The organism is Streptomyces atratus (assembly GCF_014648655.1).
GTDB lineage: Bacteria > Actinomycetota > Actinomycetes > Streptomycetales > Streptomycetaceae > Streptomyces > Streptomyces atratus.
This window is the reverse complement of record NZ_BMRN01000004.1, coordinates 230,686-343,193: the sequence shown is the minus strand read 5'-3', so window position 1 is coordinate 343,193 and position 112,508 is coordinate 230,686. Positions and strand designations below refer to the sequence as shown.

Sequence of the window (112,508 nt, the reverse complement as noted above, 5' to 3'; positions counted from 1 at the left end):
TGCTGTGGTGGGCGTTGACCGACATGACTCCGGCCGCCTGGGGGGTACTCATGGGTGCCACCGCACTGCTTCTGCTGAACCAGGCGCTGAAGCTGTTGCTGCCGCCGCGCCGCCCGAGTGAGTCCGGTGCACCGCGCAAGACGCTGATGCTGGGCGGGGCCGGCGCGATCGTGGGCTTCTTCGTAGTGCCGGTGGTGGGCGGGATCGTCGGTTATGTGGGGGCCGTCTACGGGGCGGAGCGGCTGCGGCTCGGCAGCCATGGGGCGGGGTGGGCATCGGTCCGCTCGGTGATGCGGGCGACGGGCTGTTCCGTGCTCGTCGAGCTCTATGCATGTCTGCTGGTGACGGGGGCCTGGCTGGGCGCGGTGATCTGGGCCTGACCTTCTCCCCTCCCCCTGACCGTCTGAATGGATGCTGTCCAGACAGAGGGCAACACATCGGATCTCTGTCGCTCTATTGACGCAATGACGCCCCCTGCCTACCTTCCCTGAAGGAATAGCTCGGATGAATTGTTGTGTCTGCGTACGAGTCGCCAGGAGACGCCTTGCCCACAGCACCGGACCCCTCCAGCCCGTCCCGGAACGAAGCCCCTTCCCCCTCCCGGAGAAGCGTTCTCGCCACCGGCACCGCGATCGGCGGCGCACTCGTGGTGAGCGGTGTGTCCGTCCCCGCCCAGGCAGCCGCCCCGGCCGCCCCTGCACCCGCCGCCCCGGCCCCTGCCACCGTGCACTCCCCCGACGACAGCTGGCGCACGGTCCTGGACGACGCCGACCTGCTCTGGCAGAAGCTGCCGAAGACCTGGTACGAGGGCCCGTATCTGGGCAACGGCCGCCTCGGCTCCGGCATCTACGCCGAGCCCGGCGCCACCACCACGGCCGTCCGCTTCAACGTCCAGCACTCCGAGGTCCAGGACCACCGCCCGGAGTTCGGTTCCCTCTTCGGCCTCGCCCGCCTCCCGATCGGCCACTTCACACTGGAGCCGGCCGGCACCATCACCGGCATCGACTGGCGGATGCGGCTGCACACCGCCGAGCTCGAAGGCACGATCACCACGACCGCGGGCACCTTGAAGCTCCGCGCCTTCGTCCACTCCTCCAGCGATCTGCTCGCCGTGGAGGTCACCCCGAGCGCGGGCGAAATGGACTTCCGCTGGGTCTTCCACCCGGCCGACGCGATCAGTCCGCGAGCCGGCTTCCAGAAGCTTCCCGCCGGCTACACCGGCAATCCTCCCGCCACCGTCGAGGAGCACGGGGGATCATCGGCCGCCGTCCAGCCGCTGCTGGCGGGCGGCGAGCATGTCACCGCCTGGCGTGAGGTCACCCGCGGTGGGGCACGCACCCTGTACGTCACGGTCACGCACTCGCACCCGAGGGCGACAGCCTGCGACCGTGCGCTGCGCCACGTGAGGACCGCGGCCGACCTCCCGTACGGCCGGCTCGTCGGACCGCATCACATCTGGTGGGACCGGTACTACCGCAAGAGCTTCCTGTCGCTCCCGGACGCCCGGCTGCAGCGCTTCTACTGGATACAGCTGTACAAGACGGCATCGGCGGCGCGTAAGGACGCCCCCGTGATGGCCACTTCCGGTCCCTGGCTCGAACCCACTCCCTGGCCCAACACCTGGTGGAACCTCAACGCCCAGCTGGAGTACTGGCTGATCCATGGCTCCAACCACCTGGAGCTCGACGCGATCACCCGGTCCCTGAGCGAATTCCGCGACAACCTTCCCAAAGAAGTGGCCACCCCCTACCGGGCCGATTCGGCCGGACTGCCACGCACCACGGACCCGCATCTGATCAACGGCGGTGCCACCGCCCCCGTCCTCGGCTACGGCGTCGGCATTCCGGGCCAGGACCCGCCCACCCCCGAGGTCGGCAATCTGACCTGGGCGCTGCACAACGTCTGGCTCTCCTACCGCCACACCATGGACAAGTCGATCCTGCGCGACACCCTGTTCCCGCTGCTGCGCAAGGCCGTCAACTACTACCTGCACTTCCTCACGCCCGGTACGGACGGCAAGCTGCATCTCCCGGCCACGTTCTCTCCCGAGTACGGCGTCAACGCGCCGGACTGCAACTACGACCTGATGCTGCTGCGCTGGGGCTGCCGCACCCTGCTCGACTCGGCGAGGGAACTCGGCGTCCGCGACCCGCTGACCGGCCGCTGGCAGGAGGTGCTGTCCAAGCTCACCCCCTATCCGGTCGACGGGAACGGCTTCATGATCGGCGCCGGGGCCCCGTTCGCGAAGTCTCACCGCCACTTCTCGCACCTCCTGGCGGTCTACCCGCTGTACGAGGTCAATGGCTCCACCGCGGACGAGCGCGCCCTGATCGAGAAGTCCCTGGCCCACTGGGTCGGTTTCGAGGGCGCCCTGCAGGGCTACACCTTCACGGGTGCCGCCTCCATATCCGCCCTGCTCGGCAAGGGCGAGGACGCGCTGAAATACCTCGGCGAACTGATGAGCCGCTTCATCCAGGCCAACACGATGTACAAGGAGTCCGGCCCCGTCATCGAGACCCCGCTTGCGGCAGCCCAGTCGCTGCACGACATGGTGTGCCAGTCGTGGGGCGGCACGATCAGGGTCTTCCCTGCGCTGCCCGCCGCCTGGCGGGAGATGACCGTCCATGACTTCCGTACGCAGGGGGCGTTCCTGCTCAGTGCGGTACGCGAAGAGGGGCGGACCCGCTGGGTGCGGGTGACCAGCGAGGCGGGCGCGCCGTGCGTCGTACGCCATGGCATCGAGGGTGCCTTCGAGATCCGAGACCGGCACGGACGACCGCTGGATTACGAGGAGTTGGCCGACGGTGCGGTACGCATCCGCCTGCGCAAGGGCGACTCGGCGCTGATCACGGCGAAGGGCGACCGTCCGGACCTGACCGTCCGCCCGGTCACGGCGAACGAGCCCGCGCCACGCTGGGGCCTGCCGGCCTGAGCCCCGGCCCGGAGCCCTGGGACCAGTGTCCGATACGTCGGACGCCGCAGGTGCAGGGTACGCGTGTGGGCCTGATTCAATAACCGGATTCAGCGAGGCCGAGCGCGCGTACCTCAGCACCCAACGGCTGGGACCTCGACGAAGAGAAGAGGCCTGTCCTCGCCCCTCGTCCTGCCACGCCTCGCCGAGGACGTGCGGGGCGATGTCGTCCGGCAGCGGGGAGATCGGTGAGCTGTGCGGGGTTCCCGCCCCGGTCGGAGAGGTCAAGCCAGGCCCGGATCAGCTTCAGCATCGGTCGGTCCACCACGCGTCGGGCCACCCGGGCCATGAGCACGTCGTCGGTTCAGTGACTTTCCCTCGGATGGTCGACCGGGCGCGTCGTGGACCGTGGGCCTGCACCGTCAGTTGTGCGGGCCCACGCTGTCCGGTGGCGGGACTCGTCCTCCTGGGCAAGGCGCCGCAGAATTGCCAGAACCGGTTCGAGGAGCAGAACGACGATTGCTGCGTGCTCGGCGAGCCTGAGGCGGTCCTCGATGTCTTCGAGCCTGTCGAGGTCCAGCCTGGCGGCGGCGGCGGCCAGTTCGGCGTAGGGCAGCAGGTCCTCGGTGCTGTACTCCATGCCGAGGCGGCTGAGGTCCATCAGGCTCGCGGCGAGTGCGCGGCGGTGCGGCGATTCCTCGGAGATGTCCCAGCCCATGGCACCCAGCAGCTGGTCGACCTGCGGCGCCTGCTCGCCGACCGCGTCGGTCTCGGCGGCGTCGACCGGGGTGGGCAATGCGTAGTGGACGACTCCGAGCGTGGCCAGCGGATCGAGCGGCTGGTCGATCGCCGCGAGGACGTCGCGGGTGGCGGCGATGGACAGGCCGCCGCGGGCGGTCAGGGCACGGATCAGCCGCAGGCGCTGGATGTGCTCGTCGCCGTACATGGTCAGCGTGGCTCCGAGGGCTCGGCCGGGCGGCAGCAGGCCTTCACGCAGGTAGTACTTGATCGTCCCGACCGGTGTTCCGGTCAGGCGGCTCAGGTCTGAGACTTTCATGCACTCACTCACTCGAACTGTTCTGTGTGACGAGTATCCCAGGCTTCCAGATAGACGCAGCTGTTCGATAGTGCCACTATCGAACTAGAAAGTGAAAGTTTCTAGTGGGTCGTCAACCGGCCACGATGCCGGAAACCCCTCCCTTCCACACTTCGAGCGCCACCTCGGCGCGACATCGCAACTGGAGCACGATGCCAGCCCAACGTCCCACAGGAACCAGGTGCCACGACCAGGCCCCTGTCACGCCCCGCCGCTCCGGGAGGCGACATGTCTGAGCCCACCCGCGCGCTCAGCGCGAGCGCGCGCGGGTTGCTGCGCCGGCGGAGCCTGTGGCTGCCGTCCGCGCTGATCCTCGGGATGCTGTCGTTCGTCCTGTCGCTGCTCTACCTGGGTGCCAACAACGATCCGGTCGGTTCGATGAAGGACATGCCGATCGCCCTGGTCAACGCGGACCAGGGCACCCAGGTCGCCGGCAAGCAGATCAATCTGGGCGCGCAGATCACCTCGCAGATCACGGGCTCTGCCGATCTGAAGGACAAGGTCTCCTGGAAGCAGGTCGACCGCCGCACCGCCGACGACCTCCTGGGCAAGGGCAAGGTGTTCGGGGCGCTCGTCATCCCGGACAACTTCTCCGCCTCCGTGGCCGCCCTCGCCGGCCCGCTCCAGCACGATCCGCACCCGCCGGCCATGACCGTGCTGACCAACCCCGCCGCCGGAAGCTTCGGCTCTTCCATGGCCGCGGAGATCAACCGCAAGGTCGTCCAGACCACCTCCGCGCAGGTGGGCCGGCAGCTGAGCCAGCAGGCCGAGAAGCAGGCTGCGTCCGGCTCCGCCGAACGGCCGACCGCGCCGGGCGCCGCCGCACAGCTGATGATCGCCGACCCGGTCAAGGCCACGATCGAGGAGGGCCACCCGCTCGGCCACCACAGCGGCCTCGGGCTGAGCTCGTTCTTCTACACCCTCGTCCTCGTCCTGGGCGGCATGCTGGGCGCCAACGTCATCCACACCCAGGTGGACACCGCACTCGGCTACATCGCCAGTGACAAGGGCCCGTTCCGCACCGTCAAGCCCGTGCAACACATCAGCCGGGTAAGCCACTTCGCGGTCAGCTCGGTCCTCATGGTCGTCCTGTCGATGCTGACCTCCGCGCTGGCCATGGCCGCCGCCGTCGGCATCATCGGCATCGACGCCTCCCACCTGCTCCTGCTGTGGATCTTCGGAACGTGTGCCACGGCCGCGATGGGCATCACCGCCCTGGCCCTGCTTGCCGTGCTCGGCACACCGGGGCCCCTCGTGACCATGCTCGTGCTGATCGGCCTGGCCATCCCGTCCGCCGGTGCCACGATCCCGCTGCAGGCACTGCCCGGCTTCTACCGGTTCTTGGCGGACTTCGAACCGTTCCGCCAGGTGGTGGACGGCGTCCGGTCCATCCTCTACTTCGGCGCGCAGGCCGACGCCGGACTTGGACGCGCCTGGACCATGGTCGGCATCGGCTTCGCCGCCTCCCTCCTCCTCGGCCTCGCGGTCACCCGCCTCTACGACCGCAAGGGCCTGCACCGGTCCGCACCCCACGCGCCGGCGCCGCAGCCCGCTCCGATCGGCTGACCTGCCCGAGAAAGGATCCGACGCCGGCCTCGCGCCGGCGTCGGACCGCAGCCGCGCAGATACTTCTGTTGCTTGGACCCCATGAATCCCGACTTCACCTGCAATCACGGAGTCCACGCCACGAGGGAAGGAACACCGCTTCAGCTCAACCGAAACGGCGAGGTTGGAGGCTCAGGTGTCGTGCGGCGTACGAACGCCAGGGCCGCCACCGCTCCGCCTCGGGCCTCCCGTCCGGATCCACATCGGGGTCGCCGAGCGCACGCATCCTGATGAGCGCCGCCGCTGCCGGACCGATCCCCGGCAGCCGCAGCAGCGCCTGCTCGGCCGCGTCGCGGTCGGCCCCGGCGTCGAGCCGTAGGTCCCCGTCGGCGAGCGCGGTCGCCAGAGCCCGCAGTGCCGGGTCGTCCACCGCACCGGCCAGCACTCCCGGCTCGGGAAAGACATGCGTGAGCCCGCCGCAGGGGACGTCGAGGACCTTCCCGTACATCTCGACGAGCCGCTCGGCCCCGGCCCCGCCCGCCAGCGTCCGTACGGCGAACTCCTCCGGATCCGCGGCACCCGGCGAGCGCAGCCCCGGGCGGGCTGCGACACTCGGTGCGAGTCGCGGGTCGGTGCCGAGCCGCTCGTCGACGGCGTACGGATCGGCGTCCAGGTCGAAGAGGCGCCGCAGCCGCTGCACGGCCGTCGTCAGATCCCGCAGGTCCGTGAGGTGGATCCGGGCGTCCAGCCAGGACCCGGCGGAGCGTTCGTCGACGGCCACGATGCCCGTGCCGTACGGGAGCCGCAGGGTGCGCCGGTAGGTACGGGCGCCGGGATCCCCGCTGACCTCCTCGATCCGGGCGACCGTCTCGCCCGCCAGCAGATCGAAGACCTCGCGGGCCGCGTACGGCCCCCGGTGGGCGAGCCGCAGCGGGATCCCGGTGGTGCGCGCCTCCCGCACCGCCGCTCCCAGCCCCGTCCCGGCCTCGGCGCGCAGCGCGCTCGGCGTACGGGCATAGATCTGCCGGATCGTGTCATTGAACTGCCGCACGCTGGCGAAGCCGGACGCGAAGGCGATCTCGGTCACGGGCAGTCCGGTCGTCTGGAGCAGCACCCTCGCGGTGTGTGCCCGCTGGGCGCGGGCGAGCGCGACGGGTCCGGCGCCCAGCTCCGCGTTGAGCTGCCGCTGCACCTGCCGCGAGCTGTAGCCGAGCCGGTGGGCGAGACCGGGCACACCCTCCCGGTCGACCACGCCGTCGCCGATCATCCGCATGGCTCGGCCGACGACATCGGCCCGGACGTTCCAGTCGGCGGAGCCGGGAACGGCGTCCGGGCGGCAGCGTCGGCACGCCCGGAAGCCGTTGCCCTGGGCGGCCGCCGCGGTCGGGTAGAAGCGGACGTTCTTCCGCTTGGGGGTGACGGCGGGGCAGCTCGGCCGGCAGTAGATGCCGGTCGTTTCGACGGCGAAGAAGAACTCCCCGTCGAAGCGGGCGTCACGGCTGCTCACCGCCTCGTACCTGGTCTGTTCGTCCATCACACCGTCCAGTGTGCGGCACCTCCGGGTACCGCACTGGCGGTATTCGGACGTCGACCAGGGTTGCGGCCTACCGCAGCCGGCCCCGCTTCGCGTCCATGGCCGCCCGGCCCTCGGCTCCTCTGCGCTTCCATTCACGCAGCATTTCGGACCGCACCCGGGCGTCGGTCTTGGCGACGATGCGCTGGTTCTCGCGCAGCAGCTTGCGGAAGCTGTCGAGGCGCCGCTCGGAGAGCGAACCGTCCTCGATCGCGGCGAGTACCGCACAGCCGGGCTCCGACTCATGGGCGCAGTCGTGGAACCGGCACTGCTCGGCCAGCTCCTCGATCTCGGAGAAGACCTGGCCGACGCCGGTCTCCGCGTCCCAGAGCCCGACCCCGCGCAGTCCGGGGGTGTCGATCAGTACGCCCCCGGAGGGCAGGACCAGCAGATTGCGGGTCGTGGTGGTGTGCCGGCCCTTGCCATCGACATCGCGGGCGGCCTGCACCTCCATCACATCGCGGCCGAGGAGGGTGTTGGCGAGGGTCGACTTGCCCGCGCCGGACGCCCCGAGCAGCACGCTCGTCCCGCCCGCGACAATGGCGGCGAACACATCGAGCCCCTCCCCGGTGGCCGAGCTGACGGGCAGCACCTGAACACCGGGCGCGATGGCCTCGATGTCCTGGACGAGGTACGACAGCGTGGCGGTGTCCGGCACCAGATCGGCCTTGGTCAGCACCACGATCGGCTGGGCGGCGCCGTCCGCTGCGGACGCCCCGTCGCGCAGCAGCGCGTCGCCGCTGGAGCTGGACATGGCCAGCGCGAGGAAGCGCTCCACCCGCCCCAGGTCGAGCTCCACGGCGAGCGAGACACAGATGGCGATGTGGTCGACGTTGGTGGCCAGCACCTGCCCCTCGGAACGCTGCGACGACGTCGAACGGACGAAGGCCGTACGCCGCGGCAGCAGCGTCCGTACGAACTGCGGATCGCCGTCGGGGTCGACGGCGACCCAGTCGCCCGTGCAGACGATCCGCATCGGATCACGCGGGACGACGAAGGCGGTGTCGGCCCGGAGCGTGCCGTGCGGGGTGACGACATCGCACTGCCCGCGGTCCACCCGCACCACGCGTCCGGGCAGCAGGCCCTGTCCGGCGTACGGAGCGAACTCGGCGGCCCAGTCGTCGTCCCAGCCGTACGGGGACAGCGGATGCGACGCGGACGAGCCCTGAAGAGAAGAAGCGAAGGACGGAGAAGACGGGAAAGACAAGGGAAACCCTTCAAAGGGTGGCCCCGGCAACGCGCACACAGGCGCGGAGAGTTACGGAAAGGTCAGCCGGCGACCACGGGGGTGGGAACGATGCTCTTCTGGTTGTGGGCAACGCCCACCGCAGCGACAGTCATCAATGTCCTCACCTCCTGGTTCAAGCACGGGGCCGACACCGGCGGTTCTTGTCCGCCGTCCGGAACGCTGCACACGATAGCCTGCGACCGTCGGGGGACGTCAACACATTTGATCCACGGGGTCCGGCAGCCCGGCCCGGGTCACTTCACGACCGTATTCATCGGAGATGTCCGTCGATCTCCCTCGATCAGGTGATACACATGCACAACGACCGGTCCCGGGCCGTCATGGTGCCGAGCACGCCCTCCCCCGGACCGCTACCGTCACGTTCGCACAAGCCCAGTTGGGCACGATCACGCTGATCGGATGGAGCGGCGAACACCCCGATGCCGCCCACGACGTCGCCTTCCCTCTCGTCCGCTCACTGGGCGACGGGACGGACGGTCCGGCCGCCGGTGAGGCCGCCATGCGCGTGGCCTGGACCGCAGTGGACTGCCGGTCGGCGCCGGTCCCGTCCACGCCACCGAGACCCAGGGCCTACCGGTGAAACCGCTTTTCCAGGCCGGCCAGGCAGTCCTGACGCTGCCTCATTTCACTGCGCAGTACCCCGCACCGCCCGAGTGGCTGGCCACGGCCCACGAGCGGGGCGAGGTCCACGCGATGTCCGCCACCCGTCCGTGGCCCCAGGGCGCGCCGGGCCGGCCGGTGAGCGAGGAGCTGCTGCGGTCGTTCGCAGGCGACAAAGAGGTCATCATGACCTCCGCCCACTGCGTCCTTCCGGTACGCAGCCCGGCCTGAGCCGCCCCCGTACGCCGGGTGCCCACCACCCCCCGTGAAGCGGTGGGCGTCATCGTGCGTGGAGCCCCGGGGCTGCCCCCGGATACTGCTCGGTGGTGCCGTACGGCGGAGTGCGGGCGATTGCCGGGCGGATCCCCGAATCGCCCGCACTTCAGGAGCCTCAGCCGTTGTCGACCCCGTTGCCCGAGAGCACCGGGATGTCGTCCACGAGGTGCGACAGCGCCTCGTCACCCTTGGCCCGGCTGGAGATTTCGGCGCACTGCTGGTTCTGCGGCGAGGCCAGGACGTTGGCGTCCTGAACCGCGACCGGCACCGGCACCGCGACGAGCGAACTGGCGTCGGCCTTGAGCGGCAGGCCGACGCAGGTCTTGTTCAGCGTGCCCTGGACGAGCTGGAACTGCGGGCTGCCGTCACCCCGGGTCGCGCTGTTGCCGAACTCGCTCACGGTTTCGTTGCTGTTGACCGACGTGGTCCCCTGGTCATCTCCGATCGCGCTGCCGCCGCGGGGGCCGCGGCGGCAGACAGGCCGACCAAGGACACGACCACTGCTGCGCCGACCGTCATCTTTTTCATCGCGCTTCACCTTTCGGAGTGTCCCGTTGTGGAACGTATTGATCAACCTGTTGCGGAAGCTTCGATTCCGAATTGCCGCTCAAATGGGTTCGATCCGGAGTGAGTTCGACGCCGCGCCCTCACCCGTCGACGTCCTCTTCGGAAATACGGGCCGCAGGAACGCGACTTCCCGCACAAGGCCGATGGGGCTGCGCGGACGGCGCCGGCTCCGGGCCGCCGCGGGCCGCCTGCCATTCGGCGAGCAGCCGGTCGTAGATGGGTGTGACGTCCTGCGCGTGCCGCTGCCGGCCGCTGGGGCGTTGGCTGTCGTACTGGTCCATGAACAGCCCCTACCCGGTGCGAGGGGTGACGTCTGCCGTCACTACGGCAACCGGCCCAGTACGCCCGTCCCTTCGAGGGGTCGGTGGCGCCCCGGACGCCCGGCATGGGGCCGGCGCATCCGGGCCGCCGAAGAACGGCTGTCACGTGGATGTGCCGGCCTCAAGGGTGTTTCACGCACTGGGGGCAGGCGTACTCGAAGCCGCCCGTCACGCTGTCTTCCTCGAGTTCGAGGAATCAGCGACGAGCGACCGGAGCCTCACGGTTCCGGTTGTTGCCGGTACCGCTGCCGGACAGGACCGGAATGCTGCTCAGGATGTGCGACAGAGCCTCATCATCCTTGGCCTGGGTGGAGTTCTCCGCGCACTGCTGGTTCTGCGGCGAGGCCGGCACGTCGACGTCCTGGACCGAGACCGGAACGGCGCCGAGGATCGAACCGGCGTCGGCCTTGGCCGGCAGGGTGATGCAAGGCTTGTTGAGCGAGCTCTGGATGAGCGCGAACCGCGGGCTCCGGTCAACCGGCAACGCACGCAGCGGTCTTCGCGTACTTCACTTTCAGGTTCCCTTCCGCAGCGGCATCCGTTTCGGTCGCATATCCGCGCCGCACAGCCCTTCTTCAGCTGTGCCTTCTGCTGCTTTCGCCCTGGGTGACGATGTGGTTGCGACACGGCAACCGGACAGGCCGCCTTTTCTCCGGGACCACTCGATCGACTACCGGGAACGGGGAAGGCCCCGGCACGCATCGGATGCGTGCCGGGGCCTTCCGGTCATGAGCGTTCGGCTGGGCCGACCGGAGATCAGGTGTTGGCGCAGGGGTTGCCGAAGGCGGGGTTGACCAGACCGATCACGCTCACGGTGTTGCCACAGAGGTTGACCGGAACATGGACCGGAGCCTGAATGACGTTGCCGGACACCACGCCCGGGGAGTTTTCGGCGCCGCCCTCGGCACCTGCGTCGGCGAAGGCGGGCGAGGCAGCACCCATCGCCATCAGGGTTCCGGCGGCGATAGCGGCAACCTTGGTGTACTTCACTTTTTTCCCTTTCTTCGACGGAGTCCGGAGCGGCCACGTCTTTCGTGCCGCACGAGCGCGGTCCTGATCACTCGTAACTCCGCCGCTGCAATTGGTAACGATGTAAGACCGTAGGCGAAACTCTTTGAGAAGAAGATCCCCGAAAAACCGCCCGAATGACGCAGTATCGTTCACTCAATGTCACGGGCGCGATCTTCGGACAATCCGATGTACCGGTACCGGGAAAGGCGCAATCGGGCCCGATCCGCACTGCGGAGGAATACCGACGGTCCGGGCCTGTCATCGCGACTGGATCAGCTGTTGCCGGCACTGTTGCCGAAGGGCACCGGAATGCCGCTCAGGATGTGCGACAGCGGCTCGTCATGACCTGCGTCGCGCCCAGACCGAGGACGGAGGCGGCAACGGCACCCGCAGCCAGAACCTTCTTGATCACGATTAACCCCTCTTGCACCGAATGCCCCGTACCGGAGCCCCCTGCCCAACTCGTGACCGGGCGTTTGGTTCTCTCCATTCACCCGATTGCCGACCCGTACGGACAGCAGTGCGAAGCAACGCCGTGGGGCCGCAGGAGCATTCAGCGGCCCCAGCCCTTCCCCGAGGCATCAACGGCCCGGCGCCATGCAGAACGGCCCGGACGCCATGCAGAATTGAGCACCCGCGCGCGACGAGCGGCGTCAGCGTGAACGTGCACAAGTAATCCTTTCGAGCGGTCACAAAATTCCCACGACCTTTCAAGTTTCCTCAACAATTCCTCCTCGTTATGACTTCTATCAAGCGTGCAGCTTGGGCGTTCACCGAGCAGAAATAGGACTTATCACATGAAGAACGCTTCTTCGTGGTCTCTCCGCCTTTCCGCAATCGCCGCTTGCCGACTCACGTGGGAAGACCCCCGGGGTGGCGTCCCCGGCGCAAGCTGCACCGCCTGACGAATGAATCGCGAGCCTTCTGCTCGCACGGAATGTCCTAAGAAAGGGCAACCAATGCGAAAAGCCTTGAGTAAGAGCGTGCTGGTCATGGCGGCGGCGTCAGGCATTCTGACCGCGGCAGGCGGGTACGCGTTCGCGGACGCGTCGGCCGATGGCTCCGCCAGCGGTTCGCCGGGCGTCGGCTCGGGCAACGCCGTGCAGGTGCCGGTGCACGTTCCCGTCAACGTGTGCGGCAACACGGTCAATGTGGTCGGTCTGCTGAATCCCGCGTTCGGCAATGAGTGCGAGAACAAGGGCGGCGCCGGGAACGGCAACAGCGTTGGGGGTGCGAGCGCCGACGGTGGCGCGACCGACTCCCCCGGTGTGTTGTCCGGAAACCTCATTCAGGCCCCGGTGGACGTCCCGGTCAACGCCTGCGGCAACAGCGTCGACATCGTCGGTGCCCTGAATCCGGCGTTGGGTAACAAGTGCTCAAACGCGAGCGGGCCGGACGTCGAGCCGCCGGTGGTCGAACCTCCCGTCGTCGAGCCGCCGGTGGTCGAACCCCCCGTCGTCGAACCCCCCGTCGTCGAGCCGCCCGTCGTCGAGCCGCCGGTGGTCGAGCCGCCCGTCGTCGAGCCGCCGGTGGTCGAACCTCCCGTCGTCGAACCCCCCGTGGTCACACCCCCGGTAGTCGAACCTCCGGTGGTCACGCCCCCAGTGGTCGAACCCCCCGTGGTCGCACCCCCGGTGGCCACGTCCGTCGTCGGTGAGCCCCTGACCAACAGTGTGCCGGTGACCGACGAGGGGCAGCTGGCCCACACCGGTGCCGCTGATATCGGCGTGGCTGCGGGCACGAGCGCCGCGCTGATGCTCGGTGGCGCGGTACTGATGCGCCGGGTCCGCCGCTCGCAGGGCTGATCCACCAATCAGTCAGCCGCAAGACGAACAGGTCCGGTCGGACAGCCGATGCTGTCCGACCGGACCTGCTGTGCGTACGGAAGTCGACCGGTGGGCCCCGCCGACGGTCCACGCGGTCAGTCGGTACCGAGCGGGTGGAGCGCGGGCCGGTGTGCCCCGGCTCAGACCCGGGAAAGCCCCGCGCGATCCAGGCAGGCCGCGATCGTCTCGGTCTCTGCCGCGTCCAGCCGACGCATTGTTGGCCAGATGGCCGGTGGCGAACATGTCACACCGTCCTGATGCGCGGGTTGACCAGCAGGTAGAGCAGGTCGACGATGACGTTGACCGCAAGGAACGCGATGGCGATGGTCAGTACGGTGCCCTGGACCAGGGCGACATCGCCGCCGGTGACACCTTCGAGGATGAGCTTGCCCATGCCGGGCAGGTCGAACATCGCTTCGATGACGACCGCGCCGCTGAGCATGTAGCCGACCTTGATGCCGAGCCCCACGGCGGGATGATCTTGCGGTGTCTGGTGTGATCACGGCGTCGGAGTCGTCGTCGACGGGCAGCTCATCTTGATAGACCCGATACGGAATGGCGACGGCTTCATCGCCCACGTACACCGAGATGCCGCCCAGGCTCGGGGTCTTCCCTTGGCGCTCGCCGGTGGGGATGCAGAGATCCGGCCGGACGCGTTGCTGGACACCAGAGGTTCGGTTGGTCACCGCCGCGATCGGCCCACACTACGCCCGGTTCCCCCGCGGCGACTGGATCAGGTCCGTTAGACTCCGCCTGTGTCAGGACGCTTGCGAAATACTTCGGACGCCCTTCCCGGCGGTGGGCGGGCCACACTGTGACGAGCGGTGGAATAGCCGAGGCCGAAGGTCCGGTGAATCGTCCGCCGGGCTTTTTCGAGCAGCCGATCTGGACCGGGCTCGGGCTCCTGGTCGTGTGTGCCGGTCCCCTGATCCTGCTGGCCGGTATCGGCGGGTACGTCCCCGACGACGACAGGCTGGGCGTCGTCGTGACCGGCCTCGTCTGGACCCCTCTCACCGTGGTCGTCCTGGTCCTGGCCATCTTCGGCACCGTGCGGGACCAGCGTGTGTGGCGCGACCTGGACACGGCCGGCGTGCGCGTCACGGGCAAGGTCACGTCCGCACAGCGCGTGTGGTGCGGCGAGGACGACCGCTGCACCAGGGTCCGGATGCTGGTCACCGTGCCGGGCCGGCCGCCGTTCACCACGAGCCACCTCGTCGCCGGGGAGGAGATCATCGAAGTCGGGACGGGCATCCCGGTCGACGTGCACCCGACGCGCGACCTCTTCCGCCTGGTCGCCGACCCGTCCACGGGTGGGGCGTCCCGGTAGTCCTCGCCCGCGCCGGACTGCCGGCGCTGGAGCGGCTGATCAGCTTGGACGCCGACCGGATCGACATCGGCCGCCAGGCCGTCACCACGGCCTGGCGACGGACCGGCGCCCGCGTCGTCGACGGCGTCGGTGATCCACCGCCGTCTTCCGTGTCCATGGGTGCCGAACTCCTCACCGATGAACGCGTCGTCGGGACGCTCCTGGCGGATCAAGGAGCGAAGGACGATTTCGATCTCCCGGTCGGCGTCAGTGACTGGGCTCCCATCGCTCCTGGTCCGGGATTCGATGGTTGCGGTCGAGAAGCAGCTACGGGAGATGGCATCGGCCCGGTCGGCCAGGCGGTGAGCAGGTTCCAGGCATGCCGGGTCCGTCACGAGGCTTGCCCCTCCCGCCGGGGTCTGCCGTTGAGGTTCCGGACGGAGCGTGCAGACGCGATGAGATTATCGAGGTGTGACTGCTGATCACGGCGTCGGAGCCGTCCTGGATTTCACCGTTCACCGGACTGAGCCCGCGCTGCTTTGCCAGGTTGGTGGCCGCCCTACGCCGTGAGGGCGTCGACGGGGCCGGACAGGCCGACCGTGGAGCCTCTCGCTTGACGACCGCGACCTGCTGGTCACGGCCTACTGGCGTACGAACTTGACATTGCGTCAGCTCGCCCCGTTGTTCGGTATCTCGAAGTCCGCCGCGGACCGCATAGTCGACCACCTTGGCCCGTTGCTGGCGCTTCAGCCCGGCAAGCGGTTCCGCAGGGGCACCGTGCTCATTGTGGACGGCACTTTGGTGCCCACCCGCGACCACGCTGTGGCCGAGCAGTCCAAGAACTATCGGTACTCCACCAACCATCAGGTCGTCATCGACGCCGACACCCGCCTGGTTGTGGTCGTCGGACGGCCGCTGCCGGGCAACCGCAACGACGGCAAAGCATGGGCGGAATCCGGCGCGAAGGCCGCCGTCGGGCAGACGACCACGATCGCCGACGGCGGCTACCCCGGCACCGGGCTGGTGATGCCGCACTGCTCGCCACCCGCGCCGCCGCTCCCGCGCTGTTCTCGATCGCGATGATGGACGAGGCCTGCCCGCCCTCCACCTGCTTCACGGCCTACAACCACTACGCGGGCCCAAGGACGTACGGGTCTACGAGTTCAACGGCCACCAGGGCGGTGCGGCGTATCAGCAGCGGGAGCAACTCGCCTGGGTGCGTTCCCTGTTCGCCGGTCCGCCGTCGGGGCGGGTCGGACGCTCCTGACCGGAGGCATGTTCCGTGCGCAGACGATCCATGCTTCTTGCCGCCGACGCGGAGGCCCTCCGCGCCCCGCTCGCCGGCCGCGCCTTCGCCGCCGCGGGCATCGATGACGGGCTCCACCCGAACGAGCGGGGCCACCACCGCCTCGCCCCGAAAGTGATCAAGGACCTGCGGGTCTTGGACATCGGCAGCCGGGTCTGCTCGCTGCGCGTCCCGTAGCGTCGCACCGGCTGTACCCCGCGCCCCGCCGACGGTCCCCTCCCGTTCCCCGCGGGGGCGTTCCCCGAATCTCCACCCTTCCCAGAAGCACTACCCCTTCCGAGAAGGGAGATCGTCCATGCAGCGAAAAGTCTCCGTCGCCCTGCTCAGCGCCGCCATGCTGGTGGCCTCCGCGGCCGGCACCGCCCACGGTGCCGCTCCCGCCCCCGGTGAACCGACCTTCCAGGGTCTGACCGTCGACGGGGTGGGGTCGCCCCACTACCGCATCCGTAACACCCGGACGGACCCTCCGGGAGGTGCGCGCGTCACCGTCCCGCCCGTGCCCGGGTGCGACGATGAGGGCGTTCAGCACCTCCCGGAGCGTCAGAGCAGGTGGTAGCACGGTGGCAATGACAGCTTTACGCATCGGGGTGGTCGGCGGCAGCATCGCCGGCTGCGCCATGGCGATCGCCGGCACCCGAGCCGGGGCGGAGGTCACCGTCCACGAGCGCAGCAGCGGCGAGTTGCAGGACCGGGGGTTCGGCATCGTCATCCCGCCGCCGCTGCATCAGGAGCTGGTCGCGGGCGGGTACCTGGGCGCAGACATGCCCACGGCGCCGGTCGCCACCCGCATCTGGCTCACGCGGGCGCCGGGGCGGCACTCGGCACGTGAGCTGGCCCGGCAGTCGAGTCCGGTGACGCCGTGCAACTGGGGCCTGTTGTGGCGGGCGTTGCGCTCGAACATCGGGGAGAGCGCGTATCACCGCGGGCTGCCTGTCGGCTCCGTCGGCCGCACGCACTCCGGCCACGCCCTGATCCGCACCGCGGACGGGGAGCAGGAATACGACATCGTCGTCGGGGCCGACGGGCACCGGTCCGTCACCCGCGAGCTGATCGCACCCGAGGTACGTCCTGCTCCCGCCGGATACCTGGTGTGGCGGGGCACGATTCCGCTGAGCGCGCTACGCGACCATCCCAAGGTACTGGAGCTGCTGAAGACCGCCTGGATCACGCTGGGATTTGCGGGCGGGCACGGTGTGTTCTACCTGATTCCGGGTGCAGATCCGGGATCGCGTCTGCTGGCGTACGCCATCTACGCACCTCCCCCGGTTTCGGCTTCGGTTTCGGCTTCGGTTTCGGCTTCAAAAGTCCCGGTCTCCGCTGCGTATGTGCGGAACATCGCCGATGAGCACTTCCCGGCGGAGTGGGCCGATGTCGTCGCCCGGGGGGAGCACACCTCCCAGGCGCTCCATCCGGTTGCCGACTTCGTAGTGCCCCGGGCGGCCGAACCGCCGTTCCTGCTGGCGGGCGACGCGGCGAGTGTCACCAGGCCGCACACCGCCAGCGGAGCGGTCAAGGCGCTCCAGGACGCGCTGTGTCTGGAGCGGACGCTGCGCGAATCCCCCTCGGCGGCCGCGGCATTGCGCCGGTACGCGCACGAGCGCACCGCCGAGGGGGCCCGACTGGTCGGGCTGGGACGCAGGCTGGGGCGTGCGCTGGTCGAGAACACACCCGACTGGCCGGCGATGGGGCCCGCCGATGTGGACGCGTGGAGCCGTGCCACATTGAACGGCGCCAGAAGTTATCTGTACGGCGGCGTTCATCAGCGCTGACGGGCCCGTCACCGCGCGGCTCAGCGGCCGGACAGCCCGGCCGAAGCTCCGGTTACGCTCAGTTCGGCCATGTCCACGACCCGGTCGGCCGCCTCGGCCACGGCGGGGTCGTGCGTGGCGACGACCGTCACACAGCCGTCCCGGCGGGTGCGCTCGGCGAGCAGTTCGGCCAGTTCGCCGGCCTGCGAACGGTCGACGGCTGCGGTCGGTTCGTCGACCAGCAGGAGTTTCGGAGAGAGGAAGAGCGCACGGGCCAGTGCGACGCGCTGGCGTTCGCCGCCGGAGAGCTGCTCGGGGCGGTGGCGCAGGCGGTGGCCGAGGCCCACCCCGGTCAGGGCCTCTTCGGCGCGGGAACGGTGCGCGCGGGGCCGTTCGCCGCTGATGTACGCGGCGGCCAGGAGCTGCTCGACGGCGGTCAGTCCGGAGAGCAGATTGCCGCTCTGGAACATGTAGCCGATGCGTTCCCGGCGTACTTTGGCGCGCCGGGCGTCGGAGAGTCCGGCGAAGTCCTCGCCGTCCAGCAGGACCTGCCCGGCTGTGGGGCGCAGCAGCGCCCCCGCGACGGCGAGCAGCGTGGATTTGCCGGAGCCCGACGGTCCGACGAGGGCGGTCATACGGCCCGGTTCGAAGGTGACGTCGAGGCCGTCGAAAACGGTGGTACGGGCGTCGGCGTGGCCGAACGCGACGGTGACGCCGGTCAGTTCGAGGCTCATCGGTTGGCTCCCAGCATGGTCAGCGGGTCGGCTGCGGTGACCCGGCGCAGGGTCAGGGCGGTGCCCGCGAGGCCGACGGCCGCGACGGTGCACATGGTGACGGCGAGGGTGGTGGCGGGCAGGCTGAACGGCACTTGTTCACCGACCAGCAGCCCGACCGCTCCGGCCAGTACGGCGCCGGCGACGGTGCCGAGTACGACGACGAGGGCCGCCTGGAGCACGGTGTGGGCGAGCAGTCGACGCCGGGATGCGCCCAGTGCGCGCAGCAGGGCCAGTTCCGGCTGTCGCTGCACGGTCCATACGGCGAAGAAGGCACCGACCACCAGGGGGGCGATCAGGTAGAGGAAGACCTGGATCGAGTTCATGGTGACGCGTTCGCCGGTGTAGCCGGGGGCCGCCTCGTACGCCTTCTCCTTGGTGAGGGTGGTGGTGGAGTGCCGCTCGTCGAGGTCGGCGGTCGACACCTTGGCCGGGGTGCGCAGGGCCAGGGCGCTGAACTGGTCGGGGATCTCGGTGGCGGCGGAGGCCTGGGAGCCCGGGGCGCTGAAGCGAATGCGCTGCCAGGTCCTCAGCGGGACGTAGGCGGCGGGCACATGGCCGTAGCCGGAGCGCTCGGTCAGCCCGATGACGTGCAGCTTGATACCGAGCCGGTCGATGACCAGGGTGTCGCCGACGCGTACGCCCTCGTCGGCGAGTCCGGCGGACATCACGATGCTGTCCGCGGACGCGTCCGCGAGGTCGTCGCCCTGGGTCACGGAGGGGCTGAGGAAGGACTCGGGCTCGACCCCGAACGCGGCGAGGTCGACCTCGGCGCCCCGGTTCGTCGTACCGCGGGTGATGGAGACACCCAGCGGTGTCATGTCGGTGTCCGCGTCCTTGCGCCAGGCAGCGGCGGTTCTTTCGTCGAGGAGGCTTCGGGCGAACTGGTCGGACCGGGCGTCCGAGGAGAAGACGAACTGCGAGGCAGGCAGGCGGCGCAGCGCGGAAATGGTGTCGTCACCCAGACCGGTGGTGAAGCCGGAGACGATGCCGACGAGTGCGGCGACGAGCACCACGACGGAGCCCATGAGCAGAAAGCGCCCTCGGGCGGCGCGCAGCTCCAGCAGAGCGAGGAACACGGCGGTTCCCTTCGATGGATCGATGTTAGGGACGGTGCGTCGCTAACATAGATGATGGGGACGCAGCGTCCCCAAGTGGGGGTCGACAGAGAGCCGGGGCTTCTAGACTGGGCCCGTGCCCAAGATCAGAGCTGCCACGGTCGCCGAGCACCATGCCCAGCAGCGGCTGGCCCTGGTGCGGGCAGCGCGCGAACTGCTGGAGGGCGGCGACGCGGAGGCCGTGACCTTCACCGCGGTCGCCAGAGCCACGGGCCTCGCCCGCAACAGCGTCTACAAATACTTCCCCGGCCGCCCCGAACTGCTCGCCGCCGTCGTCGAGGACGCGATGCCGCGCTGGACGGACGCCATCCAGTCCGGCATGTCGGTGGCCGGCACGCCCGAGGAGAAGATCGCCGCCTATGTGTCGTCCCAGCTGGAGCTGGTGCGCAGCGGGGAGCACCGGATCGCCCAGGCGCTGGCCGGGGTCCGGGACGCGACAGTGGTGCGGGAGAGCGCGGCGCGGGTCCACCGGGAGCTGCTCACCCCGCTGATCGGCGCTCTCACCGAGCTGGGCGAGGAGGACCCGCGGCGCACGGCGCTGCTGCTGCAGGGGATCGTCAACGCCGCCACGACGGCGATCGAGGCGGGCGACGACCATGTGGCGGTGACGGACCGGGCAGTACGGATGGCGGTCACCGCGATCACGGGAGCAGCCGTAGGACGGTGACGGGGACGGGTCGCGCGAACCGTCGGCCGCACCTCCCACCGACGCCCGAGGCGCCCGCCTACGGGGCCGCTACCGGTTGGAGGCGGCCGCGGATGCCGTCGAAGTGGGTGCACATGGCATGCACCGCGCGTTCACCGTCGGCCGCCTCGATCGCCTCGACGATCTCGCGGTGCTGGGCACAGGTGGCCGCGGGGTCCTGATGGCCGTCGTCGAGGTCCTCGCGCACCCGGTCCACGGCCGCCCTGGGTGCGCATCTGGCGTCCGGGACGGATCTGGGGAAGGCGCCGGCCGTGCTGACCTTCGCGGGCACGGTGATCACGGTGCTGCTGGTCGGGTTCGATGTACCGGCCAGGCTGAACCGGCTCACCGATCCGGATGCGGAGCGGAACCATCTCGCGGTGCCGCTGGAGACGGAACGGGACGCGGCCTCGCGCATGACGGCGTCCGGCTGACACAACGGGAATTCCGGGAACGCGGGGCGGACCGGGGCGATGAACACCACCCCGGCCCGCCCCGCGTTCCCGGCTGCTCCACGGACAGAAATGCGTCAGCGACTCCGCCACGCATGCCGGTTTCGCGGACCCTTCGAGTTCATGGCGTTCCTCAGGACGCGATGCGCTCGAAGATCGCGGCGAGGCCCTGTCCGCCGCCGATGCACATGGTCTCCAGGCCGTACCGGGCCTCGCGGCGGTGCAGCTCGCGGGTCAGTGTGGCGAGGATCCGGGCACCTGTGGCGCCGACCGGGTGGCCGAGGGAGACGCCGGATCCGTTGACGTTGATGCGCTGTTCGTGGTCGGTGTCGCCGAGTCCCAACTCGCGGGTGCAGGCGAGCACTTGGGCGGCGAAGGCCTCGTTGATCTCGATCAGGTCGAGGTCGGTGAGGCTGAGTCCGGCGCGGTCGAGGGCGGCCCGGGTCGCCGGAACGGGGCCGATGCCCATGGTCGCGGCGGGCACCCCGGCGCGGGCGAAGGAGACCAGCCGGACCAGCGGGGTGAGGCCGAGCCGTCCGGCGGTGGCCGCGCTGGTCACCAGGCAGGCTGCGGCTGCGTCGTTCTGACCGCTGGCGTTGCCCGCGGTGACGGTCGCCCCGGGGTCGGACTTCGCCATGATCGGGCGCAGCGCGGCAAGCTGTTCGGCGGTGGTGTCGGGGCGGGGGTGTTCGTCGGCGGTGACAAGCGTCTCGCCCTTGCGGGTCCGTACGGTGACGGGGACGGTCTCCGCGTCGTACCGTCCCTCCATCGCGGCCCGGCCGGCGCGCTGCTGCGAGCGCAGGGCGAGGGCGTCCTGGTCGGCGCGGCTGATGCCGTACGCGCGGCGCAGATTCTCGGCTGTCTCGATCATGCCGCCCGGTACGGGGTGGTTGACGCCACCCGCGGTGACCCTGCCGCGGGCCAGCGCGTCGTGGAGCTGGAGGCCGGGGCCCTTGATGCCCCAGCGGCCGTCGTGCGTGTAGTACGGGGCGGCGCTCATCACGTCGACGCCGCCCGCGATGACGACCTCGCTGAAGCCGGCCCGGATCTGCATCGCCGCGTCGAGGACGGCCTGGAGGCCGGAGCCGCAGCGACGGTCGATCTGGGATCCGGTGACGGTCTCGGGCAGTCCGGCGTCGAGGGCCGCGACCCGGCCGATCGCGGGGGCCTCCGCGGACGGGTATGCGTGTCCGAGGATCACCTCGTCGACCGCGGCGGGGTCGATTCCGGTACGGGCCACGACCTCGGCGATGACGCGTGCGGCAAGTGCGGCCGGCGCCTGCTGTGCGAACACTCCGCCGAAACGGCCGATGGGGGTGCGCAGCGGTTCACAGATGACGACATCGAGCTGCTGGTCGGGCACGGCGTGACCTTTCGGTGGCGAGGGGCGTATGCCGCCGACCCTTGCACCCGGCGACTGAGTCGGTCCAATATCCAGTTCGCCCTGGTTCAAGACGTGGCGCGTCTCAATGGCGACTTGCGGTGGTTCGGTCCCCGGCCGGACCCTCCGGCGTGGGCAGGGCCTCCTCCGCCACCGCGAGCACCGCCCGCAGAACGGCGGAAGGATTGTCGGCCCGCCAGGCCAGCGCCGCCCGGAGCCGGATGGGCGGTCCGGACAGGGGCCGGTAGACGAGGCCGTTCTGCTGGATGTGCTGTACGGAGGTGACGGTGAGCGTCACGCCGACGCCCGCGGCGACCAACGCAAGGATGGTGTACGAGTCGGGCGCCTCCTGCACCACACGCGGGTTGAACCCGGCGGCCTCACAGGCCCCGACCATCGCGTCGCGCACCGTGGAGCCCGTGTTGGCGGGGAAGGCGACGAAGGGCTCCTCGGCGAGGACGTCGATGGGGACGCTCTCCAGCCGGGCGAGCCGGTGGTCCGAGGGCAGTGCGCACACCAGCTCCTCCTCGTCGATCACCCGGTACGCCACCCCCGCCCGGGTCACCGGCAGCCGAACGAATCCCAGGTCGAGCGAGCCGTCTGCGACCCGGTCGAGGGCGACATTGGCGTACGTCTGCCCCTTCATGACCAGTTCGAGGGCGGGGTGGGCGGCGCGCACGGCGCGGGTGAGGAGCGGCAGCGTCTCGTGGCTGGAGGCGCCCGCGAAGCCGATGGTGACCCGTCCGTGCTCGCCGCGGCCGGCCGCCTTCGCGGCCCGCACCGCTGTGTCGAGGTCGTCGAGCACGGTCCGTACCGGCTGGAGGAAGGACTCCCCCGCGCTGGTGAGCCGCACCGACCGGGTGTTGCGTTCGAAGAGCTGGACGCCCAGTTCCTTCTCCAGCTGCCGGATCTGCTGACTCAGCGGCGGCTGGGCCATCTGCAGCCGCTTCGCGGCCCGCCCGAAGTGCAGTTCCTCGGCGACCGCGACGAACGCGGAGAGATGACGCAGTTCCATGCCCGCCGCTCCGGTCACCGGCCGGTCTCCACCAACCGGATCCATCGATCCAATTCATTAATCAGACGTCTTGGTGCGACCTTAATTTGGTATTGGACAGCAATCAATAGCCGCTGACACGGTGGGGCCACGCGCATGAACTGGGCGCACGCAGAGCAGGAGGAGCACCGTGGCCGGTGTCGCCCGGGTCATCACCGAACTGGGCACCCTGACCCGTGCGGGCATCGGCGAGGAGCTGCGGCTGGTCGCCGTCCACCCGGGCGTCACCGTCGAACAGGTACGGGCGGCCACCGGCTGGGACCTGCTGGTCGCCGACAAGGTCGAGGCCGTACCGCCGCCGACCGCGGCCGAACTGCCGCCGCTGCGCGAGGGCGTTGACCCGGACCGCGTCTATCTTCGCTGAGACGAATCAGATGTCACACCCCGAGAGGACCGCAACCGCCATGCGAATCAGGATCGTCGGCGCCGGGGCCATGGGCCGCGGCATCGCCCAGTGGGCGGCGACCGCCGGACACACCGTCGAGCTGTGCGACGTACGGACGGAGGCGGTGACGGCCGCCGTGGACTTCGTACGGTCCATGCTCGAACGGGCCGTACAGAAGGGCCGGATGTCCGCCGAGGACTGTGCCGCCGCCCTGGAGCGGCTGATCCCGCTGGACGACCCCTGGGGGGAGGGCCCGGATGTCGAGCTGGTCATCGAGGCCGTGCGGGAGGACCTCGACACCAAGACGGAGGTCTTCGGCCGGCTGGAGCAGGCGCTGCCCGCGACGGCCGTCTTCGCGACCAACACCTCGTCCCTGTCGGTCACCCGGATCGCCGCGGCGCTGAAGGACCCGACGCGCCTGGCAGGGCTGCACTTCTTCAACCCGGTACCGCTGATGAGGATCGTCGAGATCGTGCCGGGTGCGGCCACCCGCGCGGAGATCGTGCCGTCCCTCACCGAGCTCGTCGAGAGCTGCGGGCACCGTGCGGTCACGGTCGCCGACACCCCCGGATTCCTGGTCAATCACGCAGGCCGCGGTCTGGTGACCGAGGCGCTCGCGCTGCTGGAGGAGACGATCGGCGACCCGGCGGGCATCGACCGGATCGCCCGCGATGTGCTCGGCCTGCGGATGGGTCCGTTCGAGCTGATGGACCTCACAGGCCTGGATGTGACGGCCGCGGTGATCGACTCGATCTGGCAGGGATTCCGGTACGCGGACCGGCTCCGCCCCTCCTATCTCACCCCGAACCGGGTGGCCGCCGGGCTGCACGGCCGCAAGACCGGGCGCGGCTGGTTCGACCACGGCCGCCAGGCGCCCGCCCCGGCCCCGGAACCACCGGTCATGGGCGACGCGAACCGCCCGGTGTTCGTCCACGGCGCCGCACCGCAGGCCCGGGACGCGGCCGTGCTGCGTGCGGCGCTGACCGCTGCGGGAGCCGTCGTCGAGACGGGCACGGAGCCGTCCGCCGACGCCCTCGTACTGGTCCCGGTCTGGGGCGTCACGGTGGCCTCCGTGATCGCCGCACACCGGTTGCCCGCGGGGCGCACCTTCGGCGTGGACCCGCTGCCGCCGGCCGGCCGGCGGCGGGTGCTGGCCGTGACCCCGGCGGCGGATCCGGCCGCCGCGCGCGACGCCCGCGCGGTGCTGGCCCGGGCGGCGGACGGCGACGAGCCCTACGCGGTCTCGGTGGTACGGGACACGGCGGGCTCGGTCGCTCAGCGGCTGCTCGCCTCGATCGTCTCGGTCGCGGCATCGATCGCGGAGCGCTCCATCGCCACCCCCGCCGATATCGACCTGGCCGTCACGGCCGGGCTCGGCTACCCCGTCGGCCCGCTGGCCTGGGGCGACCGGATCGGCGCCGAACGGATGCTGGAGCTGCACCGGGCGCTGCACCGCACGACGGGCGACCCGCGTCACCGCCCGAGCCGCTGGGTCACCGAACGCGCCCAGCTCGGTCTGGCGCTGACGGACCCGGGGACATCACCGGCCGACTGCACGGCCGGCACCGCGTCGTCGTGACGGCGCGGCGGGACCTGCCGCGGGCCTGCGGTCCCGGCGGGTCCCGTCGTACGCGGTCCGCGTCCCCGGGGATGTCTGAAGATCACGGCCCATGTCCGTTTCGTACAAGACCCCCGGTGGGGCCCGGTCTACGGTCGGAACATGACTCCACGAATGGACGCGATCGGCATCATCACCGCGGATCTGGCCGCATCGCTCGCCTTCTACCGCCGGCTCGGTCTCGACATCCCAGCCGATGCGGAATCCGCACCTCATGTCGAAGTGACGCTCCCGGGCGGGCAGCGACTGCTGTGGGACACCGAGGACGTCATCGGCTCGTTCGACCCCGACTGGACCGCGCCGCGCGGCGGGGAACGCCTCGGACTCGCCTTCCTCTGCGACAGCCCGGCGGAGGTGGACGCGGTGTACGACGACCTGACCGGCGCCGGATACCGGGGACATCTGAAGCCGTGGGACGCGGTGTGGGGGCAGCGTTATGCGACGGTCCTCGACCCGGACGGCTGCGCGGTGTCGTTGTTCGCCGCCAACGGCTGAGGCCGAGCGCCTGCCCGGCCCCGTCACGTGGGCGTGAGGTAGGCGGTCAGCGTGGTACCGGCCAGGTCGCGCATCTCTCGCGCCAGATGGGCCTGGTCGGTGCAGCCCGCCTCGACCGCCGCCTCTGCGTACGGCGTTCCGGACCGGGCGAGGGTGAGCGCACGCTGCAGCCGCAGGACCCGGGCGAGCATCTTGGGCCCGTAGCCGAAGGCCGCGAGTGAGCGGCGGTGCAGCTGGCGGGCGCCGAGGCCGACCGCCTGCGCAGTGTCCGCGACGGACCGCCCGGCGCCGAGCTGTGCGGCGACAAACCGCATCACAGGGTCCGGCGGTGTCGTGTCGGCCGCCCGCCGCAAGGCGATGGTCTCCAGTGCGGCGGCGGGGTCGGGGGCTTCGGCGAGGCGCTCGTTGAGTACGCGGGCCGGCGCGCCCGGCCACAGGTCCGCGAGGTCGACCCGGCGGTCGCGCAGTTCGTGCGCCGGTACGCCGAGGAGCGCGGGGGCCGTGCCGGGCGCGAAGCGGATGCCGGCGTACTGCCCGCCGGTCCCGACGGCCGACGTCCCGGCATGGGTGTCGGGGCCCGCGACGAGCAGCCGTCCGCCGATCCAGAGCAGGTCCATGCAGCCGTCGGGCAGCACCGGGTGGACCGAACCTCCCGGCACACTCAGTGTCCACACGGTCGCACCGTCGAACCGCGACGCCCACTCTTCGTATCTGTCGGCCATACCCCCACGCTCTTCCCGTCGGCGAACGGACTCGGCTTGTGCGGGCGCCGCACCGGCCGTACCCGCAGGACAGCGGGCGTCCTCAGTCGTCGGACGGGTTGTTCGACTTGTCCGACTCCTTGTCGCGGCTCGGCTGCAGCCTGGACTTCACATCGTCCGGCGGCAGGAACCTCGACCAGCGCTCCGGGAACTCGGACGGCATATAGGGACTGTCATCGTCGTCCCAGTCCCCGTCCTGGTTCTCCGCCTGCGTCCGCGCGACGAACTCCGCGGCCTGGGCCGCCCGTACCCGCTCATTGGCCGCACGTGCCGCGGCCGTCGCCAGCGAGGGCCACACCCGGTCGATCGCGGCATTGACCGCCGCTCCGACCAGCACCGCGAACGCGGAGATACCGATCCACAGCAGGACGGCGATCGGGGCCGCCAACGAGCCGTAGATCGTGGGCCCCTCGACCGTACTCGTGAGGTAGATCCGAAGCAGGAAGCTGCCGAGCACCCACATCGCGAGCGCCACCAGCGCACCCGGCACGTCCTCGATCCACGGTGAACGGACCGGTACGGACACGTGATAGAGCGTCGTCAGGAACGCGATCGACAGCAGGATGACCAGCGGCCAGTACAGAACGCTTATGAGCTCGGTGCCCCACGGGATGAATTCCACGACCCGGTCGGGGCCGACCACGAGCAGCGGCAGCACGACGGCACCGAGCAGCAGCGCGACGACGTACAGCAGGAAGGAGAGCAGCCGCGTCTTGACGATGCCGCGCTGGCCGTCGAGGCCGTACATCACCGTGATCGTGTCGATGAAGACATTGACCGCGCGGGAGCCGGACCAGAGCGCGATGGCGAAGCCGATGGAGATGACATCGGGCCGGGCGCCGGTGGTGACGTCCGCCAGGAGGGGTTTGGCGAAGTCGTTCACACCCCGCTCGCTGAGCACCGTCTGCGCGGCGTTGAGGATGTTGCGCTCGATGGAGGCGACCGTGGTGGTGCTGGTCCACGCGTCGACGTAACCGAGCAGACCGATCAGGCCGAGGAGCAGCGGAGGCAGGGACAGCAGGGTGAAGAACGCCGCCTCGGCGGCGAGTCCCAGAATGCGGTACTCCATGCACGAGTTGACGGTGTCCTTGAGCAACTGCCAGACCATCTGCCGCTTGGAAACGTTGCGGTAGAGGACTCGGGCCCGGTGGAGTCGACCCGGTGGCCGCTCGGGTGTTTCATTTGCTGCCTGCACGTCCTTACCGTATCGGCATGGCAGCCACCACCCACACAGTGTCCAACCAGGTACCGCCGCTGGTCGGCTACGACGTCTTCGCCGCCGACCGCGCGCTCACGGAGGCGGTGCAACGTCACATGCCGCCCGAGCTTCTCGCCGAGGCCCGGGGCGAGCTCGGCGAGCTGGGCAGATCCGCGGGCTCCGCGCAGGCGCAGGCGTGGGGGGTGCAGGCGAACGAGAATCCGCCGGTGCTGCGTTCCCACGACCGGTACGGGAATCGCATCGACGAGGTGGAGTTCCATCCGGCCTGGCACCGGCTGCTGGGTCATGCGGTCGCCGCGGGTCTGACCGACGCCTGGGGCAGGCCGGGCGGTCATGTGCGGCGTGCGGCCGGGTTCCTGGTGTGGACGCAGGCCGAGGCGGGGCACGGCTGCCCGCTGTCGATGACGCACGCGGCGGTGCCCGCGCTGCGGACCGATCCGGCGCTGGCCGCCGACTGGGAGCCGCTGCTGACCTCGAAGGTGTACGAGCAAGGGCTGCGGCCCGCGGCGCAGAAGGCCGGTGTGCTCTTCGGGATGGGCATGACGGAGAAGCAGGGCGGCACGGACGTACGGTCCAATACAACGCGGGCCGAGCCGCTGGCGGCGCAGGGCGAGTATCTGCTCACCGGGCACAAGTGGTTCTGTTCGGCGCCGATGTCCGACGGCTTCCTGGTGCTGGCGCAGGCGCCCGCCGGCCTGACGTGTTTTCTGCTGCCCCGTGTGCTGCCCGACGGCACGCGGAACACGTTCGCGATCCAGCGGCTGAAGGACAAACTGGGCAACCGGTCCAATGCGTCGAGCGAGGTCGAGTTCGACGGGACGTGGGCGCGCCGGGTCGGTGACGAGGGGCGCGGGGTGCGCACCATCATCGAGATGGTGGCGGCGACCCGGCTGGACTGTGTGGTCGGCTCGGCGGCGCTGATGCGGCAGGCGGTGGCGCAGGCGATCCACCACTGCACCTACCGCAGCGTGTTCGGCGGGGTGCTGATCGAGAAGCCGCTGATGCGCAATGTGCTGGCCGATCTGGCGCTGGAGTCGGAGGCCGCGACGGTGCTGGCGCTCCGGCTGGCGGCGGCGTACGACGCCGATACGGAGAGCGAGCGGGCCTTTCTGCGGATCGCGGTGCCGACGGCGAAGTACTGGGTGACGAAGCGGTGCACGCCGATGGTGGGTGAGGCGCTGGAGTGTCTCGGCGGCAACGGTTACGTCGAGGAGTCCGGGATGCCCCGGCTGCTGCGCGAGGCGCCGCTCAACTCGATCTGGGAAGGCTCCGGGAATGTACAGGCGCTGGATGTGCTGCGGGCCCTGCAGCGCGAGCCGCTGGCCCTGAACGCGTTCCTCCAGGAGGTCGGCAGGGCGCGCGGCGCCGATCACCGGCTGGACGGGGCGATCAAGGACATGCTGACGGAGCTCGCCGATCTGAACGGGATCGAGGCGCGGGCTCGCAGGCTGGTCGAGCGGATGGCTCTGGTACTGCAGGGTTCGCTGCTGGTGCGCTGGGCGCCGCCGGAAGTCGCCGACGCGTTCTGTGCGTCACGGCTGGGCGGGGACTGGGGCACGGCGTTCGGGACGCTGCCGCACAGCCTCGATCTGGCATCGGTCGTGGAACGGGCGCGGCCCGTCGAGCGTTAGCCGGAGAGTTACGGCAACGGAGGGTGGTGCTGCGCCGACACGGCACCACCCTCCATGCTGTGCACACCGAACAGCGGGACACAGGCGCCGCCGTGCGGTGTTCCGTCACTCTCATACGGACCTGTACTCCCTCGCCAGAGTTGCAAAAGGTTGCAACCATTGTGTGGAGTGCGCACTGCCGGGACCCTCGCAGCGGGCAGGATGGGCCCGGGGCCGTTTGTCCGGCGCCGGCATCTGGGGGAATGAGAGTGGACACAAGCGCTGCCGAGGTGACGCGATCGGCTGTGCCGCGGTCCGTCCAGGCCCTACGCATGATCCACCGTGCCAGGGAGGCGAAGGTCGTGGGCGAGCGTTCACCGGTTGCCCCGCGCGCGGAGATCGGCGCCTCGTGGGACCGGGTGCTGCGCAGCGGAATCGATCCGGATCAGTCCACCGAGAGCGTGCTGCTGGAGATGGACGAGATCGAGCACCGGCGACGGAGTTCGACGCTGGGCGAGGTGATGCCGCTGCTGAGCGAGGGCCTGGTCTCCCTGGCGGATGCCGCCCAGCAGATCGTGGTGGTCACCGATGTGGAGGGCCGGGTGCTGTGGCGCCAGGGCAATACGGGGGTGCTGCGCCGGGCCGACCGCATCTGTCTGGCGGAGGGCGCGGCCTGGGCGGAGGCGAGCACGGGGACGAACGCGATCGGTACGGCGCTCGTCTCACGCACACCGGTCCAGGTTCATTCGTCGGAGCATTTCGTGCGCAGTCTGCACAACTGGACCTGTGCGGCGGCCCCGGTGCGTGATCCGCGGGACGGCCGGCTGATCGGCATCCTCGACATCAGCGGTCCGGCGTCCACGTTCCATCCGACCTCGCTCGCCCTGGTCGGTTCGGTCGCCAGGCTGGCCGAGAGCGAGATCAGGAACCGTCATCTCCAGGCGATCGACCGGCTGCGTTCGGTGGCGGCGCCGCTGCTGTGCCGGCTGGGTGGACGGGCCCTGGCGGTGGACACCCACGGCTGGCTCGCCGCGGTGACCGGGATGCCGCCGGTCGACCGGCTGCCGCTGCCGAAGTCGTTGCAGCCGGGCCGGGTGTGGCTGCCGTCGCTCGGTATGTGCCAGGTCGAGCCGCTGTCCGGCGGCTGGCTGGTGCAGGTCACGGACGGGTCTTCGGACGGGCCGCCGCGACGGGTGGTGCTGGACCTGAGCCGGCCGCGCGGGCTCACGGTCAATGTGGTGAGTGCGGTGGGCACCTGGACGCAGCGGCTCTCGCCCCGCCACGCGGAGCTGCTGTACGCCCTGGCGCTGCACCGCGAGGGGCGTACGGCATCCGAGCTGGCGGAGGACATCTTCGGCGACGCGACCCGGACGGTGACGGTGCGTGCGGAGATCTCACGGATTCGCCGCCATCTCGCGGAGGTGCTCGCACACCGCCCGTACCGCTTCGGCGAGGGGGTCGAGGTGGAGGTGATCCAACCGGATCATCCGGCCGATCTGCTGCCGCGCTCGACGGCTCCGGTGGTGGTCAGGGCACGTGAGGGCTCCTAGGACCGCTCTCTCCCGCCGCTTGCCGCCGGTCCCGCTGTCCGAGCCGCGGGACCGACTTGGGCCCTGGCTGCGCGGCATGGTTCCCTGGCAGCCATGAGCAACCCCGCGCACACCACTGCGACCACCGCCGAGGTGACCATCTGGTCCCTGGAACAGACCTCCCCCGACGATCTGCGCCCCGCCGCGGTCCCAAAGGGCGACGTGCGGATCGTGCGGTCCGAGGTCCCGCTGCCCGAGTTCAGCCGGTTCCTCTACACGGCGGTCGGCGGCGACATCCAGTGGACGGACCGGCTCACGATGACGTACGCGCAGTGGCAGGAGGCCCTGGACCGGCCCGGGGCGGAGACCTGGGTGGCGTACGAGAACGGCACCCCGGCCGGATACATCGAGCTGGACCCGCAGGACGAAGGCGTGGTGGAGATCATGTACTTCGGGCTGATACCGGCTTTCCGGGGGCGCCGGATAGGCGGCCATCTGCTCTCGCACGGCGTCGCCCGCGCCTGGGACCTGGCGGAGCGCTGGCCGGAGCGGACACCGACGAAGCGGGTGTGGCTGCACACCTGCTCCAAGGACGGCCCGCACGCCATGGACAACTATCTGCGGCGCGGCTTCAAGCTGTTCGACACGAAGGTGGAGCTGGAGCCCGAGGCGGCGACGCCGGGGCCGTGGCCGGGGGCGGCGCGGTAGCGCGCGGACAGCAATTCCCTGCGGCAGGTAGGGGGATTGCGGCCATTACGGACGGCCCGGCCCGGGCGGGCCGGGTGATGGGCACCACACCGTCTCGCATCACGGGACAGTCCCGTCCACATCATGGATAGTGGTGGACTGGTCCGAGATTCGCGTGACAGGCTTCCGTCATGTCCGGAACTGGAATTGCCTTGGTGAGTCGACGCCACGTCGATCTCGGCCGCATGTCCAGCGCCATCTGTCCGGCGAGCTGAGAGTCCCAGCACCGCCGCGATCCCCTTTTCTCTGCAAACCCTGCGCACCGCCGCGCCTCAGCGCGAGTGTGCAGCTCAGAGCCGCCCTCCTGCAGTCCCGAAGGACGTACCGTCATGGCCGCTACCCCGGAACAGCCTGCGACCACCACGCCCCGCCGCAAGGCCGGACGCCACCGTGGCGAAGGCCAGTGGGCCATGGGGCACCACACTCCGCTCAACGGCAATGAGCAGTTCAAGAAGGACGACGACGGTCTCAATGTGCGGACACGCATTGAGACGATCTACTCCAAGCGCGGTTTCGACTCGATCGACCCCAACGACCTCCGTGGACGCATGCGCTGGTGGGGCCTCTACACCCAGCGCAAGCCCGGAATCGACGGCGGCAAGACCGCGATCCTGGAGCCGGAGGAGCTGGACGACAAGTACTTCATGCTGCGGGTCCGGATCGACGGCGGCCGGCTGACCACCGAGCAGTTGCGGGTCATCGGCGAGATCTCGCAGGAGTACGCGCGCGGCACCGCGGACATCACCGACCGGCAGAACATCCAGCTGCACTGGATCCGCATCGAGGACGTCCCGGCGATCTGGGAGAAGCTGGAGGCCGTCGGGCTCTCCACCACCGAGGCATGCGGCGACTGCCCCCGCGTGATCATCGGCTCCCCGGTGGCCGGGATCGCCGCCGACGAGATCATCGACGGGACGCCGGCGGTCGACGAGATCCACGAGCGCTACATCGGCAACAAGGAATTCTCGAACCTGCCGCGCAAGTTCAAGACCGCGATCTCCGGCTCGCCGGTGCAGGACGTGGTGCACGAGATCAACGACATCGCGTTCGTCGGCGTCGTCCACCCCGAGCACGGCCCGGGCTTCGACGTCTGGGTCGGTGGCGGGCTCTCCACCAACCCGCGTCTCGCCGAGCGGCTGGGCGCCTGGGTGCCTCTCGACGAGGTGCCGGACGTCTGGGCCGGGGTCGTCGGCATCTTCCGTGACTACGGGTACCGTCGGCTGCGCACCCGCGCCCGCCTGAAGTTCCTGATGGCCGACTGGGGTCCGGCGAAGTTCCGCCAGGTACTGGAGGACGAGTACCTGAAGCGTCCGCTCGCCAACGGGCCCGCGCCCACGGAGCCCAGCAGCCGCTGGCGCGACCACATCGGCGTCCACCAGCAGAAGGACGGCCGGTTCTACCTCGGATTCGCACCCCGGGTCGGCCGTGTGGACGGCTCCACCCTGGCCAAGATCGCCGACCTGGCGGCCGCCCACGGCTCGGACCGGCTGCGCACCACCGTCGAGCAGAAGATGCTCATCCTCGATGTGGAGCAGGACCAGGTGGACTCCCTGGTCGCCGGCCTCGAAGCGCTCGACTTCCAGGTGAGGCCCTCGCCGTTCCGGCGGGGCACGATGGCCTGCACCGGCATCGAGTTCTGCAAGCTGGCGATCGTCGAGACGAAGGCGCGCGGCGCCTCGCTGATCGACGAACTGGAGCGCCGCCTGCCGGAGTTCGACGAGCCGCTGACCATCAACATCAACGGCTGCCCCAACGCCTGCGCCCGCATCCAGACCGCGGACATCGGCCTCAAGGGCCAGCTCGTCCTGGACGCCGACGGCAACCAGGTCGAGGGCTACCAGGTGCACCTGGGCGGCGCCCTGGGCCTGGAGGCCGGGTTCGGCCGGAAGGTCCGTGGGCTGAAGGTCACTTCGACCGAACTGCCCGACTATGTCGAGCGGGTCCTGGGCCGCTTCCAGGAGGAGCGCGAGGACGGCGAGCGGTTCGCGGCCTGGGCGGCGCGGGCCAGTGCGGAGTCGCTGTCATGAGCGAACGCGCCGCGCCGTTCTACTGCCCTTACTGCGGTGACGAGGACCTGCGCCCGCACGAGACCGGCCACGGCGCCTGGGAATGTGCCTCCTGCAACCGCGCGTTCCAGCTGAAGTTCCTGGGCCTGCTGACCCGGGGGTTGCAGCGCAACAACGTTGAAGGGGAGGGGATATGACGGATGCTCATATGGCAGAACGCAGCATCGATGAACTGAAGGAGCTGGCCGGGCGGGCGGCCCGGGAGCTGGAGGAAGCCTCCGCGCCGGAGATCCTCCAATGGGCCGCCGACACCTTCGGCAGGAAGTTCTGCGTCACCTCGTCCATGGAGGACGCCGTCGTCGCCCACCTCGCCTCGCGCGCCTTTCCGGGTGTGGACGTGGTCTTTCTCGACACCGGCTACCACTTCCCCGAGACGATCGGCACCCGCGACGCGGTCGAGGCCGTGATGGACGTCAACGTCATCACGCTGACTCCGCGCCGGTCCGTGGCCGAGCAGGACGCCGAGTACGGACCGAAACTGCACGACCGCGACCCGGACCTGTGCTGCAAGTTGCGGAAGGTCAAGCCCCTTGAGGAGGGCCTGACTTCGTACGCGGCCTGGGCGACCGGGCTGCGCCGCGACGAGTCCCCCACCCGGGCGAACACCCCGGTCGTCGGCTGGGACGAGAAGCGGCAGAAGGTGAAGATCTCGCCGATCGCCCGCTGGACGCAGGACGACGTCGACGCGTACGTGGCCGAGCACGGCGTTCTCACCAACCCCCTGCTGATGGACGGATACGCCTCCGTGGGCTGCGCGCCCTGCACCCGCCGGGTGCTGGCGGGCGAGGACGCACGCGCCGGACGCTGGGCCGGCCGGGGCAAGACCGAGTGCGGGCTGCACTGATGACGACTGATCAGGAGACTTCGATGAGCGTGACGGAGACGGGAGCCACCATCTGGCTGACCGGTCTGCCGAGCGCGGGCAAGACCACCATCGCGTACGAACTCGCCGGGCGGCTGCGCGGCGAGGGCCACCGCGTGGAAGTGCTCGACGGCGACGAGATCCGGGAGTTCCTCTCCGCGGGTCTCGGCTTCTCCCGCGAGGACCGCCACACCAATGTCCAGCGGATCGGCTTCGTCGCCGAGCTGCTGGCGGCCAACGGCGTGAAGGTGCTGGTCCCGGTCATCGCCCCGTACGCGGACAGCCGGGACGCGGTACGCAAGCGGCACCAGGCCGAGGGCACCGCGTATCTGGAGGTGCATGTCGCGACTCCGGTCGAGGTGTGCTCCGTGCGCGATGTGAAGGGCCTCTATGCCAAGCAGGCGGCCGGCGAGATCAGCGGGCTCACCGGGGTCGACGACCCCTACGAGGCACCCGAGTCGCCGGATCTGCGGATCGAGTCGCACCGGCAGACCGTGCAGGAGTCCGCGGCGGAGCTCTACGCGCTGCTGAGCGAGAGGGGTGCGGCATGACGACCGTCGCGACCGTGCAGGAAGGTACCGACAATCCGTACGCACTCAGCCACCTGGACTCCCTGGAGTCCGAAGCCGTACACATCTTCCGCGAGGTGGCGGGCGAGTTCGAGCGGCCGGTGATCCTGTTCTCCGGCGGCAAGGACTCCATCGTGATGCTGCACCTGGCACTCAAGGCATTCGCGCCCGCGCCGGTGCCGTTCACACTGCTGCACGTGGACACCGGGCACAACTTCCCCGAGGTGCTGGAGTACCGCGACCGGACGGTGGCCCGGCACGGGCTGCGCCTCCATGTCGCCTCCGTGCAGGAGTACATCGACGCCGGGAAGCTCCGCGAACGCCCGGACGGCACCCGCAACCCGCTGCAGACCGTGCCGCTGACCGAGGCGATCCAGCAGCACCGCTTCGACGCCGTGTTCGGCGGCGGACGCCGTGACGAGGAGAAGGCGCGCGCCAAGGAGCGGGTCTTCTCGCTGCGTGACGAGTTCTCGCAGTGGGACCCGCGGCGTCAGCGCCCCGAGCTGTGGCAGCTCTACAACGGCCGTCACGCGCCCGGTGAGCACGTCCGGGTCTTCCCGATCTCCAACTGGACCGAGCTGGACGTCTGGCAGTACATCGCCCGTGAGGGCATCGAGCTTCCGGAGATCTACTTCGCCCATGAGCGCGAGGTCTTCAACCGCTCCGGGATGTGGCTGACCGCGGGCGACTGGGGCGGCCCCAAGGAGGGCGAGCAGGTCGAGACCCGGCAGGTGCGCTACCGCACGGTCGGCGACATGTCGTGCACCGGCGCCGTCGACTCGGACGCGACGACGCTGGACGCCGTGATCACCGAGATCGCCGCCTCCCGGCTCACCGAGCGGGGCGCGACGCGTGCCGACGACAAGATGTCCGAGGCCGCGATGGAAGACCGTAAGCGCGAGGGGTACTTCTAGGATGACCGCACTCACCCGGCACACAGAGCAGTTGTCGACCACCACCCTGCTGCGGTTCGCCACCGCGGGGTCCGTCGACGACGGCAAGTCCACCCTCGTGGGACGTCTTCTGCACGACTCAAAGTCGGTCCTCACCGACCAGTTGGAGGCCGTCGAGCACGCCTCGCGCAGCCGGGGCCAGGAGGCGCCCGACCTGGCACTGCTGACCGACGGGCTCCGGGCCGAGCGCGAGCAGGGCATCACCATCGATGTCGCCTACCGCTACTTCGCCACGCCGCGCCGCCGGTTCATCCTGGCCGACACCCCGGGGCATGTGCAGTACACCCGGAACATGGTGACGGGCGCCTCGACGGCCGAGCTCGCCGTCGTCCTGGTCGACGCCCGCAACGGTGTCGTCGAGCAGACCCGCCGCCATGCCGCGGTCGCCGCCCTGCTGCGGGTGCCGCATGTGGTGCTGGCCGTCAACAAGATGGACCTGGTCGACTACGCGGAGCCCGTGTTCGCCGCCATCGCCGAGGAGTTCACCGCGTACGCCGCATCCCTCGGCGTCCCGGGCTGGGGGTCCGGGGGGGACCCCCAGGAAAACTGGTGTACCGCGATCCCGATCTCCGCGCTGGCCGGTGACAACGTCGTGGAACCGTCCTCACACATGGACTGGTACGGCGGCCCGACGGTCCTGGAACACCTGGAGACGGTGCCGGTCAGCCATGACCTCACCGCCTGCCACGCCCGCTTCCCCGTCCAGTACGTCATCCGGCCGCAGACGGCCGAGCACCCGGACTACCGGGGCTACGCGGGCCAGATCGCGGCCGGTGCCTTCCGCGTCGGCGAGGCCGTCACCGTCCTGCCCTCGGGCCGTACGTCGACGGTCACCGCGATCGACGCGCTCGGCGAGAGCGTGGACATCGCCTGGGCGCCCCAGTCGGTGACGATCCGGCTGGCCGACGACATCGACATCTCGCGCGGTGATCTGATCGCCCCGGCCGACGACGCGCCGTCGGTCACGAGGGACGTAGAGGCGACCGTCTGTCATGTCGCGGACCAGCCGCTCACTGTGGGCCAGCGGGTACTGCTCAAGCACACCACCCGCACGGTCAAGGCGATCGTGAAGGACATCCCCTCGCGCCTCACGCTGGACGACCTCTCCCAGCACCCGGCGCCCGGCCGGCTCGACGCCAATGACATCGGCCGGGTCGTCGTCCGCACCGCGGAGCCGCTGGCGCTCGACGCGTACGCGGACTCCCGGCGCACCGGCTCCTTCCTCCTGATCGACCCGGCGGACGGCACCACGCTGACGGCCGGCATGGCCGGTGCCTCGTTCGCCGCCGAGGCCTCGGCCACCGACGACGCCGAATGGAACTTCTGATGAGTATCGACATCTACTCCACTTTCGCGAAGGAGGGCGGCCGCGTCGGCAGCGGCGCCCTCGGCAGCGGCCAGGGCGGGGTGGCGCGATGTGCGCGATGACGTACGCGCACTGCCTGCGCGCCCGCTTGCACCAACCGCACCGCCTGCACAGCCGGTTCAGACGAAGACCTGTCGACTCCCCGGCCGCGTCCCCGTAGTTTCCGGCGGACACGATCACCGGGCCAACGAGAGGAAGACCTCCCGTGTCTGCCCCCCGTACCACGCTCCGCCGCAGCCTCGCCGCTGCCACCGCCCTGCCGCTGCTCGCCGTGGCGCTCACCGCCTGCGGCTACGGCTCCGAGGCGAAGGACGACGAATCCAGGAAGTCGGATGTCGCCGCCGACGCGAAGAAGCTCTCCACGGACACCGTGCGGATCGGCTACTTCCCCAACCTCACGCACGCCACCGCGCTGGTCGGCGACCAGGAGGGGCTCTTCCAGAAGGAACTCGGAGGCACCCGGCTCAAGACCTCGCAGTTCAACGCGGGTCCTTCCGAGATCGAGGCGCTCAACGCCGACTCGATCGACATCGGCTTCATCGGCCCGTCGCCCTCCATCAACGGTTTCACCAAGTCCAAGGGCAAGAACCTGCGGATCATCGGCGGCTCCGCCTCCGGCGGGGTGAAGCTGGTCGTGAACCCGAAGAAGATCAAGACCCTGGACGACCTCAAGGGCAAGAAGATCGCCACACCGCAGCTCGGCAACACGCAGGACGTGGCCTTCCTCAACTGGATCTCCGAGAAGGGCTGGAAGGTCGACGCCCAGAGCGGCAAGGGCGACGTCTCCGTGGTCCGTACGGACAACAAGGTGACCCCGGACGCCTACAAGTCCGGTTCCATCGACGGCGCCTGGGTTCCCGAGCCCACCGCGTCCAAGCTGGTCGCCGAGGGCGCGGAGGAACTGCTCGACGAGTCGACGCTGTGGCCGGACAACAAGTTCGTGATCACGAACATCATCGTGTCGCAGAAGTTCCTGAGCGAGCACCCGGATGTCGTCGAGGCGGTGCTGCGCGGTTCGGTGAAGACCAACGCGTGGATCAACGCCAACCCGGACAAGGCGAAGGCCTCCGCCAACGCCGCGCTCGAAAAGCTGACCGGCAAGGCGCTGCCCGCCGAGGTCCTCGACCCGGCGTGGAAGTCGATCCAGATCACCGATGACCCGCTGGCCGCCACGCTGGACGCGGAGGCCGAGCACGCGGTGAAGGCAGGTCTGCTGGAGAAGCCGGACCTGACCGGCATCTACGACCTGAAGCCGCTGAACAAGGTCCTGAAGGCCGCGGGCAAGCCCGGGGTCGCCGACGCCGGTCTCGGCGTCAAGTAGGACCGACCGGCAGATGCGGGCGGCGTCGCGGGGCTGGGCACGCTCCTTCACCCTCCCCCCATTTTCCGGTCGGTCCGAGCCGCCCGAACCCGAACCCAGGATTCCCAGGAGGTGACGACCATGGCGACCACCCTCACCAAGGCCGAGGACCGTACAGCGGTCGGGCACGCCGCCCGTATCGCACATGTCTCCAAGTCCTTCGGCGGACCGGAGGGGCAGCAGCTCGTCCTGGACGACATCACGCTCGATGTCGCACCGGGCGAGTTCGTCACCCTCCTGGGAGCCTCCGGGTGCGGAAAGTCGACGCTGCTCAATCTGGTGGCCGGACTCGACCGCCCGACCGCGGGGTCCATCGAGACCCCCGGCGGGCGGCCGGCCCTGATGTTCCAGGAGCACGCCCTGTTCCCGTGGCTGACCGCGGGCAAGAACATCGAACTCGCGCTGCGGCTGCGCGGCGTACCGAAGTCGGAGCGCCGCACGGAGGCGGAGCGGCTGCTGGAACTCGTACGGCTGGGCGGGGCGTACGGGAAGCGGGTACATGAACTCTCGGGCGGTATGCGGCAGCGGGTGGCTATGGCCCGGGCCCTCGCCCAGGACAGTCAACTGCTGCTGATGGACGAGCCGTTCGCCGCGCTCGACGCCATCACCCGGGATGTGCTGCACGACGAGCTGACCCGGATCTGGCGCGAGACGAACGTCTCGGTCCTCTTCGTCACACACAATGTGCGCGAAGCGGTGCGGCTCGCCGAGCGGGTCGTCCTGCTGTCGTCCCGCCCCGGCAGGATCGCCCGCGAGTGGACGGTCGACATCGAGCAGCCTCGCCGTATCGAGGACAACGCGGTCGCGGAGCTGTCCGTCGAGATCACCGAACAACTGCGTGGGGAGATCCGCCGTCATGGCCAGCACTGACACGAAGCCCGACGATCTGGCCGGTCTGGAGGCCGGGCTCGACGCGCTGGACGCCGTACAGGTGCGCCGCACCCCGGTGCGCGAGGTGCTGCTGCGCAAGGTGCTGCCGCCCGCGCTCGCGGTGGCGCTGGTGATCACCGTCTGGCAGCTGCTCGTCGAGGCCCAGGTCACCGACGACTACAAGCTGCCGTCACCGGCCGCGGTGTGGAACAGCGCGTCCGACATGTGGCTGCAGGGAACGCTGCTGGAGGTCGTCTGGACCAGCATCTCGCGCGGTCTGCTCGGCTTCCTGATGGCCGTGGCCATCGGTACGCCGCTGGGTCTGCTGGTCGCCCGGGTGAAGTTCGTACGGGCCGCGATCGGTCCGATCCTGTCCGGGCTGCAGTCCCTGCCGTCGGTCGCCTGGGTGGCACCGGCCGTGATCTGGCTCGGGCTGAACGACAAGATGATGTACGCCGTGATCCTGCTGGGAGCCGTCCCCTCGGTCGCCAACGGGCTGGTCTCCGGCGTCGACCAGGTGCCGCCGCTGTTCCTGAGGGCGGGCCGTACGCTCGGCGCGAGCGGGCTGCGCGGGACCTGGCACATCGTGCTGCCGGCCGCGTTGCCCGGCTATCTGGCCGGTCTCAAGCAGGGCTGGGCGTTCTCCTGGCGCTCGCTGATGGCCGCCGAGATCATCGCGTCCTCCCCCGATCTCGGCCTGGGACTCGGTCAGTTGCTGGAGAACGGCCGCAACAACGCGGACATGCCCGGCATCTTCCTCGCCATCATCCTGATTCTGTTCGTCGGTATCGCGATCGACCTGCTGGTCTTCAGTCCGCTGGAGCGGTGGGTGCTGCGCAGCCGCGGTCTCCTCGTCAAGAACTGAGCCACGCCATGTCCGCCCCGGTCCTCCTCGTCATCGCCCACGGCAGCCGCGACCCGCGGCACGCGGCGACCGTGCACGCGCTCACCGCGCGGGTACGGTCGCTGCGGCCGGGGCTGCGCGTGGAGACCGGTTTCCTGGATTTCAACGCGCCGTCGGTGCCGCGGGTGCTGGAGCGGCTGGTGGCACAGGGTGCGGGGGATGTCATCGCGCTCCCCCTGCTGCTCACCCGGGCCTTCCACGCCAAGTCCGACATCCCCACGGTGCTGCACGAGGCCCGGACCGGACTGCCTCGGCTGCGCATCCGGCAGACCGAGGTGCTCGGCCCGTCACCTTTGCTGAATTCGGCACTGGAACGGCGGCTGCACGAAGCCGGGATCCGTCCCGGTGCCCGAAGCTCGACCGGGCTGGTCCTGGCCTCGGCGGGCTCCACAGACCCGGAGGCGATCGCAGTGATCGCTGAAATCGCGCGGGAGCTGCGGCACACCGGTTGGTGCGCCGTGCGGCCTGCGTTCGCCTCCGCTGCATCTCCCGCGGGATTTCCCCGCACCGAGGACGCGGTACGGGCCCTGCGGGCCGAAGGTGTGCGGCGGGTGGCGGTGGCCCCTTACGTCATCGCACCCGGCCGGCTCCCGGACCGTATCGCCGCGGGCGCGGCCGGTGCGGATGTACTGGCCGATGTCCTGGGCGCGTCGACGGAGTTGGCGCGACTGCTGCTGACCCGGTACGACGAGGCCCATGTCCCGCTCGCACGGCCGGCGTCGCTCAGCGCGTAGAGCCCGGCGCGTAGAGACCGGCGCGTGGAGGCCGGCATTCATCAGCCCACGTCCAGGCTGCCCGTGCGGGTCCGCTTGAGTTCGAAGAGGTCCGGATTCCCGGCAAGCACCCGGAAGCTGTCGAAGATCCGCGCCGCCTCCTCGCCACGCGGTACGGCCCGCAGGACCGGCCCGAACCAGACCGAGCCGTCGACATGGATCGTGGGCGTACCGACGTAGGCGTCCGCCTCCGGATCCTTGCCGGCGTCGTGGCTGCGCCGCAGTGCCTCGTCGTACGTCTCACAGTGCGCGGCAGCACCCAGCTCGGCGGGCAGACCGAGCTCCGCGAGGGATTCGGCGATCACTTCGTCGAAGTCCTCGTTCTTCTGCCGGTGGATACGGCTGCCCACCGCTGTGTAGAGATCGCGGAGCACGGCATCACCGTGGCCGGCGGCCGCCGCGACCGCGACCCGCACCGGACCGATCGACTTGTCGACCAGTTCCCGGTACCACTCGGGGAGTTCATTGCCGATGTTGTGCAGGTAGAGGCTCATCACGTGGAAGCGGAGCTCGATGTCGCGCTGCTGCTCCACCTCCAGCATCCAGCGGGAGGTGATCCAGGCGAACGGGCAGGCCGGGTCGAAGTAGAAATCGACGGCGGTCCTGCCCGTGTCCGGGGTGCGGTGAGTGGTCATGCGTCGAACCTAGCCAGGCATTGGCTTGCCGGCCCGGGCCATTCACCGTCCGGTCAACTGGGCCACTTTCAGGCCCCGGTCCAGTGCGGGTCGCGGCCGCTGTGGGCCAGCGCCCGTTCGAACACCGACGCCGATGCGGGCACCGTCACCTCGTCGGCGAAGCCGTCGTACTGCCGGTAGAGCGCGGCGGTACCGTCGACGACACCGAGGACATAGGCGGCCGCCGCGTCGGAGAGCCGGACCTCCTCTCCGACGGCGCGGGCCACGTCCCAGGTGTGCAGGGCCGTCTCCTCGATGAGCATCGCGGCGATCTCGGAGGCCGGGGAGGTCGAACCCCCGAGGTCGATCTCGCCCTCCCAGACCGCCGGGTCCGACCAGGCGGCGACGGCGCGGTCCAGTTGCGCCACGTACTTCTGCGCCCAGTCGGCGTCGGCGGTGAAGTCACAGGTGGTGAGCTCGGCGGGGAGGTCCTTGCGCAGGGCGCGGTGCTCCAGGCCGTGGGAGGCGTACAGCACCCAGTGGTTGATGAGTCCGCGCAGGTCCCAGTCGCCGCAGGGTGTGGTGGGTACATCGAGCTGTTCGGCGCTGATGGAGCGGGCGATACGGGCTGCCTCGGCAGCGCATTCGGCCATATGAGCGTGCTCGTTCTTCATACGCCCCACGCTAGGACGAGCCACTGACACCGGTCTTGAAGAAAGGCGACGGCGCCCCCGGACCTGACATCGTGGCCCGTCTCGGCCGGCCGTCCCCCGATGGCGCCGCCGACGGCACCCGCCCCGACGATGATGTATCGCATCCCCCCGTTCCGCAGCCTCGCGGGTGAGAACGCCGATCCCCGAAGGGCCGGCAACGCCTCGGCACAGGACGAGAAGTTGTGACGCCGATTGCCACTAGTGTTCCCATAATGTCTTCCACGTCACCCCCTCTCGATGATGTCTTCCTGCTCGGCGGTGAGCTGCCCGTACGCCGTCTCGGCTATGGCACCGCCCAGCTGACCGGCCCCGGATACTGGGGGCCGCGCGGGGAGCGACAGGACGCCGTGGCCGTGCTGCGGGCGGCCGTCGAGCGAGGTGTCACGCTCATCGACACCGCCGACAATTACGGCCCCGGGCTGGCCGAGGAGCTGGTGGCCGAGGCCCTTCACCCGTATCGCGAGCATCTGGTGATCGCGACCAAGGGTGGTGTGGTGCGCACCAGCGACAGTGCCTGGCACGTCGCGGGCCGTCCCGAGCAGTTGCGGGCGATGTGCGAGGCCAGTCTGCGACGGCTGCGGACCGACCGGATCGACCTCTACCAGTTGCACCGGCTGGACCCGGACGTACCCATGGCCGACCAGCTGGGCACCCTGGATGCGCTGAGGCAGGAGGGTAAGATCCGGCACATCGGTCTGGACACCCTCACCGCCGACCAGCTGGAGCAGGCTCTCTCCCTGACCGGGATCGCCTCGGTGCAGAACCGCTTCAACCTCCTCGACCGTTCGTCGGACGCGGTACTGAAGGTGTGCGAGGCCCACCACCTGGCTTTTCTTCCCTGGTTCCCACTGGCCAACGGTGCTCTGACCGGCGAGGCAGCTGCGGCGCTCGCCGGTGTCGCCGATCGGCACGGTGCCACCCGTGGGCAGATCGCCCTCGCCTGGCTGCTGCACCGCTCCCCTGCGCTGTGCCCGACTCCGGGCACCGGTTCGCCCGTCCATCTGGCGGAGAACCTGGGGGCGCGGGAGATCCGGCTGTCCGCCGAGGACATGAGCTGCCTGGAGGCGCTCGCACCCGCATGAAGGAGTACCCGCACGTGACCACTCGTACCACCGCCGCTGTTCGCGCCCCGGTCGGTGTTCCCGGTTCCCCCGCCGCCGTCCCGGTGATCCGGGCCGAGGGTGTGTCGATCGTACGGGAGGGCAATGTCCTGCTCGACTCGGTCTCCCTGACCGTACGCAGCGGTGAGCACTGGGCCCTGCTCGGTGCGAACGGAGCCGGCAAGAGCACGCTGCTGGGGCTGCTCGGCGCCGTCAATCACCCCACCAGGGGCTCGGTCGAGGTGCTGGGACGCACCCTCGGGCGGGTCGATCTGCGGGAGCTGCGGTCGCTGCTCGGACATGTCGATCCGCGCCATCCACTGCGTTCGCCGCTGTCCGTGCACGAGGTGGTGCTGACCGGTCTGACCAACTCGGTCGAGCCGGTTCCGCGCTGGTCCGCGAGCCGGGAACAGCGGGCCCGGGCGGAACGGCTTCTGAAGATGCTCGGCATGGGCGGCAGGACCCGATCGCGCTGGCCCGCGCTCTCGCAGGGTGAGCGGGGTCGTACGCTCATCGCCCGCGCCCTGATGCCGCAACCGCGGCTGCTGCTGCTCGACGAGCCGGCCACGGGTCTTGATCTGGCCGCCCGTGAGCAGTTGCTCGACAGTCTGGACACGTTGCGCGAGGAACATCCGGAGCTGGCGACGGTCCTGGTCACACACCATCTGGAGGAGCTGCCCGCCTCGACCACACATGCGATGCTGCTGCGGGGCGGCCGGTGTGTGGCATCGGGCCCGGCGGACGAGGTACTGACCACCGATCAGGTCAGCGGCTGCTTCGGACATCCGGTGCGGATCTCCCGTACGGACGGCCGGTGGACGGCGCGGGCGCAGCGCGTCGCCCGTCGCTGAACGGGTTCATCCGTCGGCGTCGGGACCGGCGTTCGCGGCGTCGCTGAACGGCGTGGCCTGGTGGAAGTAGAGCACCCAGCCCGCGTGGGTATGTCGCCACAGCGAACTGCGGTGGGCGAGGTGCCCCTTCGTCTCGGTGTCATAGGTGAGGTGGACGAATTCGTCATCCAGCTGGACTCCGCGCATCCAGGACGCGGTGAGCGGGCCGGGGTGCGGGGCGTTCTCGGCGGTGAGCGAGGCGATCATCGTGTCGCGGTCCCAGACCCGGCCTGCGGAGTCGATCTCGCGGTACTCGGGGTGCAGCACCTGGGAGAGGAGTTCGGCACAGGCGCGTACCACCGGGTCGAGGAGGCGGAGCTCGCCCTCCACCGCCGCGGCCACGCCGGGGGGCGGCTCGGTCACGTGCGGGCTCCGTCGCGTGCGGTGCCGGTCGGCGCGGTCATCTCCACCAGCTTGACCACGGTGTTCCAGTTGCGCGAGGTGGCGATGACGCCCTTGGTGAGGGACGGCCGGGACAGGGCGGCGGCAAGTCCGGAACGACCCAGTCCATCGGGGGCGTAGAGGTAGAGCGCGCGGTCGCCGAGCCGGAACTCCTCGGGGAGAAAGGCCGCCGGGTCGATCCCGGCGAAGCGTTCGGCGTCGACCGGCTGGCCGTAGTAGGTGATGTGCAGCTGCTTGCCTTCGAGTTCGGCGGCCGGGAACGGACAGGCTGCGGCAACCGCCGCGAGGTAGGTGCCGTCCCGGACCAGGCAGGGGACCGGGAAGCCGAACCGCTTCTCGATGGCCCGCTCCAGCTCGGCGGCGAGTGCGTCCTCGTCGTCCGACGCGCTGCTGAAAACGGCGTTGCCGCTCTGCAGGTGGGTACGGACGTCCCCGTGGCCCAGTTCGGTGAGCAGCGTGCGGAGTTCGGCCATCGGAACCTTCTTGTGGCCGCTCACATTGATCCCGCGCAACAGCGCCGCGTACATCGTCATGGGCACACCATAGGACGATCCGTCCACGCAGGCGCGGCCGCCGCGCCCCGTGGGGGAGGGCGCGGCGGCCGCCGATTGCGTGACGCCGGGTGTCTGCTGCCCGGTCACTGCCGCGGGGGTGGGTTACTCAACGACCTTCAGCAGCTTGTTCGGCGTGCCCTCGGTCGCGTTGGAGATCGCGTCGGGGGTGGCTGCTTCGGTCAGCGCTGTGGCGACCTCCGCCGGAGTGGCGTCCGGGTGTCCGGAGAGGTAGACGGCGGCGGCACCGACGACGTGCGGGGTCGCCATGGACGTACCGGAGATGGTGTTAGAGCCGTCGTCGCTGTCGTTCCAGGACGAGGTGATGTCGGATCCGGGGGCGTAGATGTCCACGATCGAGCCGTAGTTGGAGAACGACGACTGTTCGTCGTCCACCGTGGACGAGGCGACCGTGATGGCCTCCGGGACGCGGGCCGGGGAGCTCTCACTCGCGTCGGTGGACTCGTTTCCGGCGGCCACCGCGAAGGTGACTCCGGAGGCGATGGCCTTCTGGACCGCGGCGTCGAGCGCCTCGTCCGCGCCGCCGCCGAGGCTCATGTTGGCGACCGAGGGGCCCTCGTGGTTGGCGGTGACCCAGTCGATGCCCGCGACGACCTGCTCGGTGGTGCCCGAGCCGGAGTCGTCGAGGACCCGCACGGCGACGATCTTCGCCTTCTTGGCGACCCCGTAGGTCGCACCGGCGACAGTGCCCGCAACGTGGGTGCCGTGGCCGTTGCCGTCGTCGGCGCTGTCGTCGTTGTCGACGGCGTCGTAGCCCGAGGCCGCCCGGCCCTCGAACTCGTTGTGCGTGGTGCGGACACCGGTGTCGATGACGTATGCGGTGACGCCCTCGCCCGCGCTGTCCGGGTAGGTGTACGCGTTGTCGCCGGAAGTCTCGGTCTGGTCGATCCGGTCCAGCCCCCAGGACGGCGGGTTGTCCTGGGTGGCGTCGATGTGGAACTTCTTGTTCTGGACGACCTTGGAGACGGCCGGGTCGGCCGCCAGACGCTTGGCCTCGGTCAGTGAAAGGCCGCTGGCGGAGAAGCCGTTGATGGCGGAGTTGTAGTTCCGCTTGAGCTTGCCGCCGTACTCCTTGGCGAGCTTCGCCTTGTCGGCCTTCTGGTCCAGCATCACGATGTAGCTGCCCGGGACGGCGGTCGCCGCGTCAGCACCGTAGACGGTGCCCGTCGCGGGAGCCGGTGCGGCTCCGGCGAGGGAGGAACCCAGCAGGGTGACTCCGGCCGCTGCGGCCACTGCGGTTATCGCCGCGGTCAGCTTCATCCGACGTGCGCGCTTGTGAATTGCCATGAAGAGGGGTCTCCTCGTCATTCTTTGTGGGGGGATTGACCCCCGGCCGGAACATCTCCGGGGGTTGGCTCGAAACCCTCGCCGATTGACGCGCTCAGATCAAGACCTTCATGCGGCTGTGACTTACTCAACAAGGTTTCGTAATAAGAAACCGGCCAGCTGCACCCAAGTCGGACGCCGCGGCAACATCTGCCTCACGCAAGGGGCTTGCCGCTCCCGCGGCGGCGACCCGCACACTTCGCAAGCGGGAAGGCGGACCCCGTCGGCGCACCCGGGTGGACGAGGAGACGGCTTGATTCCGCCCCCCGCCCGTCAGGCGGACAGTTCGGCCTCGATGAGGTCGGCCGCCCTCTTCGTGCCGCCCTCCCCCGCCATCCGCTCCCGCACGGCTGCGGCCCTCTTCGCCACCTCGGGGTCACCCACCAGGCCGAGCACGGCCGCCCGCAGCGACTCGGGGGCCACCTCCGCCATCGGGAGATGGCGGGCCACGCCGAGCGCCTGGAGCATGTCGGCGTTGCCGAACTGGTCGACGGCCTGCGGCACGGCGACCATCGGGGTGGCGGTGGCGAGCCCCTCCTGACTGCCCCCGGCGCCCGCGTGGGTGATGAAGGCGTCCGCCTGCTTCAGCACCGAGAGCTGCGGCACCCAGGAATGCACCTCCACATTGGCCGGCACGTCGCCGAGCTCGGCGACGTCGACCCAGGCGCCGATCTGCAGCACGACGTGCCAGCCGGACAGACCGCCGAAGGCCGTGACGCAGTCGCGGTAGAAACCGGGCTGGTTGGTGAAGGCCGAGCCGAGCGAGACCAGCAGCACCCTCTCGGCGCCCTCGGGGCGCTGCCACTCCCCCTGGTCCGCGCGGTCGCCCTGGCAGGCGCCCACGAAGGTGTGGACCGCCTTGTCGACACGGTCGGCGTTCGGCTGGAGCACCTCGGGGATCAGGACGAGCGACCGCGGCGGCCGGCCGACGAACGGGTCCGGGTGCTGGTCGATCCCGTTCTCGGTGAGCCAGTCCTGGAAGCGCCGGTAGTACGCCCGCCCGCGCTCGGACCGCTTCAGCTCGGCGGTCATCGGCTCGCCGACCTCCTCCTCGTATCCGTCCCAGGCGACCAGGTTGGGCGAGAGGGAAACGGCGGGCACACCCCAGCGATGGGCAAGGACCCGCGCCGGATAGGAGGTGATGTCGTGCAGAACAAGATCGGGCTCGTCCCCGTCGAAGGCCTTGATGAGCTGAGGCAGGGCCTGGACGGCGTCGTCGAGGAAGGGTTCGAGGTTGTCGATGAGTTCGGTGCCCCAGGCGTCCGGGGCCTCTTCGGTCGGCAGCACCGAGGTGTAGAGCACCGGTTCGGCGCCGGTGACGGCGACCTTTTCGGCGAACGACGCCGGGATGGCGTAACTGACGCGGTGCCCACGGGCGACGAGCTCCCGGATGACTTCCAGGCTCGGGTTCACGTGCCCGTGGGCGGCGATGGAGAACATGGCGATATGGGCGCGCTCGGTATGTGTCATGCCCTCACCGTAAACGAGACGAGACGTCTCGTACATTTAATTTTCGGGACACCTCAGCGCTGATAGCGGGCCAGCACCCGGTTCCCGTCGTCGATCAGACGTTTCCTCAGCTCCTCCGCGCCGATCGCCCCGCTGTAGTACTCCTGGAGGGCCGGTGTGGCGACCTTGTCCTTCCATTCCGGGTAGCCACGGACCGACTGGGCGGGCGCCGGCCGCAACGCCTTCGCCACGGCGACCCCGGTCGACCAGCCGTCCTTGTCGGTGTGCAGGGCCGGGTCCGCGAGGGCCGCGGTGCCGGTCGGGAGCATCCAGTCTCCCTTGGCCAGGCGCACCATGTTCTGCGGCCGGAGCAGGAAGTCGATGAACTGCGCGGCCTCCTTCTTGTGCGGGCTGGTCTCCGCGACGGAGAGGGTCTGCGGACTCACCCCCTGGGCAAGGCCCCCGCTGCCGGCCGGGGCGGGCAGGACGGTCCACTCGAAGCCCTCGGGGGCCTGCTCGACGACCTGTTGACGGTACGAGAAGCCGAGCGGAACCATCGCGTACTTGCCGCCGAAGAATCCGGGGAGGGTGTCGGAGCCGCCCATGCCGAGCGCGGTGCGGGCGGCGCTGTGATCGATGTTGACCTGGTCGTGAATGGCGCCTGGGACGGCCTGGTCGCCCTCGCCCGCGCGGATGGTCACCTTGCCGTCGGCGCCCGGATGGAAGAGCCGGCCGCCGGCGGAGAGGCCGAGGTTGAGGGTGACGGAGACGGGCTCCTTGAGCGGCCAGGCGACGCCGTATCTCCCCTTGCCCGTCAGCTCCTTGGTGATCTGCCGGAACTCGGCCCAGCTCCAGGGGTTGCCGGGCGTCGGAATACGGACCCCCGACTCCTTGAGGATCTTGGTGTTGGCGATCAGGACACGGGGCTCCTGGAGGAACGGCACTCCGTAGACGCCGTCGCCGAAGGTGGTCGTCCGCCAGCTCTGTTGCGGGATGTCGGAGGTCAGCCGGTCCGGCAGGAGCGTCCGCAGATCGGCGAGGTAGCCGCCGTACGCGAAGTCGGCGAGGTCGTCGGAGGCGTCATGGATGACATCCGGCGCCTCGTCGCCCTCGAAGGAGGTGAGCAGCTGGTCGTGGACGGTGTCCCAGCTGCCCTGGACGTAGTTGACATGAATGTCGGGATGGGTTTCGTTCCATTCCTTCACCAGTTGCTTGTTGGCGTCGACGGACTCCTTCTGCCAGGCCAGCGACAGGAAGCTGAGCCCGGTCCGCCCGTTGCCGTCCCCGCCGTCGCCCGTCCCCGAGCAGCCGGTGAGCAGCAGGGCCAGTGCCGTGGCCACAGCCACCGCCGTCGTCGTCACGGATGCGCGCATCAGCTCTTCACCGCCCCGGCCAGCAGGGAGCCGGTGATCCGCCGCTGGATGACCGCGAAGACGACCAGCGAGGGAAGGGTCGCGAGGAACGCGGCGGCGGCGAGCGGCCCGAGATCGGCCGCCCCCTCCGCCCCGATGAAGTGGGTCAGTACGACCGGCAAGGTCTGCTTCTCCGGTGTCTTGAGCAGGACGAGCGCGAAGAAGAACTCGTTCCATGCGGTGATGAACGCGAAGAGTGCGGTGGCGACGATGCCGGGCGCCAACAGCGGGGCGGTGACCGAGACGAGCGTCCGCAGCCGGCCCGCACCGTCGACCGAGGCGGCCTCTTCGAGCTCGGCGGGCACGGCCCGTACGTACCCCACCAGCATCCACAGCGCGAAGGGCAGCGCCCAGACGACGTACACCATGATCAGCCCCCACAGGGTGTTGATCAGATGGAGATTCTTCAGGACCAGGAAGAGCGGAATGATCAGCAGGACGAACGGGAACGCCTGGCTGACCACGACCCATCCGGTGGTGACTGTCGAGAGCCTGGAGCGGTGGCGGGCCAGGACGTAGGCCATGGGTGTGGCGATGAGCACCGCGACGACGGCGGCGCAGAGCGCGGCGATCAGTGAATTGGCGGCGGCCTGGAGCAGCGGCTGTTCGTCGAACGCCTTGCGGAAGTTGTCCAGCGTCGGATGCTCGGGGATCCAGGTCGGGTGCAGGGAACCGAGTTCGCGCGCCGGTTTGAAGGCGGTGGAGATCAGCCACAGGAACGGGAACGCCAGAAAGACGAGATAGCCGAGCAGTGCGACGTACTGTCCGGCGCGTGCGGATCTGCTGGTACGCAGGCTCACCGGTCCTCGCCTCCCCTGAGCCGGCCGACGAGATACACCGCGAGGATCACGGAGATCACCGCGACCATCACACAGCCCATCGCTGCGGCGTAGCCGAACTGTCCGTAGCGGAAGGCCTCTTCGTACGCGAAGAGCATCGGCAGCCGGGTGCGGCCGCCGGGTCCTCCGTTGGTCAGTACGTAGACCAGGGCGAAGGAGTTGAAGTTCCAGATGAAGTTGAGCGCGGTGATGGAGAGCGCGACCGGTCTCAGTACGGGCCAGGTGACAGTGCGGAAGCGGCGCCAGGCACCTGCCCCGTCCAGGGCGGCCGCCTCGTGGAGTTCGTGCGGGGTGTTCTGCAGTCCGGCCAGGAGGGCGACGGTGGTCTGGGGCATACCGGCCCAGACGCCCACGACGATCACGGCGGGCAGGGCGGTGGCGAGCCCGGTGAGCCAGTCCCGGCCGTCGCCGAGGCCGAGATCGCGGATCGTCTCGTTGAGGATGCCCGCGTCCGGGTTGTACACGAGCCGCCACATGATGCCGACGACCACCTCGGGCATCGCCCACGGAATGATCGCCAGCGCCCGCGCCAGCCAGCGCATGCGCAGATTCTGGTTGAGCAGCAGGGCGAGGCCGAGCGCCAGTACGAACTGCGGGACGGTGACCCCGACCGCCCACACCAGACCGATCCGGAACGAGTCCCAGAACAGGGCGTCGTGGAGCAGGTCCTGGAAATTCAGCCCGCCGACCCACTGGGTGGAGCGGGTGCGGCCGGACTGGGCATCGGTGAAGGCCAGCGCGATGCCGTAGAGGAGCGGGCCGACACTGAGGATCAGGATCGGGATCAGCGCGGGCAGTACCAGGAACCAGGTGCCGGCATTCCGGTTGACCGGCCGGGTCTGCTTGTCGTGCAGGCTGCCGGGCGGACCGTGCCTTCCGGATCGTACGGTTGCACTCGCTAATGTCATGAATTCGCCCCCTTGCGTCATTCGATCGGTTTCATACCGTTCTGGCCGCCCAGGTAGCCCTCGTCATCGTGCTGACGGGTCATCGGTTCGTCAAGCAAGCCTGCACAGATGCGAAAATCGGAGCCATGAACGAGATGCGTGCGCGCGAGGTGCTGACCGCTGCCGGACTGTCCGGCGGTGCGCAGCTGCTCGCGCTGGGTGAGAACGCGGTGTTCGCCGTGGACGACCTGGTGGTCAAGGTCGGCCGGGACGCCGTGCAGAACCCGGAACTGCGGGACCGGGCCGAGCGCGAGGTGGCCGTCGCTCAGTGGCTGGCCGCCTCCGGTGTCCCCGCCGTACAGGCCGCCGAGCCCGGGGCACAGCTGGTGGAGGGCCACCCGGTGACACTCTGGCACCGGCTGCCCGACGCCGTACGCCCTGCCGAGCCACAGGATCTGGCGCGGCTGCTCACCCTGGTCCATGCGCTGCCCGCCCCGGACGGTTTCACCCTTCCGCCCCGTGAACTGCTGGGCGGGGTCGAGCGCTGGCTGCGGCTCGCGGGCGATGCGATCGACCCGGCCGACGCCGACTATCTGCGTGAGCGCCGCGACGGCTTCGCGACGGCCGCGGCCGCGCTGATCCCCCATCTGCCGCCCGGGCCGATCCATGGCGACGCTCTTCCCCGCAATGTCCATGTCGGTCCGAACGGGCCGGTGCTGGTCGATCTGGAGACCTTCTCCGCGGATCTTCGCGAGCACGACCTGGTGACGCTGGCCCTGTCCCGGGACCGGTACGGGCTGGCGGCCGAGGCGTACGACGCCTTCACCACCACGTACGGCTGGGACGTCCGTGAATGGGACGGCTGCGCGGCGCTGCGCGGGGCGCGGGAGACGGCCAGCTGCGCGTGGGTGTCCCAGCACGCGCCGACCAATCCGAAAGCGCTCGCGGAGTTCCGCCGCCGGGTGGCGTCGCTGCGCGACGGTGACACAGCGGTGCGGTGGTATCCGTTCTAGGGCGCGGCTGACCGGGGCCGTCCGGTGGCCGCTGCGCCCTCAGACGCCGGACGGGCTCAAAGGATGTCCGCAAACGCCGGACGGGCTTGGTGTTCCCCCGACGCCGCCGCAGATGCGCGCGCCGGACGGGGTCGAATTCTCAGCCGGTCACCCGGGCCGGCTCCCGCAGGGGCCAGTGGCCGTCGATCACCGCGTCCGCCGTGCCCTTGCGGCGCAGGAACTGCTGGAAGTCCGCAGCCCATTGCGCGTACCACTCCACCTGGCGCTCATGGAGTTCGGCGGCGGTCAGCTCGGCCACCGAGCCGTGCCGCTCGGCTATCGCGTACGCCACCCGGACCGCGGCCAGCGCATCCGCCCCCGCGTCATGGGCGCCGCCGTGCACCACGCCGTACTCGACACAGACCGCTTCGAGGGTGCGCTTGCCCTTGCGGTAGCGGTCGACGGCCCGGTCGATGGTGTACGGGTCGATGACCGGCCCGATCCCGTCCCCGTCGAGCCGGTCGCTCAGCGACGGCAGCCCGTGCCGCCGCAACTCCGCCGTCAGCAGCGTCAGGTCGAAAGCCGCGTTGTACGCGACGACCGGCACCCCCTGGCGCCAGTAGCCGGTCAGTGACTCGGCGATCTCGTCGGCCACCTCGCGCACCGGCCGGCCCTCCGCCGCCGCCCGCTCGCTGCTGATGCCGTGGATCGCCGAGGCCTGTGCCGGAATCCGGATGCCCGGATCCGCCAGCCAGGTGCGCTGCCGCACCGGCTCCCCGTCCCTGCCGCCGACGCCGACGACCGCGGCTGTCACGATCCGGGCCTCCAGCGGTTCTGTGCCCGTCGTCTCCAGGTCGAAGCCGACCAGCGCCTCCCGGTGCCAGCTCATCCCGTACCTCCTTCGTGGTGCTCTCCCCCAGGTGATGACCACCCTCGCATGCACCACTGACAACGGACGGACAGCCCCTCAGGAACAGCCCTCAGGAGACGGGCCGGGAGTCCGTCCACACGGACTCGAATTCCTCGCGGTACGTCTCGAACAGCCCGTGCTCGTTGTCCTGACCCGCCCGGACCACCGCGCTCCCACCGCCCCGCAGCACCAGCACGGGCGCCTCCATGCCGCGTGCGCGCCGCAGATACGGCTGGACGACCCCGACCGCGTCCGTCCCGTCGCCGTCCACCAGATAGGCCGTGAAGCGCGGCGTCTCGTCGAAGACATGGATCTCGAAGGCGCCCGGATCGCGGAGCTTGGAGCGGACCCGGCGCATATGGAGGATGTTCATCTCCACCGACCGGCTCAGCTCGCCCTTCTTGAGACCCAGCTCCCGCTCCCGGCGCTTGACCGCGCTGCTCGCCGGGTTGATGAAGAGCAGCCGGACCCGGCAGCCCGACTCGGCGAGCCGGATCAGCCTGCGGCCGGAGAAGTTCTGCACGAGCAGGTTGAGTCCTATGCCGATCGCGTCGAGCCGGCGCGAACCCCCGAAGAGATCCTCGGCGGGCAGCTGGCGCTGTAGCCGCACCCGGTCGGAGTGGACGGAGACCACGTCCGCGTACCGGTCGCCGACCAGTTCCTCGACGGCGTCGACCGGGAGCCGGTCGGCCGACGGAACCGCGGCGCCGCTGCCCAGGATCTCCAGCAGCCGGGCCGAGGCGCGTTCGGCCTGGGCGAGGACCGCCTCGTTCAGTGCGCGGTTGCGGGAGACCACGTTGCGGGCGACCTCCAGCTCGTCGAGCGCCAGCTCCACCTCGCGCCGGTCGTCGAAGTACGGCTCGAAGCAAGGCCAGTGCTGGACCATCAGCTCACGCAGCTGCGGCAGCGTGAGGAAGCTGAGAACGTTGTCGTCGGCCGGGTCCAGCAGATAGCCCTTGCGGCGGGAGACCTCACGTACGGCGACGGCGCGCTGCACCCACTCCTGCCCGGCGGGTCCGGCGGCGGCCACCACCCAGTCCTCGCCGTGGACCGGCTCGTAGATGGGCCGGAGCACCGCGGCGACCACGGCGCGCAGCCGCTGCTCCACGAGATTCAGCCAGATGTAGGCCCGCCCGGCCCGCTGGGCGCGCGTGCGCACCTCGCTCCAGGCGTCCGCTCCCCAGTCCAGTTCCGCGCCGATCTCCATGGGCTGCGCAAGCGAGACCGCCCCGGGCGGGGCATCGGTTGAGTCCCCCTCGTGACCTGTGTCACCTGGGGGCAGCTCGAACCCTCCCGAGCTCACCCGCGCACCGCCTTCCACTCCCCCACCAACGATCAAGGAAGGGTACTCCGCGAGCGGGATCCGGTGCAGCCGGATGCACAGGCTGCTTCCTCAACTCCCCTATTAATCAGGCACGTTCCCGACGGCAAGATCTTCCGTAGTGAGCGGATTCATAGTGATTGAGCACCCTGTCCGGGGCCCTGTACCGGGCCTGCGACCGGCTCAGGTCCCCGGATCCCGGATCCGGGCGACACGGAGAGGCCCGATGTTGACCGGACCGCGCGACGTCCTAGGCAGCCGCACCTCTTTCGGGGAAGATCTGGCTCAAGCAGCCCGCAAGCCCCAGGCACCCGGATCAGAAGTGGAAGAGTCAACCTATGCAGGTCTGGCCGGGACAGGCGTATCCCCTCGGTGCCACGTACGACGGTGCCGGGACCAACTTCGCGGTCTTCTCGGAGGCCGCCAGCCGAATCGAGTTGTGCCTGCTGCACGACGACGGTTCCGAGACGGCGGTGGAACTCAGGGAGACCGATGCCTTTGTCCGCCATGCCTATCTGCCCGGGGTGATGCCCGGTCAGCGATACGGATTCAGGGTCCACGGGCCGTACGAACCGGAGCGCGGTGTCCGCTGCAATTCGGCCAAACTGCTGCTCGACCCGTACGCCAGGGCCGTCGCCGGGCAGATCCAGTGGGGCGAGGCGGTGTACGGCTATCCGTTCGGCCGGCCCGACGCGCGCAACGATCTCGACTCGGCGCCGCACACCATGACCTCGGTCGTGGTCAACCCGTACTTCGACTGGGGCGACGACCGGCGGCCCCGTACGGACTACCACCGCACGGTGATCTACGAGGCCCATGTGAAGGGTCTGACGATGCTCCATCCGGGGCTGCCGAAGGAACTGCGCGGCACCTACGCGGGGCTGGCCCATCCGGAGGTGATCGCCCATCTGACGGAACTGGGCGTCACGGCGATCGAATTGATGCCGGTTCATCAGTTCGCCCAGGACCACCGGCTGGTGGACGCGGGACTGGCCAATTACTGGGGCTACAACACCATCGGTTTCTTCGCCCCGCACAACGCGTACGCCTCCTGGGGGGACCGCGGTGAACAGGTGCTGGAGTTCAAGCAGGCCGTTCGGGCGCTGCATCAGGCCGGTATCGAGGTGATCCTCGACGTGGTCTACAACCACACCGCGGAGGGCAATCACCTGGGTCCGACGCTCTCCTTCCGCGGCCTGGACAATGCCTCGTACTACCGGCTCGCGGACGACCAGCGGTACTACATGGACACCACGGGGACCGGGAACTCGCTGCTGATGCGCTCGCCGCACGTGCTGCAGCTGATCATGGACTCCTTGCGGTACTGGGTCACGGAGATGCATGTGGACGGCTTCCGGTTCGATCTGGCGGCCACCCTGGCCCGGCAGTTCCACGAGGTCGACCGGCTGTCGTCGTTCTTCGATCTGGTGCAGCAGGACCCGGTGGTCAGCCAGGTGAAACTGATCGCCGAGCCGTGGGACGTGGGTGAGGGCGGCTACCAGGTGGGGAACTTCCCGCCGCTGTGGACCGAGTGGAACGGCAAGTACCGGGACACCGTGCGGGACCTGTGGCGGGGCGAGCCCAGGACCCTCGCCGAGTTCGCCGGGCGGCTGACGGGGTCCTCGGACCTGTACCAGGACGACGGCCGTCGGCCGCTCGCCTCGATCAACTTCACCACCTGCCACGACGGTTTCACGCTGCATGACCTGGTCTCGTACAACGACAAGCACAACGAGGCGAACGGCGAGGGCAACCGGGACGGCGAGAGTCACAACCGGTCCTGGAACTGCGGCGCGGAGGGCGAGACGGACCGGTCGGAGATTCTGGAGCTGCGCGAACGGCAGATGCGGAATTTCATCGCGACGCTGATGGTGTCGCAGGGCGTGCCGATGCTGAGCCACGGCGACGAATTCGCGCGTACGCAGCGGGGCAACAACAACGCGTACTGCCAGGACAACGAGTTGTCATGGGTGCGCTGGCCCGACCCGGCCGAGGCGGCGACGGACGATGTGGACGAGACCGATCCGGCCGAAGGGGACGGTCTCGGGAGCAGTCTGCTGGAGTTCACCCGGGCAATGGTCTGGCTCCGCCGCGACCATCCGGTCTTCCGGCGCCGCCGGTTCTTCCACGGCCGTCCGGTCGAGGGCACACACGACGAGCTCTCGGACATTGCGTGGTTCACGCCCGAGGGCGGCGAGATGAAGCAACGGGACTGGCAGGCCGCGCACGCCAAGGCGCTGACGGTCTTCCTCAACGGCCATGCGATCTCGGAGCCGGGGCCGCGCGGCGAACGGATCTCCGACGACTCGTTCCTGCTGATGTTCAACGCGAGCGCCGACACGCTGGAGTTCTCCGTTCCGGTGAACCACGGGCGGCAGTGGACGGTGGTGGTCGACACGGCGCGCCCCGCCGGCGTTCTTCCCGGCTCGGGGCCGAAGGTGTCGGCGGGCGACAGGGTGACGCTGGTCGGGCGAAGCATGGCGGTGCTGCAGCGGCCCGCCTAGGTCCGGGCCTCTGGTCCGGCCGTCGACTCGACGACACCGCCGGTCGAGCCCTTTGCGGCGTTCGGTGACACAGGAGCCCGCAGGCTGGGTACGTAACGGCGCATGACGCCCACCGCCACCTACCGGCTGCAGCTCCAGCCGGACTTCCCGTTCGCGGCCGCCGGACACGCCGTGCCGTATCTCGCCGCGCTCGGCGTCTCCCATCTGCATCTGTCCCCGGTCCTGGAGGCCGTGCCCGGCTCCAGGCACGGGTACGACGTCGTCGATCACAGCCGGGTACGCGCGGAGCTCGGCGGCGAGGAGGGGCTGCGGGAGCTGGCCCGCACGGCGCATGAGCACGGTCTCGGGCTGGTCGTGGACATCGTGCCGAACCACATGGCCGCGGTCCCCCGCCACAACCACGCACTGCGGGAGGTGCTGCGCGAGGGCTTCGAGTCCCCGTACGCCCGCTGGTTCGACATCGACTGGGCGGCCGGCGACGGCAAGGTGCTGCTGCCGGTGCTGGCCGGACGGATCGGAGACGAGATCGACAGGCTTCGGGTCGACGGGGAGGTGCTGCGCTACGGCGAGCAGGAGTTCCCGCTCCGGACCGGCACCGCCCGTCTGCCGCTGCCCGAGCTGCTTGATGCCCAGCACTACCGGCTCGGCTGGTGGCGGCTGGCCCGCACCGAGCTGAACTACCGGCGGTTCTTCACCATCTCCGACCTCATCGGGGTGCGGGTGGAGGACCCCGAGGTCTTCGCCGCCACCCACGGCAAGATCCTCGAACTGGTCGGGGACGGGGTCGTCGACGGGCTGCGCATCGACCACCCCGACGGGCTCGCCGATCCCGAGGCCTACCTGGAGCGGCTCTCGGCGGCGACCGACGGGCGGTGGACGGTGGTGGAGAAGATCCTCGACCGTACCGAGCCGCTGCCCGCGGGCTGGGCCGTCGCGGGGACGACCGGGTACGACGCGCTGCACCGCATCGACGGCCTCTTCGTCGATCCGATGGGCGCCGCGGAGCTGCTCGGCCGCTACCGGGAGTACGCGGGGCCCGCCGGGGACCGCGGGGGTGACTGGACGTCGACCGTCCGCCGGGCCGCGTACCGGGTGGTGACGCATGAGCTGGCCGCCGAGACCGGGCTGCTGACCCGGCTCGCCGTACGTATCTGCGCCGAGGACCCCGCGCTGCGCGACCACGCACCATGGACGCTGCACACCGCCGTGTGTGAACTTCTTGTGCGCGTCCCCGTCTACCGCCCGTACGCGAAACCCGGCGGGCCCCGCACAAAGACGGCTGAGGCGACGCTCTCGGATGCGGCCGTACGGGATGCGGAGGCGGTGTTCTGCGTTCCGGAGGAGGCTTCGGCCGTCGAGGTCGTGCGGGATCTGGCAATGGGACGGCTGGGCGAGGGGCCGGACCGGGCGGCGTTCTGCGCCCGGTTCGCCCAGACCGCGTCGGCGTTGCGCGCCAAGTCGGTCGAGGACACGGCGTTCTACCGGTACGTACCGCTGATCTCGGCGAACGAGGTGGGCGGCGATCCCGGGCAGCCTGCGGTGACACCGGAGGAGTTCCATGCGTTCTGTGCCCGGCTGGCGCGCGACCGGCCGGCCACCGGCACGGCGCTGACCACGCACGACACCAAGCGGAGCGCCGATGTACGGGCCCGGGTCGCGGTGCTGACCCAGTGCCCGGAGCAGTGGTCCTGGCTGCTGGTGGAGCTGGGGCGGGTGACTCCCGCGACCGCTCCCGATGCGCAGTTCGCCTGGCAGGCCTGGCAGACGGCCTTCGGCTGCGTGAAGCTGCCGGTCCGGGAGATGGCGGGCCGGCTGGAGCCCGCGCTGCTGAAGGCGGTCCGCGAGTCGGGTCTTTTCACCAGCTGGACCGAGCCCGATCCGGCGTACGAGCGGGCGATGACGGACTTCGTCGCGGCGGGACCGGCCGCCGACAACGGTCCGGTGCGCGAGGCGCTTGAGCGCTTCGCGGGCACGCTCGACCCGTACGTACGGGCCAATGTGCTCGGCGCGGCGCTGGTGCAGCTGACGATGCCGGGTGTGCCTGATCTGTATCAGGGCACGGAGCGGGAGTACCTGGCGCTGGTCGACCCGGACAACCGGCGGCCGTTTCGCCACCCGTCCGGGGACGGGGGCTTCAGTGAGAAGGGGGAGCTCACGGCGGCGGCGCTGCGGCTGCGGCGCGAACGGCCGGAGGTGTTCGGCGGGTCGGGTACGTACGCACCGCTGAGCGCCCATGGCCCGGCGGCCGCGCACTGTCTGGCCTTCTGCCGCTCGGGCGAGGTGGTCACCGCGGTGACCAGGCTGTCGTTGCGGCTGGCGGAGTCCGGCGGCTGGCGCGGGACGGAGCTGACGCTGCCGGACGACGGGCCGTGGACCGATCTGCTGTCGCCCGGCCGGAAGTTCACCGGAGCCTCGGTCGCGCTCGTCGAGCTCTTCGCGGAACGTCCGGTGGCGCTGCTCAGCCGGGTCGGACGAGAAGGGCCCGCGGACCGCGCATGAGCACCCCTGTGCCGGCCGGGCGGAATCCCTCCGCCCAGCGGAGCCGGGGCATCGCGTCGAGCAGGGCCCGCAGGCCCTGCTGGGCCTCCAGCCGGCCGAGCACGACGGCCGGGCAGCCGGCCGGCCCGGTGAGGGACCGGCCCTGGTCGCGGCGGAAGGGATCGAAGAGGTCGGGTGCACTGAACCGTTCCGGATCGCGGCCCGCCGAGCCGATCAGACAGGCGACGGACGCCCCGGCAGGCAGCGTGCCGCCGCTGAGGGTGACCTCGGTGACGGTGCGGCGCAGCACGACCTGGACGGGCGGGTCACGGCGCAGCGACTCCGTCCAGGCCCGGACGGCCAGGGCGGGTTCGATGCGCAGCGCGGCCAGGAGGTCGGGGCCGTCGAGCAGGTTGGCGAGGAAGGAGGCGAGCGCGGTCTCGCGGAGGCCGGTGTGCCGGGTGCAGGGTGTGGTGGCGGTGCCTCCCGGTCCGGTGCGGGGCAGCCGGGTCGCGTACGGGCTGGCGGGCGTGTCGGCTGCGGAACCGGCGGGCAGCCAGCGGCAGAACTCCTCGACCAGGTCGGCCTGTTGGCGGCCTGCAATGCGGTGCGCCAGCACATAGGCGGTGCGCTCGATCCGCTCGGCCATGTGACGTGCTACTGAACCGGTAGCGGCCCTGCGCTGCTTGCGGGGCGTGCACAGGGTGCTGCCGTGGCAGAGTCCGAGGGGTGCGGGGCCGCCGCGGGGCACACTGTCGTGCGGGAACCCGGTGAACCGGGGGTCGCTGAGGGCGGTGGTCACATCCGCGTACCGGCTGACCAGCCAGGCGCCCAGGGGCGCGTCGTAGCTGAGCGGGTATTCCTCGCGCAGGATGCGGTAGAGCCGGTACGGGTCGTGTGCGGCGCCGGGTGCGAGCAGGCTGGGGCCGGTGCCGGGGCGGGATCCGCGCGCCGTCCGGCCGGCCCGGCGGCCGGGATCCGGTGCGGGTATGCCCTCGAGCGCGTCGGCCTGCATCGGTACCCCCCGGGGCGTAAGGGCGCCGGTGTGCGGCGCGGTTCCTCACCAGCGGATCACCGACGGGGGCGTTGCGCAGTCGGTGCACGGCCGTCCGGGTGACGACGGTGTGCCCGGTCCGGCCGGGTATCGGTCCGTGGGCGACCGGGGCAGAACAGCCAGGAGACTGCGCGCAGATCCGTGAACGCGGCGGCGGCCCCGGTCAGCTCGACTCGGGGGATGCGGCCGTGCTGGACGACCACGACCGTCCGGCGCTCTCCGGCGCGGTCGGCGAAGCCTGTTTCATCCTGGCCGGCCGCGGCCTCCGTCCGCAGTCCTGCTGCCGCCTCGCCGGGCCTGCGTCCGGCTCAGGCCGGGGGCCTGAGGACGGGCGCGGAGAGCCGGAAGCTCATCCGTCCGAAGCTCACCTGGTCCCCGTCGCGGACCGGGACCGTACCCGTGACCCGCTGTCCGTTGACACAGGTGCCGTTGGTCGAACCGAGGTCGCGCAGCAGCCAGCGGCCGCCCTGCACCGTGAGTTCCGCATGGAGCCGGGAGACGGTCTCGTGGTTGAGCCGCAGCCCGTTGCCCGGATCGCGGCCGATCAGCAGGGGGTAGGGGCTGGGAGTGGGGAGCAGGAGTTTCGGAAGGCGTTCGGTCTGCCAGACCCGGCGCACCCGGCCGGGGAAGCCGGACAGTCCGCTCACGACCCGGAGTATCCGCCGTGCCCAGCGGTCTTCGCTCTCCAGGTCGGCGGTGAGCGCCTCCAGCTCCTCCGAGCGCCGGGCGGTGAGGGCCAGTTCCATGCGCCGCATGAAGGTGTCATGGGACAGCTTGCCCTGTGCCGCGCCGTCTCTGAGCACGCCGAGAACACGGTCGCGCTGGGCGTCGGACAGCCGCGCGGGATACGTGTGGAACTCGAAGGGGGACGTCACGGAGCCAATTGTCGGGCCGACCGCCCCGGAGTGTCCAGAACAACCGTTCCTAATCAGTGAGCAGGAGTGAGTCTTGGACCCACTGCCCGGCACTGCGCGCATCCCGAACGGTTTTGGATGCGCTGGTCGCCCGCGTTCCCTGGTGTGTCCCCGTTCGGTCACGCGCATCGTGTGCACGCTCCGTGACGGGGCGGCGGGTTTCGTCACGCCCCCGGACACCACGGTCGGCCTGGACGGTCCGATGCCCACGACGATCATTCCGGTCGTCGCGGGGCGGTGCCGTCCGTCGCCGGATCGGGTGTCCGAGGGCGCGCCTGCCAATCGCGATACCAGCGGCATCGTGACGGGACATCTTGCGTCGCGGGGTGACCAGTGGCTTGCGCCAGTGCTCGTCTCCCCACTGGGAGGTGTAAGCCGGATCGACTGCCACGATCGACAGGCCCGTCTCGGCTGCCATGGAGACAATCCGAGCTTTGAGTCTGCCGGTCGGGATTCCGGAGATGAGCTGCCGGAACCGTTTCTTGCGGCCGTGCTTCTCGCGGGTCGTCTCGGCGGTGAAGTCCAGGTCCTCGATCGCGACGGCGTTGACGCCGATGCTTTTCGCCCAGTGCAGTACCTGGGTGATGGCGTGCCGGATCTGCGCGTCCCTGTGGTTCGCGGTGCCGGACAGGGCGTAATGGAACCTGCGGGGCTCGCCGATCGGGTTGCCGTGAGTGTCGAGTCGGTAGGCGGCGAAGTGGTCGGCGTTCGTATCGACGCCGATCACGCCCTTGGCGCGGGCGGTGGCCAGGGGGATCGTCTGGACGACGGGGCGTTGCCAGGATGCGGTCAGGTACCAGCGCCCACGGGCCACGTCCAGGTGGATGCGGTAGGCCACGGCCCGGTTGGCGTCGATGCGGTCCCGCCACTCTGCGCCCCGATGCGCGAACGCGACCTTCGCGGCCAGGACGTACCTGCCGCGTGGGGCGTTCGCCAGGTGCGCGAGCGGTGCGGGCAGCTTGATGGACACCTCGCCGTCGGGGGTGACACGGATCGTCTCGTTCCCGAAACGCTTCCCCGACTCCCCGTCGGCAGCCAGGAACCAGCGCTCGGCCTCCCAACGCTGACGCCACTGTGCTTCGGTGAGCTGCGCGGCTTCGAGGTTGTGACGGTTACGGGCCAGTTTCTTCCCGCCGCGCACGACGTGCACGATCCCGTTCTCCCGGTCGGCTGTCTCCTGGGCAAGCCGGTCCTCCAGGGTGGCCAGGCGGCGGGACTTCTGGAACCACTCGCGTCCGGAGCGGTAACCGCCCGGAGCCCGCTTCGTGCCGGATTCCCCGATGGGGAGTGACAGGCGGTGCCGTAGCGTCTGGACACCGGCCTCAAGAGACTTGATATGCGCGAGCTGACAGCGCCGTGACAGCGCCCACTGGTCATGGGTGGCCTTGGTGATGCTCCCGGCCCAGCGGGACGAGGACTCGGCGGTCAGCCCCTGTTTACGAGCCGCCCACTTCTCGCAGTCGTGTTCGCTGCCATCCGCGCAACGAGCCTTGAGGTCACGGGAGGCGAGCACGCCCAGGTGCCCACCCATCAACCGCAACACCTTGCCATCCTGCTCGGCCAGGTCCTTGAGCCGGTCGCGTATCGCCACCCCGGACGGCCCCAGCGCCACGAACGGAGGGTCGATGGACCGCAGTTGCCTCTTCTTCCTGGGTTCAGCCATGCTCGGCCGCCTCAAGGGCCTTGCGTGCCCGGTTCTTCGCGGAGCGGCGGCCGTACAGGCGGGCACAGAACGAGGTCAGCACCTCGACCATGTCACGTACCAGGTCGTCTTCGACCTCGCCGTCATCCAGGACCACCAGGCGGCGGCCAGTCGCAGACAGTGCGGCCTCGACCAGTTCGACGTTCATCCGGCCAAGCCGGTCCTTGTGCTCGACCACAACGGTCGTCACGTCCGGGTCGGCCAGCAGACGCCGGGCCTTGGTCCGCGAGCCGTTCACCCCGGAGGCGATCTCGGACTCGACCCGCACCACCCGGTGCCCGGCCTTCGCCGCCCACTTTGACAACCGTGCTGTTTGGCGCTCCAGGTCCGGCTTCTGATCGTGCGAGGAGACACGGGCATACAGACCCACCCCACCCGTCACGGACGGTGGGGTGTTCGCGTCGATGTTGACCAGGATCACACGCGGTCCGACTCGCTCAGCCGGGACCGGAAGCGTGCCCTCACGGAACCAGCGATACGCGGTATGCGGATGCACGCCGTTCGCCACTGCCCATTCCTTGAGGTTCATACAGCGAACCTAACATGCACTCAAAGGCTGCTATACGTACTAGAGTTCACTTAAACACCAACAGTTCCCTACCCCGCTTCCGGCCTCCTGACCTGCACGGAACACCTGCTCCGGAATTTCTGAGCAGTGCCGGGAAGACGTTGCTACTCTCTCCCGCCGCAGGCCGCCCGTCGATCGCCGCATGCCTTCTGCGCGCCTCAAGGAGACTTTGTGACCCATGCACCACAGGAGTTGACCATCCGTCCGCTCGCCGGTCCGCAGGAGCTCATGCTCTTCCGCCGGCTGTCGTACGTACTCGATCACGAGCTCGCCGAAGACCTGGAGAGCGGGCGTCGCCGTCCCGAGTGGATGTGGGTGGCGCTGCGCGGCGAACGCGTGGTGGCGCGGATCGCCTGGTGGAGCCAGGGCGGTGACATACCGCTGTTTCTCGACTTCTTCGACCTCGACGACACCCTGCCCGAGCCCGAACGCGGCAAGGCGGGCCTGCGACTGCTGGAGGCGGCGACGGCAGCGGTCGTGCCCGCCGGTGCCCCACGCCCCGAGTACGGACGCTTTGTACCGGCCGACTGGCGCGAGGACCCCGCGGCCCGTGATGTCGTCGAGGCCCGGATACGGGTCATGGAGCGCTCCGGTGCGCGGATGCTGGTCGAGCGGCTGCGCCTGGAGTGGCGCGCCGGTACGCCGGTCCCCGCCGACAGCGGCCGGCTGCGGTTCCGCCCGGTCGACGGGCGGGAGGATCTCCTCGCGCTGATGACACCGGTGATGGAGGGCACCCTCGACGCCCACGGCCGGGCCGACCTGGCATCCGGACTCGACGCCCGCGGGGCGGCCGAGAAGCACTACGACGAGGAGCTGGCGACGTACACGACACCGCGCGAGTGGTGGCGCATCGCCGAACTCCCGGGCGGTGAACCCGTCGGGTTCGTGATCCCGGCGCGCAACAACTACAACCCGGTCATCGCCTACATCGGCGTGCTGCCCGCCCTGCGCGGCCACGGCTACATCGACGACATCCTCGCCGAGGGGACCAGGGTGTTGGCCGCGCAGGACGGCGTGGAACGGATCCGGGCCTCAACCGACCTCGGCAACGTCCCGATGGCCAAGTCCTTCGAGCGCCTCGGGTATGTGAACTTCGAGCGCTCCTTCGACATGGTCTGGGATTGATCCCGTGGACGGTCCACCGGACTGCCGGTTACGGTGACCACCCGCCCGAGAGCCGAGGAAGGTCCTGGTTCATGGGCAGTTCAGCTGATGATCGTGGCGTCCGAGCTGGTTGTTCGCGTGGTGGACATGTCCGCCACGGACGAAGCCGTCGGAGCAGGGGAAGCCGTCACACGCCGGCCGTTCTTCCACTGCGTCGGCGCCGGACGCGGACGCCGGCGATCAGAAGGGCGGCACCCAACAGCAGGATTCCCGGGATCAGCGCCTTGAGTGCGACACCGCCGGACGCTTCGGCCGGCTGCGGCCGGGGCGATGCCTTGGCTGTGCGGGAATCCGATCTTCGCACCGGCGGCCGGAACAGTACCCGAGCAGCGCGGACACGGCTACGGGTACGACCTGCTCGCCGAGTGCACACACTTCCTGGCTGCGGAGGGCGCCGAGTTCATCGCGGGCGCCACCGACCGGGGCAACGCGCCGATGGTGGTCGCGTTCGCCCGGGCCGGCCATCGCATCAGCCAGGAACGCATCCATCTGGTGTGATTTCAGGGGTGAGTTCCGCCAGCCAGTCCAGGCGGAGCTGCTGCTCGGCGGGGATCGTCGCATCCTCGCCGCGCGGCCCCACGTTGAGCAGCAGATTGCCGCCCGCGGACGCCGTCTCCCGTACCAGCGAATCCAGCGCGTCCCGGCCGAGAAACGCCTCGGGCGGGGAGTTGCGGTTGTAGCCGAAGCTGTGGTCGATGCCACGGGTGATCTCGTACGGGTCGGGGCCGGTGTAGCGGGCGAATTCGGGTGTACGGAAGTCGTAGTAGGGGGGTTTGCGCGGGACGAAGCCTTCGCCCTGGGCGATGGTGCGCTGCTCCCAGCGGTCGTACAGGGCCTTGGCGCCCGGGAGTTGCAGTGCGCGCCACATCGGTGTGTACGGGAACAGCCGGTCGTTGACGACGCCGTGCGGGACGGTGAAGCGGTAGTACTCCACAAGCCGCTGGACGTCGGAGCGGGAGCCGGGCCACGCGATATCGTTCCAGAGGATGTCGGGGCGATAGCGGCGGATCAGTTCGCGCATCTGGGCGCCCGCGTACGCGGGGTAGCTACCGCGCGGGACGGCCGAGACGGTGTCCGCACCGGTACCGATGGGCCGGTCGTCGAAGGTCCAGTCGAGGCCGCCGGAGTAGTAGACGCCGAAGGAGAGCCCCTCGGCCCGTACGGCTTCGGCGAATTCACCGACCACGTCGCGCGAGGTGTGCCAGCCGGCGCGGTGCGGGTTGCCGACCTCGGAGGGCCAGAGACAGAAGCCGTCGTGATGCTTGGCGACGAGGACGGCGTAGCGGGCGCCCGCGGCGCGGAAGCTGCGGGCCCAGGCGGCGGGGTCCCAGGTGTCCAGGGCGTCGTTGAAGTCGCCCCCGAAGGCGGTGTACGGGCGGGTGCCGTAGGTCGCGCGGTGGTGGGCAAGGACGGGGCTGTCGGGGAAGCGGAGCGCGTTCTCGTACCACTCGGCGTACGACGTCCAGCCGAGCGGCGAGCGGCGGCCCGCCAGCGGCAGCTCGTCCGCGGGAACGTACGGCGGGGCCCAGCCCGGTACGGAGGCGGGCGTCCAGTGCACAAAGATCCCCAGTCGGGCTCGGGACCACCATGAAGCAACCATGGCGCGAAGTATTGATCACACTGGGGGTCGTTCGTAAGATCCGGGCACCTCCGGGGCACCGTGCCGGACCCGGCGGCCGTCGACCGGGCGAAGGACCTGGGGGTCATCAATATCGCCAACTCCGCACCACAGGTCCTCGGCCCGGCACTGGCCGCGCCGATCGTGGCGTACGCGGGTGGCTGTGCCGGGCTGTATCTGGCGTCGACCGTGGTGACGGTGGTGGGCGGTGTGCTGGTGTGGCGGATCAGATCAGTGAGCTGAGCCGCCGGTGCCGGTCTTCTGCGCACGGATCAGATCGCGGTACCAGGCGTACGAGTCCTTGGGCGTCCGGCGCAGCGTCTCGTAGTCGATGTGGACCAGCCCGAACCGCTTGCTGGCGCCCTCGGTCCATTCGACGTTGTCGGTGAGCGACCAGGTGAAGTAGCCGCGGACGTCGACGCCCGCGTCGATGGCCGTCCGCAGGGCCTTCAGGTGCCCTTCGAGGTAGGCGATCCGGCGGGTGTCCCGGGCCGGCTCGTCGACGGCGCAGCCGTTCTCGGTGATGTAGAGCGGCGGGAGCCGGTCGCCGAAGCGGCTGTGGAGCTGGACGAGGGTCTCGCGCAGGCCGTCGGGGACGACGGGCCAGCCGAAGTCGGTCTTCTCGTAGCCCTCTATCTCGCGGATGCCGAAGGGGAGTTCGGCGGGCATCTCGAAGCCGGAGAAGGACTCCAGGGCTTCCGGGTTCGGGGCGCCGACAAGGGTGGGACTGTAGTAGTTGACCCCGTACCAGTCGATCGGGGTGGAGATGGTCGACAGGTCGTCCTCGACCGGGCCCGGCATCAGCGCGGCGAAGTTCTCGTCGGGGTAGCGGCCGGTGAGGATCGGGTCGGCGAACATCCAGTTGGTGATCGTGTCGTACAGCCGCGCGCCCAGGCGGTCCTCGTCACGGTCCCCGGCGGTCCAGACGGGGGTGTGCGAGACGGCGATGCCGATGTTGTCGGCGCCCGCGCCGCGCAGGGCGCGGACGGCCAGGCCGTGGGCGAGGAGCTGGTGGTGGGCGGCGGGCAGCGCGTCGAAGAGGAGGGCGCGGCCCGGTGCGTGCTCGCCGAGGGCGTAGCCGAGCATCGTCACTTCGGCCGGTTCGTTGATGGTGATCCACATCGGTACGCGGTCGGCGAGGCGCTCGGCAACGATGCCCGCGTACTCGGCGAAGCGGTAGGCCGTGTCCCGGTTGAGCCAGCCGCCCGCCTCGTCCAGCGGCAGCGGAGTGTCCCAGTGGTAGAGGGTGGGGGCCGGGGTGATGCCGTGGGCGCAGAGTTCGTCGACGAGGCGGTCGTAGAAGTCGAGCCCCTGCGGGTTGACGGATCCGCTGCCGCCGGGCACCACGCGCGGCCAGCTGACGGAGAACCGGAAGGCGTCGGCGCCGAGGCCGGCCAGGAGGGCGACGTCCTCGCGGTAGTGCTGGTGGAAGCCGGTCCCGCGGGTGGTGTCGGTGCCGTCCTTGATCCGTCCGGGCTGCGCGGCGAAGGCGTCCCAGCCGGAGGGGCCCTTGCCGTCGGTGTCGGACGCCCCTTCGGTCTGGAACGCCGAGGCGGAGGCTCCCCAGAGGAAACCGGGCGGGAACGACGGCACATTCATCTCGGCCTCCACAGCCGTAAGTAGGGAGTGCGTATGGAAAGGAGTGCGTATTGCGGAGTGCGTATTGAGCAGAACCTGGCGGGGCAATGATCAGAACCAGACCTTAATCGCCAGTAACGGGCTCGATCCAGTGTCGCGAGTCAGTCGTCGCGGCTGATGCCGACCATGGGCACGGGGGCGAGGAGACGAGGAGCGTTGCATGCTGTTCGAGGTATGGGCACCGGATGCGGACTCGGTCGAACTGCGGCTGGCGGGTGCGCCGCGGGCCATGGGGCGTGATCCCCTGCGGGCCGGCTGGTGGACCACCGAGGCGGAGGCGTCGGACGGGGACCGCTACGGCTTCGTGCTGAACGGGGGCGCGGACGGCGGGGCCGATGGGCCCGTGCTCCCCGATCCGTGCTCGCGCCGTCAGCCGGACGGGCCGGACGGCGAGAGCGCCGTCGTCGACCACTCGGCGTACACGTGGCGCAACGACTGGGCGGGCCGGGGGCTCCCGGGCGCCGTCCTGTACGAGCTGCACATCGGTACGTACACCGACGAAGGCACCTTCGACGCCGCGGCGGCCCGGCTCGGCCATCTCGCCGAACTGGGCATCACCCATGTGTCGCTGATGCCGGTCTGCCCCTTCCCCGGGACCCACGGGTGGGGGTACGAGGGAGTGTCGCTCTGGGCCGTGCACGAGCCGTACGGTGGCCCGGAGGGCCTTAAGCGTTTTGTCGACACGGCGCATGGTCTCGGTCTCGCGGTCGTCCTGGACGTCGTCCACAACCACCTCGGCCCGTCCGGCAATCACCTCCCGGCCTTCGGCCCGTACTTCACCGAGACCCACCACACGCCGTGGGGCGCGGCGGTCAACCTCGACGCGCCCGGTTCGGACGAGGTCCGGGCGTATCTTCTGGGCAGCGCGCTCGCCTGGCTGCGCGACTACCGGCTCGACGGACTGCGGCTGGACGCGGTCCACGCCCTGGCCGACACACGGGCACTGACCTTCCTGGAGGAGCTGTCCACGGCGACCGACGCGCTCGCCGCCGAACTCGGCCGTCCGCTCTCGCTGATCGCCGAGTCCGACCTCTGCGACCCGCGGACGACGACACCGCGCGAATCGGGGGGCATCGGCCTGCACGCCCAGTGGAACGACGACTTCCACCACGCCCTGCACGCCGCACTCACCGGTGAGTCCCAGGGCTACTACGCGGACTTCGCGGCCGCCCCGCTGGCCGCCGTCGCCAAGACCGTGACGAGCGCGTTCTTCCACAACGGTACGTACTCCAGCTTCCGCGGCCGTACCCACGGCCGCCCCGTCGACATCACCCACACCCCGGCCCACCGCTTCGTCGGCTACGCCCAGACCCATGACCAGATCGGCAACCGGGCACTGGGCGACCGGCTCTCCGCCACGCTCTCGCCCGGTCTGCTGGCCTGCGCCGCGGCCCTCGTGCTGACAGGGCCCTTCACCCCGATGCTGTTCATGGGCGAGGAGTGGGGCGCGCGCACCCCCTGGCAGTTCTTCACCGACCACACCGACCCGGCGCTCGCCGAGGCGGTCCGGGTCGGCAGACGGCGGGAGTTCGCGGCGCACGGCTGGGCGGCGGACGACATTCCGGACCCGCAGGACCCGGCCACCCGGAACCGCTCCTGCCTGGACTGGAGCGAACCGGCTCAGGAGCCGCACGCCCGTCTGCACGCCTGGTACCGCGAGTTGATCGCCCTGCGCCACACCCTGCCCGACCTCTCCGACCCGGACCTGGCATCGGTGCGGACCGCCCACGACGAACAGGCGCGCTGGCTGGCATACCGGAGGGGAGATCTGCGGATCGCCGTCAACCTCGGCGAGAAGCCGGCCACGATCCCGCTGGGCGGCGGCCGGCGCCGCGGAGGCGGAGGCAGAGTCCTGGCCGCGTGGGTGCCGGTGGAGTCCCCGGGCGGAGACGGGCTGCTGCATCTGCCGCCGGAGTCGTGCGTGGTGCTGGCCGACGACTGATCCCCGGGGGCGCGTGGCACGGCGCTTGCCTTCGGGGGCGCTCCGACTCGTACGGTCATGGCCATGAAACAGTGATTCCTCGGCAGGACAGGACTGCGCGTCAGCGAACTGTGCCTGGGCACCATGACGTTCGCCAGGGCGGGCGACGAAGCTGCGGCCCACCGCATCCTCGACACCTTCACCGAGGCGGGCGGCACCTTCATCGACACGGCGGACATGTACGACCGCGGTGGCTCGGAGGAGGTGCTCGGCCGCCGGCTCAAGGGGCGCAACCGCGACGACCTCGCCATCGCGACCAAGGTGTGGGGGCCGCTGGACGGCGGCCGGCCGTCCGGCAAGTACCGGCGCGGCGTGACGGACGCGCCCGCCGATTCCCGCGCGGCCCGCAACCGGGCGAACAGGGGCGACGACTGGCGGCGCCGGGACAACGAGGAGACCTGGCAGGTCGTGGACGCCGTCCTGGCCGTGGCCGAGGAAGCCGGCCGCACCCCCGCCCAGGTCGCACTCCGCCGGCTCCTCGGGCGGCCTGGCGTCACCGCCCCCATCATCGGGGCGCGCACGATCGAGCAGCTCACCGACGGTCTCGACGCCGTGGGCCGGGAGCTGACGGCCGACCGGACGGCGAGGCCGGACGCGGCGAGCGCCCGCCCGCTGCCGTATCCGTACGAAGTCCTGGAGCGGCTGAGCGACCGTGACCGGTAGGGCCGGGCGCTACTCGACGATCGCCAGTTCGCGCGCGGTGCTGTTGAGACGTCGGCCACCGTCCTCGGTCACGGTCACGATGTCCTCGATCCGGACACCGAACCGGCCCGGCAGATAGATGCCCGGCTCCACGGAGAAGCACATCCCGGGCACCAGCGGCTGCTCCTCGCCCTCGATCATGTACGGCGGTTCGTGGGTGGTGACGCCGATCCCGTGGCCGGTGCGGTGGATGAAGCGCTCGCCGTAGCCGAACTCGGTGATGACGGCGCGGGCCGCGCGGTCGATCTCCTGGCAGGCGACGCCGGGCCGGACCGCGTTGCAGCCCGCCTCCTGGGCCTCCCGCACGATGTCGTGGACCCGCTGCTCCTCGGCGGTGGGTTCGCCGACATGGACCGTACGGGAGGTGTCGGAGCCGTAGCCGTGCTTGAGGCCGCCGAAGTCGAGCACGACCATGTCGCCCTGCTCGATGGTGCGGTCGCCCGCCTCGTGGTGCGGGTTGGCGCCGTTCGGGCCGGATCCGACGACGGTGAAGTCGACCTGGGAGTGCCCGAACCGCTTGAGCAGATCGGCCAGATCGGCGGCGATGTCGGTCTCCTTGCGGCCGGCGAAGCGCACCTTGAGGATCTCGCCGTACGTGGCGTCTGCGGCGGCCCCGGCAGCCGCGAGCCGCTCCAGCTCAGCGGCGTCCTTCACCGCGCGCAGCATCGGCAGGGCCTCGGTGAGGGAGACATACGAGGTGTCCGGAAGCGTCCGCTGCAGCCCGAGCAGATGCATCGCCCAGGCGTTGTCGCTGACCGCGAACCGGCCCCGGCCGTCGAGCAGCGAGGCGGTGACGGTGTACGGGTCCTTGCCGTCGGTCCAGTCCCGGAGGGTGAGGGCGGGCGCCCCGACGGCCTTCTCGGCGTCCGGGGCCTCCAGGGTCGGGACGACCAGGACCGGGTCCTGGCCCGGTGTGAGGACGAGGACGGTGAGGCGTTCGGTGTTCACGGGCCGGTAGCCGGTGAGGTGGACGAGATCGGGCCCGGGGGCGACCAGCACTCCCGCGAGCCCGGCCTCGGCGGCGCTCTCGGCGGCACGCGTCATCCGGGCCCGGTAGTCGTCGGCGGTGAACGGTACGGGCTGGTTCGGGCTGGACATGCGGACCTCCTGGCGACGCGACACGGCATACAGCATCCTGCCCGTACGCGCCCGTCCACGCGAGCGGGGTCAGGTTTCCGGGTGCAGCCGTACGACGAGGCCGGCGCGGGAGCGGCCCCGTTCGACCAGGCGCGCGTTGGGTTCGTCGGACTCGGTCACCCATTGCTCCGCGTACGGCCGGGGCTTGCCGAACCGCACATGCCGGTCGACGAGCCGGCGTACCCGCAGGGCCGGTTCGAGTTCCAGGAACCAGGCCTCGTCCAGCAGCCGGTGTACGGACGCCCAGGCCCCTTCGTCGTGCAGGAGGTAATTGCCCTCGGTGACGACCAGCGGGATGTCCGGGGGTACGGGGACGGCCCCGGCGATCGGCTCCTCCAGGGCGCGGTCGAAGGCGGGGGCGTACACGGTGGTTTCCGGTTCCGGGAGGCGCAGGCGCCGGAGCAGGGCCGCGTAACCGGCGGCGTCGAAGGTGTCGGGGGCACCCTTGCGGCCGGCACGGCCGAGCCGTTCCAACTCGGCCCGGGCGAGGTGGAAGCCGTCCATGGGGACGAGGACGGCGAGGCCGTCGAGAGCGTCGACGAGCTGGGCGGCCAGGGTGGACTTCCCGGCTCCGGGCGGTCCCGCGATGCCGAGGATCCGGCGGTGGCCGGGGACGGCGAGGCGCAGGGCGCGCGCCGTCAGCCCGGTGAGTTCGCTGATGTCCATGCAGGGCATTGTCCCGCCGCGCGCCCGACGGATGTCATGGCGGTGCGGACTGTGCGGGTCCCGCAGAGGCAGGTAGTGTTACGTATAACAAACTGGCTTACCGCACCGTTGCCCGCCCCCGTCCGAGGAATCTCATGCCGCACATCGCCCTGGTCACCCTGGTCGTCCGCGACTACGCCGAAGCCGTCTCCTTCTACACGGACGCCCTCGGCTTCGAGCTGGTGGAGGACACCGACCGGGGCGACGGCTCGCGCTGGGTGGTCGTGCGGCCGCGCGGCACGGAGGGGACCGGGCTGCTCCTGGCCCGTGCCAAGGACGAGGCGCAGCGGGCGAGCATCGGTGCACAGACGGGCGGCCGGGTCGGCTTCTTCCTGCACACCGAGGACTTCGCGGGCGACCACGCCCGGATGCTGGCCGCCGGGGTGCGGTTCCTGGAGGAGCCGCGGCACGAGGCATACGGATCGGTGGCGGTCTTCGAGGACCTTTACGGCAATCGCTGGGATCTGCTCCAGCCCACGCGGCCCTGACCTGCGGCGCCTGCGTCTGCGTCTGCAGGAGTTGTCGGTGGTCACCGTTGCGTTGGGCACCTGACCGACCGTGCCCTTCACCGGCTGCGCACCCGTCCGGGCTCGCCGAACCGGCGGCGGCGCGGACCGATCTCGCGCACGAATCGCTGACCGGGGCGAAGATCCTGATGAAGCGCGCGAAGTGGCAGGTGAAGGCAGGCATCGGCGAACTGGCCCAGGAGGCGAAGTGGGCCGTGGCCCGCATGAAGGACCAGCCCGGCTGAGTGACCTGCCCTGCCGGACACGCGCCGCACGACCGGCGCCGCTGAACGAACGGACCGGGCGAGACCGTACGCAACCGGCCCGGCCGGACAGTACCGCCGTCGACCGGGCACGGCGCGCGTCAGCGCGTGCCCTTGCCCTCCAGATACGCGAGCACCGCAAGCACCCGCCGGTGCACCGTGCCGTCGTCCGCTTCCAGGCCGAGCTTGGCGAAGATCGAGCCGATGTGCTTGCTCACGGCCCGTTCCGTCACCACCAGTTCGGTGGCGATGGTGCCGTTCGCCTTGCCCTGTGCCATCAGTTCCAGGACTTCACGCTCGCGCGGAGTGAGGCTCTGCAGGGGTTCGGCCGACGACTTGCGGGTCAGCAACTGGGTCACGACCTCGGGGTCGAGCGCAGTGCCGCCGCCCGCCACCCGGTCGAGCGCCTGGAGGAACTGGTCGACGCGGCCCACCCGGTCCTTCAGCAGATACCCGATGCCCTGGGCGCCCTGGGCGAGCAGCTCGGCGGCGTACGTCTCCTCGACGTACTGCGAGAGGACCAGGATCGGCAGTTCGGGCATCTCCGCGCGGGCGGCGAGTGCGGCGCGCAGCCCCTCGTCGCGGAAGGTGGGCGGGAGCCGTACGTCGAGCACGGCGGCGTCCGGGCGGTGTTCCAGCAGGGCGGGCAGCACCTCGGGCCCGGTCGCCGCGTCGGCCACCACCTCGTGACCCGAGCTGGTGAGCAGCAGGATCAGCCCCTCCCTCAGCAGCGCGTTGTCCTCGGCGATCACGATCCGCACGGCAGCTCCACTTCGATGTGCGTCGGCCCCCCGGTGGGGCTGTTGATGCGGGTGGTGCCGTCGAGGGCGGCGATCCGTCGCCTGATTCCGACCAGCCCGCTGCCGGCGCGTTCGTCCGCGCCGCCATGACCATCGTCCCCGATGGCCACCCGCAGGGCGCGGGGGGTGCGGTCGATCCGTACGGTCGCGGCTGTCGCGCCGCTGTGTTTGCTGATGTTGGTGAGGGCCTCGGCGATGACGAAGTAGGCGGCGGCCTCGATCGCGGCCGGCAGCCGTCGCCCGTCCTCGACACCGTCGAGCTCCGCGGTGACGGGCACGCTGACGTCGGCGGCCAACGCCCGTACCGCACCGGCCAGGCCACGGTCCGTCAGTACGGGCGGATGGATGCCGCGCACCACGTGCCGCAGTTCCGCGAGGGCCGCCTCCGCGCCGTCCTGTGCCTCGTCGAGGCGGATACGCGCGGCGGCCGGGTCGCGGTCGAGGAGCTGTTTGGCGAGGCCGATGCGCATCGACAGGGCGACGATCCTGGCCTGAGCACCGTCGTGCAGATCCCGTTCGATGCGTCGCAGTTCGGCGCCGTGCGCCTCGACCGCCCCGGCCCGGCTCTCGGTCAGCTGGGCGATCCGGTCGGCGAGCGCGGTGGACGGCGAGGAGGTGAGCAGGGAACGGGTCCAGCTCGCCGACAGATCCGCGAGTACGGAATGCCAGCGCAGCACCCATCCCCGGCGCGCGGGCATCGGTGTCCCGTACTCGTCGGCGGCCCGCCGGTCCAGCAGGTGCACGACGTGCAGCGCGGCCCCGTCGACGAGGAGCCCGACCGGCCACAGCACCATCGTGAGGTAGCCGAGGGCATTGCCCATGAGCGCCTGGAGCGGCAGCCAGAGCGCGTCGCGCCAGACCGTCGGGTCGGTGAGTACGCGTCGGACCCGCTCGGAGAGTTCACCGCCGTCCAGCGGTGGATACGGCGTCGGCGTGAACGGGACGCCGAGCCGCGCGGCGGCCCGACGGCGCTCGAACTCCGCGAACCGGCGCAGCACTTTGGCGGCCTCGGGCAGGGCGGGCAGCCCGATGATCACGACCGCGAACATCAGGGCCGCCACCACCAGGAAGGTGCCCACATATGCGAGCAGCGCGATCGGAATGCCGATGAACAGATAGCGCGACGCATCCCACGAACGCCGGATGGCGACTGTCAGTGGGGCGGGAGTGGTGCTCATGACACAGCACGTTACGGGGGTTCACCCGCCACCGGAGTGGGGGCCTCCCCCCGACCGTGGTGGAGCTGGCTGAACCCCCTGTCCGGGAGCGCGCACCCTCGCCCGGGAACCTCCTTCTTCATAGCGTTTATGCAGGTCAGAAAGTACGGGGCAAAGAAGGAACGGTGGAGTCGACGGTGGACACGAACACAGCGGTGCGGGCGACCGCGCTGAGTCTGGAGTCGGTGAGCCGACGCTACGGACGGCGTGGCGGCGGCGGCCGGGAGGCGATCGCGCTCGACGCGGTGAGCTGTGCGGTTCCGGCCGGGAGCTTCACCGCGGTGGTGGGCCCCTCGGGATCGGGGAAGAGCACGTTCCTGCAGTGTGCGGCGGGCCTGGACCGTCCGACGGCGGGGACGGTACGGGTCGGGGGCACCGATCTCGGCTCGCTGTCCGAGGCCGCACTGACCCGGTTGCGCCGTGACCGGATCGGCTTCGTCTTCCAGTCGCACGCCCTGAATCTGGTGCCTTCGCTGAACATCGAGGAGAACGTCGTGCTGCCGCTGGTGCTGGCGGGCGCCGATCCGACGGACGAACGGGTGTTGGCTCGCGGCCGGGATCTGCTGGCCCGGGTCGGCCTGGCGGGCCGCGGCGGGCAGGGCCCCGCGACGCTCTCCGGCGGCCAGCAGCAGCGGGTCGCGGTGGCGCGGGCGCTGGTGACCGAACCCGATGTGATCTTCGCGGACGAGCCGACGGCGTCCCTGGACCCGGAGTCGGCGTCGCTGGTGCTCGGTCTGTTGCGGGACGCGGTGCGGATCGACGGCCGTACGGTCGTCATGGTCACCCATGATCCGGTGGCGGCGAGCTGGGCCGACACCGTGCTGACGATGGACGGCGGCCGGCTGCGATGAGCACGGGTACGGGCATGGGCACGAGTACGGACACGCGAAGGCCTCACGCGGATGTGCGGTCCGGGGTGCGGCAGGCGTCGGCGTTCCTCGCCCGGCGTTCGCTGAAGACTCATCGCCGGGCCTGGGCCGCGGTGTTCGCGGCGACGACGGCCGCGGCTGCGCTGATCGGCGCGTTCGCCTTCGTCGTCGGTTCGCTGCTGTCGGCGCAGCCGCCGGTGGAACGTCACGCCGGGGCCGACGCGGTGGTGACGGCCGACCAGAAGGTGACGTACACGGCGAAGCCGTGGGGCAGCGAGCCGCAGACCGCGACGACGTATCTGCCGGAGCGGGTCCGTCTCGACCGCTCCGCGGTGGCGAAGGCGGCCGCCGCCGACGGGGTCGCGAAGGCCGTCGCGGACGATTCGGTCCCGGTGGCTGTGGGCGGCGGGAGCAGTGGTACCGGGGCCGGTGGGACGTCGGCCGTCGGCCGTTCCTGGGCGTCCGCCGCACTCACTCCGTACCGGCTGACGGATGGACACGCGCCGAGGACATCCACCGAGGTGGTCATCGACAGCGTGCTTGCGGCCGCAGCCGGGAGCAAGCCCGGCAGTCATGTGACATTGCAGGTCGACGGGGCTCCCCGGACGTACACCGTCAGCGGCGTCGCCGTCACCGGTCACCGGGGCGCCGCCCCCGCCGTCTTCTTCACCGAGCAGCGGCTGACCGCGCTGGCGGGACACCCGGGCACGGTGGACGCCATCGGCGTCGTCGCAGAGAAGGGTGTGTCGGCCGACGAACTGCGGGCGTCACTGGACACCGCACTGCCCGACCGCACACACGGCGACCGCGAGGTCCGGGTCCTCACCGGCTCGGAACGCGGGCAGGCCGAGTACGTCGACGCACTCGGCGCACGGGGCGAACTGCTCCCGCTGCTCGCCTCCATCGCGGGAACGGTCCTCATGGTGGCGCTCCTGGTGATCGCCACCACCCTCTCCCAGGCGGTCCACCAGCGCTCCGGTGAACTGGCGCTGCTGCGCGCAGTCGGGGCGACGCCCCGGCAGCTCAGGTCGGCAGTCGGCCGCGAGGTGAGCCGGGTGGCATGCGCCGCCGCGGTGCTGGGCGGGATCGGGGCCGTACCGCTGGGGCTGCTGATGCGGTCGTTGCTGACCACGGACCCGCTGCCGCTGCCCGTGCCGGTGTGGCTGCCGTTCGCCGCGGGCGCCACGGCCGCGGTGCTCGTCGCGTCGGCGGCCCGCCCGGTGTCGATGCTCGCGGCCAGGTCCGTCACCCGGCTGCGGCCCGCCGCGGCGCTGGGCGCGGCCCGTGCGCCCGAGCCGGGCGAGCCCGGCCGGCTGCGTACGGCCGCAGGAGTGGTGCTGGCCGTCGCGGGTGTCGGTTCGGCGGGCGCGGCAACGGCGCAGGGCGGGCAGGCCGCCGCGGTGGCCGCTTCTGGTGCGGCGACGTCGCTGATCATCGCGGTGGCGCTGCTCGGTCCGTGGATCGCCCGGGTGGCGATGCGGGTGCTCGGTACACCGGTACGGCGTGTGGGCGGGGTCTCCGGGTTCCTGGCCGCCAGGTCCGCCGCCGCGCACCATCGGCGCCTCGGTGCGGCGATCACCCCGATCGTGCTGGTCGTCGCGTTCGTCTGCGTACAGCTGGCAGCCGCCTCGACGCTGGAGCGGGCCTCCGACCGGCAGGCCGCTGCCGCGCTCCGGGCGGACCTCGTGGCGACCGGTCCGGCCGCCGGACTGCCGGCCGATGCGGCGCAGGCGGTGCGCAAGGCTCCCGGGGTGCGGGCGGCGACCGGTGTGCTGCGTTCCAGCGTCGTCCTCGCCCACCGGGAGATGGGCGATCCGAAGCTGGACCGGTTCCCCGTGCTGGGTGTGACAGCGGACCAGCTGCCCGGCACGCTCGACCCGCACGTCACGGCGGGTGATCTGGCGGACCTCACCGGCAGGGGCACGGTCGCGGTCGGCAAGGACCGGGCCGCCGACCTCGACATCGCCACCGGCGACTCGGTGAAACTCCGCCTGGGTGACGGTACGCAGGTGCGGCTCCGAGTGGTGGCGCTCTACGAACGGGCCCTGGGACTGGGCGAGTTCATGCTGCCGCGCGAGGCCCTGGCCGGGCATGTCTCGGCACCGCGCGACCAGCAGATCCTGATCCGCTCGGCGGACGGCGGGGCGGCCTCGGCTGCAGCGCGCGCCCTCTCCCCTTACACGGGTGTGCAGGTCCGTACCGCGACGGCGGACGACGTACGGATCGCCCCGCCGTCGTCGGACCAGGACAACGCCCTGGTCATCATCGGTGTCGGGGTGATCGGCGGCTTCGCCCTGCTCGCGGTGATCAGCACTCTGTCCCTGATCACGGTGGGCCGCCGCCCCGAATTCCGCCTGCTGCGGATGGTCGGCGCGGGCCGGCGCCAGGTGAGGCGGATGCTGGTCCTGGAAACGGGACTGGTGACGGTGGCGGGCCTGGCCATCGGCACACTGGTCGCGGCGGTCCCGCTGGTGGCGTTCGCGGTGTCGACAACCGGTTCGGTTCCGTATCTGCCGCCGGTGCGGTACGGGGTGCTGGCACTGGCCGTGACGGTGGCGGCGGGTGCGGGGGCGATGTGGCCGGGCTCGTCCGGTGGCCGGTTCGTCCTCGGGCGCCGAGCCTGAGCCCGTCCGGCGGTTGAGGGTGACGCCTGCCGCCGAGGCGCGTCACGGAAGGCGGACGCACCGCTCCCGGGCGCGCGTCACGGTGAGGCCGGCAGCGGCAGCGCCGCCTCCCGCACTGCTGCCGTGGCCAGTGCGTCGAGCACCGGCGCGATCAGCGGATGCCCCTCCGCGCCGTGCCGCACCGCGGCGAAGACCCGGCGGGTCGGCGCGCTGCCCTCCACCGGCCGGACCACCACCCCCGTGAGGTCCATCCCCCGCAACGCCGACCGAGGCACCAGCGCCACCCCGGCACCCGCGCCGGCCAGCGCGACCACCGCGCGGAAGTCGTCCGAGGAGTGCTCCAGCCTCGGCTGGAACCCGGCGAACTCGCAGGCCAGGACCACCACGTCATGGCACGGGTTGCCGGGGTACGGACCGATCCACGAGTCCTTCTCCAGGTCGGCGACCGCCACCTGTTCCCGGCAGGCCAGCCGATGCCCCACCGGCAGCACCGCGTCGAACGGCTCCGAGTACAGGGGCACCCGGGTCAGGCGCCGGTCGTCCTCGCCGGGCGTGCCCCGGTACTCGACGGCGACCGCGACATCGACCTGCCGGTCGAGCACCATCGGCACGCTCGCATCGCCCTCGGCGTCCTGGACGCGGACCCGGATGCCGGGCGCGGTGAGCGTCAGTTCGGCTATCGCGGGGGCCAGGACCAGGCCGATGCCGGTGGCGAACGCGGCGACCGTGACCGTACCGGCGTCCCCCGCGCCGTACGCGGCGAGCTCGGCCTCCGCCCGTTCCAGTTGGGCGAGGACCGCGTTGGCGTGGGTCAGCAGGATTTCGCCGGCGGCGGTGAGCCGGACGCCGCGCGCGCTGCGATCGACCAGCCGGTGCCCGGTCTCCTGCTCCAGCGCGGCAAGCTGCTGGGAGACCGCTGAGGGCGTCAGATACAGCGCGGCGGCTGCGGCAGTCACCGTGCGGTGGTCCGCCACCGCACGGAGAATGCGCAGCCGCCGTGCATCGATCATGTGCCCCATTGTCCCAGGTCACAGAGGTAACCCTGCCGCCCGGGTGAGGCTCCCGGGTAGGACTGTCGGATGGGGATGCCGGGCGGCGCCCGGACGGAGCCCAGGACGGCACCCCCGTCCGGGGCGCTACTCCTCCAGCGCGGCCCGCGCGTCGACGAACGCGTCCACGGCGCGGTTCACATCCGCCGTGGAGTGCGCGGCGGAGAGCTGGACGCGGATACGGGCCGCGCCCTGCGGGACCACCGGGTAGGAGAACCCGATCACGTACACACCGCGCTCCAGGAGCAGCTCCGCCATCCGGCCTGCCTTCGCCGCGTCCCCGATCATGACGGGGGCGATGGCGTGGTCGCCGGGCAGGACGTCGAAGCCTTCCTCGGTCATCCGGGTGCGGAAGAGCGCGGTGTTGGCATTGAGCTGCTCACGCAGGTCGCCCGCGGCCTCCAGCAGGTCCAGGACCTTGAGCGAGGCCGCCGCGATGACCGGGGCGAGCGAGTTGGAGAAGAGGTACGGGCGGGAGCGCTGGCGCAGCAGCGCGACGATCTCGGCGCGGGCCGCGACATAGCCGCCGGACGCACCGCCGAGCGCCTTGCCGAGGGTGCCGGTGATGATGTCGACGCGGTCCATCACGTCGTGCAGCTCGGGCGTGCCGCGTCCGCCGGGGCCGACGAAGCCGACGGCGTGCGAGTCGTCGACCATGACCATGGCGTCGTAGCGCTCGGCCAGATCGCAGATCTCGCGCAGCGGGGCGACGTAGCCGTCCATGGAGAACACGCCGTCGGTGACGACGAGCCGGCGCCGGGCGTCGGACGCCTCCTTGAGCTGCTTCTCCAGGTCGTCCATGTCGCGGTTGGCGTAGCGGAACCGCTTGGCCTTGGAGAGGCGGATGCCGTCGATGATGGAGGCGTGGTTGAGGGCGTCGGAGATGACCGCGTCCTCCGGGCCGAGGACGGTCTCGAAGACGCCGCCGTTGGCGTCGAAGCAGGAGGAGTAGAGGATCGTGTCCTCCTGGCCGAGGAACGTGGAGAGCCGCTGCTCCAGCTCCTTGTGGACCTCCTGGGTGCCGCAGATGAAGCGGACCGAGGCCATGCCGTAGCCCCAGCGGTCCAGCGCATCGTGGGCGGCGGCGATCACGTCGGGGTGGTCGGCGAGGCCCAGATAGTTGTTGGCGCAGAAGTTGAGCACCTCACCGGGGCGGCCGCCCGCGGTGACGGCGACGGTCGCCGACTGCGGGGTGCCGATCACACGCTCGGGCTTGTGCAGTCCGGCGGCCTCGATCTCGTCGAGGGTGGTGCGCATGTCGTCGCGTACGGAGTCGAACATGAGGGGTGTCTCCCAGCTGTCTACGAGGGCGTCGGGTCAGGAGGTCCAGTCGAGGATGACCTTGCCGCCGCGGCCGCTCGCCGCGTCGTCGAAGGCCGCTTCGAAGTCTCGGTAGCCGTACCGGCCGGTGATCACGGGGGCGAGGTCCAGGCCCCCCTCCAGCAGTACGGACATGGCGTACCAGGTCTCGTACATCTCGCGGCCGTAGATGCCCTTGATGGTGATCATCGACGTGACGATGCGGGACCAGTCGACGGGGAACTCCTCGGACGGCAGTCCGAGCATGGCGATCCGGCCGCCGTGCGTCATGTTCTCGATCATGTGGCGCATCGCCTCGGGCCGGCCGGACATCTCCAGGCCGACATCGAAGCCCTCGCGCAGTCCGAGGCGCTTCTGGCCTTCGAAGACGGTCTCCTCGCTGACGTTGAGAGCGAGGCTGACGCCGACCTTCCTGGCCAGTTCCAGCCGGGCCTCGCTGACGTCGGTGATGACGACGTGACGGGCGCCGGCGTGCCGGGCGACGGCGGCGGCCATGATGCCGATCGGTCCGGCGCCGGTGATCAGTACGTCCTCGCCGACCAGCGGGAACGACAGCGCGGTGTGCACGGCGTTGCCGAACGGGTCGAAGATCGCGGCGACGTCGAGGTCGACGGGGGCCCGGTGCACCCACACGTTGGACGCGGGCAGGGCGACGTACTCGGCGAACGCCCCGTCCCGGCCGACGCCGAGCCCGAGCGTGGAGCGGCACAGGTGGCGGCGTCCGGCCAGGCAGTTGCGACACTTCCCGCAGACCAGGTGTCCCTCGCCGCTCACCAGGTCACCGACGTTGATGTCGACGACATCGGCGCCGGTCTCCGCGACCTCGCCGACGAACTCGTGGCCGAGGACGAGCGGGGTCTTCACGGCCTGCTGCGCCCAGCCGTCGTAGTTCCGGATGTGCAGATCCGTGCCGCAGATGCCGGTGCGGAGCACCTTGATCAGTACGTCCGAGGGGCCGATCTCCGGCTCGGGCACGTCCATCAGCCAGAGTCCCGGCTCGGCCTTCTGCTTCACGAGTGCCTTCACGGCTGCGGCTCCCTGCGCTGGTACGGCGTTGAGTACCCCGGGCCGGGGGCAGCCTTGAGGAAGCCTGCGGCCCGGGGAAGAAAAGAAGGACGGCATGGCAGCACGCGTCGATCGGCTGCCGCGCACCATCCTCTGCCGTCACGGAGAAATCTGCCGCACCCCGCGCCACAGGTCCATCGAGGTTTTCTTAAGCGCGCCCGCAGTTCCGCTTCATGCCCTCTTGATCTCCCTACGACCGGCCGAAGGGCCGGCCGCCCCTCAAAAGGCGACCGGCCCCCGCTCATGTGTCCGTGATCAGTCGCCGAGCTCCTGCGGCGGGTTGTCGCGGCCCGGCACCTCATTGGGTGCCAGGACGCGACTGTCGCCCGGCTACGGCTTGGTCCATCCGGTGGACGCGTACCAGGTGATCCGGTTCGGCTGGGCCGGGTTCACCTGGTCCTCGACGGGGTGGGAGCCGCCCGTGCTCTTCGCCTGGATCGTGCTCCGGGCCTCCCACTGCGCGGCGATCTCCCTCATATGGGCGGGCACCTGCGGGCGCTGCGCACCACTGTCGGCCGCCTTCGCGGCTGCCGCCGAGGCCGGCCGGAATGACCTGCTCGCGGTCGCGGGCCGAGCCGTAGGTCTGCTTCCGCTTCAGCAGCTTCGCCCAGTCGTTGCCGATGAAGACCCGGTGGGTGAGCCCCCCCGAGCTGCGGCGGCTGCGGCAGCCGGATCGTCAACTTCACCTGCGGCTGCGGCTGATGAGGTGGCCGCCCCGGTGCAGGGGGAGCACCGGGGCGGCCGGTCAGGAGCGGTTCACGGTGGACCCCGCCCAGCCTCTGGCAGGGCTGGGTCCATGGGCGACTGGCAGCGGAGCAGGGGCTTGCGCACAGTCGAGGCGGTGTTCGCCTGGCCGATTCAGTGTTCCTGGAACAGCGACTGGGCGTGGTTCAGGCCATACCTGGCGACATCGGTACCCAGCTTGACCCCGGCCTCGTCCGCGAGTCGGGTGTGGATGCCCAGCCAGACCCGCGCGTCCATGTTCTCCAGCGTGAGCTGGTGCCATGCGGTGTAGGTGCGGACGACGCCCGGTGCGGTGGCGCTGGTCAGGGTGAACGGGGCCGTGCGCCGTCCTGCGAGGGCGGTGAGAACGGTTTCTGTCGCGCCTGCGTAGGTGTTGTGGCCGCTGGGGTAGTCCGGGTGCGCCGGGGTGGTGTGCAGTGGGGTCCATGACGGGTCGGCAGGGATCTCGCCGACGCCGGTTCCGATCGCGGTGACGGGGCGCCACAGCGGGTAGGTGTACTTACTGTCGGAGGTGGCGATCTGGGTGTCCACCAGCGTGGCGTTGGTCAGGGCGACGAGTTCGGCCTGCTTGAGCAGCGGCTGGTGGGAGGTGGCGGCGAGCGCGACGCGAATCGGCTTGGTCCACAGGGTCAGCGAGGAGTCGAACCAGAAGTTGGCCGTGTCGGTCTGCCGCGCGGTGCGCACGGTGCTGTTCAGCTCGCCGAAGTCTCGCACCTCCTTCAGGTCGGTCTGGTACCGCTCGGACGTCGGAGCGGGAGGCGCGGGCAGTCGGAACTGGCTGGCACTCTTCAGCAGGAAGGGCCGGGCGAACCGGCTGCCGTTCTGGATGGCGGGGGCGAACGCGGGCGGGGTGGGCTGCCAGACGCCTGGCGCGGCCGGCGGCACGGTGAAGGGGGCGTTTACCGAGGCCGCATCGAGGCCGTCTCCCTCGCGGTCGTGCAGGACCTCCAACGCCTGGCGTTCGCCGGCTGTGGCGCCCAAGGTCTCGGCCGGGCCGTCGGGGATCTGATCCAGGGTCTGCTGCAGGGCGGCATCCAGCTCCGGGGCACGGGTGGGCACCAGCTCGACCAGGGCGCGGTGCACCGCGCCGGCCAGCGCCGCGTCCTGATAGTCCCTGCGGTCGACCCCGGACGGCACATGTTGCAAGGCCCGCGCCGCCGCGATCCAACTGACCGCCCAAGTACGGCTGTTGGTCACCGGAGGGAGTGATGAGCCGGCCGTCGCGATCGTGTCGGCTGTGGTGTCGTACCAGGCGAGCGCCACGGAGGTGCGACCGTGCGCAGGCGCAGGGGCGGCGGCGGCGCTCGGCGCTGCGCCGGAGACGACCAGCAGTGCCGTGGAGGCCACCAGGGCCGCACGGGTCTTCGGGGAGTTCATGGGAGTAGCTCCTCATGGTGGGGTGGGGGGACCGGGTGTCGGCCCGTCCGTCTGTCAGTCATGTGCGACGGGACGTGGAGAGTTGAGGACCTTGCACTGGCGCAGCAGGTTCCCGGACCAAGCCGTGGGGCTTTGGCCCGGGAACCTGCGGAGCACGGTGGCGTGTCGGACCGGACGCCTGCCCGCGGACAGGAATGCCGCTGCGGGCAGGGCGGTCTTCGGCGTGGCCGGGCGTGCGCCGGCAATGATGTATCCGGCGAGCCGGCGAGCCCAGGAACTGCCCAGGCATGTCTGCAGCCGAGTAACGGGTGTCCGCAGGGGACCACCCACGGAGCAGCGGACGAAGACGGGCGAGACGGCATCGTCATCGCGACGTCTCATCAGCATCAGCGCGCACTGCGGCACACGTGCGGGCGTTCACAGGCCCAGCAGCGGCGCCCTCCTGACCTGGCGGGGATCAGGCGGGGTCGGCGTTGATGTGGAAGGGGACGGTAACAATGTTGGAGGCGACGCCCATCAGCTTCAGGTCCTTGGCGCCGATCCTCCCATCGCCGTCGAGGTCCTTCACGACGCCGGGTGCGTCGTTGTAGATGCCGTCGTGGTTGAGGTCGTCGACGACGGCCACGGTCAGGGTGGTGTCGACGTTCTGCCCCGCGATGGGGGCGCCGACGATCCAGGTGTCCCACAGTTCGGTCTTGTGCGGGGTGCGGTTGGTGACGCCGGAGAGGTTGAACAGGTTGGCCAGGTTGGTGCCGGGCCCGGTGAAGCCGGGGAGGGTGCTGTTGGTGGTGGAGTCCAGCACGACCAGTCCAGGGATCTTGTCGTCCTGGCCGGTGGAGAACGTGCCGGGGAAGGGTGCGATGTTGTTGTGCGCGGCCGGGCCGGTGAGCTGGAGCCCGTTGTAGCCGGTCTGGGCCAGGGTCTTGCCCCGGAAGGAGAGCTTCAGGTCCACGATCCAGCCCTTGCCCTCCACGCCCGCGTTGTCCCCGCGCTCGGGCGCGAAGACATCTACCTTGACCGGGTGCGTTTTGCTGGAGGCGGACGTGTCCGGGGTCGAGGCGTTCGCGCTGGACAGGCCGGAGGCCGCGGCGCCCAGGCCGAGGATCATGGCCGCACCCGCGCCGAGGGTCCAGCCGAGCTTCTTCTTCCTCATGACTTGTTCTCCTGAGTGTTGAGAGGCTTGCAGCCATGTGTACGACCACCTGCGGCACTCGGTTCAGCCCGCAGGCCGACCAGTAATGCTTTATTGGGTGGCGCGCGCCGGGGGGCTCGTCACGGTCGCGTTCCGGCGGTTCCTTGTCCGTGTGGCTCCGGACGAGCAGGTCGGGCTCCCGCAGGGCGACCCGGGCGACGGACTCGGCGTCGACCGGGTCGGATCTGCCCCGCTCGCGGGCGGAGCGCCGGGCGCCGCCCATAAGCCGGGGTCGCGCTCGCCGGCAACGGCCTCGGCCTCGGCCTGGCGGATCCAGCCGCGCAGGGCCTCGGGATGCATGCCCGACTCGGGTGCCGGACGCTTGATCCGGGGCTCTGGCTCGATGGTGCGATACGCCCGGGGCGTCACCCCTCCGGCTACCCGCGCGATCGATTGACCTGCGCTCGACTCACACCCAGTCATTCTCCGGAGCTGCCGCCCGCAGCACCTCGCTCGCGCCCTTGAACACCGGCTCGCCGTGCGGGACGCACAGCGCTTCCACCTCCAGCGAGGCCAGCCGCCTGAAGGAGGCAATAGCCTGCTCCCTGTCCACGTTGAACGGGCCGAGGATCGCCCGGCCCTCCGCGGTGGCGACGATGTCGCCCGGGAACAGCACGCCGCTGGAGGAGAGGTGGAGCGCGATGCTTCCCGGGGTGTGTCCGGGCACGTGCAGGACGTGGACGGGCTCGCCCCAGCCATCAATGGTGTCTCCGTCGTGCAGTTCCACATCCACCGGCACATGGTGCAGGGGCCCGGCGTACGCTTCGGAGAAGCCCGCCACGATCTGCTCGTGAAGCGCGCGTTCCGGGGCGGTATGTACCGGTTGAGGTTCGGGTGCCGTGCCGCAGATGAACGGGGCGTCCACGGCTCCGGCCAGGACGCGAGCGCCGGTGGCCTCGACGAGATCCGCAGCCGAGCCCATGTGGTCGATGTGAGAGTGAGTGAGCACGATCTGCCGCAGGTCCTGTGAGCGGCCGCCGAGCCGCGTCAGGGCATCGAGGATCGCGGGGGCGGACCCCGGCATGGCGGTGTCGATCAGACCATAACCGTCCGGCAGGCGCACGAAGTAGACGTGCCCGACCGGGAAGGCCAACTGCCAGATAGTAGGGGTGACCTGGGTGAGTTCCATGATGCGACGCTAGCGTGGGGCCGGCGAGTGTCCAGGTACTTCTGCCGACGGTGAATTGCGCGCAGCGTGAACGAGGCAGCCGGACCCAGCTCGGATCCAGGCCCAACCCGTAGAGAATGGGCGGCGTGAAGGCGACTACGAGGGTCCGAACATGGACGACCCACCGATGGGACGAACACCCGGTCCGCCGCCCATGAACGCACGCCTGTCTGCGCGACCTCCAAGGGCGCCGACGGGCCTTCGCTCCGACGGGCGGTGAGAACCTGAGTTCGTCCGCTGCCTGCGGGTGAACTTAAACCGCCGGCTCGTCGTATACGCAGCCGCAAGGGCACTCGATCAGTGCCTCAGGACACAAGAAACCGCATGTCGCAGCCGTCCTCGAAGACGGCGCAGCCGGTGCGGTCAGGTATGGAAGTGAGTCGGATGGATCGGATCTGGTTCCGCGCCTCCCCGGGGCGTGGACTGTCCACCGCCTGCAGCCCGGGCCCGGCGATGCTCCAAGCGACCCCAGCCTGCGAGACGAGGACATCGAGCGTGACGCCGGACGAGCAGTTGATGACTGCGTTGTACACCGAGCACCACGATGTGCTGCTCTCCTTCGTGCGCAGGTACGTGCACCGTCCTGAGCAGGCGGAGGACGTCGTGCAGGAGACGCTGCTGCGGGCGTGGCGCAGCATCAACAAGATCGAGCCAGGCCACGTCACCATCCGCTCCTACCTCTTCACGATCGCCCGAAACGTGCTCACCGACGGCTGGCGCGCTGAGCAGCGGCGTCCGGAACTGCTCTGCGACAACGAGGCACTCGCGGCTGTACCTTCTGCCGATGATGTGGAGGCGGCGCTGGAGGGGCACGTGATTACCGCAGCGTTGGAACGCTTGTCCGGCGAGCATCGTGACGTGATCCAGGCGCTGTATTTCGAGGGGCTGACTGTCGCCGAGTCCGCGTCACGGCTCACGATCCCGGAGGGAACGGTCAAGTCCCGCGCCTACTACGCCGTACGCAACCTGCGCGCAGCCTTTGAAGAAATGGGAGTTCTACGGTGAGCACCGACCATGATGACGTGCGCATGCTGATCGGCGCGTATGTGCTGGGCGGTCTCAGCGAGACCGACCGCCGCGTCCTTGAGTCCCATCTGCCCACGTGCCAGGAATGCCGTGACGAGCTCGCGCATTCGGCCCCGCTGGCGGGACTGCTCCGCCGTGCCCCGGGCATGTCCGCGCCCAGTCCCCAGGCCACGCGCGAGGCCGACACCGACGCGGCGCCTCCGGCTTCGTCGGCCGGGCTCGACCGTCTGCTGGAGCAGGTCCGCGCCGCCGATGTCGCACGCAGGCGCCGGGCTCGTCGGCAGTGGCTGGCATTGGCTGCGGCCCTGATCGTGGTTGCCGGGCTCGGACTGGGGTCGTTGCTGCCGTTGCGGCACTCGACCGGCCCGGCCACGGCCTTCACCTCGGCCGCCGGGTACTCCGTGTCCGGCCGCGCCACGCTCACGGCCAAGCCCTGGGGCACTGCGGTGAGCGTCACCCTGGCCGACCTGCCCGCAGGAGCACCAGGACCCTTCATCCTCCAGGTCTCCTCGATGGACGGCCGCAAGGAGCAGGCGGCCACCTGGGCGATCACCCCCAACGGCAGCGCCGCCGTGACGGGGGCGAGTGCCCTGCACCTTCCCGACATCCGATCCATCTCCGTGATGGACCATGCGGGACGCCTGGTCGCCACGACCCGACCACTCTGACCTGCCTCGACCACCATCCCGCGGACCGCTCCACTGCCGGGCCCACGGGATGGTCCCCCCTGCCCTGACGCGGGGGCGACACGCCACTGACCTGACGTCGTTGCCCCTGCGGAGCGGTTGCCCCAGCACGTGCGACTCGGGGCAACCGGGCGTGGCACCGCGCCAGAACCACCTCACCGCAATTCCTGCTTCCTATGAGAAGGGTTACCCCGATGAAGATTCACACCCGCGTCGCATCTGCCGCGGCCATCATGCTCGCCGTCGCTGCCCTGGCAACCGCCTGCTCCTCCGGCGGCGGCAGCACAACCACCGCAGCATCCGCACCGGCTTCGTCGGATGCCACCGCCGCGGCCGCTGCCGGGGCGGTGAGCACGTCGTCGTCGCCGACGCTGGGCACCATCATCGTCAACGAGGCGGGCCGTACCCTGTACGCGTTCGACAAGGACACCACAAGTCCTGCGATGTCGAACTGCTACACGGACTGTGCCGCCAAGTGGCCGGCGGTCCCGGCCACCACCACCGTCAAGGGCATCGACCCCAGCCTGCTCGGCTCGGTCACACGCAAGGACGGCACCAAGCAGCTCACCATCAAGAATCACCCGGTCTACCTCTTCGCGGGCGACCAGGCAGCCGGCGACACCCAGGGCCAGGCACTGAAGGGTGTCTGGCACGCCCTCACCCCCCAGGGAACCGAGATCAAGACGCCGAAGGCTTGATCGTCGTTCTCGGCGCGCAACTGGTGAGAGGCCGTCCGCCGCGTGAACCCCGGCGCATGCGGGCGGCCTTGTGGTTGATCTTCTCCGGGATCACGTGCTGGATGCCGCGACGCCGCAGACAGGCCCGGCTCTTGCGCTTGCCGTACGCCTTGACGGCACCGACGTCGGCGGGAGTGCGCCGCGGACGACCGCGTGCCTGGCGGGGAACACGCACCTTGCCGGCAGGAGCCGCAGGCCCGGCACGGCCCGGAGGCTCCGTAGGTGCCGTTCACCGGGAAGAAGCGCTGTCCGTTCTTGCGCCAGGCGCAGGTGGTGTCGGCGTTCACGCAGTGCTCGAAGCCGGGAGAACCGCCGACTGCGCAAGGATGTCGGCGTCCTCAAGCGCGCGACGGCTTTCTTCGCGAAGGAGACCCGGTGACGGTGCACCCGTTCATCAAGACGGAGAAGCAGTGCGGCCACGACGTCAAGCGCGTGTGTGAACTGCGGGCATGGGGTGCGGTGGGGGCCTACCGGGCTTCCCGAGCCCGACGTCAGATGACGTCGTTCTCGACCTCCTCGTACACCCGGTCCCACCAGGTGATGGCCTCCCCGGTGAACGCAGCCGGGTCCCGCTTCCCCAGCTTCCGGGCGATCTCCATCCCGAACGCCACCCGCGCCTCTTCCGCCGGATCGTCCTCCTCCTCGTCGCCCTCCGGCTCGAGGTCGTCGAAATCGTCGAGGTGCTCGTTCCGGTAGTCCCACCCGGCGAGGGCGTCAAGGAAAGCGATCAGGGACGAGTTCACGAACCGCGGCTCGGGCAGAGACGGGTCCAGGAGCACGACCCATCCTCTCTCGTCGAGCACGTACTCGGACACGTACGAGTCACCGAGCTGCGAATCGTGCTGTCCCAGCCGCCAGAACGGCCCGGCGGCGCCTTCGCCTGCCCGAGTGAACGCGCCGCCGCGGCTGCCGGCATAGAACATCCCGTCCACCTCGGCCGGAAGCCCGTACTCGCGCGCCACTTCCAGAGCTTCTCGCACGGGCTCGGGCCACTCGGCCGCCGGCGCTGAAGCATCCGTTTCCAGGCCGAGTGTGCCGACCCCATCCCATGACGTCGACGTCAGCCACTGCGGCACGTACTTCACTGACTGCCCCTTCGAGAAGGCCGATTGCAACAGGTGATCGAACGCCCCGCGCCGGACCCTTGTCGACGTGCGCTCGAGCTCGTCGACACAGGCCGAGGATGGCGTCCCGCTGAGTGGTACAGCAGGGATCTTGTGATGAGCCCTGGCCACAGTAAGGCCATCGCGCAACTCTCCAAAGGCTACGACGAGTTGACCCGGGAGGCGGCGCGATGGCCTTGTCCTGGTCTAACCGCGTGGGCCTCGCCTCGGGACGCAACCGTGCTCCGGCTGCCGTGCCGCGCTCCACCACTATGCGGTCGAGGTCGACTCGAAGGCCGGCGCCGAGGAGGTGCGCCGGTATCCGGACGGGCGGGAGCACCACCGGGCGACCGCTGCCCACATGGATGCCCGGACCTGGGACCGGGCGATGCGCCACGGGCTGTTCCTGATCCTGAACGTGGCCATGGGCGGCATGCTCCCGACCGCCGACGGCGCCACCGCGGGCCCCGCCACCGAGCCCGGGCACCCGATGCGCGTCCAGCACGTCACCGTCCCGACCCGGGAGGGCGCCGGCTCCTGACCCGCCCGGAGTTCCCGCAGGGTCCGGTCAGATGGTGCCCAAAGCGGCCGTCTTCAAGTACGGCCGGTCCGCCAAGTCGTTCAACCGTGGACCCGGGGGCACGCCTCTACACCAACCCCCCTGGAACACATCATGGGGCATGAGCCTGTGACCACAAATGCCACCGCTACCGGGGGCACCCCGCGCGGGGTGCCCTTGGACTCATATGAGTACGTGCACGGATGGACGTCGCCAACGGCGTCGCAACAATTGCCGCATGACTGTGAAGTGGGCACCGGCCCCCGCATCTGCCGTGCGTGAAGCCGTCAAGCGTCTCCTCGGTTTCCTCTTTCTCCTCCTCATCCTCTCCGCCTGCTCTTCCCAAAACCGCGCCACGAGCCCGAAGGAGGTACGCAACCTTGCGGGCAGCACGCAGGTTCAACAGTCACGCAAGGCTGCCGAGGAGCATCTTCGGAGCATCGTGCACGCCTACGACAAGAACACCGCCCTCACTCCTGGCTTTGTCACGGTGAATGACATGTGTGTCGGGGGAGCGGCGAAAGAGTGGTTCTTCCCGACCGGTGATGACCAGTACAAGATCCGCTGCGCCATGCGCGTCACTGCCTATTACGGAGCTGATCCGCATCAAATCGCTGACGTCCTGGACGGCATCTTCACCGCAGGCGACCGTGACTCCTTCGCCGGGGCTCCCGGGGGGACGATCCCGTTCAACCACGACTACTACCGAAGGCACCTCGTTGCCTACTACCGGGGCCACGGCCCGAACCCGACGGGTCCCAACACGCCGGAACCGGCCCAGGTGTTCGACCCTTCGCAGACCTTGTCATGGGACACCGTGCGCAGCAGTCAGAAGAAGCCGGTCGAGGAGCACGATCTGTGCGTAAGGAGTGATCCGCCCGTCACACGGTGTCTGCACGAGCCGGCGTCGAAGACAGTGGCGGACATCCGCAAACAGTACGGAGCAGTTTTCAAACTGGAAATATCAGTGGCCAACTATTATCAAGTGTCCAAAAAGAGCAAAGTTATCCAAACGTGGAAGTAAGTGAAGAATTTCAGCTTGCGTCGATATTCGCGATGAAGCGATGCCCGCAGAGCTGGTAACGCGATCACGAGTGGGCCTTGCCTGGCCCCGGGGAAGTCGCGTGGCATCCCCGTACGCACGCGCCGGCGCCCCCACCGTGCCCCCAGGCCTCACTGGTCCAACTTCGGCGGCAGCAAGCTATTGGCACTCCGACTTCGTTGGCCATCGAACAAGAATCGCTGTCACGGGATGTCCTGTCTCAGCGCAAGTTGGGCCGTCTCAGTGGAGGTTGAGCGGTGCGTGCTCGTCAGGCGAGCGGATGCTCAGCGGTAATGCGGCACAGTAGTGTGCGGGCCTCCTCGATCCGGGGGTGGGCCGGATGCAGGAACTGCTCGCAGGCGGCCAACGCCTGACGGGCTGCGCCTTCCGCCTCACTGCGGCGGCCCAGACCGTGCAGGGCCGTGGCCGTGGCGATCCCCAGGGCCCCGCTCTCGGCGCGAACCCGGTACGACATGAGCCGGCGGGTCTCGGCCAAAGCCTCCTCGTGTCGGCCGTGCCCGTTCAGGCTGCGCACCAGGACACAGTGCAGGGCGGCAGCCGTGCGCCCCTCTGCCCGCGGCAGATTTCCACGGGCGATGGCACTCGCCTCTTCGTAGCGGCCCTGCCCGCACAGGGCATCTGCCAGGTTGGCCAAAGCAGACAGCTCGATCCTCCACACCTCGGTGAGGTGAGCGAGACGGGCCGAGGCACGCAGTATGTCGCTCGCCTCAGCCTCCGCCTCCGTGTAGCGCCCCTGTCCGACGAGAACCGCCACGCGGTTCCCCCGGACCGTCAGCAGAAGAGCCCGCCCGGCGCCGGTGGTCCGCTCCAAATCCGCGATCAGGGCGTCCAGTTCGGCCAGCACCTCGGCTCCGCGCCCGTGAGCGACAGCTGCTGCCGTGGCCAAGGATTTAGCCAGCCACTCCACCACCGGGCCCCGGTCCCAGACGTGACTTGGCGCGGCCGCAAGGACTCTCGCCCCGGCCTCGGCCTTCTCGTACTCGCCCGCCGCGAACAGGTCTCGCAGGCGGTCGTAGACCACCGCCTGCGACGGGGATAGTTCGTCCCTTGCCCACGTGCGTCGCGCGCGGCCCCACACCGTTCCTATGAACCCCACAAGCCGCGAGGTTACGTGAACCCCATTGGCAACCGGCGACACTCCGGCAACAGCGGTCACTCAGATTGCGATGAGACTGCTCAATCTTCAGTGCGACGGGACACGAGGGTCACTCGGACGGCGCCGGGCTGCCCTGGAAAAGCCAGCCGCAGGCTGTCCGGACACCGTAGTGGTGGAGCACCGGGTCGCCCCGTAGAGGAGGAGGGCCAAACCCATCGCGGAAGGCACACCACGCAGGGACGCACTCTCTCTCGGCGCCGATCTCCTCACCATCGTCGGCACTCTCCGCACCCGCACCCTCCCCTCACTTTTCTCGGCCTCGCCGCCGCTGTCTGCTGCTACAAGCGAATCATCCGCCTCACCACATAGGACCCGGTTCAAGTTTCAGGACCTCCGCAAGAAGTCCCTTATATACCGGGCGAGTTGTTGCGGCTGGTCCTCGGGAACGAGGGTGTAGCTGTCGGCGATCTCCACGAGTTCACCCTTGGGCAGCATCCCGGCGAGCCTGCGCCCGTGCACCAACTTCGGTGACCTCACCGGCACCACATCGATCCTGGCCCGGGTGGCCGGCGCGGTCGTCGCGGTCGGCTCCGGCAGCCTGTGGCTGACACGGAGCAGCGAATCCGCCCAGGCCAGTGCTGACTAACGCGTGTTGCAGAAGGCTGTGTTCCGACAGATCAGAGCCGGACTCGGTGGTTCTGGCCACGCGGTCGGGGCGAAGTTGCGCATGTGGGCGACAGCCTGGACCGCGTGGTGGAGGCCGTCGCCCCGTTGTCGGCAGTCACGGAGGATCTTGTAGTTCTTCATGCGGGCGAAGGCGCGCTCGACGCGGGCTCCGACCCGGCACGCGGTTGCCGGCGAGCACCCCAACAGTGGCGCAAATTGCCGCATTGTGAGGTTCGTTGGCTCACCATCTGCACCTGCCCGAACCCCCGCGCCCGCAGGTGCCGCTGCGACTTCTGCGGCGTCAGGCCAGGGACGCGGCGCGGGTGGGGTCGATGGCGTACTGAAGAGGCTGGTCCCCTATGAAGCGGCGGAGTTCATCGAGCACGAGCTGCCCGAGACGGTGACGTTCGGCCCCGAGAGCACCGCCGAGATGGGGTGTCAGGACAACGTTGGGAAGGGTGAAGAGTGGCGAGTCACGGGCCGGAGGCTCCGGGTGCGTGACATCGAGTACAGCGGTGAGGTCGGGTCTGGCACGCAGGACCTCCACTGCGGCTCGCTCGTCGATGAGCGCGCCACGTGCGGTGTTGATCAGCGTCGCGCCCGGCCCCAGGGAGTTCAACAGCCGTGCCCCGATCGTGCCGCGGGTCTCAGGCAGGAGTGGTGCGTGAAGACTGACGACGTGGCAGGTGGCAAAGAGCTCCTCAATGCCGACGAGCCGGACGCCCGTCCGGCTGGCGGTGTCTGCGGAGGCGATGGGGTCCGTGGCGAGGATCTCGATGTCGAAGCGGCCGAGGTGGGCCGCAACGAGACGGCCGATGTGCCCGAGCCCCATCAGGCCCACGCGTGACCGGTAGGCACCCGGGACCTTGGGATTGTGAGGAAAGCGACGGCTGCTCGCCACCTCCCGCGTGATGCGGTGTACCTGCTTCAGCCCGAGGAGGACCTGGGCGAGAGTGAACTCCGCCACCGGAATGGCGTTGGCCTCGGCCGCGGAGACGATCGGAATGCCGCGTGCCCAGAAAGCAGGCGTGGTCAGGTGACGTACGGAGCCCGCCGCGACAAGGACGGCCTGCAGCTGAGGGGCATGCGACAAGAAGGCGGCATCGAGGACGGGCGCGCCCCAGCCCGTGAGCAGGACATCGATCCGTCCCAACACGTCGGGATCCTCGTCGAGCTGCTGCCGTGTGAGAGGTGGACCCTGCCGGTGCACGAGCCGGTCGATTTCGGCCAGAACCTCGGGGGGATAGACGTCTGCCCTGCGTTCTTCCTCCATGACCAGCAGTGCTGTCGGTCTGGGTGCCGGCTCGTTCATGTCGGTTGCACTCCTCAGCTATGTCGCTGACAGGCCGTCAGTGGATCGACCGGCGACCCGCGGTCGGGCGTGTAAGGAATTGTCTGACCGGATGTCGAGGGTTGGCGTGACTTGTTCAGCTCCCCGACGACACACCGCAACACGATACATCGGATGACTACAAAACCCTCAAGTGAAGCCCAGCCGCCTGGCGTTCACCGTCCCGGCGGCTGTCACGATCGTGGACAATGTCGGGCGATCGGAACCCAGAGGGGCCGAACCGCCTGTCTTCCAGGTGATACTTCAGGGCGTCCAAACCCTTCGCCGGGGCGTCGAACCACGGGGGCGGCGCACGGAGGCGTATCTGCGCAGATCTCACGAGCCATCGCGAGATTTTTGTATTCATCGGACTATTGACCGCCGATTCGGTCCCCGTTAGCGTCCCCAGTAAGCGCTTTCCAGGCCAACTGTGATGCGGGAAACAGGAGTTGTCATGCAGAGATCGCGGTGGGTCGGTGCGGGTTTCCTCGCTTCGGCACTGGTCCTCACCAGCTGTACATCCGGGCCTGCGGGAGTGGACGCCAAGCAGGACTCCAAGGCACCGCTCGAGCTATGGGTCAGGACGACACCGGGCGGACCGGGAGAGCAGGGCACGCTCAGAGTCGCTGCCGCCTTCGGGAAGGCCACGGGCTACAAAGTCGAGGTCACCGCCATCTTCGACGACTTCGAGACCAAGCTGCAGCAGCGGGCCGCGCAGAAGAACCTCCCCGACATCGTCATGAACGATGTGACGCAGCTCGGTGCCATGCACAGCCAAGGCCTGCTCCGGGAGATCGACCTGGACAAGGTCAAGAGCACTGAGCAGGCCGTCGGCCAGGCGCTGGACTCCGGCAAGAGCGTGGACGGCAAGCAGTTCGGCCTGCCGTACTCGGCGCAGGCGTCCGCGCTGCTCATCCGCAAGGACTGGCGGGAGAAGCTGAAGCTCCAGGTCCCGCAGAACTGGGACGACTTTGCCGCGATGGCCGAGGCCTTCACCACCAAGGACCCCGACGGTGACGGCAAGAAGAACACCTTCGGCCTCGCCGCTCCCCTGTCCACCAAGCGCGGATACGCCTCCTGGTACTTCTCCAACTTCCTCTGGGCCGCGGGCGGAGACTTCATCACCGAGACCGGAGACGGCAAGTACAAGCCCGCGATGACCACGGAGCAATCGGTCGAGGCCGTGCAGTGGTTCCGCAGCCTCGGCTGCAAGGACAAGGTCATCCAGCCCGGTGCCGTAACCATGGAAACCCCGCCCACGAATGAGACGTTCGAGGCGGGCCGGACCGGCATGTTCGTCGTCGGCCCGTACCTCATGCCTCGCTTCGATGAGTCCCTTGGCAAGGACAAGTACGAGGTCGTGCCGATGCCCAAGGGTCCGAAGGACGCCACCGTGCTTGCCGAGGGTGGCTCCATCTACCTGATGGCGGGCTCCGAGAACCGGGCGGGCCAGGACGCCTTCGCCGACTTCGCCATCTCCGCCGAGGGCCAGAAGACCGGGATGCAGGGCGACACCGGCTTCACCGTGCAACTGCCCGTCAACAAGACGGTGGACATCTCCAAGGTCCGCCCCGACCCCCGCTGGGCGACCTATGCCGAGGCGTACCAGAACTCCGGGCGGTACGCACCGTCCATCCCGAACTGGACCCCGGTGCGGCAGGCGACCGCGGAGACCATCAACGCACTGATGGCCGACTGCGGCCTGGACATCGAGACCAAGTTGGGCGAGCTCGACAATCAGCTCGCCGGCATCCTCAAGGAACAGGGAATCGCCGCGCCATGAGTCTCGACCAGGCGAATCCGGCCGTCCCCTCGGCGGCCGGCCCCGCCACCCGGACATCGGTCCGCCCGGCCGGCGGGGCAGCCGCCGACCGTCGCAGGCGCAACCGCCGGACCGGCCGGTGGTGGACGCCGTGGCTGTTCCTGGCCCCGGCACTGCTCCTCTTCCTGTACTTCAAGTTCATCCCCATGGCCAGCGCGCTGACCATGTCCTTCCAGGACGTCCAGCCCTACCTCGGAAACAAGTGGGTCGGCACCGAGAACTACTCCACGGTGCTCCACTCCGACGGCTTCCGCGAGGCCGCGTGGCACACCGTCGTCCTCGCCGCCGGGCAGACAGCCGGCTCGATGGCTCTCGGCCTGGTACTCGCGCTGCTGATGGAAGGGCAGGGCCGCCGACTGGGATTCGTGCGTTCCGCGGCGTTCCTGCCGGTAGTGGTGCCGATCGCGGTCGTCGCCGAGCTATGGCGGATCATGTACCACCCGACCGGGGACGGAATGCTCAACTCCATCCTCGGCCTGGTGGGGCTCGGCCCCTCGGGATTCATCAACGACCCCGACACGTCGATGGCCTCCATCATGCTCACCGGCATCTGGCGGGGCGCCCCTTACGACATGATGATCTTCCTCGCCGGGCTTACGAGTGTGGACCGCGGTCTGTACGAGGCCGCGAAGGTCGACGGTGCCTCCAGGCTGCAGCGGGTATGGCATGTGACGGTGCCCGGACTGCGGTCGGTGTTCTCGATCCTGTTCATCCTCGCCGCGATCCGCGGACTGCGCGTGTTCACCGAGGTGTTCCTGCTCACCAACGGCGGGCCCGACGGCTCCACCGAGGTCGTGATGACCCTGATCTACAAGCTCGGGCTGGAGCAGAACCGACTCGGCGTCGGCGCGGCGGGAGCCGTCCTGCTGTTCATCGCGACGCTGATCCTGACAGTCGTCGTCCACCTGTTGCGACGGAGGGAGAGCAAATGAACGCGCCGACCGAGACCGCGCTGGGCCTGACCGAGAGCAGGAGCCCGGGCGGGCGGATCCTGAAGGCCGTCACCTACCTGCTGGTCCTGATCGTCTTCGCCGGGCCCCTGATGGCCCTGCTGGTCAGCGCCTTCGGCCATGTCAAGGACCCGACACAGCTGAGCATCATCCCCTCGGGCGCCACTCTGGACAACTTCAGGATCGCCTTCGACCAGGGCGTGCTCGCGTACCTGCTGAACTCGTTCTTCGTGGTCGGCTTCGGACTGCTGCTCCAGGTGGCCGTCTCCGTCCTGGCCGGATACGCGCTGGCCAGGAAGGTCTTCCCCGGGATGACGCTGGTGCTCGTCGCCGTCCTGGCAACGCTGATGCTGCCCGAGGAGATCCTGGCCCTCCCGCTGTCCCTGATCCTCGCCGACCTGCCGGTCGTCCACTTCAACCTCATCGGCACCCTGGCCGGAATGATCGTCCCGTTGGGCGCCTGGGGATTCTCCATCCTGGTGATGACCGAGTTCATGAAGGACGTGCCCCGGGAACTCGAAGAGGCCGCTCGTATCGACGGCGCCGGCGACCTGCGCATCTTCGCCCAGATCATCCTGCCGATGTGCAAGCCCGCGCTCGGGGTCATCGGAGTCTTCGGCTTCACCATGATCTGGGACCAGTATCTGCTGCCCCTCCTCGTCTCCACCGACTCCTCCTCCTACACGCTCCCGCTGGCGCTGCGGACCCTGCGGATCGACCCCGCCGTAACCCCCGGAGTGGTGATGGCCGCCTCCCTGCTGGCCCTGCTCCCCTCCGTGATCGTCTTCCTCTTCTTCCAGCGTTCCTTCGTCCACGGTCTGTCCTCCGGCGCCCTGAAGGGCTGACACCGCGAGCGATCCGCCCGTCAGGCCCGCCCCGCGACGCGCTCGCCCGCCCGGCAGCGCGAGCGGCGCCCGGCCTGCGGGCCGACGCGTGGCGACGACACCGCCCACGTGGCACGTCCTCGCCCCGGCAGCCGGCTGCGCCAGGACGTCCGTCGACCGGTCCGAATCCCGCCCGCGCCGGCCGTACCTCGGCCCACCCCGCACCACCCCGCACCACCAGCCCTCCGGTCGCGCCGACCGGATCGCCGACCGCGCACCGAACGCACCACCAGACGCCGACGACAAGGAGCTATGCCCCCATGACCCCGAACGCCGACACCCCACGGGCGTACCCGTCCGCGCCCGCCGCGACCACGGGTCCCGCGGCGGCCCCGGACACGACCTGGTTCACCACTGACCGGTTCGGGATGTTCGTCCACTGGGGCCTGTACTCCCTCGCCGCACGGCACGAGTGGGTCAAGAACCGGGAGAAGCTGACCGACGAGCAGTACCAGGTCTACTTCGACCATTTCGATCCCGACCGCTACGACCCGGTCCAGTGGGCCAGGGCGGCCAGAGCGGCGGGCATGCGATACGTCGTCCTGACCACCAAGCACCACGACGGCTTCTGTCTGTGGGACAGCGCCCTCACCGACTACAAGGTCACCAACACCCCGTACGGCCGCGACCTCGTCGGGCCGTTCGTCGAGGCGTGCCGCGCCGAAGGGCTCAAGGTCGGCCTCTACTACTCCCTGATCGACTGGCACCACCCGTCCTTTCCCGTGGACGGCACCCATCCCCAGCGCGACGACGAGGAGTTCAAGGCCGCGACCGCCGACCGTGACATCCGCGACTACCAGCGCTATCTGCACGGCCAGGTCCGTGAACTGCTCACGTCCTTCGGACGCGTCGACTACCTCTTCTTCGACTTCTCGTACGCGGGCCGCAGTTGGTGGGGCGGCAAGGGCCCGGACGACTGGGACTCCCCGAAGCTCCTGGACACGATCCGCGAACTCCAGCCGCACGTCCTCGTCAATGACAGGACCGGCCTTCCCGGCGACTTCGTCACCCCCGAGCAGTACCAGCCCTCCGGCCCCATGGCCAAGGACGGGCGGCCTGTGCTGTGGGAGGCGTGCCAGACGCTGAACGGAAGCTGGGGCTACGACCGCGACAACCTCGATCACAAGAGCGCCGATCTGCTGATCCGCATGCTCGTCGACGGGGTGTCCAAGGGCGGCAACCTGCTGCTCAACGTCGGCCCCACGGGCCGCGGCGACCTCGACCCGCGCGCCGTCGCCGTCCTCGGGGAAATCGGCCGGTGGATGGACCTTCACGAGCGGTCGGTCCGCGGCTGCGGCCCGTCCCCGTACACCGCCCCCTCCGAGTGCCGGTACACCCAGCGCGGCGACCGGCTCTACGTCCATCTGTTCGCCTGGCCGTTGCGCCATCTGCACCTGCCGGGACTCGCCGGCCGGGTGCGTTACGCCCAACTGCTCAACGACGCCTCGGAGATCATCCAGGTCCACATCGACCCGGACCGGCCCGCCATGAACACGGAGATGGGCGGGCAGCCCGCCGGAACGCTCACTCTCGAAATCCCCGTCCAGCGCCCCGACACCCCCGTGCCCGTCATCGAGCTGTACCTGGACGCTCCGGCCGACCGGGCCGAGCGCTGAGCCAGGGCCCGGCCCCGGTCCACCACCACACTCACGGAGGCACCATGCAACGCCGTACGTTCCTCATGGGTACCGCGGCAGGAGCGGCGCTGGCCGCCGTCCCCACCGGCGGACTTCTGACCGCGAGTGCGACGGCGGCCCCGGCCGCCGTCGGCTCGCTGGACGAGCTCCAGGCCGCGATCGACCGGGCACGGCCCGGTGACCGGATCGTCGTCGCCGACGGCAGATACACCGTCCCGCCGGACAGGCCCGTCACCATCCGCAACAAGCAGGGCACCGAGCGCGCGCCCGTGACCGTCGTCGCCCAGTCCTGCGGCGGCGTCGTCCTCGACGGCGCCCACAGCTTCGTCCTCGACCGGTCCAGCCACATCACCGTCAGCGGATTCTCCTTCCGTCAGAGCACCACCTTGGAGATCCCCGAGACCTGCTCGCACATCAGGCTCACCCGCAACGACTTCCAGCTCGCCGACATCGATGGCGTGCACTGGGTGATGGTGCGTGCGGACGACAGCTCGGTCGACCACAACCACTTCCACGGCAAGAGCACGCTCGGCATCTATCTCGGTATCGAGGGCGCGGGCACGGAGGAGATGGCCCAGCGCGTCCACGTGTACCGGAACTACTTCTCCGACCACAGCTTCGCCGGGTCCAACGGCGGTGAGCCGATCCGGCTCGGCGTCAGCCCACGGGCGCTGTCCAGTGCCCACGCGGTCGTGGAGTACAACCTGTTCGAGCGCGCCAACGGCGACCCCGAGGCGATTTCCGTCAAGAGCTCGGACAACGTCATCCGGTACAACACCATCCGCGACAGCTTCGGCGGGATCGTCCTGCGGCACGGCAACCGCAACCGGGTGGAGGGCAACCATCTCGTCGCCGGCACGGAAGGTCTGCGGATCTACGGCAACGACCATGTGATCGTCAACAACTACCTCGCCGGCCTGTCCGGGCGGGCTCTGGTGATCGGCAGCGGTTCGGCCCGCGACCACCTGCCCGGCGAGTCGCCCGACGAGCGCCGCGGCAACGACGCACCCGACCGGGTCCTCATCGCGTACAACACCCTCGTGAACAACAAGGGCACGCTCTCCGGCGAGAGCCAGCGCCCGCACGAGCCGCGGGACGTGACCGTCGCCGACAACCTGCTCGTCTCGGACTCGGGCGAACTGGTCGCGATGGCGAACACCGTGCGCTTCACCTGGTCGGGCAACATCCTGTGGGGCGCCGCCGCCGACGGCAACATTCCGGCCGGTGGCTACACCCGTATCGACCCGAAGCTGGTGACGGGTCCGGACGGCGTCGCCCGGCCGGCGGCGGACAGTCCGGCGATCGACGCGGGCACACTCAGGCGGCCACCCGTCACCCACGACATCGACGGGCAGCCGCGCGGGCGGGCCCGGGACGTGGGCGCGGACGAGTACTCGAGCAGGCCACCCAGGCGTCGGCCGCTGACCCCTGCCGACGTCGGCCCCTCCGCTCGCTGAGCACACCCACGAGAGGGACAGCCGGCCCGGTTCGCCCCCGGCTGTCCCCACCGCGGGTCACCGGTACGTCCAGCCGCGGGGGCTGTACGGATCCGGCCCGGTACGTCCTTGTCGCAACAGGAGGCCCTCATGCAACGACGCACGTTCCTCAGGAGCACCGCGGTCGCAGCGCTTGCCGCCGTGCCCCTCACCACCACGCTGTCGGGCAGCGCATCGGCGGCCGACACGCCGGTCGGCTCCCTGGCCGAACTCCAAAGTGCGATCAACGGCGCCGCACCCGGCGACCGGATCGTGCTGGCCGACGGTACCTACACCGTTCCGTCGGGAGGCGCGATCAACGTCTCCGGCAAGAACGGCACCGGCGCCGCGCCGATCACCATCGTCTCGAAGACCCGCGGCGGTGCTGTGCTGCGCGGCGAACGCAGCTTCGTCTTCGACAATTCGAGCAACATCACCGTCAGCGGCTTCGCCTTCCGGCAGAGCGCCACGATGGAGATCCCGGCGAACTGCTCGACGATCCGGCTGACCCGCAACGACTTCCAGTTCGCGGACATCGACGGCCTCTACTGGGTCGTCGTGCGAGCGAACGACTCGAAGATCGACCGGAACCACTTCCACGACAAGACCACCGCCGGCATCTTCATCGTCGTCGACGGCCCCGGCTCGACCGACATGGCCCAGAACCTCCACATCTTCAAGAACCACTTCTCCGACCACAGTTTCACCGGCGCCAACGGCGGTGAGCCGATCCGGCTCGGCGTCAGCGGCCGGGCGCTGTCCAGCGCCCACGCGGTCGTGGAGTACAACCTGTTCGAGCGCTGCGACGGAGACCCCGAGGCCATCTCGGTGAAGTCCTCCGACAACACCGTCCGTTACAACACCATCCGCAACAGCCGCGGTGGGATCGTGCTGCGTCACGGCAACCACTCCACGGTGGAGGGCAATTACCTGATCGGCGGCACCGACGGTCTGCGGCTGTACGGCAACGACCACCTGATCGTCAACAACTACCTCAACGGACTGTCGGGCCGGGCCCTGGTGGTCGGCAGTGGCACCACCCGTGACCACAACTCCGGCGAGACAGCGGACGAAAGGCGGGGGAACGACGCGTGCGACCGCGCGGTGATCGTGCACAACTCCCTGCTCAACAACGCCGGCATGCTCTCGGGCGAGACCCGGGAGTACGAGCCGCGGGACGTCGTCATCGCCGACAACCTGCTTGTGGGCGACTCCGGCAGCCTCGTCGCGATGGGGGCTACCACCGGCTTCACCTGGCGGAGCAACATGTTGTGGGGTGCGGCCTCCAACGGCAATATCCCATCCGGAGGTTACACACGGTCCGACCCCCGGCTCAGTCAGGGACCGGACGGCATCCTCCGGCTGTCGGCGGGAAGCCCGGCGATCGGCGCGGCCACGCTGGGCAGCCCGGCAGTGGTCGATGACATCGACGGCGACCAGCGCGGCAGCACGAGGGACATCGGTGCCGACGAGTACTCGACACTGCCCGCCCTGCGCCACCCCCTCACGACTGCGGACGTGGGTCCGAACGCATCGTGAGCGGTCACCGGTGACGGGGCGGCCGGTGAGACGACGGTCCGCCCGGCCCATCGGCCGCCGCCGTACGGCCCCGGGAAGGGCCACAGAAGTGCCGCCGCGAGGCGACCCCAGAAAGGGAATGACGTGCCCGTGAGACACCAGGGCGTAGCGCGGCGTACCGCGTTCCGAGCCGTCCACCGACCGGGTCGGGTGGCACCGTGACCAGGCTGGGTCTGTGCTCGGTCACCTTCCGGCGGCTGCCCGCCGCCGAGGTCGCACGCCGCGCCGCGGACGCGGGACTGGAGGTGATCGAGTGGGGAGCGGACGTGCATGCGCCTCCGGAGGACCCCGGCACTGTCCGCGCGGCCCGCAACGCTTGCGACAGGTACGGGCTCACCTGCTGCTCGTACGGCTCGTACTTCCGCGCCACCCCCGGCGAGCCGGCCGAATTCCCGGCGGTCGCCCGCGCCGCGGTGCTCCTCGGGGCGCCGCGGGTGCGGGTCTGGGCGGGCGGAGTCGGGTCGCGGGCCGCCACGCCGCAGGAGCGGCGCGGGATCGTGGCCGGCCTCCGGGAGGCGGCCGCGATCGCCGCGGACCACGGGCTGGAGCTCGCGCTGGAGTTCCATTCGATGACCCTCACCGACACCGTCACCTCCACTCTCCGGCTACTGGACGAGGTAGGCGCGGACAATCTCCGCACGTACTGGCAGCCGCCGCTCGACGTTCCCGACGCGGAGGCGCTGGCGGGGCTCGCCGCACTCGGCGACCGGGTCAGCGCGGTGCATGTCTTTTCGTGGTGGCCGGGCAATCGCCGACTGCGGCTGGCAGAGCGTGCGGACCTGTGGGCCGGGGTCTTCGACTTGTTGAAGGAGCGGCACGTGGAGCTTGAGGCACTCTTGGAGTTCGTACCCGGCGACGATCCCGCCGTGCTGGCGCGCGAGGCCGCTACGCTGCGGCGCGCGGCAGCTCACCGACCTGGGCCTCCGGCGTAGCCGACCGCCCGAAGGCGGTCCGCTGTCCCGTGGTGATCTGCCCTGTCGCCTGCATGGGCGGCCCGGAGAACGTTCCTGCGATCAGACGCCTGCTCGACCGCTCGTCGGCCGAGCTGCGCAACGACATGCGTGTACGCGGCCTGCTGACGAGCGGCTCCCCTCCCACCACCCCGACGCCAGAACGGTAGACATGCGCATCAACGAAAAGGACACGCTCCTGTTCATCGGTGACTCCATCACCGACGCGGGCCGCGACCGCACACGTTCCGCATCGCTCGGCAGCGGATACGTCCAGGAGATCGCGCAGACCCTGCGCGCCCGGGCGAGCGCCGGGCCCGGCCCCGCTGTCATCAACAAGGGGCTCAACGGCAATCGTGTGTACGACCTCGAATCCCGCTGGACCACCGACGTCATCGACCACCGGCCCACCATCGTCACGGTCAAGATCGGCATCAATGACACCTGGCGGCGCTATGACCGGGGACTCATCAGCCCGGTCGACGAGTTCGAGGCATGCCTCGACCGCCTCCTCGCGGTCACCGCGCGGAAACTGTCCGCACGACTGGTCGTCATCACCCCATTCCTGCTCCCGGTCACCTCCGACCAGCAGGACTGGTACGAGGACTTGTCGCCCCGTATCGACGCCGTCCTTCGCGCCGCGCCGGCCAACGAAGCCCAGGTGGTTCGTGCGGACCTCACCCTGCTCCGCGCCGCGGAGGAGAGGGGGGCAGCGGAGCTGGCCCCGGACGGGGTCCATCCAAGTGCCCTCGGCCACAGGCTGATCGCCGATGCCTGGCTTGCCGCGGTCGACCCTGTCCGCCTCGAACCCGGGACGGCAGCGCGCTGCGAGAGGCGGCCGGTCCGCCCGGAGGGCGACCCCGGGATGCCCGGAGCAGACGGCGTACACGATTGAACAGCCAGGAGGAGGCCGGGGCGGGCGGTACGGGCGTGTCCGCCCGATACGTCGAAGGGCTGCCGGCAGTGGTACCCCGGGGCGCTTCCGGCATCAGGCGCCCGACGACGCGGCTGCTCGCCCGCAGGCGCCCGGGGCGCCTCCTGGATTTGAAGGCCGAAGTGCTCGCACCCTATGCCGACGTGCTGTCATGAGGCGCGCCAGCCGCTCCAGCGCAGGACCGAGACCTCGACCACCGGTCCGCCGGGTGGCCGGCCGGCGTACTGCTGGTATTTCGCCGTGAGCAGGCCGATGCAGCGGGCTGCTTCGGGGGACCGGTCCGGCGGCGGGAGCACACGGGCTTCGCCGTCGGCCCGGGACCACCACAGGCGGTCCCAGTCCTGCTCGTAGTGGTCGGTGAGCAGGCAGACCGACGGGTTGGCGGCGATGTTGGCCAGACGTTTCAGCCGCGTCGTCCGCTTCGGTTTGTGGTCCACGGCCAGCATCACCGTGTCGCCGTCCACGGCGAACACCACCGGAACGAGGTGCGGGCGGCCCTCCGTGTCGGCCGTCGCAAGGTGGGCGATGCGCGCCGCGGCGAACCGCTCCCGTGCCTCAAGACTCGTCAGAGCAGGCATTGCGCGTCTTCCCAACAGTCGTGTCGGTTACGGACTTTCGGATCGGTCCCACTTCCGAGGCGCAGCGCTCTCCGGCGCCTCAGCGGTACCGGGCAGCGACTTCGGCCAGTCGGTCCAGGTACTCCAACGTCTCCCGCTCCGGCATCGTCGGTACGTAGAACAGCAGCCGCTCGACCCCCAGACCGGCATAGCCCTCGACCTGCCCGGGGTCGTCGGGAGCCGCGTACACCGTCACCGGCACCTCGCGGTCGGCGAGGGCGCGCAGCCGCTCGATCTGCGGACCGAGCTCCTGCGGCGACATGCTGTTGGCCAGCCACGCGTCTCCGAGCTGCGCCACCCGTCGGAACGCGCCCTCGCCACCGCCGACGTAGATCGGTGGATGGGGGCGCTGCACGGGCTTGGGCCAGGCATAGACGGGATCGAAGTTCACGAACTCGCCGTGGAACTCGGCCTTCTCCTCGGTCCACAGCTCCCGCATGGCGCGCAGCCGCTCGTCGGTGAGCCGGCCGCGGGTGGCGGGGTCGGTGCCGTGGTTCCTCATCTCCTCACGGTTCCAGCCGACACCGACGCCGAGAATCACTCGGCCACCGGAGACCAGGTCGAGCGAGGCCACCTCCTTCGCCGTGGTGATCGGGTCGCGCTGCGGGATCAGCGCGATGCCGGTCCCCAGCAGCAGCCGCTCGGTCACCACACCGATCGCGGTCAGGGCGACGAAGGGGTCGAGGGTGCGGTAGTAGATCTCCGGCAACTCACCACCGCCGGGGTAGGGCGTCTCGCGGCTCGCCGGAATATGGCTGTGCTCGGCAATGAACAGCGAGTCGAACGTGCGTTCCTCAAGGGCGGTTCCGAGCGAGGTGGGGCTGATGCCCTGGTCGGTGATGAAGGTCGAGACCCCGAATTTCACGACGGCTCCTCTAAAGAGCGGGTACGGGACAGGACTGGCGGCACGGATCCCTGATTACCCTCCCCGGATGATCCCGCCCCCATGACCACCCGGGAGAACCATCACGGCGCATGGTTCCGGGCCTGCTGCCGCGACCATGTGCCGGGGTACCGGCGACCGCTTCGGCTCGCAGAACAACCGACCTCCGCGGCGAGCCGGTCGATGCCGGCCGGGTCCTCAAGGTCCGCCTCGACAAACCGCGCCCGGCCGCCGTCGGTGGTGATCTCCTTGACGGTCTCGGCGCCGCGCCGGGCGTTGCGGCCGGCCACGACGACGGACATTCCGTCGGCGGCGAGCCGCTTGGCGACCGCCCGGCCGATGCCGGACGTGGCCCCGGTGACCAGGGCAGTAGTGGGGTGCAGGTCGGGGTTCGCGTGCTCCACAGACATGGGATGCACCTCTCCGAATCGTTCTCCAGACCGGCGTGTCCGGCCAACATCTCCAATCCGGACAGACCTGTCTGGTCACTGGGCGGGTATGTCTACGAAGGTGCTCTCACCGCAGGCACGCAGCACGGGCGCGGCTGCTGACCGCCGCCGACGAGCTGTTCTGCGCCGAGGGCGTGCGGTCGGTCCGGATCGACCGGGTCATCGCGCACGCCGGGGCCGCGAAGGCAACGCTGTACAACGCCTTCGGCACCAAGGACGGGCTGGTGCGAGCGTACCTACAGGCACGGCACGCCGCGACCGCCGAGCACCACGCTAGCGACGGGCTTGTGCTGCGGTTTGGCGAACCGTCGGTCGTTGCGGCACAGGGGGTGATCGCCCGGCCGGTCAGTTGCAGCAGCCGCGCCTGCTCTGCCAGACGCTCCACCGGCGCCGGCCCCGCATCCGCCGTCGGTGCATCGCGGCTCAGTGGTTGGCTCCGGAATTCCGTCGGGGGTTGACTCCGGAGCCGGTGTTGCATCTATCGACCAGCCAGGCGATGTAGTCGAGATGACGCCGGATCCGCTGCGGGAGTGCGTACGCCGCCGTCGCCGCCAGGCCTTCCTGATTCCGGACCGTGCGCCGCGCAGATGTCCCGTACCCACTCCATGCGGAGGACCTCAACGCCGCTGACGGTCGGCGTTCGGAGTCGTGCACAGGGCGTCGTCGATCAGCTTGCTCTCGGCCTGTGCCACGCGCTGGACGTCGTCCGCGGAATCGGTGAGGACGCCCGACAACGAGACCGTGACGCTGCGCCGGCCATCGGCGGTGACGCCGGCGGCGCTGATCCAGCCGGAATCGCCGCCCTCGTGGCCCCAGTACACCCCGCCGCAGGACAGCGGGCGTGAGAAGAGCCCCAGCCCGTCACGGGCGCCCGGCATGAACTGCTTGAACTCCTTGCTGACCCGGATGGTCCGTTTCATGTGCGTCAGCTGCGCCGGTGGCAGGAGTCGGCCGCCGAGCAGGGCGCGGAAGAATCGGTTGAGATCGGCGGTGGTGGAGACGAGCCCGGCCTCTCCATTGGTTCCCGAGCCGACCTGCTCGGTGACGTCCACGAGCGGCTCGTCGGCCTTGAACCTCTGATAGGTCTCGGCATGTGGCTGGGGCAGTGTGGGTGAAGTACCCGGCCAGAAGGTGTGATCGAGGCCGAGCGGCCGGACGATCCGATCCCTTACCTCCTCATGCCAGGGGTGCCCGGTGACGCGCTCGATGATCAGGCCGAGCAGGACGTAACCGGTGTTGCCGTAACGCCAGTGCTTGCCGGGCTGGAAGTCCGGGCGGTGGCGCATCGCCCGGGCGACGGTCTGCTCGGGTGTGTAGGTGTCGTATCGGTGCCGGTAGAAGTCCTCCGCCGAGGTGTAGTCCGGGTAGTCGTCGTGGATGCCGCTGGTGTGCTGGAGCAGTTGGCGGATGGTGATCGCGCGACCGTCATTGCCGTTTCCGGAGACCACACCGGGCAACCACCGTTCGACCGAGTCGTCCAGGGAGAGACTGTGGTCGCCGCTGAGTTGCAGGATCACGGTCGCCACGAACGCCTTGGTGACGCTGGCTATCCGGAAATGACCATCCTGAGGAACCGGCCGACGGTCCGTCAGGTCGGCGACGCCGCTCGTGGCAGTCAGGTTCCGGCCGTCGGAGGTGACCAGGCGGGCCTGCACTCCTGTCACGCCGAGTGCGGTGAGCGCATCGGCGTCGTTCTGGATCCGGAGCTGGATTCGGTCGTCCTGCTGTTGGGTGGCTATTGCGCCGGGCACACTGGTGGAAAGGGTTCCGGCCACGATGGCGGCCAGCGTCAGGTTCCGTCGGATGGATCGGCCGCGCCGCCGCGGTGTACGAATCGGTGAACTCTTCATGGGCGTTGACACTAGGTCTGGCTGAGGTGAGCAGACGGTACCGCTCACCCGTGAGAAAAAGGGGTAGTGGGCTGTAGTGCCGGGCTCGGTCGCCATGACTCAGACTTGTGCGAATGAACCACCATGGGGCCAGTCGGCTTTCGGCGATGTGGCGCGGTCTGGGCTATCTACTGGGAAGCCTGTTCACCGCTGCGGTCGCCCTGTTCGCGCTGCCCGTACTCATCGTCCCGATGATGGCTCGCGCCTGGGCGTCCTGGCATCGTCGCCGCGCCGACCGGCTGCTGCTCTCTCCGCGTTCCGGTCCCGTCCGTGTCGGTACGTGGCGTGTTCTCGGGTGGCTGTGCACATGCATGGTGACCAGTCTGGCGTTCGGGCTCGTCGTGGTGCTGTGCGCAGGTAACGCGGTGGCCACGGCCGTCACGGTGCCCTTGTGGTGGGCGTTGCCCGCCGGCACCCGCGCGGGCGGCTTCGCGGCCGGTGTTCCACTGTCCGGGTGGGGCACGGCCTTGACCCTGGGGACCGCACAAGTCGTCATCTTCGCGGCCCTGACCTACTGGCTGGTTCCACCGCTGGCGCGCCTACACGCCCGGATCTGTGTTGCGTTGCTGTCCCCCTCGGCCGCCGAGAGGCTGGCGCAGCGTGTGGAGACGCTGACCGAGACGCGGGCCGACGCCATGAACGCGCACGGCGCGGAACTCCGCCGGATCGAACGTGACCTGCACGACGGCACCCAGGCCCGGCTGGTGGCCATCGCGATGCGGCTGGGCGTGGCCCGTGAGTCGCTGAGCGAGGACCCCCAGACGGTGGCCAGACTCTTGGAGGAAGCGCATGAGAGTACCGAGGAGGCCATGGTGGAGCTTCGTGCGGTGATCCGGACGATCTACCCGCCGATCCTCGCCGATCGCGGCCTGGCCGGGGCGCTGGCCGCGCTGGGGACCCGATCGGCGATCGACACCACCCTCGATATCGGCGACCTCGGCACGATCCCCGCCGCGGTCGAGGCCGTGGCCTACTTCACGATCGCCGAGGCGCTCACCAACGTTGCCAAGCACAGCCGGGCCACCCGGACCACCGTCCGCGTCGCACGCGAAGGTGACCGGCTGTCGATCGAGGTCACCGACGACGGAGTCGGCGGCGCCGACGAGACGCTGGGTACCGGCATCGCCGGAATCCGCCACCGTGTCCTGGCGCTCGACGGCACAGTCCACATCCACAGCCCCAGCGGCGGCCCGACCACGATCACTGTGAGGCTGGCGTGCGGGTCGTGATCGCCGAGGACAACGTCCTGCTGTCCAATGGGCTGGAACTCCTGCTGACCGCCAAGGGCTTTCATGTCGCCGCGATCACCCAGGACGCCCCCGGCTTCGTCGCTGCCGTCACCGAACACCGACCGGACGTCACCATCGTCGACGTACGGCTACCGCCAACCTTCCGCGACGAGGGCATCCACGCCGCCATCCACGCCCGTCGCCAGCACCCCGGCCTGCCCGTGCTCGTCCTCTCCCAATACGTCGAGCAGCAGTACGCCGGCGAGCTGATCTCCGATGGACGCGGCGGCGTCGGCTACCTTCTCAAGGACCGGGTGAGCCGGGTGAGCGAGTTCATCGACGCACTGCGGCGGGTCGCCGCCGGCGGTACCGTCATGGACCCCGAGGTGATCGGGCAGCTCCTCACCCGTCACGCCCGCGACCCGATTGCCGCCCTCACGCCACGCGAACGCGAAGTTCTCGCCCTGATGGCCGAAGGAAAGGACAACGCCACGGTCGCGGCCCGGCTCGTCATCACCGAGAACGCCGTCCACAAACACATCGGCAACATCTTCGCCAAGCTCGGCCTCTCACCGGCCGACAGTGGCCACCGCCGCGTCCTCGCAGTCCTCACCTATCTCAGCCGCCACTGACTAAGCCTCGATCCATCGAGGCGGTTTTGAAGTGGTCGCCGAGGGTCCCATCGTCCCAGCTCAGAGGGCATCCGCGTATTCATGCCCAAGCCTTGGACCGGCTATTGCTCGGCGGATCGAGGCTTAGGCTGCGACCGTGCAGAACCAGCGTCCGACACGTTCGACGAATGACCAACTGTCCGTCATCTGCAGCCTCGGCGCACTGCCGTTCCCCGACCAGGAAGAGCGGCAGGGGGAAGGAGAGCGGTGGAGCGGCCCCGGATATCACCTGGTCGTGCTCCGGGAGAGCCAGGACTTCTGGGAGGACCGCAGTACGGAAACCGTCGAAGCGGCCGAGCAGGCACTTGAAGCCGATCTCGCCGTACTGGCAGCGGTTCTGACTGACCGTTGGGGTGAACCCGAGACCATCGACCTGTGGCCGTATCTCGGCTTCGACAGTCCCGACCCCGACTTCGTGGCACCCGAGCCGTTGAACTTCCTGTGCGGCGTCGCAGGCAGCATGCAGGTCTGGCGACCTGCCGCTCCCGGCCGATGGCTCGCGCTGACCATCGGCCAGGCCGATCCCGAGTTTCCGCTCCAATTGCTGGCCGCCTTCGGTGAGGCGTCCTCACTGCCCGGATGATCCGGCCGCGACGGGTGCTCCCGCGCCCGTCAGTAGAGCAGGTCCAGCTCGGCGCGGACCGTCTTTCCCGGCGATACGCGGTCCAGCACCGCCCACCGGTCAGCCAGCGCCTCGACCAGAATCAGCCCGTGCCCGCTGCCGGAACCGAGCGGCGGCGGTGCAAGCTCCCCCGGCCCCGGTGGGCGCCGCTCGCCCCGCGTATCAGCTACCTCGATCCGCAGGACGCCGAGTACCTGTGTGTCGCCCGGTGCGTGGGTGAGCCGCAAGTCGAAGTCACGGCCCGGCACCCGGCCGTGCGTTACCGCGTTCGCGGCCAGCTCGGCAATGATCAGCGCCGCCGTCTCCGATGCGTCACTGCGGTACGGGATGCCCCAGTCATGCAGCACGTGCAGTGCTAGATGCCGGGCGAGCCTTGCTCCTCGCGGCGTGGAGCTGAAGCGTTGCGCGAACACACTTACGGTGAACGGCGATTGCGGAGTGGAGAGTGCTTCCATGCGCCCACCGTGACGGCCGGAACACCCATCGGACCAGCTCAGCAACTCGTACGCTGAGTCAGCGTACGGGTGCGGAGGGTAGACGGTACGCGTAACAGGCCGTGACCATGGGCGAGTTGCGGACCGGAACAGGCAAGGCACGGGAGGTGGCCGGACATGACGGACGGCGTCGGCGGAACGGGCGGGGCGACGGGCGCGAACGGGGAGCCGGAACCCTCGGACAGCCTGAAGGCGTTCGGTGAGGTCGTCAAGGTCTTCCGTAAGCGAGCGCTGCTGACCCAGGAGCAGTTCGCCCCGATGGTGGATTACTCGGCGCCGACGGTCGCCTCGATCGAGCAGGGGCGACGGTTCCCGCCGTCGGCTTTCGTGGACCGCGCGGAGGACGTGCTGGATGCGTTCGGGGTCATCAGGGCCGCGGCCAAGCATCTGTCACGGCGACCGGGATTGGCGAGTTGGTTCCGGCAGTGGGCGCAGATGGAAGCAGAGGCGGTAAGCCTATACACGTACGAATGTCGCTTGATTCCAGG

General features: G+C 69.9%; 103 protein-coding genes and 14 pseudogenes (2 of these 117 only partly in view). 63 read left to right on the top strand and 54 right to left on the bottom strand.

What is annotated here, in order from left to right; all coding sequences use genetic code 11:
• On the top strand, positions 1–380 hold the 3' portion of the coding sequence (locus IEZ15_RS09600; RefSeq protein WP_189275815.1) for a DUF456 domain-containing protein. Its footprint begins 103 nt before the window's first position; 380 of the gene's 483 nt are visible here — the last part of the coding sequence; its start codon lies beyond the left edge, outside the window; it ends in the stop codon at positions 378–380.
• Positions 381–544: 164 nt separating this feature from the next.
• Positions 545–2,932: a glycosyl hydrolase family 95 catalytic domain-containing protein gene (locus IEZ15_RS09595; protein WP_189275813.1), complete on the top strand. Its 2,388-nt coding sequence runs from the start codon at positions 545–547 to the stop codon at positions 2,930–2,932.
• A 343-nt stretch (positions 2,933–3,275) separates the two neighbouring features.
• Here IEZ15_RS09595 and IEZ15_RS09590 read toward each other — a convergent pair whose 3' ends face one another.
• Positions 3,276–3,968, bottom strand: coding sequence for a MerR family transcriptional regulator (locus IEZ15_RS09590; protein ID WP_114247402.1), 693 nt, complete (start codon positions 3,966–3,968; stop codon positions 3,276–3,278).
• A gap of 267 nt (positions 3,969–4,235) precedes the next feature.
• On the opposite strand from IEZ15_RS09590, the gene IEZ15_RS09585 reads away from it, so the two are divergent.
• Entirely contained in the window at positions 4,236–5,573 is a 1,338-nt protein-coding gene (locus IEZ15_RS09585) for a DUF3533 domain-containing protein (protein WP_189275811.1), read from the top strand.
• Positions 5,574–5,718: 145 nt separating this feature from the next.
• On the opposite strand, the gene IEZ15_RS09580 is transcribed toward IEZ15_RS09585, so the two are convergent.
• Positions 5,719–7,086 carry a DNA-3-methyladenine glycosylase 2 family protein gene (locus IEZ15_RS09580; RefSeq protein WP_308427391.1) on the bottom strand — a complete coding sequence of 456 codons (1,368 nt, stop codon included), beginning with the start codon at positions 7,084–7,086 and terminating at the stop codon, positions 5,719–5,721.
• 70 nt (positions 7,087–7,156) lie between these two features.
• A complete protein-coding gene (gene rsgA / locus IEZ15_RS09575) occupies positions 7,157–8,332 on the bottom strand; it encodes a ribosome small subunit-dependent GTPase A (protein WP_189275807.1) in 1,176 nt (391 codons plus the stop codon).
• Between the two features lie 418 nt (positions 8,333–8,750).
• Here rsgA and IEZ15_RS09570 point away from each other — a divergent pair.
• A pseudogene (locus IEZ15_RS09570) lies at positions 8,751–9,205 on the top strand (DUF5949 family protein).
• Between the two features lie 160 nt (positions 9,206–9,365).
• Here the strand turns inward: IEZ15_RS09570 and IEZ15_RS09565 are convergent.
• The 5 genes and pseudogenes from IEZ15_RS09565 to IEZ15_RS47650 form a co-directional block, all read right to left on the bottom strand.
• A pseudogene (locus IEZ15_RS09565) lies at positions 9,366–9,778 on the bottom strand (rodlin).
• A gap of 119 nt (positions 9,779–9,897) precedes the next feature.
• Positions 9,898–10,098, bottom strand: a complete 201-nt coding sequence (locus IEZ15_RS09560) for a hypothetical protein (protein WP_114247398.1) — start codon at positions 10,096–10,098, stop codon at positions 9,898–9,900.
• A gap of 235 nt (positions 10,099–10,333) precedes the next feature.
• Positions 10,334–10,612, bottom strand: a pseudogene (locus tag IEZ15_RS09555) (rodlin); the annotation flags it as partial.
• Positions 10,613–10,893: 281 nt separating this feature from the next.
• Positions 10,894–11,127, bottom strand: coding sequence for a chaplin (locus IEZ15_RS09550; protein ID WP_114247397.1), 234 nt, complete (start codon positions 11,125–11,127; stop codon positions 10,894–10,896).
• 361 nt (positions 11,128–11,488) lie between these two features.
• Positions 11,489–11,560 (bottom strand): annotated as a pseudogene (locus IEZ15_RS47650) (rodlin); the annotation flags it as partial.
• Between the two features lie 547 nt (positions 11,561–12,107).
• Here IEZ15_RS47650 and IEZ15_RS46710 point away from each other — a divergent pair.
• Positions 12,108–12,953: a chaplin gene (locus tag IEZ15_RS46710; RefSeq protein WP_189275805.1), complete on the top strand. Its 846-nt coding sequence runs from the start codon at positions 12,108–12,110 to the stop codon at positions 12,951–12,953.
• Positions 12,954–13,218: 265 nt separating this feature from the next.
• On the opposite strand, the pseudogene IEZ15_RS09540 reads toward IEZ15_RS46710, so the two are convergent.
• Positions 13,219–13,449 (bottom strand): annotated as a pseudogene (locus tag IEZ15_RS09540) (ABC transporter permease subunit); the annotation flags it as partial.
• Between the two features lie 375 nt (positions 13,450–13,824).
• Here IEZ15_RS09540 and IEZ15_RS09535 point away from each other — a divergent pair.
• From IEZ15_RS09535 to IEZ15_RS09505, 6 genes and pseudogenes are all read left to right on the top strand, one after another.
• Positions 13,825–14,301: a hypothetical protein gene (locus tag IEZ15_RS09535; protein WP_189275981.1), complete on the top strand. Its 477-nt coding sequence runs from the start codon at positions 13,825–13,827 to the stop codon at positions 14,299–14,301.
• A 454-nt stretch (positions 14,302–14,755) separates the two neighbouring features.
• Positions 14,756–15,315, top strand: a pseudogene (locus tag IEZ15_RS09525) (transposase family protein); the annotation flags it as partial.
• A pseudogene (locus IEZ15_RS09520) lies at positions 15,306–15,547 on the top strand (acetylxylan esterase); the annotation flags it as partial. The pseudogenes IEZ15_RS09525 and IEZ15_RS09520, both read left to right, overlap by 10 nt.
• Positions 15,548–15,562: 15 nt before the next feature.
• The gene (locus tag IEZ15_RS09515; protein ID WP_189275803.1) at positions 15,563–15,763 is read left to right on the top strand and encodes a hypothetical protein; all 201 of its coding nucleotides are present in this window, start codon (positions 15,563–15,565) and stop codon (positions 15,761–15,763) included.
• A gap of 118 nt (positions 15,764–15,881) precedes the next feature.
• On the top strand, positions 15,882–16,142 hold the full coding sequence (locus tag IEZ15_RS44570; protein WP_229845813.1) for a hypothetical protein: 261 nt from the start codon (positions 15,882–15,884) through the stop codon (positions 16,140–16,142).
• 10 nt (positions 16,143–16,152) lie between these two features.
• Positions 16,153–17,355 carry an FAD-dependent monooxygenase gene (locus tag IEZ15_RS09505; RefSeq protein WP_189275801.1) on the top strand — a complete coding sequence of 401 codons (1,203 nt, stop codon included), beginning with the start codon at positions 16,153–16,155 and terminating at the stop codon, positions 17,353–17,355.
• Between the two features lie 20 nt (positions 17,356–17,375).
• Here IEZ15_RS09505 and IEZ15_RS09500 read toward each other — a convergent pair whose 3' ends face one another.
• Together IEZ15_RS09500 and IEZ15_RS09495 are read right to left on the bottom strand one after the other, a co-directional pair.
• Positions 17,376–18,068, bottom strand: a complete 693-nt coding sequence (locus IEZ15_RS09500; RefSeq protein ID WP_189275798.1) for an ABC transporter ATP-binding protein — start codon at positions 18,066–18,068, stop codon at positions 17,376–17,378.
• Entirely contained in the window at positions 18,065–19,186 is a 1,122-nt protein-coding gene (locus IEZ15_RS09495) for an ABC transporter permease (protein ID WP_189275797.1), read from the bottom strand. Before IEZ15_RS09495 ends, IEZ15_RS09500 begins: the two co-directional genes overlap by 4 nt.
• 115 nt (positions 19,187–19,301) lie before the next feature.
• Here IEZ15_RS09495 and IEZ15_RS09490 point away from each other — a divergent pair, with 115 nt between their 5' ends.
• A complete protein-coding gene (locus IEZ15_RS09490) occupies positions 19,302–19,892 on the top strand; it encodes a TetR/AcrR family transcriptional regulator (RefSeq protein WP_114247389.1) in 591 nt (196 codons plus the stop codon).
• Positions 19,893–19,950: 58 nt separating this feature from the next.
• Here IEZ15_RS09490 and IEZ15_RS09485 read toward each other — a convergent pair.
• A pseudogene (locus IEZ15_RS09485) lies at positions 19,951–20,133 on the bottom strand (FCD domain-containing protein); the annotation flags it as partial.
• Between the two features lies 1 nt (position 20,134).
• On the opposite strand from IEZ15_RS09485, the pseudogene IEZ15_RS09480 reads away from it, so the two are divergent.
• Positions 20,135–20,344: pseudogene (locus IEZ15_RS09480) on the top strand (MFS transporter); the annotation flags it as partial.
• Positions 20,345–20,495: 151 nt separating this feature from the next.
• On the opposite strand, the gene IEZ15_RS09475 reads toward IEZ15_RS09480, so the two are convergent.
• Together IEZ15_RS09475 and IEZ15_RS09470 are read right to left on the bottom strand one after the other, a co-directional pair.
• Positions 20,496–21,725 (bottom strand): acetyl-CoA C-acetyltransferase, encoded by a 1,230-nt coding sequence (locus IEZ15_RS09475; protein WP_189275795.1) that lies wholly within the window; start codon positions 21,723–21,725, stop codon positions 20,496–20,498.
• Positions 21,726–21,828: 103 nt separating this feature from the next.
• Positions 21,829–22,758: a LysR family transcriptional regulator gene (locus tag IEZ15_RS09470; protein ID WP_189275966.1), complete on the bottom strand. Its 930-nt coding sequence runs from the start codon at positions 22,756–22,758 to the stop codon at positions 21,829–21,831.
• 172 nt (positions 22,759–22,930) lie between these two features.
• Here IEZ15_RS09470 and IEZ15_RS09465 point away from each other — a divergent pair.
• From IEZ15_RS09465 to IEZ15_RS09455, 3 genes and pseudogenes are all read left to right on the top strand, one after another.
• Positions 22,931–23,161, top strand: a pseudogene (locus tag IEZ15_RS09465) (3-oxoadipate--succinyl-CoA transferase subunit B); the annotation flags it as partial.
• Positions 23,162–23,201: 40 nt separating this feature from the next.
• Positions 23,202–24,761 (top strand): 3-hydroxyacyl-CoA dehydrogenase, encoded by a 1,560-nt coding sequence (locus tag IEZ15_RS09460; RefSeq protein WP_189275793.1) that lies wholly within the window; start codon positions 23,202–23,204, stop codon positions 24,759–24,761.
• Positions 24,762–24,902: 141 nt separating this feature from the next.
• Positions 24,903–25,295, top strand: a complete 393-nt coding sequence (locus IEZ15_RS09455; RefSeq protein WP_189275791.1) for a VOC family protein — start codon at positions 24,903–24,905, stop codon at positions 25,293–25,295.
• Positions 25,296–25,318: 23 nt separating this feature from the next.
• Here the strand turns inward: IEZ15_RS09455 and IEZ15_RS09450 are convergent, their stop codons facing one another.
• Together IEZ15_RS09450 and IEZ15_RS09445 are read right to left on the bottom strand one after the other, a co-directional pair.
• A complete protein-coding gene (locus IEZ15_RS09450) occupies positions 25,319–26,017 on the bottom strand; it encodes a helix-turn-helix domain-containing protein (protein ID WP_189275789.1) in 699 nt (232 codons plus the stop codon).
• An 82-nt stretch (positions 26,018–26,099) separates the two neighbouring features.
• Complete coding sequence (locus IEZ15_RS09445) at positions 26,100–27,251, bottom strand: YihY/virulence factor BrkB family protein (protein ID WP_189275787.1); 1,152 nt, start codon at positions 27,249–27,251, stop codon at positions 26,100–26,102.
• Positions 27,252–27,268: 17 nt separating this feature from the next.
• On the opposite strand from IEZ15_RS09445, the gene IEZ15_RS09440 reads away from it, so the two are divergent.
• The 14 genes from IEZ15_RS09440 (at position 27,269) to IEZ15_RS09380 (ending at position 40,845) form a co-directional block, all read left to right on the top strand.
• Entirely contained in the window at positions 27,269–28,906 is a 1,638-nt protein-coding gene (locus tag IEZ15_RS09440; protein ID WP_189275784.1) for an acyl-CoA dehydrogenase family protein, read from the top strand.
• Between the two features lie 311 nt (positions 28,907–29,217).
• On the top strand, positions 29,218–30,435 hold the full coding sequence (locus IEZ15_RS09435; RefSeq protein ID WP_229845812.1) for a helix-turn-helix domain-containing protein: 1,218 nt from the start codon (positions 29,218–29,220) through the stop codon (positions 30,433–30,435).
• A 93-nt stretch (positions 30,436–30,528) separates the two neighbouring features.
• Positions 30,529–31,122 carry a GNAT family N-acetyltransferase gene (locus IEZ15_RS09430; protein ID WP_189275782.1) on the top strand — a complete coding sequence of 198 codons (594 nt, stop codon included), beginning with the start codon at positions 30,529–30,531 and terminating at the stop codon, positions 31,120–31,122.
• A gap of 170 nt (positions 31,123–31,292) precedes the next feature.
• On the top strand, positions 31,293–31,376 hold the full coding sequence (locus tag IEZ15_RS47000; RefSeq protein ID WP_309486338.1) for a putative leader peptide: 84 nt from the start codon (positions 31,293–31,295) through the stop codon (positions 31,374–31,376).
• Between the two features lie 114 nt (positions 31,377–31,490).
• The gene (locus tag IEZ15_RS09425; protein WP_189275780.1) at positions 31,491–33,188 is read left to right on the top strand and encodes a nitrite/sulfite reductase; all 1,698 of its coding nucleotides are present in this window, start codon (positions 31,491–31,493) and stop codon (positions 33,186–33,188) included.
• A complete protein-coding gene (locus IEZ15_RS09420; RefSeq protein ID WP_114247378.1) occupies positions 33,185–33,364 on the top strand; it encodes a hypothetical protein in 180 nt (59 codons plus the stop codon). The genes IEZ15_RS09425 and IEZ15_RS09420 overlap by 4 nt, the downstream gene beginning before the upstream one ends.
• A gap of 11 nt (positions 33,365–33,375) precedes the next feature.
• The gene (locus tag IEZ15_RS09415) at positions 33,376–34,071 is read left to right on the top strand and encodes a phosphoadenylyl-sulfate reductase (RefSeq protein WP_373302535.1); all 696 of its coding nucleotides are present in this window, start codon (positions 33,376–33,378) and stop codon (positions 34,069–34,071) included.
• A gap of 23 nt (positions 34,072–34,094) precedes the next feature.
• Positions 34,095–34,640, top strand: a complete 546-nt coding sequence (cysC, locus tag IEZ15_RS09410) for an adenylyl-sulfate kinase (RefSeq protein WP_229845811.1) — start codon at positions 34,095–34,097, stop codon at positions 34,638–34,640.
• A complete protein-coding gene (gene cysD / locus IEZ15_RS09405) occupies positions 34,637–35,572 on the top strand; it encodes a sulfate adenylyltransferase subunit CysD (RefSeq protein ID WP_189275776.1) in 936 nt (311 codons plus the stop codon). Before cysC ends, cysD begins: the two co-directional genes overlap by 4 nt.
• A 1-nt stretch (position 35,573) precedes the next feature.
• Positions 35,574–36,938, top strand: a complete 1,365-nt coding sequence (locus IEZ15_RS09400; protein WP_189275774.1) for a sulfate adenylyltransferase subunit 1 — start codon at positions 35,574–35,576, stop codon at positions 36,936–36,938.
• A 244-nt stretch (positions 36,939–37,182) separates the two neighbouring features.
• Positions 37,183–38,298, top strand: a complete 1,116-nt coding sequence (locus tag IEZ15_RS09395; RefSeq protein WP_189275765.1) for an aliphatic sulfonate ABC transporter substrate-binding protein — start codon at positions 37,183–37,185, stop codon at positions 38,296–38,298.
• 120 nt (positions 38,299–38,418) lie between these two features.
• The gene (locus IEZ15_RS09390; protein WP_114247372.1) at positions 38,419–39,207 is read left to right on the top strand and encodes an ABC transporter ATP-binding protein; all 789 of its coding nucleotides are present in this window, start codon (positions 38,419–38,421) and stop codon (positions 39,205–39,207) included.
• A complete protein-coding gene (locus IEZ15_RS09385; RefSeq protein WP_114247371.1) occupies positions 39,194–40,072 on the top strand; it encodes an ABC transporter permease in 879 nt (292 codons plus the stop codon). Before IEZ15_RS09390 ends, IEZ15_RS09385 begins: the two co-directional genes overlap by 14 nt.
• 8 nt (positions 40,073–40,080) lie before the next feature.
• Positions 40,081–40,845 carry a sirohydrochlorin chelatase gene (locus tag IEZ15_RS09380; protein WP_189275764.1) on the top strand — a complete coding sequence of 255 codons (765 nt, stop codon included), beginning with the start codon at positions 40,081–40,083 and terminating at the stop codon, positions 40,843–40,845.
• 41 nt (positions 40,846–40,886) lie between these two features.
• Here the strand turns inward: IEZ15_RS09380 and IEZ15_RS09375 are convergent, their stop codons facing one another.
• The gene (locus IEZ15_RS09375) at positions 40,887–41,519 is read right to left on the bottom strand and encodes a mycothiol-dependent nitroreductase Rv2466c family protein (RefSeq protein WP_189275761.1); all 633 of its coding nucleotides are present in this window, start codon (positions 41,517–41,519) and stop codon (positions 40,887–40,889) included.
• A 68-nt stretch (positions 41,520–41,587) separates the two neighbouring features.
• Positions 41,588–42,172: a TIGR03086 family metal-binding protein gene (locus IEZ15_RS09370; protein ID WP_189275752.1), complete on the bottom strand. Its 585-nt coding sequence runs from the start codon at positions 42,170–42,172 to the stop codon at positions 41,588–41,590.
• A gap of 251 nt (positions 42,173–42,423) precedes the next feature.
• On the opposite strand from IEZ15_RS09370, the gene IEZ15_RS09365 reads away from it, so the two are divergent.
• Complete coding sequence (locus IEZ15_RS09365) at positions 42,424–43,293, top strand: aldo/keto reductase (protein WP_189275750.1); 870 nt, start codon at positions 42,424–42,426, stop codon at positions 43,291–43,293.
• Between the two features lie 83 nt (positions 43,294–43,376).
• The gene (locus IEZ15_RS09360) at positions 43,377–44,162 is read left to right on the top strand and encodes an ABC transporter ATP-binding protein (RefSeq protein ID WP_229845824.1); all 786 of its coding nucleotides are present in this window, start codon (positions 43,377–43,379) and stop codon (positions 44,160–44,162) included.
• A 6-nt stretch (positions 44,163–44,168) separates the two neighbouring features.
• Here IEZ15_RS09360 and IEZ15_RS09355 read toward each other — a convergent pair whose 3' ends face one another.
• The 7 genes from IEZ15_RS09355 to IEZ15_RS09325 all read right to left on the bottom strand — a co-directional run bounded on the left by IEZ15_RS09355 (position 44,169) and on the right by IEZ15_RS09325 (position 51,109).
• Positions 44,169–44,564, bottom strand: coding sequence for a nuclear transport factor 2 family protein (locus IEZ15_RS09355; RefSeq protein ID WP_114247365.1), 396 nt, complete (start codon positions 44,562–44,564; stop codon positions 44,169–44,171).
• Entirely contained in the window at positions 44,561–45,136 is a 576-nt protein-coding gene (locus tag IEZ15_RS09350) for a DUF1697 domain-containing protein (protein WP_189275740.1), read from the bottom strand. Before IEZ15_RS09350 ends, IEZ15_RS09355 begins: the two co-directional genes overlap by 4 nt.
• Before the next feature lie 123 nt (positions 45,137–45,259).
• Positions 45,260–46,462 (bottom strand): S8 family peptidase, encoded by a 1,203-nt coding sequence (locus IEZ15_RS09345; protein ID WP_114247363.1) that lies wholly within the window; start codon positions 46,460–46,462, stop codon positions 45,260–45,262.
• A gap of 312 nt (positions 46,463–46,774) precedes the next feature.
• Positions 46,775–48,007, bottom strand: a complete 1,233-nt coding sequence (mgt, locus tag IEZ15_RS09340; RefSeq protein WP_373302534.1) for a macrolide-inactivating glycosyltransferase — start codon at positions 48,005–48,007, stop codon at positions 46,775–46,777.
• Positions 48,008–48,024: 17 nt separating this feature from the next.
• Positions 48,025–49,323 (bottom strand): ABC transporter substrate-binding protein, encoded by a 1,299-nt coding sequence (locus tag IEZ15_RS09335; protein WP_189275738.1) that lies wholly within the window; start codon positions 49,321–49,323, stop codon positions 48,025–48,027.
• Positions 49,323–50,162: a carbohydrate ABC transporter permease gene (locus IEZ15_RS09330; RefSeq protein WP_189275714.1), complete on the bottom strand. Its 840-nt coding sequence runs from the start codon at positions 50,160–50,162 to the stop codon at positions 49,323–49,325. Before IEZ15_RS09330 ends, IEZ15_RS09335 begins: the two co-directional genes overlap by 1 nt.
• On the bottom strand, positions 50,159–51,109 hold the full coding sequence (locus IEZ15_RS09325; RefSeq protein WP_189275712.1) for a carbohydrate ABC transporter permease: 951 nt from the start codon (positions 51,107–51,109) through the stop codon (positions 50,159–50,161). Before IEZ15_RS09325 ends, IEZ15_RS09330 begins: the two co-directional genes overlap by 4 nt.
• A 125-nt stretch (positions 51,110–51,234) precedes the next feature.
• Between IEZ15_RS09325 and IEZ15_RS09320 the strand changes: the two genes are divergently transcribed.
• Positions 51,235–52,101, top strand: coding sequence for a phosphotransferase enzyme family protein (locus IEZ15_RS09320; protein WP_189275710.1), 867 nt, complete (start codon positions 51,235–51,237; stop codon positions 52,099–52,101).
• Positions 52,102–52,240: 139 nt separating this feature from the next.
• Here the strand turns inward: IEZ15_RS09320 and IEZ15_RS09315 are convergent, their stop codons facing one another.
• Together IEZ15_RS09315 and IEZ15_RS09310 are read right to left on the bottom strand one after the other, a co-directional pair.
• Positions 52,241–52,969, bottom strand: coding sequence for a 3'-5' exonuclease (locus tag IEZ15_RS09315; RefSeq protein WP_114247359.1), 729 nt, complete (start codon positions 52,967–52,969; stop codon positions 52,241–52,243).
• A 91-nt stretch (positions 52,970–53,060) separates the two neighbouring features.
• Positions 53,061–54,293, bottom strand: a complete 1,233-nt coding sequence (locus IEZ15_RS09310) for a DUF5919 domain-containing protein (protein WP_114247358.1) — start codon at positions 54,291–54,293, stop codon at positions 53,061–53,063.
• A gap of 356 nt (positions 54,294–54,649) precedes the next feature.
• On the opposite strand from IEZ15_RS09310, the gene glgX reads away from it, so the two are divergent.
• Positions 54,650–56,815, top strand: a complete 2,166-nt coding sequence (glgX, locus tag IEZ15_RS09305) for a glycogen debranching protein GlgX (protein ID WP_189275707.1) — start codon at positions 54,650–54,652, stop codon at positions 56,813–56,815.
• A gap of 102 nt (positions 56,816–56,917) precedes the next feature.
• Positions 56,918–59,314 carry a malto-oligosyltrehalose synthase gene (gene treY / locus IEZ15_RS09300; protein WP_189275706.1) on the top strand — a complete coding sequence of 799 codons (2,397 nt, stop codon included), beginning with the start codon at positions 56,918–56,920 and terminating at the stop codon, positions 59,312–59,314.
• Here the strand turns inward: treY and IEZ15_RS09295 are convergent.
• The 4 genes from IEZ15_RS09295 to IEZ15_RS09280 form a co-directional block, all read right to left on the bottom strand.
• Positions 59,274–60,308 carry a cytochrome P450 gene (locus IEZ15_RS09295; protein ID WP_189275703.1) on the bottom strand — a complete coding sequence of 345 codons (1,035 nt, stop codon included), beginning with the start codon at positions 60,306–60,308 and terminating at the stop codon, positions 59,274–59,276. The genes treY and IEZ15_RS09295 overlap by 41 nt on opposite strands.
• Before the next feature lie 347 nt (positions 60,309–60,655).
• Positions 60,656–61,222: an FHA domain-containing protein gene (locus IEZ15_RS09290; RefSeq protein ID WP_114247354.1), complete on the bottom strand. Its 567-nt coding sequence runs from the start codon at positions 61,220–61,222 to the stop codon at positions 60,656–60,658.
• 49 nt (positions 61,223–61,271) lie between these two features.
• The gene (locus tag IEZ15_RS09285; RefSeq protein ID WP_189275701.1) at positions 61,272–62,924 is read right to left on the bottom strand and encodes a transposase; all 1,653 of its coding nucleotides are present in this window, start codon (positions 62,922–62,924) and stop codon (positions 61,272–61,274) included.
• On the bottom strand, positions 62,917–63,492 hold the full coding sequence (locus tag IEZ15_RS09280) for an IS607 family transposase (protein ID WP_189275699.1): 576 nt from the start codon (positions 63,490–63,492) through the stop codon (positions 62,917–62,919). The genes IEZ15_RS09285 and IEZ15_RS09280 overlap by 8 nt, the downstream gene beginning before the upstream one ends.
• 267 nt (positions 63,493–63,759) lie before the next feature.
• On the opposite strand from IEZ15_RS09280, the gene IEZ15_RS09275 reads away from it, so the two are divergent.
• Both IEZ15_RS09275 and IEZ15_RS09270 read left to right on the top strand, forming a co-directional pair.
• The gene (locus IEZ15_RS09275; RefSeq protein ID WP_373302540.1) at positions 63,760–64,656 is read left to right on the top strand and encodes a GNAT family N-acetyltransferase; all 897 of its coding nucleotides are present in this window, start codon (positions 63,760–63,762) and stop codon (positions 64,654–64,656) included.
• Between the two features lie 351 nt (positions 64,657–65,007).
• Positions 65,008–65,193: pseudogene (locus IEZ15_RS09270) on the top strand (GNAT family N-acetyltransferase); the annotation flags it as partial.
• Here IEZ15_RS09270 and IEZ15_RS09265 read toward each other — a convergent pair.
• Positions 65,165–66,295: an alpha-L-fucosidase gene (locus IEZ15_RS09265; RefSeq protein ID WP_189275694.1), complete on the bottom strand. Its 1,131-nt coding sequence runs from the start codon at positions 66,293–66,295 to the stop codon at positions 65,165–65,167. The pseudogene IEZ15_RS09270 and the gene IEZ15_RS09265 sit on opposite strands and share 29 nt — an antisense overlap.
• A 69-nt stretch (positions 66,296–66,364) precedes the next feature.
• On the opposite strand from IEZ15_RS09265, the pseudogene IEZ15_RS09260 reads away from it, so the two are divergent.
• Positions 66,365–66,556, top strand: a pseudogene (locus IEZ15_RS09260) (MFS transporter); the annotation flags it as partial.
• Here the strand turns inward: IEZ15_RS09260 and IEZ15_RS09255 are convergent.
• Positions 66,545–67,912 (bottom strand): GH1 family beta-glucosidase, encoded by a 1,368-nt coding sequence (locus IEZ15_RS09255; protein WP_189275692.1) that lies wholly within the window; start codon positions 67,910–67,912, stop codon positions 66,545–66,547. The pseudogene IEZ15_RS09260 and the gene IEZ15_RS09255 overlap by 12 nt on opposite strands.
• A 199-nt stretch (positions 67,913–68,111) precedes the next feature.
• Between IEZ15_RS09255 and treZ the strand changes: the two genes are divergently transcribed.
• Together treZ and IEZ15_RS09245 are read left to right on the top strand one after the other, a co-directional pair.
• The gene (gene treZ, locus IEZ15_RS09250) at positions 68,112–69,893 is read left to right on the top strand and encodes a malto-oligosyltrehalose trehalohydrolase (protein WP_189275690.1); all 1,782 of its coding nucleotides are present in this window, start codon (positions 68,112–68,114) and stop codon (positions 69,891–69,893) included.
• 93 nt (positions 69,894–69,986) lie between these two features.
• Positions 69,987–70,595 carry an aldo/keto reductase gene (locus IEZ15_RS09245; protein ID WP_308427393.1) on the top strand — a complete coding sequence of 203 codons (609 nt, stop codon included), beginning with the start codon at positions 69,987–69,989 and terminating at the stop codon, positions 70,593–70,595.
• Between the two features lie 9 nt (positions 70,596–70,604).
• On the opposite strand, the gene IEZ15_RS09240 is transcribed toward IEZ15_RS09245, so the two are convergent.
• Both IEZ15_RS09240 and IEZ15_RS09235 read right to left on the bottom strand, forming a co-directional pair.
• The gene (locus IEZ15_RS09240; protein ID WP_114247348.1) at positions 70,605–71,732 is read right to left on the bottom strand and encodes an aminopeptidase P family protein; all 1,128 of its coding nucleotides are present in this window, start codon (positions 71,730–71,732) and stop codon (positions 70,605–70,607) included.
• 69 nt (positions 71,733–71,801) lie between these two features.
• Positions 71,802–72,437, bottom strand: coding sequence for a nucleoside/nucleotide kinase family protein (locus IEZ15_RS09235; protein ID WP_189275688.1), 636 nt, complete (start codon positions 72,435–72,437; stop codon positions 71,802–71,804).
• Between the two features lie 134 nt (positions 72,438–72,571).
• Between IEZ15_RS09235 and IEZ15_RS09230 the strand changes: the two genes are divergently transcribed.
• Both IEZ15_RS09230 and IEZ15_RS09225 read left to right on the top strand, forming a co-directional pair.
• Positions 72,572–72,964, top strand: coding sequence for a VOC family protein (locus IEZ15_RS09230; protein ID WP_114247346.1), 393 nt, complete (start codon positions 72,572–72,574; stop codon positions 72,962–72,964).
• Between the two features lie 47 nt (positions 72,965–73,011).
• Positions 73,012–73,227, top strand: coding sequence for a hypothetical protein (locus IEZ15_RS09225; protein WP_189275686.1), 216 nt, complete (start codon positions 73,012–73,014; stop codon positions 73,225–73,227).
• 119 nt (positions 73,228–73,346) lie between these two features.
• On the opposite strand, the gene IEZ15_RS09220 is transcribed toward IEZ15_RS09225, so the two are convergent.
• Together IEZ15_RS09220 and IEZ15_RS09215 are read right to left on the bottom strand one after the other, a co-directional pair.
• On the bottom strand, positions 73,347–74,006 hold the full coding sequence (locus tag IEZ15_RS09220; protein WP_114247345.1) for a LuxR C-terminal-related transcriptional regulator: 660 nt from the start codon (positions 74,004–74,006) through the stop codon (positions 73,347–73,349).
• Positions 73,994–75,223, bottom strand: a complete 1,230-nt coding sequence (locus tag IEZ15_RS09215; RefSeq protein WP_189275684.1) for a sensor histidine kinase — start codon at positions 75,221–75,223, stop codon at positions 73,994–73,996. Before IEZ15_RS09215 ends, IEZ15_RS09220 begins: the two co-directional genes overlap by 13 nt.
• Positions 75,224–75,387: 164 nt before the next feature.
• Between IEZ15_RS09215 and IEZ15_RS09210 the strand changes: the two genes are divergently transcribed.
• Both IEZ15_RS09210 and IEZ15_RS09205 read left to right on the top strand, forming a co-directional pair.
• A complete protein-coding gene (locus IEZ15_RS09210) occupies positions 75,388–76,113 on the top strand; it encodes an ABC transporter ATP-binding protein (RefSeq protein WP_114247343.1) in 726 nt (241 codons plus the stop codon).
• The gene (locus tag IEZ15_RS09205) at positions 76,110–78,755 is read left to right on the top strand and encodes an ABC transporter permease (protein ID WP_229845809.1); all 2,646 of its coding nucleotides are present in this window, start codon (positions 76,110–76,112) and stop codon (positions 78,753–78,755) included. The genes IEZ15_RS09210 and IEZ15_RS09205 overlap by 4 nt, the downstream gene beginning before the upstream one ends.
• 77 nt (positions 78,756–78,832) lie before the next feature.
• Here the strand turns inward: IEZ15_RS09205 and IEZ15_RS09200 are convergent, their stop codons facing one another.
• From IEZ15_RS09200 to IEZ15_RS09170, 7 genes are all read right to left on the bottom strand, one after another.
• On the bottom strand, positions 78,833–79,765 hold the full coding sequence (locus tag IEZ15_RS09200; protein ID WP_189275682.1) for a LysR family transcriptional regulator: 933 nt from the start codon (positions 79,763–79,765) through the stop codon (positions 78,833–78,835).
• A gap of 126 nt (positions 79,766–79,891) precedes the next feature.
• Positions 79,892–81,085 carry a glycine C-acetyltransferase gene (locus tag IEZ15_RS09195; RefSeq protein ID WP_189275680.1) on the bottom strand — a complete coding sequence of 398 codons (1,194 nt, stop codon included), beginning with the start codon at positions 81,083–81,085 and terminating at the stop codon, positions 79,892–79,894.
• Positions 81,086–81,121: 36 nt separating this feature from the next.
• Entirely contained in the window at positions 81,122–82,150 is a 1,029-nt protein-coding gene (gene tdh / locus IEZ15_RS09190; protein WP_114247340.1) for an L-threonine 3-dehydrogenase, read from the bottom strand.
• Between the two features lie 369 nt (positions 82,151–82,519).
• Entirely contained in the window at positions 82,520–82,666 is a 147-nt protein-coding gene (locus IEZ15_RS09185; protein WP_189275678.1) for a hypothetical protein, read from the bottom strand.
• Between the two features lie 381 nt (positions 82,667–83,047).
• Positions 83,048–84,310 (bottom strand): vanadium-dependent haloperoxidase, encoded by a 1,263-nt coding sequence (locus IEZ15_RS09180; RefSeq protein ID WP_189275676.1) that lies wholly within the window; start codon positions 84,308–84,310, stop codon positions 83,048–83,050.
• A 457-nt stretch (positions 84,311–84,767) separates the two neighbouring features.
• Entirely contained in the window at positions 84,768–85,463 is a 696-nt protein-coding gene (locus IEZ15_RS09175) for a hypothetical protein (RefSeq protein WP_189275674.1), read from the bottom strand.
• A gap of 448 nt (positions 85,464–85,911) precedes the next feature.
• Positions 85,912–86,631: an MBL fold metallo-hydrolase gene (locus IEZ15_RS09170; RefSeq protein WP_114247335.1), complete on the bottom strand. Its 720-nt coding sequence runs from the start codon at positions 86,629–86,631 to the stop codon at positions 85,912–85,914.
• Positions 86,632–87,165: 534 nt separating this feature from the next.
• Here IEZ15_RS09170 and IEZ15_RS09165 point away from each other — a divergent pair.
• The 3 genes from IEZ15_RS09165 to IEZ15_RS09155 all read left to right on the top strand — a co-directional run bounded on the left by IEZ15_RS09165 (position 87,166) and on the right by IEZ15_RS09155 (position 89,080).
• Entirely contained in the window at positions 87,166–87,675 is a 510-nt protein-coding gene (locus IEZ15_RS09165) for a sigma-70 family RNA polymerase sigma factor (protein ID WP_198676904.1), read from the top strand.
• Positions 87,672–88,364 carry an anti-sigma factor family protein gene (locus IEZ15_RS09160; RefSeq protein WP_189275672.1) on the top strand — a complete coding sequence of 231 codons (693 nt, stop codon included), beginning with the start codon at positions 87,672–87,674 and terminating at the stop codon, positions 88,362–88,364. Before IEZ15_RS09165 ends, IEZ15_RS09160 begins: the two co-directional genes overlap by 4 nt.
• Before the next feature lie 212 nt (positions 88,365–88,576).
• Positions 88,577–89,080 carry a COG4315 family predicted lipoprotein gene (locus tag IEZ15_RS09155; protein ID WP_189275670.1) on the top strand — a complete coding sequence of 168 codons (504 nt, stop codon included), beginning with the start codon at positions 88,577–88,579 and terminating at the stop codon, positions 89,078–89,080.
• 530 nt (positions 89,081–89,610) lie between these two features.
• Here the strand turns inward: IEZ15_RS09155 and IEZ15_RS09150 are convergent.
• Complete coding sequence (locus tag IEZ15_RS09150; RefSeq protein WP_268250364.1) at positions 89,611–90,195, bottom strand: SUKH-4 family immunity protein; 585 nt, start codon at positions 90,193–90,195, stop codon at positions 89,611–89,613.
• Between the two features lie 337 nt (positions 90,196–90,532).
• Here IEZ15_RS09150 and IEZ15_RS09145 point away from each other — a divergent pair, with 337 nt between their 5' ends.
• A complete protein-coding gene (locus IEZ15_RS09145; RefSeq protein ID WP_189275666.1) occupies positions 90,533–90,763 on the top strand; it encodes a LamG domain-containing protein in 231 nt (76 codons plus the stop codon).
• A gap of 256 nt (positions 90,764–91,019) precedes the next feature.
• Entirely contained in the window at positions 91,020–91,805 is a 786-nt protein-coding gene (locus IEZ15_RS09140; RefSeq protein ID WP_189275664.1) for a hypothetical protein, read from the top strand.
• 286 nt (positions 91,806–92,091) lie between these two features.
• Here the strand turns inward: IEZ15_RS09140 and IEZ15_RS09135 are convergent, their stop codons facing one another.
• A complete protein-coding gene (locus tag IEZ15_RS09135; protein WP_229845808.1) occupies positions 92,092–92,865 on the bottom strand; it encodes a tetratricopeptide repeat protein in 774 nt (257 codons plus the stop codon).
• A gap of 459 nt (positions 92,866–93,324) precedes the next feature.
• A pseudogene (locus IEZ15_RS44565) lies at positions 93,325–93,456 on the bottom strand (alpha/beta fold hydrolase); the annotation flags it as partial.
• On the opposite strand from IEZ15_RS44565, the gene IEZ15_RS09130 reads away from it, so the two are divergent.
• A complete protein-coding gene (locus IEZ15_RS09130; RefSeq protein ID WP_189275662.1) occupies positions 93,425–93,586 on the top strand; it encodes a hypothetical protein in 162 nt (53 codons plus the stop codon). The pseudogene IEZ15_RS44565 and the gene IEZ15_RS09130 overlap by 32 nt on opposite strands.
• 68 nt (positions 93,587–93,654) lie before the next feature.
• Here IEZ15_RS09130 and IEZ15_RS44560 read toward each other — a convergent pair.
• Together IEZ15_RS44560 and IEZ15_RS09125 are read right to left on the bottom strand one after the other, a co-directional pair.
• A pseudogene (locus tag IEZ15_RS44560) lies at positions 93,655–93,783 on the bottom strand (IS5/IS1182 family transposase); the annotation flags it as partial.
• 124 nt (positions 93,784–93,907) lie between these two features.
• On the bottom strand, positions 93,908–94,918 hold the full coding sequence (locus tag IEZ15_RS09125) for a hydroxyacid dehydrogenase (protein WP_189275660.1): 1,011 nt from the start codon (positions 94,916–94,918) through the stop codon (positions 93,908–93,910).
• Positions 94,919–95,390: 472 nt separating this feature from the next.
• Between IEZ15_RS09125 and IEZ15_RS09120 the strand changes: the two genes are divergently transcribed.
• The 8 genes from IEZ15_RS09120 to IEZ15_RS09085 all read left to right on the top strand — a co-directional run bounded on the left by IEZ15_RS09120 (position 95,391) and on the right by IEZ15_RS09085 (position 105,127).
• Positions 95,391–96,719: a sugar ABC transporter substrate-binding protein gene (locus tag IEZ15_RS09120; RefSeq protein ID WP_189275658.1), complete on the top strand. Its 1,329-nt coding sequence runs from the start codon at positions 95,391–95,393 to the stop codon at positions 96,717–96,719.
• Complete coding sequence (locus tag IEZ15_RS09115; RefSeq protein ID WP_189275656.1) at positions 96,716–97,690, top strand: carbohydrate ABC transporter permease; 975 nt, start codon at positions 96,716–96,718, stop codon at positions 97,688–97,690. The genes IEZ15_RS09120 and IEZ15_RS09115 overlap by 4 nt, the downstream gene beginning before the upstream one ends.
• Positions 97,687–98,553, top strand: coding sequence for a carbohydrate ABC transporter permease (locus IEZ15_RS09110; RefSeq protein ID WP_114247327.1), 867 nt, complete (start codon positions 97,687–97,689; stop codon positions 98,551–98,553). The genes IEZ15_RS09115 and IEZ15_RS09110 overlap by 4 nt, the downstream gene beginning before the upstream one ends.
• Positions 98,554–98,852: 299 nt before the next feature.
• Positions 98,853–100,208: an alpha-L-fucosidase gene (locus IEZ15_RS09105; protein WP_189275654.1), complete on the top strand. Its 1,356-nt coding sequence runs from the start codon at positions 98,853–98,855 to the stop codon at positions 100,206–100,208.
• A 44-nt stretch (positions 100,209–100,252) separates the two neighbouring features.
• Complete coding sequence (locus IEZ15_RS09100) at positions 100,253–101,686, top strand: polysaccharide lyase 6 family protein (RefSeq protein ID WP_189275652.1); 1,434 nt, start codon at positions 100,253–100,255, stop codon at positions 101,684–101,686.
• Between the two features lie 129 nt (positions 101,687–101,815).
• Entirely contained in the window at positions 101,816–103,243 is a 1,428-nt protein-coding gene (locus IEZ15_RS09095; protein ID WP_189275649.1) for a polysaccharide lyase 6 family protein, read from the top strand.
• Positions 103,244–103,440: 197 nt separating this feature from the next.
• Positions 103,441–104,214 (top strand): sugar phosphate isomerase/epimerase family protein, encoded by a 774-nt coding sequence (locus IEZ15_RS09090; protein WP_189275647.1) that lies wholly within the window; start codon positions 103,441–103,443, stop codon positions 104,212–104,214.
• A 190-nt stretch (positions 104,215–104,404) separates the two neighbouring features.
• Positions 104,405–105,127 carry an SGNH/GDSL hydrolase family protein gene (locus tag IEZ15_RS09085; protein ID WP_189275645.1) on the top strand — a complete coding sequence of 241 codons (723 nt, stop codon included), beginning with the start codon at positions 104,405–104,407 and terminating at the stop codon, positions 105,125–105,127.
• Between the two features lie 188 nt (positions 105,128–105,315).
• On the opposite strand, the gene IEZ15_RS09080 is transcribed toward IEZ15_RS09085, so the two are convergent.
• From IEZ15_RS09080 to IEZ15_RS09070, 3 genes are all read right to left on the bottom strand, one after another.
• Complete coding sequence (locus tag IEZ15_RS09080) at positions 105,316–105,744, bottom strand: TIGR03668 family PPOX class F420-dependent oxidoreductase (protein WP_189275643.1); 429 nt, start codon at positions 105,742–105,744, stop codon at positions 105,316–105,318.
• A 79-nt stretch (positions 105,745–105,823) separates the two neighbouring features.
• Positions 105,824–106,648 (bottom strand): LLM class F420-dependent oxidoreductase, encoded by an 825-nt coding sequence (locus tag IEZ15_RS09075; protein ID WP_189275641.1) that lies wholly within the window; start codon positions 106,646–106,648, stop codon positions 105,824–105,826.
• A gap of 101 nt (positions 106,649–106,749) precedes the next feature.
• A complete protein-coding gene (locus IEZ15_RS09070) occupies positions 106,750–107,076 on the bottom strand; it encodes an SDR family NAD(P)-dependent oxidoreductase (protein WP_189275639.1) in 327 nt (108 codons plus the stop codon).
• Between the two features lie 35 nt (positions 107,077–107,111).
• Between IEZ15_RS09070 and IEZ15_RS09065 the strand changes: the two genes are divergently transcribed.
• Positions 107,112–107,573, top strand: a complete 462-nt coding sequence (locus tag IEZ15_RS09065; protein ID WP_268250360.1) for a TetR/AcrR family transcriptional regulator — start codon at positions 107,112–107,114, stop codon at positions 107,571–107,573.
• 159 nt (positions 107,574–107,732) lie between these two features.
• Here the strand turns inward: IEZ15_RS09065 and IEZ15_RS09060 are convergent, their stop codons facing one another.
• A complete protein-coding gene (locus tag IEZ15_RS09060) occupies positions 107,733–108,890 on the bottom strand; it encodes a serine hydrolase domain-containing protein (protein ID WP_229845806.1) in 1,158 nt (385 codons plus the stop codon).
• 188 nt (positions 108,891–109,078) lie between these two features.
• Here IEZ15_RS09060 and IEZ15_RS09055 point away from each other — a divergent pair, with 188 nt between their 5' ends.
• The 3 genes from IEZ15_RS09055 (at position 109,079) to IEZ15_RS09045 (ending at position 111,487) form a co-directional block, all read left to right on the top strand.
• The gene (locus tag IEZ15_RS09055; protein ID WP_189275637.1) at positions 109,079–110,233 is read left to right on the top strand and encodes a sensor histidine kinase; all 1,155 of its coding nucleotides are present in this window, start codon (positions 109,079–109,081) and stop codon (positions 110,231–110,233) included.
• Entirely contained in the window at positions 110,221–110,865 is a 645-nt protein-coding gene (locus IEZ15_RS09050; RefSeq protein ID WP_189275635.1) for a LuxR C-terminal-related transcriptional regulator, read from the top strand. The genes IEZ15_RS09055 and IEZ15_RS09050 overlap by 13 nt, the downstream gene beginning before the upstream one ends.
• 136 nt (positions 110,866–111,001) lie before the next feature.
• Positions 111,002–111,487, top strand: a complete 486-nt coding sequence (locus tag IEZ15_RS09045) for a hypothetical protein (protein ID WP_189275633.1) — start codon at positions 111,002–111,004, stop codon at positions 111,485–111,487.
• 29 nt (positions 111,488–111,516) lie between these two features.
• On the opposite strand, the gene IEZ15_RS09040 is transcribed toward IEZ15_RS09045, so the two are convergent.
• Positions 111,517–111,981, bottom strand: coding sequence for an ATP-binding protein (locus IEZ15_RS09040; RefSeq protein ID WP_189275631.1), 465 nt, complete (start codon positions 111,979–111,981; stop codon positions 111,517–111,519).
• Positions 111,982–112,137: 156 nt separating this feature from the next.
• Here IEZ15_RS09040 and IEZ15_RS09035 point away from each other — a divergent pair, with 156 nt between their 5' ends.
• A protein-coding gene (locus IEZ15_RS09035) for a helix-turn-helix domain-containing protein (RefSeq protein ID WP_189275628.1) crosses the window boundary here: on the top strand, positions 112,138–112,508 show its beginning. 484 nt of this gene lie beyond the right edge of the window; the window shows 371 of its 855 coding nt (coding positions 1–371); the start codon lies at positions 112,138–112,140; the stop codon falls past the right edge of the window.

Excerpts from the sequence above, each read along its gene's own strand:
- IEZ15_RS09125 (WP_189275660.1), bottom strand. The coding sequence starts at position 94,918 with ATGAACGAGCCGGCACCCAGACCGACAGCACTGCTGGTCATGGAGGAA.
- IEZ15_RS47000 (WP_309486338.1), top strand. The coding sequence starts at position 31,293 with ATGTCCGGAACTGGAATTGCCTTGGTGAGTCGACGCCACGTCGATCTC.
- IEZ15_RS09435 (WP_229845812.1), top strand. The coding sequence starts at position 29,218 with ATGATCCACCGTGCCAGGGAGGCGAAGGTCGTGGGCGAGCGTTCACCG.
- IEZ15_RS09325 (WP_189275712.1), bottom strand. The coding sequence starts at position 51,109 with ATGACATTAGCGAGTGCAACCGTACGATCCGGAAGGCACGGTCCGCCC.
- IEZ15_RS09430 (WP_189275782.1), top strand. The coding sequence starts at position 30,529 with ATGAGCAACCCCGCGCACACCACTGCGACCACCGCCGAGGTGACCATC.
- IEZ15_RS09170 (WP_114247335.1), bottom strand. The coding sequence starts at position 86,631 with ATGGAACTCACCCAGGTCACCCCTACTATCTGGCAGTTGGCCTTCCCG.
- IEZ15_RS09415 (WP_373302535.1), top strand. The coding sequence starts at position 33,376 with ATGGCAGAACGCAGCATCGATGAACTGAAGGAGCTGGCCGGGCGGGCG.
- IEZ15_RS09455 (WP_189275791.1), top strand. The coding sequence starts at position 24,903 with ATGACTCCACGAATGGACGCGATCGGCATCATCACCGCGGATCTGGCC.
- IEZ15_RS09315 (WP_114247359.1), bottom strand. The coding sequence starts at position 52,969 with ATGAGCTGGCACCGGGAGGCGCTGGTCGGCTTCGACCTGGAGACGACG.
- IEZ15_RS09335 (WP_189275738.1), bottom strand. The coding sequence starts at position 49,323 with ATGCGCGCATCCGTGACGACGACGGCGGTGGCTGTGGCCACGGCACTG.
- IEZ15_RS09155 (WP_189275670.1), top strand. The coding sequence starts at position 88,577 with ATGAAGATTCACACCCGCGTCGCATCTGCCGCGGCCATCATGCTCGCC.
- IEZ15_RS09320 (WP_189275710.1), top strand. The coding sequence starts at position 51,235 with ATGAACGAGATGCGTGCGCGCGAGGTGCTGACCGCTGCCGGACTGTCC.
- IEZ15_RS09295 (WP_189275703.1), bottom strand. The coding sequence starts at position 60,308 with ATGCAGGCCGACGCGCTCGAGGGCATACCCGCACCGGATCCCGGCCGC.
- IEZ15_RS09500 (WP_189275798.1), bottom strand. The coding sequence starts at position 18,068 with ATGAGCCTCGAACTGACCGGCGTCACCGTCGCGTTCGGCCACGCCGAC.
- IEZ15_RS09390 (WP_114247372.1), top strand. The coding sequence starts at position 38,419 with ATGGCGACCACCCTCACCAAGGCCGAGGACCGTACAGCGGTCGGGCAC.
- IEZ15_RS09460 (WP_189275793.1), top strand. The coding sequence starts at position 23,202 with ATGCGAATCAGGATCGTCGGCGCCGGGGCCATGGGCCGCGGCATCGCC.
- IEZ15_RS09440 (WP_189275784.1), top strand. The coding sequence starts at position 27,269 with ATGGCAGCCACCACCCACACAGTGTCCAACCAGGTACCGCCGCTGGTC.
- IEZ15_RS09265 (WP_189275694.1), bottom strand. The coding sequence starts at position 66,295 with ATGGTTGCTTCATGGTGGTCCCGAGCCCGACTGGGGATCTTTGTGCAC.
- IEZ15_RS09255 (WP_189275692.1), bottom strand. The coding sequence starts at position 67,912 with ATGAATGTGCCGTCGTTCCCGCCCGGTTTCCTCTGGGGAGCCTCCGCC.
- cysC (WP_229845811.1), top strand. The coding sequence starts at position 34,095 with ATGAGCGTGACGGAGACGGGAGCCACCATCTGGCTGACCGGTCTGCCG.
- IEZ15_RS09105 (WP_189275654.1), top strand. The coding sequence starts at position 98,853 with ATGACCCCGAACGCCGACACCCCACGGGCGTACCCGTCCGCGCCCGCC.
- IEZ15_RS09215 (WP_189275684.1), bottom strand. The coding sequence starts at position 75,223 with ATGAGCACCACTCCCGCCCCACTGACAGTCGCCATCCGGCGTTCGTGG.
- IEZ15_RS09420 (WP_114247378.1), top strand. The coding sequence starts at position 33,185 with ATGAGCGAACGCGCCGCGCCGTTCTACTGCCCTTACTGCGGTGACGAG.
- treY (WP_189275706.1), top strand. The coding sequence starts at position 56,918 with ATGACGCCCACCGCCACCTACCGGCTGCAGCTCCAGCCGGACTTCCCG.
- IEZ15_RS09275 (WP_373302540.1), top strand. The coding sequence starts at position 63,760 with ATGCTCTTCCGCCGGCTGTCGTACGTACTCGATCACGAGCTCGCCGAA.
- IEZ15_RS09385 (WP_114247371.1), top strand. The coding sequence starts at position 39,194 with ATGGCCAGCACTGACACGAAGCCCGACGATCTGGCCGGTCTGGAGGCC.
- IEZ15_RS46710 (WP_189275805.1), top strand. The coding sequence starts at position 12,108 with ATGCGAAAAGCCTTGAGTAAGAGCGTGCTGGTCATGGCGGCGGCGTCA.
- mgt (WP_373302534.1), bottom strand. The coding sequence starts at position 48,007 with ATGTACGAGACGTCTCGTCTCGTTTACGGTGAGGGCATGACACATACC.
- IEZ15_RS09085 (WP_189275645.1), top strand. The coding sequence starts at position 104,405 with ATGCGCATCAACGAAAAGGACACGCTCCTGTTCATCGGTGACTCCATC.
- IEZ15_RS44570 (WP_229845813.1), top strand. The coding sequence starts at position 15,882 with ATGCAGCGAAAAGTCTCCGTCGCCCTGCTCAGCGCCGCCATGCTGGTG.
- IEZ15_RS09235 (WP_189275688.1), bottom strand. The coding sequence starts at position 72,437 with ATGGACATCAGCGAACTCACCGGGCTGACGGCGCGCGCCCTGCGCCTC.
- IEZ15_RS09370 (WP_189275752.1), bottom strand. The coding sequence starts at position 42,172 with ATGAAGAACGAGCACGCTCATATGGCCGAATGCGCTGCCGAGGCAGCC.
- IEZ15_RS09100 (WP_189275652.1), top strand. The coding sequence starts at position 100,253 with ATGCAACGCCGTACGTTCCTCATGGGTACCGCGGCAGGAGCGGCGCTG.
- IEZ15_RS09585 (WP_189275811.1), top strand. The coding sequence starts at position 4,236 with ATGTCTGAGCCCACCCGCGCGCTCAGCGCGAGCGCGCGCGGGTTGCTG.
- IEZ15_RS09120 (WP_189275658.1), top strand. The coding sequence starts at position 95,391 with ATGCAGAGATCGCGGTGGGTCGGTGCGGGTTTCCTCGCTTCGGCACTG.
- IEZ15_RS09580 (WP_308427391.1), bottom strand. The coding sequence starts at position 7,086 with ATGGACGAACAGACCAGGTACGAGGCGGTGAGCAGCCGTGACGCCCGC.
- IEZ15_RS09230 (WP_114247346.1), top strand. The coding sequence starts at position 72,572 with ATGCCGCACATCGCCCTGGTCACCCTGGTCGTCCGCGACTACGCCGAA.
- IEZ15_RS09380 (WP_189275764.1), top strand. The coding sequence starts at position 40,081 with ATGTCCGCCCCGGTCCTCCTCGTCATCGCCCACGGCAGCCGCGACCCG.
- IEZ15_RS09470 (WP_189275966.1), bottom strand. The coding sequence starts at position 22,758 with ATGGAACTGCGTCATCTCTCCGCGTTCGTCGCGGTCGCCGAGGAACTG.
- IEZ15_RS09140 (WP_189275664.1), top strand. The coding sequence starts at position 91,020 with ATGACTGTGAAGTGGGCACCGGCCCCCGCATCTGCCGTGCGTGAAGCC.
- IEZ15_RS09280 (WP_189275699.1), bottom strand. The coding sequence starts at position 63,492 with ATGAACCTCAAGGAATGGGCAGTGGCGAACGGCGTGCATCCGCATACC.
- IEZ15_RS09070 (WP_189275639.1), bottom strand. The coding sequence starts at position 107,076 with ATGTCTGTGGAGCACGCGAACCCCGACCTGCACCCCACTACTGCCCTG.
- IEZ15_RS09080 (WP_189275643.1), bottom strand. The coding sequence starts at position 105,744 with ATGCCTGCTCTGACGAGTCTTGAGGCACGGGAGCGGTTCGCCGCGGCG.
- IEZ15_RS09195 (WP_189275680.1), bottom strand. The coding sequence starts at position 81,085 with ATGTTCGACTCCGTACGCGACGACATGCGCACCACCCTCGACGAGATC.
- IEZ15_RS09200 (WP_189275682.1), bottom strand. The coding sequence starts at position 79,765 with ATGATCGATGCACGGCGGCTGCGCATTCTCCGTGCGGTGGCGGACCAC.
- IEZ15_RS09205 (WP_229845809.1), top strand. The coding sequence starts at position 76,110 with ATGAGCACGGGTACGGGCATGGGCACGAGTACGGACACGCGAAGGCCT.
- IEZ15_RS09590 (WP_114247402.1), bottom strand. The coding sequence starts at position 3,968 with ATGAAAGTCTCAGACCTGAGCCGCCTGACCGGAACACCGGTCGGGACG.
- IEZ15_RS09055 (WP_189275637.1), top strand. The coding sequence starts at position 109,079 with ATGAACCACCATGGGGCCAGTCGGCTTTCGGCGATGTGGCGCGGTCTG.
- cysD (WP_189275776.1), top strand. The coding sequence starts at position 34,637 with ATGACGACCGTCGCGACCGTGCAGGAAGGTACCGACAATCCGTACGCA.
- IEZ15_RS09285 (WP_189275701.1), bottom strand. The coding sequence starts at position 62,924 with ATGGCTGAACCCAGGAAGAAGAGGCAACTGCGGTCCATCGACCCTCCG.
- IEZ15_RS09180 (WP_189275676.1), bottom strand. The coding sequence starts at position 84,310 with ATGAACTCCCCGAAGACCCGTGCGGCCCTGGTGGCCTCCACGGCACTG.
- IEZ15_RS09425 (WP_189275780.1), top strand. The coding sequence starts at position 31,491 with ATGGCCGCTACCCCGGAACAGCCTGCGACCACCACGCCCCGCCGCAAG.
- IEZ15_RS09110 (WP_114247327.1), top strand. The coding sequence starts at position 97,687 with ATGAACGCGCCGACCGAGACCGCGCTGGGCCTGACCGAGAGCAGGAGC.
- IEZ15_RS09450 (WP_189275789.1), bottom strand. The coding sequence starts at position 26,017 with ATGGCCGACAGATACGAAGAGTGGGCGTCGCGGTTCGACGGTGCGACC.
- IEZ15_RS09400 (WP_189275774.1), top strand. The coding sequence starts at position 35,574 with ATGACCGCACTCACCCGGCACACAGAGCAGTTGTCGACCACCACCCTG.
- IEZ15_RS09350 (WP_189275740.1), bottom strand. The coding sequence starts at position 45,136 with ATGACGATGTACGCGGCGCTGTTGCGCGGGATCAATGTGAGCGGCCAC.
- IEZ15_RS09240 (WP_114247348.1), bottom strand. The coding sequence starts at position 71,732 with ATGTCCAGCCCGAACCAGCCCGTACCGTTCACCGCCGACGACTACCGG.
- IEZ15_RS09040 (WP_189275631.1), bottom strand. The coding sequence starts at position 111,981 with ATGGAAGCACTCTCCACTCCGCAATCGCCGTTCACCGTAAGTGTGTTC.
- IEZ15_RS09345 (WP_114247363.1), bottom strand. The coding sequence starts at position 46,462 with ATGGCAATTCACAAGCGCGCACGTCGGATGAAGCTGACCGCGGCGATA.
- glgX (WP_189275707.1), top strand. The coding sequence starts at position 54,650 with ATGCAGGTCTGGCCGGGACAGGCGTATCCCCTCGGTGCCACGTACGAC.
- IEZ15_RS09115 (WP_189275656.1), top strand. The coding sequence starts at position 96,716 with ATGAGTCTCGACCAGGCGAATCCGGCCGTCCCCTCGGCGGCCGGCCCC.
- IEZ15_RS09095 (WP_189275649.1), top strand. The coding sequence starts at position 101,816 with ATGCAACGACGCACGTTCCTCAGGAGCACCGCGGTCGCAGCGCTTGCC.
- IEZ15_RS09505 (WP_189275801.1), top strand. The coding sequence starts at position 16,153 with ATGACAGCTTTACGCATCGGGGTGGTCGGCGGCAGCATCGCCGGCTGC.
- IEZ15_RS09185 (WP_189275678.1), bottom strand. The coding sequence starts at position 82,666 with ATGAGGGAGATCGCCGCGCAGTGGGAGGCCCGGAGCACGATCCAGGCG.
- IEZ15_RS09375 (WP_189275761.1), bottom strand. The coding sequence starts at position 41,519 with ATGACCACTCACCGCACCCCGGACACGGGCAGGACCGCCGTCGATTTC.
- IEZ15_RS09175 (WP_189275674.1), bottom strand. The coding sequence starts at position 85,463 with ATGAGGAAGAAGAAGCTCGGCTGGACCCTCGGCGCGGGTGCGGCCATG.
- IEZ15_RS09365 (WP_189275750.1), top strand. The coding sequence starts at position 42,424 with ATGTCTTCCACGTCACCCCCTCTCGATGATGTCTTCCTGCTCGGCGGT.
- treZ (WP_189275690.1), top strand. The coding sequence starts at position 68,112 with ATGCTGTTCGAGGTATGGGCACCGGATGCGGACTCGGTCGAACTGCGG.
- IEZ15_RS09560 (WP_114247398.1), bottom strand. The coding sequence starts at position 10,098 with ATGGACCAGTACGACAGCCAACGCCCCAGCGGCCGGCAGCGGCACGCG.